This is a genomic window from Companilactobacillus nuruki (assembly GCF_002872255.1).
GTDB classification, from domain to species: domain Bacteria; phylum Bacillota; class Bacilli; order Lactobacillales; family Lactobacillaceae; genus Companilactobacillus; species Companilactobacillus nuruki.
The window spans coordinates 56,465-171,807 of the sequence record NZ_NIPR01000052.1 but is presented as its reverse complement, the minus strand read 5'-3'; the positions used below and the strand labels follow the sequence as shown (position 1 = coordinate 171,807).

The window sequence follows — 115,343 nt, the reverse complement described above, 5'->3', positions numbered from 1 at the left end:
TTTTAATACATGGGTTTCAACACCTTCGTTCTTTGAAATGTGTTTGTTATTCGGAGGGTTCGATGAAGAGCACATGCCACAATTGAATAAATTTATTTTCTGTGGTGAGGAATTGACACATGCCACGGCTCAAAAATTGCTTAAGAAGTTCCCACATGCTGAGCTTTATAACACTTATGGTCCAACGGAAAATACTGTTGCTATCACATCAATTTTAATTGATCAAGCAGTCTTGGATAAGTTTGATCGTTTACCAATAGGATATTTAAAATCAAATATGGATCATAAGATCATTGGTTCAGTGGATGAGAAAACAGGCCGTTTGACTGGTGAATTACTTGTCAGTGGACCGGATGTTTCTAAAGGTTATCTAAATAATCCAACACAAACTGCAAAGGCTTTTGAGGAAATTGATGGGAAAATCTTTTATCACACTGGCGATATGATCAGTGAGAATGAAGATGGATTGTTGTTTTATCATGGTAGAACTGACTTCCAAATTAAAATGCATGGTTACAGAATTGAGTTGGAAGAAGTTGATTCAATGTTAGGTAATTTGGATCAAGTTAAACAATCATGTACTGTTCCGCTTTATAATAATAAGAAACAAGTATCAAAAATGATTGCTTGTATCGTGCTTGAAGACGAGTTTAACGAAGATGATGAAAAGAAACTTGCTAGTGATATTAAAGGTTCATTAAGAGAGACGACAATGGAATATATGATTCCGAATGTATTGAAGTTTGTAGAGCAATTGCCAATTAGTAAAAATGGCAAAATTGATAGAAAGACTTTAATAGGCGAGATAAATGCATAACATCACACCTTATAGTAGTCCACACTACTTTATATATTTATTACTACTCTTATTGCCAATTATTATTGGCCTATGGTTTGGTAAAAGATTTAAAGTCTATGACTTCTTTGCAACCGTCGTTATCTTAATCACAGCTTTCTTTGGTGGCAATATGTCACAAGGTATCTCGTTAATTGCCTATGTGATTTTTGAAATGATTACAGTTTTCGGGTACTTGTCTTATCGTAAAAAGCACAATAGTTTTTGGATTTTTTCACTCTTTGTTTTCTTGGCAATCATACCGTTAATTTTTGTTAAGTTAGATCCGTTAATTAAAAATCCTACAATTTCATTATTTGCTTTTATGGGAATTAGTTATTTAACCTTTAAATCGGTCGAAATAATTATGGAAATGCGTGATGGGGTTATTAAGGAAATTAAACCATTTGAATTTATGAGATTTCTTCTATTTTTCCCAACCATTACATCAGGACCAATTGATAGATTTAGACGTTTTCAAAAGGATGTTCTAAATGTTCCTAGTCGAGAAGAATATGTAGAACTTTTACACAGTGGTGTTAATAAGCTGATGCAAGGTTTACTTTACAAATTCATTATTGGATATTTCTTTGGAACATTGTTGTTACCTAAGGTAACAATTCTAGCCATGTCATATCGAAATCAGGCTCCATTAGGATTATCATGGTATGTTTTGGCATATATGTATGTTTATAGTATGTATTTGTTCTTCGATTTTGCGGGATATTCTCTTTTTGCGGTAGCAATTAGTAATTTCATGGGTGTAAAGACGCCAATGAACTTTAATGCACCATTTAAATCAAAGAACATTAAAGATTTTTGGAACAGATGGCACATGACATTGTCATTCTGGTTCCGTGATTTTATCTATATGCGTTTGACCTTCACCATCATCAAACACAAATGGATTAAAAATCGTGTTGCAATCGCCAATGTCAGTTATTTCGCATTATTTCTAATTATGGGAATCTGGCATGGTGAGACATGGTATTACATTGTTTATGGTATTTTCCATGCTCTGGCAATGATTACCAATGATGCTTGGTTAAGATTCAAGAGAAAACATCGCAAACAGATTCCAAGCAATAAATTTACACAAGCTTTTGCAATCTTTTTAACATTTAATATTGTATGTTTCAGTTTCTTAATCTTTTCAGGCTTTTTAGATAAATTATGGTTTAGTTAGGAGAAATTATTATGGATGAAATTAAAGAAAAGTTAGTTGATATTTTGAAAGATGTTACTGGTTTAGATAATGTAGGGGCAGATCCTGACGAAGATTTATTCAAGGATGGCATTCTTGACTCAATGGCAACTGTTGAGGTTCTAGTTACTTTACAAGATACTTTTGGTATTACAGTTCCCGTATCTGAATTTGACCGTTCACAGTGGTCAACAGTAAATAAAATTGCTCAACGTGTACAAGAATTGGAATAAATTATGAAAAAAAAGTTATGGATGATTTTTGGACCTGTTATAGTTGCTATTGCCGCTTTATTGATCCTTCTATGGGCTCCAATTAACTTTAAAACAGTTACACCATCAAAGGTTCAACAAGCTGCTACATCTTTGGATGTTCGAGTTTTAAAGGGCGAAAGTGTCAAAAATGCTGCTGAGAAGGAAAACTATATTCCTATCATTGGTTCATCAGAACTTTCTAGAATGGATCCGTTCCATCCATCTTCCATGGCACAAAAATATGATTGGAAGAATAAGCCATTTTTGCTAGGTAATCCTGGTACCGCTTCATTGACTCAAGCAATGAATGTCAATGGAATGTCTGGATTGAAGGGAAATAAGGCTGTCGTTATTATTTCTCCTCAGTGGTTTACTAAAAACGGTGTACCATCTGCAGCTTTTAAATATTTCTTATCTCCTCTTCAATTGACAGGTTTTATTTTGAATTCGGATCATGGTGATAAAGCAATGAATAAGTACGTTGCCACTAGAATCCTTGATCTAGGTGTCAGCAAAGGACCTATGGAAGACGGAGCTTTGGAGCGTATCTCTGAAGGTAAGCAGATTACTAAATTTCAACGTTTCTATATTAAAGACTTTGCTCGCTCTAGTTTGAAGAGTCAGGATAATTTATTTGGCTCCGTTTCAATGAATAATCATCAAGATATGATTAATAAGGCTTCAAGTAAATTACCAGATGAATATAATTATAAGAAATTAAATAATCTTGCTATCAAGATGGCTAAAACTAAGTCACAAGATAATGAACTTCAGATTGGTGATTCTTTCTATAGACGTCAGTTGAAGGACAGAATTACAATTTATAGGAATGCACATAAACATGTTACCTATACGCATTCTCCAGAGTATAACGATTTTGAGGCGTTGCTTTATATGTTTGCCCAAAATCATGTTGAGGTAATGTTTGTTATTCAACCAATTAATCCACATTGGGTTAAATATACTGGTCTACCAATGAGTTCAATTGCTAATTTCGATACAAAGATTAAATATCAATTGAAATCACAAGGCTTTAACAATATAGTTGATCTTTCTCAAGTTAAGAATCCTAACTATATCGCTGAAGATACAATTCATATGGGATGGCGTGGTTGGTTAATGATGGATCGTCGTCTAAAAGATTATTATAAGGATAAGAAAGCAAATCCTAAGAATACTCAATATAAGATGAATGATTATTTCTTAACTAATACTTGGGCTCAGAATACAGATTTTTCTAATAATAAATAAAACAAACAGAGCTAGTAATCAAAATATGATTACTAGCTCTGTTTGTTTGGAGTAACTTTAATTACGAATATCACTAGGATAGTCAGCTCTTTTTGCCAATGAGCCATAATTCTTTTGTAAATAGTCATATCTATCGTGGCTTTCCATATCCAATAATTTTTCTATTTCAAACGGATTAGAGATTGGGATATTACTATTTTGTAATAATCGCAAGTACTCAGGGTAATGGATCAATTCTTTATCAATAAGAACAATCATTTTACTATTCTGATATTGAATCATCATGGACAAATAATAAAAATTAGTTGGAATCGTCATGACTCCGCCAATGAGTTTAATAACTCCAAATTGAATTTGATTGATATTTTGAAAAGCGACCTGCCAAATTTGTTTATTATTGTCAATTATTGAAAGAGCACCATTAGCTATTATTAAATCTAGTTTCTTTTGTCCACTTGCTATATTTAAATATTTGGATACGTTATTTCGTAATGAGGGGTGTGTTTTTTTGAACCCTTTTAAAGAGACATTAACTAATTTGTTATCCAATGGGCCAACTGAATTATAGAAATTATTAGCAGTTAGGAATTGTTTACCATTTTTGAGCATAGCGACACTTCCAATCTAAGTCTTGTTACCGCTTTCATTGTACTACTATTAAATGCCTTGCTTCCATTATTTCTGAACTTCATCAGTAAAATATATGTTAATATCAAATTACTAATTGAAGTTAATTTTAGGATATAGGGATTAAAGAGGAATGCAAATGCAAGAAATGATAATCACGTATTCAATTGGAGAGGTTGCAACTAAGTGCAGTCTAACCGTTTCAACGATTCGTTATTATGATAAAGAAGGTCTAATTCCTAATTTACAGAAGAATGAAGTGGGAGTGAGACGTTTTACTGATGAGAATGTTTCATCATTGCAAATGATTGAGTGCTTAAAGAATGCTGGAATGCCAATTAAAGATATTAAACAATTTATGCAATGGACCATTGAAGGCGATTCAACGTTAGATGAAAGGTTCGAAATGTTCAAAAATCTACGAGAGTCAGTTCATCAACAGATGAATCAATTACAAGAAACACTGAATACAATAGAATTTAAATGCCACTATTATGGTCAAGCCACGGCAGATGGAACAAAAAAGTATGTAAAATCTAGTTTACATAAAGAACAGCTTTGATAAAAAAGTTCAGTTATTTTTTAAAAATTTATATTTGAATTTACAAGAACTCGCTAAGTTATATTGTTAGTGAATGTAGGCCTTAATTTTAATTTAAAAATTAGGCCTTTTTTGGTAGCTAAAATGCTTACAATAAAACTGATAATTTGCATAAGTAAAAAATATTTGTTAGGGTAAACTAGTCGCTGTTATTTAAATTTTTAAATAATAGTTTTTTTATTTCCAAGTAATGAACAAATAATTGTTCGTTTTCAATTCCAAGAATGGGGGATTTAATGAGTACTCAAAAAAGTACAAAAGTAGAAGTCAAAAACTTAACCAAAATATTTGGCAAGCATATTAATAAAGCCAAAGAGTTAAGTCGTCAAGGAAAAGATAAAGCAGAAATTCTTAAAGAAACTGGTGCTACGGTCGGGGTTGATCGAGCCGATTTCAAAATATATGATGGTGAAATTTTCGTAATCATGGGTTTGTCCGGAAGCGGAAAATCTACATTAGTTCGGATGATTAACCGATTGATTGAACCCACTGAGGGTGAGGTCTTGATCGATGGTGAGAATCTGATGAAAATAGACAAAAAAGAACTCCGTGATGTGCGTCGTAAGAAAATGAGTATGGTTTTTCAAAACTTTGGACTATTTCCAAATCGAACGGTATTAGAGAATACTGAGTATGGTTTGGAAATTCAAGGAGCTGATAAAACAACTCGCGAAAAAAAGGCTAAAGAAGCCTTAGAAACAGTTGGGATAACTGGATATAATGATGAGTATCCCGATCAATTGTCCGGTGGTATGCAACAACGTGTTGGGTTAGCTCGAGCATTGGCTAATGATCCCGAAATACTTTTGATGGATGAAGCCTTTTCAGCGCTTGATCCATTAAATAGAACTGATATGCAAGATCAATTATTGGATATTCAAGAAAAATTGCACAAGACAATTATCTTTATTAGTCATGATTTGAATGAAGCATTAAAGATTGGTGATCGAATTATGATTATGAAGGATGCTAAGGTAATTCAAACCGGAACTCCGGAAGATATCTTGACACATCCAGCTGATGAATATGTTGAAGAATTTATTGAAAATGTTGATCGTAGTAAGGTTCTTACTGCTGGAAATGTTATGATTCGTCCAACAATTGTCAACATTGAAAAGGCTGGACCTCGTTTGGCTTTGAAGATGATGAAGGATAACGAGGTTTCGACTGCTTATGTGGTTGATAGTAGGCGTAACTTGTTAGGTATTGTTGATGCTAACGATGTTATTAAATTGGTTCGTGAAAACAATGGTGATTTAACACCTATCGTTCAAACTAAAGTTCCAACAACATCTGAAGATACTCCAATTTCAGATTTAATGGATGACATCTCTCAAACAGGAATTCCTTTTGCTGTTATTAATGATAAGAAACAATTAATGGGAATTATTGTACGTGGTGCTGTTCTGGGAGCATTAGCAGGAAATGAGGTGAGCGATTTTGAATAATATTCCACAATTACCTTTAGCTCATTGGATAGATAATTTTGTAGATTGGTTAGTTCAATTTACTGGATTCTTCAATGCTATTACTAATTTTATCGGATCGATCAACAATGCCTTTCAATGGATTTTTGATATTATTCCTATTTGGTTATTTATTATCTTGGTTCTAGCTTTAACGTACTACGTTAATCGAGATCAACAAAACTGGGGATTATTAATCTTTGAGTTTCTTGGTCTGTTGATGATTTGGAATTTGAACTTCTGGCGTGATATGACACAGACGCTAACTTTAGTATTAACATCTAGTTTGATTGCTTTAGTTATTGGTATACCATTAGGTATTTTGATGGCTAAGAGCCATACAGCAGAGATTATTTTGAAACCAGTACTTGATTTCATGCAAACAATGCCAGCCTTCGTTTACTTGATTCCAGCTGTTGCTTTGTTTGGTATTGGAATGGTTCCAGGTATCGTTGCCTCAGTTATTTTTGCTATGCCGCCAACGGTTAGAATGACCAATATGGGTATTCGAGAGGTACCTAATGAGTTGATTGAGGCAGCTGATTCGTTTGGGTCAACTGAATGGCAAAAATTATTTAAAGTTGAGCTACCCATTGCTAAGAGTAGTTTAATGGCTGGTGTTAACCAAAGTATGATGCTTTCATTATCAATGGTTGTTATTGCATCAATGATTGGTGCCATGGGTCTTGGAACTAAAGTATATTTTGCCGTAGGTAGAAATGATGCAGGTAACGGTTTTGCTGCTGGATTAGCAATTGTTATCTTGGCAATTATTTTGGACCGTTTAACACAATCATTAACACGATCACGCAGAAAACATTAGGAGGGATTATTTGAAGAAACAAAAGTTTATTAAACTTTTCTTACTAGCATTATTAATTATCCCGATTGTTTCCGCATGTAGTTCCCAAACGGCTCCATATAATAGTAAGGAAAAATTGGGTTCACAGATTAACTATACAATTACCGGAATTGATGCTGGTGCTGGAATTATGTCATCAACACAAAAGGCCTTAAAGGCCTACGGTTTGGAAGATAGTAATTGGCAATTACAAACAAGTTCCACGTCAGCAATGACTAGTACTTTGGACAAAGCTATAAAAGATAAGCGTCCAATTGTAATTACTGGATGGCAACCACATTGGATGTTTACTAAGTATCCAATTAAGTTTTTGAAAGATCCTAAAAATGTCTATGGTAAGGCTGAACATATTGATACAGTTGTTCGTAAGGGTCTAAAAAAAGATAAACCTCAAGCTTATACGATTTTAGATCGTTTCCATTGGACACCGACTCAAATGTCTGAGGTCATGCTAAAGGTTAATAATGGTATGGACCCTCAGAAAGCCGCTAAGGAATGGATTAAGGCCAATCCCAAACAGGTACAGAAATGGACCAAAGGTGTTAAAAAAGTTCATGGTCAATCGTTGAAGATGACTTATGTTGCTTGGGATTCAGAGATTGCTTCAACTAACGTTATTGCTCAGGTTTTACGCAATCAAGGTTATAAAGTAACGATTCAAGCAATGGAGATCCAACCAGTTTGGGCCTCAATTGCTACTGGAGCTGCCGACGCACAAGTTAGTGCCTGGTTGCCTAAGACATCTGGTCTTTTCTATAAGGACTATAAAGGTCGCTTTGAAGACTTAGGACCTAATCTTGAAGGTGCTAAAGTTGGTTTAGCAGTGCCTAAGTATATGAAGAGTATTAATTCTATTGAAGATTTAAAAAATAAATAGAAAAACAAAAAATTGGAAGAAATTCCAATTTTTTTGTTTCTAAAAATGAATTATATTTAATTATGGAATAATTCTACGGATATATTATTTTATATATTACATAAAATTAGATTTTATTAAATTTGAAAAAGTAAGCATTTTCAATTGAATAATGACATGGTATAGAACTGGGTATATAATTATATTTAATTAAAATATGAAATAATTATATAGGGGCGATGGCGTGGATATACAGACTTTTATTGATAAAAGAAAAGAATTAGGTCTCTCCCAAAAAGAATTGAGTAATGGTATTTGTACCCAAGCTACTTTAAGTAAGTTTGAAAATAATGGTAAGATTCCATCATTAAAAATATTGATTCAATTGTGTAATCGTTTGGATTTGTCTTTAGATAGTATTATTGGCGTTAGTGATACGAAGAATCAAAGAGTCATCAAAAATATGAATCAGGCTGAATTTAATTTAATTATTCAAGAATATGAGGACTCTTGGGAGATAATTAAATCAATCAATACAGAAGATTTAGAGAAAGATAAAGATGCGTTGATGCAGTATTACTATTTGAAGGGATACTTAAATGTCTTGGATGATGGCGATTTATTCGATGCAATTTTTGATTTCAATCGAATTTTGTCAGAATTGGATGATAAAGGGGAAACAATATTTACTTTCTTATCATTTGTTGGCATGGGCATGGTTTATGCTAAACAAGGTGATGATAAAAAGAGCGAATATTACTTTAGTAAAGTTTTCAATGATATATATACAATGTCAATTGATGATGTTAATAAAATTTGGCGATATATCAATATTATTTTTTACTGTGCAATCTATTATTCAGAGAGAAATGATTTGGAAACAGCTAATACATTGTTGAATTATGGCGTTAAAATTTGTTCTGAGAACCATGTGACTTACTATATTGCTAGAATTTATGCTCAATTAGCGATGAACGAGAGTCGAATTAATGGCAATAATAAAAAGGTTCATAACTATATGAATAAAGCTTTAGTTTTTTCGGAATTTAATCAGAATAAAAAAGAAATCGATCTTATTAAACGTTGGGTGGCATCTAATAAGTAATTAGGAACTATAGAATTCTTTTGATTGGTTAGGGTGTATAAGGAAGTGCTCTGCACTCCACTATGAAAGGAATGATTTGGAACGGGGCACGACTTGAAACCAAGAAAATTACTTGTCTCCAAGCTCGACATTATTCTAAGCCAGCAAAAAACGCTGACTAAGAGTAATTTCTTGGCTGAAATCGTCCTTTCTCCGCTGCGTGCTAGATAATTGTTGTTGTTTTGGAATTTAGTGTTGCAACAGGTGTAAATGGTTCTATTTTTAATTTTTAAATATATATAAATAGTCTATATTGATATCAATTTTATTTTTTCAAATATTATTAATAATCAATATAGACTATTTATTTTGACTAGCTAGAACTATTTTAATTAAAAGACACCCTAAACCAATCAAAAATAATATCTTATTCGTTGAGTTTTGTTTGGTTCTATTATTTTTGTTATGATATATAGACTAAACAACTAATGGGAGTTAATTATGGGAATAAAACGTGTTGATCTTGTGAAATATGGAATCATTGTAACTCTCGTGTTATTTTTATTGGTTTATCCGGGTCAAATCTATCAATTATTTTTAAATCTATTGGGTATCTGCATGCCGTTAATTTTAGGTGGGGTGTTGGCTTATGCATTAAATATTCTTTGTGTTCGTTTAGAAAAATATATTTTTCCAAAAACAAAAATAAAATGGCTACAAAACAGTCGACGAGGTATTGTTATTTTGCTGGCTTTGGTTATCGTCGGTTTAGTAATGGCAGTTGTTTTTAGACTAGTTTTACCGCAATTTGTCAAAGCTTTAACAGACTTTTTTAAATCAATACCAGCTATCTTAACCGATATATCTGATTTTGCTAAGAGAATAAATAATCATTCTGTAGTCCCAGATCAATTAAAGGAGATAAGTATCAATTGGACTACTGTTCAAAACAAGGTGATGAAATTTCTTTCTACAGGTTTGAGTGGAATATTTGGTTCAACGTTTAAAATTGTGACTGGATTTGCTAAAGGGATTTTTAACTTTATACTGGCTTTTACTTTTGCAATTTATATTTTGGCTTCTAAAGAAAAATTGGCTTCACAAGTTAAACGAGCAAGTAGAGCCTTTATTAAACCTGAACACCTAGAAAAGATTAGGTATGTCTTGAAGGTTACTAATGATATGTTCAGTAGTTTTATTGTTGGACAGGTAACGGAAGCCATCATTTTGGGAACTTTATGTACCTTGGGCATGCTTTTGTTCCATTTTCCATATGCTTTGTCTGTGGGGGCCTTTGTAGCAATCACCTCGTTAGTACCAATTTTAGGGGCTTGGGTTGGTGGAGCAGTGGGTTTTCTATTAATATCAGTAGATTCACCTTTAGATGCAGTCTTGTTTGTTATTTTCATTTTGGTACTACAACAGTTGGAAAGTAATTTGATTTATCCACGGGTTGTTGGAACATCCTTAGGACTACCTGGAATATGGGTTTTGGCAGCTATTACCATCGGTGGCGGCTTAGGCGGAATTGTTGGTATGTTATTGGGAGTGCCTATTGCCGCAACAATTTATCAATTGTTTAAGAATGAAACAAATCGACGGTTAAACAAAGTGAAAGAGTAATTACCAATGTTATAATTGATGAAATTATGCAAGGGAGATTTGTTTTGTGGAATAGCTATTTTGGTTTTGTAATAACTCTGGTGGCCATTTTTACATTGGTACCATATCTGACAGCATTGGTAAGTTCATGGTTAGGACACGCCTCAAAAGTTATTTTGGTTGATAATCTTGGAAACAATAGCCAACTGCTTGTGGGTGGTTTGGGTGTAGTTATTCATGAGTTGGGCCATGCAATATTTGCTTATTTATTTGGTCATCAAGTAACTAAAGTTCAGTTATTAAATTTAGATTATCGTCAATCGGGCTCTTTGGGATCAGTAAATCATCGATGGAATGATCGAAATGTTTATCAAATGTTGGGAAACTTCTTTATTGGTTTGGCTCCATATTATATGTGTTCGATTGCATTATACTTTTTACAGAAATTTCTTTTAAGAGCCCAGTTTAGCCTGACGGCACTAACTCAATTGGATTTGAATACAACTGTTTCATTGACGAATATTTTTGATTCAGTTTTAGATAATTTAAAATCTAGTTTTACCAATGCTTCATTTGGTATGATTGTTATATATATTATTTTAACGATTATGATTGCTAGCACAGGCTATGATTTGAGTCGAGAAGATTTTATGACGGTTAATAAAGGAATTCTACCGTGGGTAGTTACTTTAATTATCCTTGGCTCAGTTTTGTATATTTTACAAATCAGAGTCTTAGTAATGACTTTTTCTATTTATTTTGTGACATTCTCGATTTTGTTCATGTTTCATGCAATTATTAGTATCGTGTTATCGATGATAGTAATTAAAATTTTGGGGATGTTTAATTTTCTTTAAATAGCTGCATGAGTCATTTTGAGGTGTGGGGTTTGATTAAACAAAAAGGGCTTGCCATGACTTTCAAAATTAAATTTTTGATAAAACCCCTCAACTTGAACTTGGGCTTCAATTTCAACCTCTTGTTTGGGGAAACTTTCTCTAATGGTTTGAAGAATATGTTCCATTAATTCATTTCCCAGTCCATGACCACGGTATTTGGGATCAGTCAGTACTCGTCCAAAAGTCACATTATCGTTTTGAGCAAATACTCTTGCGTATGCGACAATTTTTCCATCGATGACATCAAAGATGTGAATCGATTCTAGGTCATGAGAATCTACTTCTTGGTAAACGCGTTCTTGCTCAACAACAAAAACTTTAGTTCTTAGATAAAGAATATCGTAAAGTTCCTTTGTTGATAATTCAGTAAATGTTTTAATTTTCCACATAGTAATACCTACTTTCTATTGAAGAGTAAATTGTCTAAAACGGTCATTGCTTGATAAAATTCTTGCTGCTCGGAGCTAGATAAATTGCTTAGTAGATCGTCAATTTGCTGATCGGATCTCTTATTCAGTTCCTTGACTAGTGATTCCCCATCGGAGGTCAAGCTTAATTCGATGGATCTGGAATCAGTTGAAGATGGCGATTTATTTATTAGATTATTTTTTTCAAACCGTTTAATGATCCTACTGGTATAGCTTTTATCCAATCCTAAGTTGCTTGCAACTGCAATAGGTGTTTTATCGTTATTGAATGAAATCTCTAAAAGTACTCTACCCTCAGTCCAACTCAACGGGGTATCGAGTACTTTTTTGTTCATAATTCCGAGTAATTTGGTATAGTCGCGGTTGAAATTACGAATCGATGATATTTCCTCTTGGCTTAACATTTTCTCATCTCCAGTACTTAATAAAAATGATTATAGCATTTTAGTGGACTTTGTCCACTAAAATTTGAAGATGATCAAAAAAAACTATCTAATAGCCCTTGAAGGTTATTAGATAGTTTTTTGATATTGTTTTAAATGTTTTTATAATTCGAAGCTTTTAAATTAGAAACCGTTAGCATAACTAACAAACTGATAATGTACAATGTTGAGATAAAGACCATAACAGTCATAATATTGTAATGATCAAGAATAAAGCCAATTGCTAAACTTGAGAAACCACCGATACACCGACCAACATTCATAATAACGTTATTGGCCGTTGCCCGTATCTCGGTCGGATATAGTCGACTTACGATTGCCCCGAATCCTGCAAACATTCCATTTGAAAAATATCCAACGACCGCACCAACAATAATTAACGACCAGACATTATTTGGCAAAGTTAGAATATAAACACCAATGGCTGAAGCCGTTAAAAAGATTCCAAAGGCTAATCGAGGTCCTAAGTTGTCTAGAATCCATCCAAAGGTTAACATTCCAGCACACATACCTAAAATTGTTGCAATCATCCAAGTGGAGGCACCTACGGTTAGATTAAGCTGTTTTTGCATGATAGTAGGCAGCCAGTTCATTAGACCAAAGTAACCAGCGATTTGAACAATTGCCATAATCATTAAAGCAATTGTTTGATAAGAAATTTTTGGTGTAGCAAATAGTTGTTTGATATTACCATGTGTTTCTTTGGAGGAATTTGTAAAAATAGCACTTTCTCTTAAATGTCTGCGGGTAAAGAAAGTAATAATAACTGGAATGATACCAAATAAGAATAAGGCATGCCAGCCTAATGTTGGTAGTATCAAGGCGGCTAATAAGGCTGCAAGAATAGCCCCAATTTGACCGGCCATACCTACCCAGGATGATACTCTACCTAATTTTTCCTTTGAAAAACTTTCAGCTAAGACAGTCATACCAATGCCATATTCTCCACCGGCTCCAATGCCGGCAATAAAGCGACAGATATAAATAGCTGTAAGATTATGTGCAAAAAACATTGCCGCGGTTGCAAGGGCGAAGATAAAGATTGTATGACTAAATGTTTTGACACGGCCAATTTTGTCAGCTAAAATTCCAAAAAAAATACCACCCAATAGCATACCAATATTTGTTATGGTCGAGATAAGACCCGCTTGCGTTCCACTTAAATGCAATTCAGCGATAATGGATGAAAGGGCGAATGATAAAAACATTACGTCCATGTTTTCTAATCCAAATCCTGAAGCTGTGGAAGCAACCACTTTAGCTTGGTAGCTATCTAGCTGGTTCGATTTTGATACTATTTTCATATTATTCCCTCCAAAATTGACGCTCACTGTCGTCATTTATTTTGCTTGAACGTATAATAGCACAAGAAAAAAATTCAAACAAGTAGCTTAAGGTATTAAACAAATGAAAAGTATTGGAATAGGTTTTGAAAGCTTTATTAATTTCTAGGATGGTTTCACTTGTTTATCGAAATAAATAAACCTAGTAATCATAATTGATTACTAGGTTTTTAGTATTTATAAATAGAGTTTTTTATATTTTAGTCAGTAAATGATTGGTTCAATTTATTTAATTGACCATCATTGAATTTAATATCATCCAAATTAGCCGATTTTAGTTTATCAGAAATTTTTTCAATAACATTATTAACAGTGTCTTGAGAAGTATCATCGGGGAACATACCAACGATTAGATAATCAATAGGTGTTTTATCATTTCCCCAAGCAATTGGATCTTTAAAAGTCATCATCATTGTATGCACACGGCTCTTTTTGTCACTGGTTGCAAACATAAAGACGGCACGGTTCTCAATAATTGTATTTCCTTGAGCTGCACTAGCGAAAATGCTACTTTGAATATTTTGTTCGTCAACACCAAATTCCTCAGCAGTTTTCTTTGCAGCTAATTTTAAAGCGCTCAATTGATTGTTATCTTCTAATTCAATATTTGCGGTTGTGTGATTTTTTCTAAAAATTTTAAACATAATTATGATCTCCCTTGCATTATTATTAATTCAACGAAGCGGTTCGACATGTCTTAACTTCTCTACAAGAATGATGATATTCTATAGAACCCGTTTCATAGCAAGGAAAATGTTTAATTTTTTTTAGAAGAATATAAATTATTACTAAGGCGATTCAATTCAGGATATTTTTTGTTCAGTGATTGATAGGCCGTTATAACGTTTTGAGGGATGTCAACATGGGCAATAAAATTTTTTCCATTAGGTCCATAGCCAGTTGAATTATCAGTCAGTCTGGGTATTTCTCCCATTAATAATTTTTGATAACGCTCTGGTTTCCACATACCTAGAAAATCTTGGTCGAAATATAAATTCTTATTTGATAATTTTAGTTGTACTTCATAAGTGGCGTAATTGATAATTTGCACATTTGATCCAACATATTTTCGAAGGCAAGCACTCATGCGTCTTTGCATTGTTGCATCTTGAGTGAGAATTATAGAACTATAATTGATTTTTTTATTCTTTAATAATTCAAGTAAGTAAGTGATATTATTACCACAGTTTGTTGATTTGGTTTCTAAAAAATCAACTTGTAATCCAAATCGCTTTTTTAGTAAGATTGCAAATAATTCTGCTTCTTGCATTTTTGTAGCTTTAATATCTGGATATTTTTCTATAACTGATTTTTGTAGTGTGGCAGTAGTATGACCAAAACCACCAACAATGATATAACTTTTAGCAATTTTATTTTTAATTGCATCTGCTAAAACATCGACTCCATAAAGGATACTGCCACCAAATAAAACAAAGACATCTGTTTGTTTTAGATTATAGCTATTTTGAAGACTGGTTGGGGTTAGGTCAGGAAGATCACGCTGGCCACAGAACGTTCCTAGTAAATTGAAATTATCAATATCTTTTTGAACAAATTTCATAATAAACCTCTAGTTAAATTGTTTTATACCGTTAGGGATTTCATTGACGCTATCAACAATAAACTCGGCTCCTGATTCAGACAATTCATCGTGATCGCCAAAGCCATATGTAATTCCCAAAGTATGAACGTTATTGGCGATTCCTCCTTGCATATCAGTCATTCGATCGCCGATCATCAGGGAGTCTTGAGGTTTTGCGTTGCTCAACTCAAGACCATATTTCAGAATGGCTTGTTTAGAATTTCTTGTTATCTCATCATCCGAAGCACCATATAAACTGGAGAAATAATCACTTAATTCTAAATGAGGGATTAATATTTTTATTAAAGATTCAGGCTTGACGGAAGATACATAAAGATTATATCCAGAGTCTTTTAATTTAGATAAAATTTTTTTCATATTCGGATATAATTCTAATTGGTAAATACCCTTATCGTTGTAATAGTTTTGATAAGTTTTGATAGCTTTTGGGTAGTCATTCTTGGAAAAATCAGGATAGTATTTTTCCAAGCTGTCTGGCAAGGCAGGACCAATAAACTTTTTATAGGTATCTTCGCCTAAATCTTTCATACTTAATTCATTAGCCATGTACTTTAACGCATTGATGACTCCCTCTTGAGTATTAGCGATAGTTCCATCAAAATCAAAGAATAGATTTTTCATATATATTTTCTCCTATGTATGTGTATGTAACGATTTATTTGCGCGATTAGTTAATTATAAATTGGAATGTTTAATAAAACAAAAAAATACCATATCTGCTATTTTCAGATATGATATTTAGTTTATTCAACAATAGGTTTATGACGAGAAATGAAGGTTCCAGATAATGTCAATAATATTGACATGAAGGCTAGTAATATAATAACAATATTCCAAGAACTAGTAATATTTTCCAAGAATCCAAACATTACTGGACCAATTGCGGCCAGTAAGTACCCAGCTGATTGGGCCATACCAGAAACTTCAGCGGTTTGATAAGGGTTAGTAGTTTTTTCAGTAAAGAAGACAACAGCCATGTTGAAAGCTAATCCAGAACCAAAGCCGGTTAATACAGTAATAGTTGTTAGAAAGACTATATTATTAGTTGAAAGTAAATATCCCAATGGGGCAATGGCGTAACCTAAAAATAACATTGATAACAATGCTTTCATGCCGCTTTTTTTAGTTGATAAATAAGGTACGACGAATGAACAAGGTAATCCGCTTAATTGTAAAACGGTTAATAAATTACTAGCAGAGATTGTGCTTATGCCGTGGGTTTCTAAAACTGATGGCAACCAAGTGATTAGCGAATAATAAACTAGAGATTGGAAACCAAAGAAAGCAGTTATTAGCCAACCCAGAGATTGATTCCAAACACTATGGTATTTCGGAGTTTTAGATGATTTGTAACTTTCGCGTTGATTGTATTTTAAATTGGGAATCCAAAATATTAAAGCAATAACTGCTATGGCAGAAAGAAGCGCAAGTGTAGATTGAAGATTAATTTTAGTTATCAATATTCCTGATAAGGCAGTACCAATAGCTCCAACTAATAGCATCGACATTGTGTAAAGACTGGTTCCAAGAGGGATTTGATTGGGAAGGTGGTCTTTGATCAGAGCGGGAACCAAAACATTACCACTGTCGATACCAATTCCGGCTAAGAAAGTTCCAAACATCAAAGTCCAAACTGAAGGGATGATTCGCAAATAACTACCAATAATGAGGATAATGAAAAAAACAAAGATAGTTAATTCATTACCAAATTTTTTCGCAACTTTGACAATAAATGGTGAAAGAATAGCAAAAGTTATTAATGGAATGGATGTAATCAAACCAGCTAAGGATTTTGGTATACCAAGATTTTTTTCAATGGTGCTTAATAATGGTGGAATAATTGTAATGGGTAAACGTAAGTTGGCGGCTATCAGCATCATACTTAATAGAAACCAGTTTTTATTTATTTTAGATGAGTTCATCTCTGTTTTCTCCTTTGTAATGGAATTAACACGTACAAGTGTAAACTAAAAAAAGAATCATGCCAATTCGACATAATTCTCTCCATATTATTTTGACCACTTAGCAAAGAAATTTTCGGTAAATTCAATAAATTTATCTCTGGAAACATTAAAATCGTTATCTTCTAAATATTCAACTAACCCGATTAATCCACCAACTATAAAACTAATCATCAATTCAGGCGCGTCTGATTCCGTGATCATTTTGATCAGAGGATCATTTTGACTGTTGGGATCTTTGCTTTTAGTTTGGACGATGTCATGCAGAATACTTCTAAACTCTGGATAGAGATTTGCTTTAGTTTGATATTGTGGGGAAATATGATGGATAAAGCTACTATTCTTCTCCATAAAATCAGCTATTTGGTAAACGATTGTTTTAGCATTAGATGTATTGTTCAATAAATCATCTAATAAAAATGAAAATACAGCATGCAACAGAGCATATTTGTCATTGAAATAACGATAAAAGGTACTGTGATTGATTAAGGCTTCATCACAAATATCACCAACGGTGATTTTTTCAAATGGTTTTTTTTGGAGTAGTGAAACCATTGCGGTAATGATAGATTTTTCAGTACGTTGTGTTACTTGTGACATTATGCTCCTCCTAGAGTACCTTTACGTTTTCATAACGTGTCATTAATGAATTGAAATCATAGTTCTTTAATTCTTTAATACTATCAGTTCCGTTGAAGAATGCGGTTAAGCTACCAGCTAACATTAGATTTAACGGTTCATCAGTGACGTTTCTAACGGCAATAACAGGGACGTTATTGGCAATGGCATATCCGCATTCCCACATTGTTCCAGAGTCGGGCTCCATCTCATGTTCTTCTATTTTATAGTCTAACATTGCTACTACTACATCCGAAACGTTAATGTTATTAATATCGTGTTTGTAGACCGCAGTTTGCCATTCAAAAGATCCAAATTCTGCATTAGTGTATTCGTCCTTGCCAGGTCTAAAGATATCACCGATTGTGGGATTCTCTTCTAGTAATTTCTGAATTTCATCAAGCCGTTTGATTTGTTGTTCACTGAAGAAAGGTCCGGCTAAATAAACACGATTTTTTTTATTCATGAGTAAAATAATGCTCCTTTATATGTATATTTTAATTATACTTAATTGTTTTGAAAATGCTTAAAAAAATACTGCGAAGAAGAAGAAATTCTTCCTTAATAGTTAGCAAAACCCCAAGGAATAATATAAAAAAATTAATTGTTAAGTTTTCTGAAAAAGCCTTTTCATTAAGATATTTAGATGATATAACTTTCTTAGGCATGGAGGCATAATGCTTATGAATAAAAATTTGCGGAAGAATTTTGATGATAAAAGAAGAGTTAGTTGGTTAGCTATGTTTGGTATTTTTTTAGCTTTCATTCTTCTGATTTTTTAGGATTAAACATGCTTATAGATGGGAAAAAATGTAGTATTCTTTAATAGAAGACTACAAAAACTGAGACTGAATATAATTTAGTCTCAGTTTTTTTAAATTGGAGGTGAAAAATAATTCTGAAATATCAAATAGAAAACATTTTATATGCGGGTATAGTTGGGGATGCGTTAGGTGTACCGGTAGAATTTGAGAAACGAGACTCCTATAGTATTGATTCGATGACTGAATTTGGTACATGGAAGCAACCACTAGGGGCTTGGTCAGATGATACCTCATTTTCATTACCTTTGATGAAGAATCTGACCGATCAAGGTAGCTATGAGGATTTAATGAAAAAATTTGAGAGTTATGTGTTTCATAATGAATATACTCCCGACAAAATGACTTTTGGAATAGGAAATACTTGTTCAAAAGCAATTAGGAATTGGTCTGTAAGGCATTATCCGGCTTTAGAGTGTGGGGATACGAGTATTTATTCTAATGGTAATGGAGCTCTGATGCGTTTAGCTCCGTTAGCAATTCATCTAGTTAATGAATCGGATATTAAAGTACGCTTGAAATTAACTAGGGAATATACATCTTTGACTCATCGTCATCCAAGAGCCATTGTAGCGAGTTATATATATTTGGAAATATTGCACGAATTATTAAATGGCAAAGCCCTAATATCAACATTACATTCTTTACCAGCAAAACTTACAGAAGTTTTGAAAAATCGTCCAGCTGAATTGGATGAATTACCTCAATTTGAAGCCATGTTTAAAGATGATTTTGGTAGTTTATTAAGGAAAAATATTAAATCAACGGGGTATGTAGTGGATACTCTATTGGCTTGTGTCTGGTGTGTATTAAATTCCACCAGCATTGATAACGCAATTATTTTAGCAGTGAATTTGGGTGATGATACAGATACCATTGCCAGTATTACAGGAACATTGAGCAGTTGTGAATGTTTAGAAGATCATGTGAATGATACTCGGAGAGGTCAACTACGAAATAAAAAATTACTTGAAAGTATTATAGGACCCTTTGCGATTAAAGAGTCACGGTAGCTATCTTATGAATTCTTATTTAAGTTTAGTTAGGGTGTAAGTGAGACGGATTTATAGATTGGATGCCGCACTCCGCTGCGAAAGGAACGATTTGGAACGCCAAGGGCACGACTTAAAGCCAAGAAGATCACTTGTCTCTAAGCCCGGCCTTATTCTAAGCGGGAAAACCCGCTAAGAATAATTTCTTGGCTGAAATCATCCTTTCTCCGTTACGTGCTAAATAACCATTGCTATTTTGTCGCTTAACGTTGCAATAAATACAAATATTAAAAGTATTAAAAAAATCTGCATTGATATCTATGTGTTCTATTACAAACACGATTAGATAATCAATACAGATTTTTTATTTTGAACAACTAAAGTTATTTTGATAGCAAAACATACAACAGTTGTATAGTCTGGAACAAAAGTTAAAATCGGCTCAGCTATGAAATTTTACTTAGCGAGTGGTTTTCTCGCTTAGTAAAAGACCGAGCTTGGAAATCGCGCGTAGCGTGAGTTTCAAGTCGCGTCCATAGCGTTCCAGCCGAATTTTAATTTTTGTGGAAGACGACAAGTACTTACACCCTAACTAATCTTAAATAAAGATTAGTTTTTAGGTTGAATTAAAGAATTATCGGAATTACCAAACCATTTTTTATTAATTTTTTGTAGTTCGCCGGTATTGGCTAAATTTTGTAGTCCTTGGTCGATTTTTCTCTTTAAAGTTTTATCACCTTTACGCATACCAACAGCGAAATCCTCACCATCGAAGCCGCCACGTGTCACACGATATGATGCGGGGTCTTTTTCTTTACTAATGTAGTATCCGGCATAAACACTATCGATTAGTAAACCTTGAATACGATTATCATCCAGATCCATTAAAGCATTATTGAAAGAATCATAGAGCACTGGAGTTTTACCTTTGATGTAATCTTTTAACATCTTGGGCTTTTCGTCTAACAAACTTGCACCTGAAGAACTAGTTTGTGCACCAAGGGTTTTACCCTGCATACCCTGAAAGGATGTAATATTTTCGGCGGTCTTGGTTACCAGAACTTGACGATTGGCCATGTAAGGGCGAGAAAATAATAGTTGATTCTTGCGGGCAGGTGTAATCGTATATCCATTCCAGATTAAGTCGATAGTTCTATTACGCAGTTCAGTTTCTTTCATATTCCAGTCAATGGGTTGAAAGTCAGCCTTAATACCATATTGTTTAAAGACTGCTTTAGCTAGATCAATATCATATCCGACTAATTTTCCGTTCTTTTCACGAAAACCCATTGGAACAAAGGTATCATCTAGGCCGATGATAACCCGACCTCTTTTTTTAATTGATGACCAAGTATCAGTTGTATTAGCTTCTTGTGCGACTGATTTTTTATCATTGCTGCAACCAGTTAATAAACTAAAGAAGGCTAATAAGGTCAGGAATATTAAAAATTTTTTCTTCATATTATTAATCCCCCTATGATTAATTATTAAGTGGTTTAACTTCAAGCAATTGATCTGCAATTTTTTTAGCAAAATCAGGATCATGGGTAATAACTATTTGAGTAATACCTGTTTTCTTCAAGTCGAGTATTACTTGTGCAACGGTATCACGAAGGCTGGGATCTAGAGCACTTGTTGGTTCATCGTAACAAAGAATTTGTGGTTGCATGGCTAAGGCTCTGGCAATGGCAACACGTTGTTTTTGACCACCAGATAATTCAAATGGATATTGATCTTTGAGACTTGTTAAACCTAATTGATTCAAAATTTCGTCTACGTTTTTTTGAACAGTATTTTTATCTTGTTTTAAAACTAATCCCGGAGCCAAAGAGATATTCTCCATAACGGATAAGTGGGGAAAGAGATTAAAATCTTGGAAAACGACTCCAACGACACGTTCTTTAACTGACTCGTCAAATGGATCAAAAGGTTGGTTATTTAATGTAAAAGTTCCAGAATCAACTTTTTCAAGTCCAGCAATACAACGAAGTAGAGTAGTTTTACCGGCACCACTAGGTCCAACAATACTGAGAATTGAGTTATCTTCAACTTCAAGATTTAGATTATCAAGAATGGTTTTACCATCAAAACTTTTAGTAATATTTTCTAATTTCAACATATTTTCTCTCTCCTAACGGTAATAACTGAAACGTTTTTCTAGAACTTTTAACACCCACGTACAAATTAATGTTAATAATAAATAAATAATACCAACTAAAACCAAAGGCAGTAAGGTAACATCACGAGAACTAGCAATATTTCCGGCTCGCAGCAGATCGCCTAAGCCAATAACGTAAACTAATGATGAATCTTTAACCAAGTTGATGACCTCATTACCAATAGAAGGTAAAACAATTTTTACAACCTGAGGAATAACAATTTTACGAATAGTTTGCCAATAGTTAAGTCCTAAAACTTTTGCTCCCTCAAATTGTCCTTTATTAATGGCTCCAAAGCCACCACGGAAAATTTCTGCAAAATATGCTGTGTAGTTAAGAATAAAGGCAAATAATGCGGCATCATATCTTTCAAAAACAATATGTGCAAATGGCATATTTGGTAGACCATAGAATACAAAAATGAGTTGCAATAGTAATGGAGTTCCTCGCATCACCCAAATATAAAATGAAATTATCCAACTAAGTGGTTTAAATTTAGAGCTACGACCTAATGAAACCAAAACTCCTAACGGTAAAGAACAAATAATTGTCCAAAAGAAAACTTTTAAGGTCATTACAGTACCACTTAAAAGTGATGGTAGAATTTCAAAAATATAATTCATCATAATATCTCTCCCCTTTATCAAATATAAAAAAACGTCCACTAGCAAATATGCTAGAGGACGTCGCAACGTGGTTCCACCTCGAGTTTGTTAGTATCTCACAACACCAACCTCAAGAAGTTATTGTAACTTGTAGTATAAAAAAAGCCCCCTTAGTCAAATGACTAAGAGGGCGAATTTCGCGGTACCACCTCTGGTTTCTAATATCTCACGATATCAGACTCATGAAGTTACAATAACTTCAGCTGTAACGGTGCTACCGAAATGACCTACTATGATTTCAATCATTTAACTTACAGATGTGTTTCATCAAGGACTAGATCAACTCGCACCACCGTTGACTCTCTGGACTAATTTGCTCGATTACTCTTCTGTCGTCGTTCTTTATATTTGTTTTGAAATGTTGAAGTTATCGTACGACCTAAAAACAATCTTGTCAAGCTTTTTCATAAAAAATTGACAGATGATGCTATTTATAATATATTGTTAGTGAAATGATATTATACGACGTATAGTATTAAAGAAATGAGGAGATAATATGGCAATTCAAGTATCGACTGAGATTCTTGAAGGATCGGTTTTGGCCTTATTGACTACTGAAGATTATTATGGTTATGCAATAACTCGTGAAGTTAAAAAGTTTTTTCCGATTTCTGAATCAACAATGTATCCAATTTTGCGTCGTTTAAAAAAAGAAGACTGGTTAAGTACATATGATGAAGCTTATGAAGGACGTAATCGGCGTTACTATAAGATTACTGAGTCAGGTAAAGATCGTCTGAACGAAATAAAGCAAAATTGGCAAGAATTAAAAACAGCTACAGATAATATTCTGGAGGGGAACAATGAAGAATAAGGCTATTGATTCATATATTGATGAATTTCAAATATATCTGCATCAATTAAGTGATAAGGAACAACAAGACGTTTTAGAGTTTTATCGTGAATATATTATTGATGCCAACTTACAAACATCTGACGCTATTATTAACGAATTGGGAACACCAAAACATTTAGCGAGAAAAGTTTTGGCTGATTATTCAATTAAGATGTCAGAAGAAAATTATCGAAATGTAGATAATGGACAAATGACAAGTAACGAACGTTTTTCCAAAAATCTTAAGATGATCGGGTTAGTAATTTTAGCTTTGATGGCATCACCTCTTGCCATAATAATAGCAATTGTCCTGATTCCTTTAATTTTACTGTTCATAGGATTATTTGTATTTTTTGTTTTATTATTTTTATTCTTAGTGGCAATGTCTGTGGTTCTTGGTATTGGAACGATTTTTGTAGGAATTTCTGTTATATTCCAATCGTTTTCAACGACCATCTTTTTCGTGGGCTTGGGCTTAGTTATCTTGGGAATAGATTTCTTCTTGATTCCAATTATTGTTGCTTTATTCAAGTGGTTCTTTAGTGTTGTAGTCATTTTCTTCCGTTGGTTAGGTAAGAAATTGTTACATGGTAGAAAGACCCCAATGAAGGGAGAGAAGAAGAATGCGTAAATATTTTGTAACGGGATTTTATTTATTGATAATTGGTGGAATATTATTACTTGGTGGAATTGTGATGGGGGCTAATCGTTCCGTAGTATGGGATCATGGTTTCAAAGTAGCCCAAGTAAAAGATGAAACCTATCCATTATCCGATTTTAAAAATATTTATGTGGAAAGCCGCGATACAAACGTAAATATTAAGTTTGGTGATCGTTATAAAATTCATGTATCAGGAGATAAATCGCAAACACCAACTTATAAAGTAAAAAATAATACATTGACCGTTAACGGAGGCGCCAAAAAGGGACGAATAGGTGTAGATGTATTAGGACATGAAGATGTAACCATTACAATACCGATGAATAAGAAATTAGATAACGTTAATATTAGAGCAGCCAATGGAAATGTCCGTATCAGTGATGTAACGATTGAGAATCTTATTAAAACAGCCAAAGATATGGATTATGATTCTAACATGTATATCACAGATGCAACGGTAAATAATGTTCCTAAGTTAAATTTATATAACGCCGTTTTAAATTTGAAGAATACTAAAATTAATAATATATCTCTAGTTTCAACTGAAAAATCTAATATTAATGTTTCAAATGCGACTGTTTCGAATGCCAGTTTTAATCTTGATGATTCAGAATTGAATATTAAACAATCGAATCTTGATAGTGTTAAGTCAATGTCTAATCATAGTAAAGTCTATTTAAGTAAATCTACTCTGATGAACTATAATAAATTTCATTTATATAGCAAAGGAAGTTTTCATGGTAAAGAGTTAACTGTTGATGGGGTTAATTTGAAGAGTACAGATAAGGGACTTGTTCAATATTTTGATAAAAATTATGGCGATAATTATCAAAATAAAGCTGATTCTTCCAACTCATTAGAAGTTAAGAGTACAAATGGCTCTATTACCATTAAGTAAATTAGGTTGTTGTAATTATTTTTGTTATAATGGCGTTATTGCAATTGTGAGGGGTATTGATGAATAACGCTAATAATCGTATATCTGCCTTAGAAATTAGACGAGAATCTCATCGAGCTTTTAGAAAAGATATTAAAGGAAATATTTCCCTTAACGTAATTCCAATTCTATTGAGATTTTTGGCAGTATATTTTGGAATGAAAATTTATACAAAGTGGATGGCTAATTTGAATGTTAACTTGGCTAATCCTGAACAGGCTAGTCGACGTTTATCCGAAATTTCGACAAGTATGGCTAATGATCCTAGTTCGGCTAATAATTTTATGTTAACTTTGACACCAGAAACAAGTGTGGCCGTTTATGCCTTTATGTTTTTCTTTATTATGGTTTGTGTAGGTATATCTTATACACTAGTTGATAGATTGCGTAATCCTGATTATCAAATCAATTCTTTAAAAGATAGTCTACAGGCTTTCACAGGAAGGTACTTCTTTCCAATGTTATTTATAACCGCATTATTTGGATTATTTCTGGAAGCTGGCTTTATGCTTTATATTATTCCAGGAATTTGGTTCTTAATGATATTCTCACAGGTTTTTCTGGTTTTTAAAGATGATGTCGAGGATGCCGGTAATTGGAATTTGAGAATGGTAGTTTCTACATTTAATCGAAGCTCCGTGTTAATGCGTGGTTATAAGTGGACGTACTTTTCTCTTTGTTTAGAATTTTTCTTTTGGGAAATTCTAAACGCTTTAACGCATGAATTACTTTCAATTTGGCTACAACCATATGAACAGTTAACAATGGCTATTTTTTATCAAAAGGTTTTGCAAAATAACCAAAAAAATAATAAATAACTCTAGAAAAACATAATTTGATTTATTTAAAAATAAAGGGTCCCTAGTAATCAAAGTACGATTACTAGGGACCCTTATTTTCTGTTATCTGTTTTCTACGAAAATATAATCGATGGCTTTGGCGCCAATAGTAATATTAGTGCCATCTTCTTTTTTAACAACTAATGAATTATCAAATTTCTCATGCTTGATGACGGTTATAATGTCATCAATTTCTAGATTCAAGCTTCCAAAATATTGAAGAAAATCATAATTGTCGGAAACACGAACAATTTGAACACGGTCTCCATCAGAAATCATGCTAAGTAATTTGTCATCGGCATCTGTTTCACCTTGCCCATTGCCGGGAATAATACCACCATGTGGGCAACGCTGAGGATGATCCAAAAAGTCGTTTAGATGATTTATTAACTCATCATCTGAGGCATGTTCGAGGGCATCGGCATTATGATGAACGTTATCAACAGGATATTTGAGACATTCATGTAAAAATACTTCCCAGAGTCGGTGGGTGCGTACCAATTTTTCGGATACTTTATTACCCTTTGGTGTTAAAACAATTTTATTATAGGGGGAATGTGTTAAGTAGCCTTCACTGGCTAGAGCATTCAACATTTCCGTTACAGATGGAGCGGAAACATTCATGATTTCTGAAATTCTTTTGTTAGTTATTTTGGTGAAATCATAATTTAATTCATAAATGGTTTTTAGATAATTTTCTTTGTTAGGGGACAATTTTGCTACCTTTCGTTTAGCCTAATAATATTATTAGCCATTCTATTATAACGCATATTATTCAACTTTGATAAGACATAATGTTAAAATAATTAAGAAGAAAAGGGATTCCAAAGCTATAAATTGGATTATCCCTTGAAAGAGGGGAGGGAGTTTATATGAGTGAACCAAAACGTCGTTTTGATTGGTTTGGATTTATTATTGGTTTGATATCTTTGTATGCAGGTTACTTAGTTTTATGGTACCCGCTAAGGAGTCTATCAACCGTTGCAATAATCTTTGGTATTTTTGTGATTTTACGTGGTGTTTATCAATTGTGGTTTGGATCACAAATGACCAAATTTTTGGGTGTTCGTAGTGGATGGACTATCTTTACTGCTATCGTTAATATTATTATTGGTATCATTTTTGTATCACATGTTAACGTTGGTATTGTGGTAATCATCTATATGTTTGCTATTTGGTTCTTGCTAGATGCAGTCTTTCAAATTCTTACATCTCGTTTTTATCATTTCTTTGGTAAGAAGTATTATATCTTGATTGTTGTATTGGCATGTTTGAACCTACTATTTGCCTTTATTCTGCTATTCAATCCTGTTCTAGCTGGTGGATTTATTGTCTTTATGTTGGCATTTTTCTTCTTTGCTACAGGAATTTCCGAAATTATTGAAGCATTTTAATGAAAAACATTTTCTACATATATTAAATTTGTTAAAATGTATGTAGAAAGTGTATTGCCGTCTTAGCTCAGATAGGTAGAGCATCACCATGGTAAGGTGGGGGTCGTCGGTTCAAATCCGATAGACGGCTTTTAGATAGTTTCAAAATAATTTTGATAAGGTCTCTAAGTGTCAGTATTACAGCATTTAGGGATTTTTTAATTTGTGAGTTTACTTCTAAATTTTATATAAATATAAATGCTTTGCATAAGGAATTAAAGTTTGGCTTTAAAGATCATCTAGTTTTTAAAACTAGATATCATAGTTTACATTATTAAAATAAATGTTATTATTATCGGAGATTGAATTAGTTCAGGAGGTGGCAGAATGTATCAAATATTGACCGATTCAGAATGTGATTTGCCAATAGAGACATTGCAAGCAGGTAATGTTGATGCGATTAGCTTCCATATAAAAATAGACGATCAGGAACTCGTTAATGACTTTGGAAAAAGTTATGATATTAATGAGTTTTATAAAAGGATAAAAGCGGGAGCTTTGCCTCAAACTACTCAAGTAAATGTTGGAGAATATGTTGAGTTTTTTGAACCATATGTTGAAAAGAAGATACCCATCGTTTATTTAGGCTTTTCTAGTGGGTTGAGCGGTTCTTTATCCAGTGCTAAGCAAGCTAGAGAGATTCTATTGGAATCATATCCAGAAGCAGATATTAGAATAGTTGATACGTTGGCTGCTAGTGGTGGCGAAGGATTATTAGTTTTGAATGCTATAAAATTACAGAATTCTGGATTTAGTTTGGACGAATTAACCGCTTGGTTTGATAATAATAAACAACGTCTCCAATCATGGTTTACGGTTGATGATTTGAACCATCTTTATCATGGTGGTCGAATTTCTAGAACTTCAGCTGCTTTAGGGACATTGTTACAAGTGAAACCAATTTTAGATGTTGATCCTGATGGAAAATTAAGAATGGTTTCCAAGACAAGAACACGTAAGAAATCATTGTTTGAATTGGCTAATAAAATTGTTGATGCTATGCAAGATGATAAGGATCAACCAGTCATTATTACTACTAGTGGAGATTATGAGGCCGCGGAAGTAGTTAAGAAACAAATAATCTCAAAAATTAGTAAGGCCGACATTAAGATCCATTCAATCGGAATGACCATTTCTAGTCATACAGGATTTGGGTGTGTTGCTGCTTTTGCTATTGGTAAAGAAAATCGTAATTGAGAGTAATCAAAAAACGTCTAACAATATATTGTTAGGCGTTTTTTGATTATAACAATTTATTATATTTTGTGATCGAAATATAATTGACAATGAATTTTAGTAGGTCAATAATTGGATATAAGTAAAATTATTACCTGCATTAATATTAGATAATAATTATTCTAAATTTGTGAGGGAGATTTAGTTAATTATGTTAACAAAAAAGGGAAAAGAATGGGCTTTATCTTGTGTGGCAGTGAGCGCTGCAATTTTAATGGGAACGTCTACAACTGTTCGTGCAGATACGAATACGAATACTAATACCGCATCGGTTTCAAGTACGTCAGACTCAGCAGGTTCTGATGCAATGAACAGTTCAGATTCTAATGAAACAAATAATTCGGATACTGTTGTAATTCAAAGTGCTCAAGTAACAAGTGCAACGCCAGAGTCAGTGAATGATGCTGTATCAGATGGCGGTCATGTTAGTGATGACTTTACAAATGAAAGCCAAAATCAATTGGGCTATGCTTCTAATTTTCATATTTTTGCTAATGAAGCAACATTAAATACTCATACAAATGGTAATGTGGCTGTGGGTGATTTTTATGGCAATGTTAATTTTGGAACTAATGTTACGGCCAATGGTGGAGTAGATAAGGAAATTTCATATATCCAACGTCCACATAATATTTCTAGCAGTTCGTTTGTTACTAGTGGAGAGAATAGGGACAATAAGGTTGTTTTTGGAGCTGATAATGATATTGATATTTCCAATCCTAATCGTCCAGCTATTAATAATACTAATCTAGATCATATTAATGCTGGAGAAATTTATCAAGATAAAGATGGTGTTTATATTGACGTTGCCAATTATTTGGATAATTTCTTAAGTAATAAATCAGCTAATTTGACCACTCTAACGCCTCAAGTTTCTGTAAAAAATAGTGATTTTCCTGATCAAAATCAAAGAGTTATTAATTTAGAGGATTATGAAACAACAAGTGATAATAAGATTGTAATTGATTTGGATCCTAGTGTTTTACAATCGGGAACACCATTGACTATTGCTGGATTGTCAAAGGATTCTGGTGGAACAAATATTATTATTAACGTTGATACTAAAGGACAAGATCCTTACGATATCAATTCTCAAATTAAGTTGATTTATAATGATGGCTCAGCAAATTATACAGAACGACCAAACCAAGAGACTGAGTATTTTGATGATAATCACTTACTTTGGAATTTCTATGACAGTACAGCAACTGATAATTTGTATGCAGGACAAATTAACGTAGATCGTCCCTTCCAAGGAAGTGTTTTGGCACCTAAGGCAACTGTCGTTGTTAATCAAAACCTTGATGGAAATATTGTCGCCGACAAGGTAAAAGTAAACGCGGAAACTCATAGATGGGATTTTCAAAATGATTCGGATATTGAAACTGAATATGATAAACCAGTAACTATTCCTGGAGAATTACCTGAACTTCCTGGTGAGGAAGATAATGATGGCAGCAATATTAAACATCCCGATGAGGAAGAGGATGAAGATATTGATCCTGATACCGGCGAGTTAGTTGATGAAGATAACGGCGGTGGGGATGATAATATCATTGATGTTGATAATGGTAGTAATGAAGATGACGTTGCTACAGATAGCAAAGACTCAGAAGGCGTTACCGATGAAAGTATCGTTCATGGTGGTTCTGAAGGAACAAGTTCAAATAGTAGTGATAATGAGACGTCTTCTGAAGATAATTTAAGCGATGGTCTATTATCAGATGTTATTGGCAATAATAAAGATGAATCACAGACACCAAAAGTTAATAACAATTCAGGTCTTTTACCACAAACAAGTGAAACGAATGGAATTTTAATAACAATCGTTGGTTTAATAGCGTTAGCCTTTGGCTTGATCTTAAAGGCAACACATATTAAAAAGGAAAATTAATTATAAAAATTAAGAAAAAATATTCAGTTTCTGAGTAGTGAAGTAAAAAGCCTAGTAATCAATTCCGATTACTAGGCTTCTTTATTATATATGTTTTACTTTTGTTTATTTTTCTTTAAACTGTTTCCAGTTAGTAAATAATTAATACCAGGAATTAAGTTTAGAATCCAAATTATCAAAGTTGATAAAACAATTATTGTCAGGTATCTAAGAAAAGTAGCAGTTAAACCATGAAAGGATACATGTTCCATAAACCAAGGTTCTACGTACAGAATTAATAAATTATGAATTAAATAAATACCAAATACTAGAGGCGATAGGAATTCAAAGGTTTTGACGATAAGGGTATTTTTGATAGAACTTCCAAGCTTTTGCAAAAGAATAAAAGCTGCGATTGACATTATGGGAATGAAAATAGATGTAACATAGTATCCGTTGTTAGGATCAAATACCTTTGGAACAATTTCTGAAATAAAATTTCCGAATAACCCAGAGATTAAGAAAATTAAAAATAAAATCCAATTATTAATTTTTTCTACTTTTAAACGTGTTAGTAGATATCCGAGGATAAAGTAACCAGTAAATCCACCTACTAAAAAGAAATTAGCAATTGGGGATAATTCTAAAATGTGATTCCAACTTTTAGGCAACATTACGGCAATAGAGGGCAATAATGAGCAAGTAATTAACCAGATTCCAGTAACATAAATTAACATCTCGGTCGTCGCATTTTGAACGAAGGTTTTAATAGCAGGGGATAAAATATAAATTCCAATTAAAGGATACATAAACCACAATGTAGGAGATGTTGGTTGATAGAGAATAGTTTTAACAACATTTAATACATTTTTTGTAGACAATGAATGAGCATATATTCCGACCACAATGGGTGAAATAATTGACCATAAGACAAACGGTATAACGACCCTGGGTATCCGTTGTTTCCATGTGTACTTCAAAGATGTTGTTTTTTTACTACTTAATAAAAGCGACCCAGAGATCATAAAGAAGATTGGAACACTTATATGTGCTAAATAGTTTGAAATTTTAATTACTTGCCATTGACCGGTGCCAACGTTTTTCATTGTGTCAATGGCCGAGACGTGAATAAATATAACCAATAAAATAGCAATAACACGGATAAAATCAAGATAAAATATACGTTGTTTTTTATTCATTAATAATTCCTCCATAAATACTCTATTAATAATAGTTGAAAACGGATTGAAAATGAAGCATTGTCGTATGATATAATGACAAAGTAAAATTATTGATTGGAAGAAGTTTAATATGCGCGTAGGAGAATCCCCAGGGACAGACTTTGCTAGATATGTAATTTGGATTGTATTTTCTATTGTTACTTTGATGTTGAAGAATAATTCGGCTTCACAAAAAGGATTAGATTTACCAATTGTTATTGCCTTTTTTGTTGTTGGTATAGTTACGTTATTCTTAATGATTAGAAAGTATATTCGCGAAGAAAAATCATTTTCTGACACTGCAGAAGGTTTTGTGTATTCATTGGTATCCAATATTGGTTTGGTAAGTTTAATGATTATTATGGTTTGCCTATTAAGGATCATGATCAGTTATTTACAAGTTACTGGAAAATTACCAAGTTTTCAAAATGATGATGTTACTAGTTCGGATCAAAATGTTTTTCTTTTTAATATGGTCGCTAATGTTTTTGTTATAGCAATCCAGCAACAACTGGTTCAAACAGGATTCTTCTTTAATTATTTCTTTAGAAAAAGTTCTGCTTATAGTGCTATTATGGGAATTTTATTGAGTGGTGTGGTCGCTGGTTTAATTAGTTTACCCGGTTCAATCATCCAATTTCTAATGATGACGGCATTAGGTTGGTGTTATGCACTTACTTATCTATATACTAAAGATGAAAAAATGGCGGTTTTTGTGGCTATGATCAGTGCAGCAGTAGGAACGATTATAATTTAGAAAAATACAAAATAAAGAGTGCCAGTAATCGTTTTGATTACTGGCACTCTTTATTAATATTAAACAACTTAGTTTATTGTTCGAGAATCAAATCCTTTTCGCTCTTCAGCAATGGAGAGATATTCTTATCAACACAGAGTGTTAGACTATGCATTGCTCGTGTACAAATAGTGTAAAGTACATCAACGCTACGCTTGTCAGGATAATTATTTGCTGAGATATCATGTCCGATTACGGCATCGAATTCTAATCCTTTAGCCAAATAGATTGGTAGGATTAGGATTCCCTTTGGAATTGATCTAAAATCGGCATCGACCAAAGTAACGATTGATTCATCACTGAAATGAGTATATATTTGTTCAGCTTGAGCCTGATTTCGTGTCAAAATAGCCACAGTATCATAGCGCTTATTTAATTCTTTAGCCGTCTCTTTGAGCCCTTGATAGTAGTTATTATTATCGAAAACTTTGATAACTGGATTCTCACCTTGACGAGAAAATGCTTTGATCTCATTTCCTTTTGGTAATAATTTGGTAGCAAAATTAGTTATCTCAGCAGTTGAACGATAACTTTGATTCAAGGTAATTGTGGTAAGTTTCTTTTTACTGAAAAGTTCGGTAACCTCAGTTACAAGATCATTCTTTCGATAGGAACTAGTCAAAACGTCCTGTGCACGATCACCTAAGAGGGTCATTTTAGCATTTGGAAACGAATGAGCAATATATTTCAATTGGGCCATAGTATAATCTTGTACTTCATCAATAAATATATGTTGAATAGCATGATTTATACCACCATCTGTAATCAAATCACGTAAATATAAGATTGCCACAGAATCGCTAAGATTTAGTTTGTGAGTTTCGATTTGGTCGTCAATTGATTCAATCATGGTTTGCCAAATGTTATCAGACACTAAGTTTTGTTTCATATCATTTAGCAAAAAAAGATATTCTTTATAGGGGTTAAAGAAATAATTATTAACCAAAGCATTATAAATTGGAGCATATCGTTCGCGAAGAAATTCTTCAGCAATGATATCACGTTGATTAGTTGATTCTTGAATATTGTGGTCAGTAATTATTTGTTGAAAGTCTTCATCTGACAGGTTATCAATTTCTGATTGTACCCAATCCTGTTGGCGGTCATCATGAATTCGTTTTTGCAATCGTTTGATTAGAATATTTTTAGTTTTTAAGAAACGGTCAGGAATATGATAGGCATGATTGACTGTATCATATATTTTAGATATTTCTTCTTTAGTGAAAAATGGTTTACCCTCAAAAATAACATCTTCAAAATGAAGGATATGCTCGGGATGATTAGTTTCAAGTTGTTCAAGTTTATCTAGGAAGTCACTACTTTCCTTATAGAGTCGAATTTTGACGGTTGTCTCGGGTAAGTTATGTTCATCTTTTTCATAGCGTTCAAATAGAGTTTCCACTTGGACACCGCTTAAACGTAAAGAGATGAATTCATTTAAAGTGACTTGACGCATATTTCGTTCACCCAAACTAGGCAGCACCTCTGAAATATAGTTACTGAATAGTTTATTGGGGGAGAACAAAACAATATTATCAGCATTCATAGTTGAACGACTATGATATAACAAGTAAGCTACACGTTGTAAAATAGCAGACGTTTTACCAGAGCCTGCCACACCTTGAACTAATAGAATGTCTGAGTGAGTATCACGAATAATAGTATTTTGTTCATGTTGAATTGTAGCAACGATATTTTTTAAATACTCATCACTGTATTCGCTAAGAACTGATTGCAAGATTTCATCGCCAACAGTCTCATTGGTATCAAACATGGTTCTGATTTTGTTATGAACGATTTGAAATTGACGCTTTTTCTTAAGATCAACCTCGGCAGTTCCATTGGGTGTTTGGTAATGGACTTTTCCTAAGATACCGTTGTAATAGATTCCCGAAATGGGGGCCCGCCAATCGTAAATTAGAAATTCTCCGTTGTCATCTTGTAAGGTAGAGGTTCCAATATAAAGCGTGTCCTCCTCACCATCTTCAACAATATCTATCCGTCCGAAGTAAGGTGATCCCTGCAAGTTCTCGAGTTTTAATTTGTCGGAATTTAAAATATTTTCGTTTTCAACGGCTAAGGCAACTAATTGTTTCTGTTGTTGGACAGACGCATTGGTTTCCATTTGATCATCGATTTCAGTAGTATTAACTTTTGTGTTTTCACCATAATTTCTTTCAATACGGTTAGTTTCTTGGTGTGCTTGAGCAATACTTTGATCAACACGCTCAATTTTTTTATCAATTTTTTTTGCAACGTCATTAACTCGTTGTTGTTCTTCATCTTTAGATTGATTAATCGTCATTCAAACTACCTCTCGTTGACAATTTGTTGTTTTTTCATTATGCTATTAGCAATTAGAGTATATTAAAGCATAGACATTTTTGAGTACTAATTCAAGTAAGTTGGTTCAGAGAATAACTTCATGGCTGAAAAAGTTATCGACCTTGTTTTAGGAAATGGTTACGGGTAGTTACCTTATAACTTGTAAGTGGTAGATTAATTCTACAAGACAGGTGGTACCACGTATTAGCGTCCTATTATTTATATGAATAATAGGACGCTTTTTTTAACACAAGACTGTTACTTTAACAGCCTTTTACTCAAAATTCAAATCTATTTAGCTTTAATGATAATCCAGGAGGAAAAATATGAAAACAAATACAATTTTAACCGGTGATCGTCCCACAGGAAAATTACATATTGGACATTATTTAGGGTCATTGAAGAATCGTGTTAAACTTCAAAATGAAGGTAAGTATAAGATGCTTATCATGATTGCTGATATGCAAGCTTTTACTGATAATGCCAGGAATCCAGAAAAAGTTCGTAATAGTTTGATCCAAGTAGCATTGGATTATTTGTCTGTAGGAATTGACCCTAATAAAACAAATATTTTAGTACAATCTCAAATTCCAGCTTTAAGTGAATTAACAATGTATTATTTGGATCTTGTTTCAGTTTCTCGTTTGGAAAGAAATCCAACTGTTAAGTCGGAAATTAAACAAAAGAGTTTTGGCCAAAGTATACCTGCTGGATTTTTAACATACCCTGTTAGTCAAACCGCTGATATCACTGCATTTAAGGCCGATACAGTTCCAGTTGGTGATGATCAAGAGCCAATGATGGAACAAGCTCGTGAAATTGTTCGTACTTTTAATAACACTTATAATGTTGATACCTTAGTTGAGCCAGAAGGTTATTTCCCACCTAAGGGACAAGGTAGACTACCTGGTATTGATGGTAACGCTAAGATGAGTAAGTCTTTGGGAAATTGTATTTATTTGTCAGATCCAGCAGATGTGGTAACTAAGAAAGTTATGTCAATGTATACTGATCCTGATCATATTCATGTGGAAGATCCTGGTAAGATTGAAGGAAATACAGTTTTTACATATCTTGATGCTTTTGCTACTGACAAAGAGAAGGTAGCTGAATTAAAGGAACAATATCAAGCTGGTGGTTTGGGCGATGTTAAAGTTAAACGTTATTTAAATGATGTTCTTCAAGAAATCCTAGAACCAATCCGTAATCGTCGTGCGGAATATGAAAAAGATTTGCCCGGTGTTTACGATATTTTGAAAAAGGGTAGTGATGCAGCTAATGTTGTTGCAAACCAAACCCTAAAAGAAGTTCGTCAAGCCATTGGTGTCAATTATTTCGACTGATTTTGAAAATATAAATCACTTTTCTGAAAATATGTTGCATTTGACTCTTGATTTTATCAAGAGTCAGGTGTAGCATATTTTTTGTTCTAAAAAAAGAAAGTTTTTTTTAAAAAAATGAGGTGATATTCATGGACGATTATAATTTGAATGGTTTTGTAATGAAATATACACAAATTAAAAAAAGAATTGCTGCTAAGTATTTAAAAGAAGAAAACTTAAATGCTTTTGAAAGTATTCTACTATCAATTGTCTATAAACATACAGAATGTACTCAAGATAGACTCGGTGAAATCACTATGTTTGATGGTGCGAGTGTTGCTCGTGCTCTGAAAAAACTTGAAGATCGCGGTTTTATATTCCGACAGGCCGACCCAAATAATGGCCGTAAAAAGATTGTCCACATTACTGATGAGGGGACAAAGCTTTATGACAAGGTTCGTAATGCTTTTCATGAAAGTAATGAGACGATTTTCAAGGGCATAACTTCTGAGGAACAAAAACAATTGGAAACTATTTTAGAAAAGGTTTATGAAAATCTGGACGAAGTCAAAGATATTTTTCAAATAAAATAGAGAAGAGGAATTTATTATTATGGCAAATGATAATAAAGCAATTTTGGATGCCCATGGGAAAACTTTTAACCGTAATCTTTTGGTTTTAGTTTTACTTGTGGGTACCTTCTGTACAGTTTTAAACGGTACAATTTTAACTACCGCATTTCCAACATTAATGAAAGAATTTAGTGTAACGACCTCTGATGTACAGTGGTTAACAACTGGATTCTTAATGGTAAACGGTATTATGATTCCTGTTACTGCTTGGTTAAGTAATAATTTTAGTACTAAGATCTTATATATTATCGCAATGTCGACTTTCTTAGTCGGTACAATTATGTGTTTTGTAGCACCTAATTTTGGTACCATCCTGGCTGGACGTTTGGTTCAAGCTGTTGGTGTTGGTATTACAATGCCATTGATGCAGATGGTTATGCTATCAGTCTTTCCGGCTGAAAAGCGTGGTGCTGCCATGGGTCTAGGTGGTTTGGTTATTGGACTTGCTCCTGCTATTGGACCTACACTATCAGGATTTATTATTGATAACTTTAGTTGGAGAGATTTGTTCGGAATGATTATTCCTATCGTAGTAATCGTTTTGATCTTAGCATTTTTCTTTATGCGTCCTGTTATCCAAACTCATCGAAGCAAATTGGATATTCTATCATTAATTGAATCAACTGTTGGTTTTGGTGCCGTACTTTATGGTTTTTCATCAGTTGGTAATGACGGTTGGGGTTCTATGGAAGTTATCGGATCAATCGTTGTTGGTGTAATTTTTGTTCTTTTGTTCGGTTATCGTCAATTACATATGAAGACTCCTTTCTTGGAATTAAGAGTTTTCAAAGAAAAGAAATTCGCTATCGCTGCTGCATTGTCATCTGTTACTAATATGGCTATGATCGGTGTTGAAATGGTTTTGCCATTGTATCTACAGATTGTTAAGGGAATGTCAGCCTTCCATTCAGGCCTAACATTACTACCTGGTGCCTTGATGATGGGTGTTATGAGTCCAATTACTGGTAATGCTTTTGATAAATTTGGACCTAAAGATTTGGCTCGTATGGGTATGTTCTTGTTAACTGCCGGTACAATTCCATTCTTATTCCTAACAAAATCAACACCAGTTTTAGATATCGTTATTCTTTACATGATTCGTATGTTTGGTATTTCAATGGTTATGATGCCAGTTACTACTGATGGTATGAACGCGTTGCCATTTGACCTAATGAGTCATGGTACAGCTGTTAATAACACGGTTCGTCAGGTATTTAGTTCAATGGGTACAGCTATTTTAGTATCTGTTCTAACTAACGTTACAAATAATCTAAAGCCAGGCAAGTCATTACTTACTCAAGCTCCATTGGCATACAAAGACAAGTTCTTTGATGCCACTTTAAACGGCTATCATGCAGCCTTTGCTGTAGCTATCTTATTCTGTGTAATTGGATATATTATCAGTTTGATGGTAACTAATAGTTCTAAATCAAAGAGTATTGATACTGATTTGAAAAATACAAGAATGGCAGGTGAAGCATAATGATTATTGTTTCAATTATTATTTGTGCCGTTTTAGGATATTACTTTGCTGTTTTTGTACCAAATAAAAAAGTTGGTTATCCAGTTTCATTTACTTTTATTGCTTTGTTCATTTTAAGTTTGGTTCTTTTGATCTCTAACGAATATGGTCATTTTGGAATGAAACAGACAGTCAATGAAAAAACTTATCAGATCCAATCAGTTCAAAAAGGTTCAAACCTTTTGCTTAAAAAAGAACTTGGTACTAATGGTAAAGAAGATGTTTATATTTATCGGACCCCAGAGACGGCTAATGCTAAAAAGCCAGAGACAACTAAAGTCGATTCACATGTAAAGAATACTGTGAAGACTGGCGATTATTCGGCCGCTACTTTGACTAAAAAGACAACTCGTTGGGAGTATAAGAACGGTTTCTATTCATTCCTCTTCGGTATTTCTGACAATAATAAAGAATTTGTTAAACAGACTAATACCTTTAAGGTTGGTAATGATTGGTTAGTTTTGACAACCACTCAAGCAAGCCAACTACAAAAGAAAATGAAGAGTAAAACTTTCCAAGCTCAAATGAAGCAGGAAGGTGAAGCTTATGTTAAGGCTGCGGTTGTCAAAGCCATGCAAGCTAACCCTTCAATGTCTGCCACAGAGCAAAAACAAGTTATGCAACAAGCTCAAAAGGCTTTTAAGGCACAGGCTCAAGCTAAATTGATTCAAGAGATTAAGAGTCAAAAATAGTAAAATATGCTTAGTTTATAGACAATATAAAAATAAGATCAAGTGACTATGGAAAATAGTTATTTGATCTTATTTTTTTGCAATAATCGGAAAGGGTACGTTATGTCAAAAAAGATTGACATTCTGTATAAAGAACAGCAAATCAAGAGTTCAAAGAAGCATTTTTAATATTCCTCCAATACAATAATAATGAAAAAATAAATATGTTTAAACATTATTGCTGTATAGAAAAGGGGAGTTTATTATGCATAAAGGTTTGAAAATCACTTTATTCTCAGGATTAATATTATCTTTTATGACTTTATGCCATCCTATATCCGTTAAGGCCACAGATAGTTCGACCGCTATTCAGGGAATTGTCGAAACTAACAAGATAACTAGTCTATATACTAAAGAGGGTTCTCTGATCAGTAATCGCGGCCTGTCTAGTAATAGCGATTGGTATACGGATCGAAAATTGAATCATAATGGGGAAACATATTATCGAGTGGCAACAAATGAATTTACTAAAGCAAGTGATGTTAAATTAACTTTTGGTCAATCTAAGATTGGAATCGTTAGAGTTAAAGCAGCAGGAGCGGTTAGTTATTCTCGTGGAGATGAGAATTTTTATCGTAATGGTCAAACTAATTTTTCCGCTGGAACGATTTGGAAATACGACCGAGTTGGTCAGAGTAATGGTATAACTTACTATCAGATTGCTACTAATATCTGGATCAATAGTGATGATGCTACAACAGCTATCGGATATCAAAATCCCAATGGTTGGTTACAAATCCATAGTAGTCAAATTCGGCCTGTTGGAACTGTAGGATATGAATTGTATAACGGTGTTGAAGGTATTAAAGTCTGGTTAGTTAGAAGATACTTTGGGTTATCTAATTCACATACCGTATATGACAGTTCGGTTATTAATAATGTAAGAAACTTGCAGAGAAAAATTGGTCTACCAGTAACAGGTATTGTTGACCTCGCAACTTGGAAGGCTATGGGATTTAGCGAGAGTTCATGGTATAACATTGACTCATATGTTGCACCGCTTAAGACTAATGAATTTAGTACACGTAATAACCATATTGAAGCAATGATCAGTGAAGCATATAGGTATTTAGGACAGCCTTGGATCTCTGGTGCCGCCAGTTCCCCCAGTTATGGAGTTGACTGCTCTGGTCTAGTAACACAAGCCCTCTATGCCTCTGGAATTGATCCAGCACCCGTGTCAGCAATTCAACATGCTCAACCCGGAAATGAATGGAATAGTAGAATGATGTGGTCTGATAGTAGGATACCAAGAATCAATTATAATAATCGTCAAAGAGGAGATTTGATTTTCTATACTGATCCATCAACTGGAGCCATTTGGCACGTTGGTATTTTGTTGGACAAGGATACAATGATTGAGTCCTGGCCATATATGGTACAAGTACATTCTATTTATTCTGGTCGAGGTAATATTGCGGGTGTAAAAAGAGTTTTTAATTAAAGATAGATATAAAAATCAGAGTGGGAATGGAAAAAAACTTGTTCTTAAATCAAGGAGACCTAGTAATCAAAATCGATTATTAGGTCTCCTTGTCTTAATGATCATAAACTTTTTAGAAGAGTTATATGAATTTTATTATATTGATATTATTGTTAATATATATAAATACTGAAAAATTTACCTTGGGAGGAAAAATAGTGGGAAAACATATTGTATCAGGAATTGTGGCACATGTTGATGCGGGCAAAACAACACTTTCAGAAGCCATGCTATATCAATCTGGAAAATTGCATAAATTTGGTCGTGTAGATAATGGAGATGCATTCTTAGACCCTGATGTATTAGAGAAAAAAAGAGGCATTACTATTTTTTCCCATCAAGCTAGTCTTAAATATCAAGATTTGGATTTAACTATGTTGGATACCCCAGGTCATATTGATTTTGCTAGTCAAACTGAACAAGTATTGAGTGTACTTGATTATGCTATTTTGGTTATTTCGGCAATTGATGGTGTTCAAGGTTATACAAGGACACTTTGGAATTTATTAAAACAATACCAAATACCTACATTTATTTTTGTAAATAAAATGGATAATGAAGGTACTGATAAAGAGCGGATTTTGCACGAATTAAAAACAACACTGATAGATAGTTGTATTGATTTTAATGAATTATCTGAAGAGAGTGTTGAAGAAATAGCTATGCAAAATGACGATGTTTTAGAAGACTTTTTAAATACGGGTCGTTTGGATGATGAAATAATTAGAAGAATGATTTCAGAACGAAAAATTTTTCCATGTTATTTTGGTTCAGCCTTAAAAATGTCTGGCGTTAAAGAATTATTGTCAGGATTAGAAAAATGGACACAAGAAATGATTCCTCAAGATGAGTTTGGAATTAAGGCTTTTAAGGTTTCACATGATGAACATGGAGAACGATTGACTTGGGTACGTGTTACTGGTGGTATTTTGAAGAATAAAACAGTTTTACTGAAAGATCAAAAGGCTAATCAGTTGCGAATTTATAATGGTTCTAAGTTTGAATTGAGTAAAGAAATTCAAACTGGTGGAGTTTGTGCCATAACAGGATTGAATGATACTTATCCAGGAATGGGTCTGGGGAGTGAAAAAAATAGTAGTAAACCATTGATTCAACCAGTTTTAAACTATGCGGTTGATGTAAGAGATAATGACGTTCATAGTGTGCTGATAGCCCTGCGTCAATTGGAAGATGAAGATCCTCAACTACATGTCACGTGGTCTAAGCAGTTGCAACAACTTCGAGTTCAAATTATGGGAGCTGTGCAGTTAGAGATTTTACAGCAACTATTAGAACAACGTTTTGATTTAAAAGTGGCCTTCATCGAAGGGAAAATTCTTTATAAGGAAACCATTGTTAAAAAAGTTGAGGGTGTAGGACATTTTGAACCACTGCGTCATTACGCTGAAGTCCATTTGCTTTTAGAACCTGGTCCTAGGGGAAGTGGGTTAACCTTTGACTCCAGTTGTAGTTTAGATGTCTTAAGCAATAATTGGCAGCATCAAGTTATTACTAATCTGGGTTCAAAAGAGCATTTGGGAGTTTTAATTGGCGCACCAATCACAGATATGAAAATAACATTAGTTGGTGGAAAAGCTAGTAATGTACATTCTGTTGGTGGTGATTTTAAAGAAGCTACTTGGCGTGCAGTCAGACAAGGATTAATGATGCTAAAAAAAGATGGGTGTCAATTATTAGAACCATGGTATCGATTTAGATTAACAGTCGAGCAAAATCAAGTAGGAAGAGCAATGAATGATATTCAAAAGATGAGCGGAAATTTTGAAACACCTGAGAATATTTCGGGACAAGCGGTCTTAAATGGAACTGCACCAGTTTCTGAGATGCAAGATTATGCTCAAAAACTTCGTGGCTATACACATGGTCAAGGCCAATTAGAATGTTTTATAGATGGATATCGTCCTTGCCACGATGCTGAAGAGATTATTCAAAAAGAAGACTATGCCCCAGTGTCAGACTTAGAAAATACTCCTGATTCAGTATTTTGCGCTCATGGGGCAGGTTATCCAGTAGCGTGGGATGAAGTTCCGAAGAAGGCGCATGTTCCTTATAAAATTTAAAAATAAAGTATAAATTATTTGGCTTTATTCTTACTTGATAGTAATCTATTGTTAGGAATGATTATCGAATATAATGAGGTTCATCAACACATTAAGGAATGGTGTATTGTGGAGAAAATAATTGAAATTAAGAATTTATCCTATCAAGTAAAAGACACTAAAATTTTGCATAATATTAATTTGAATATTGAAGAAGGGGAAGATGTAACTTTTGTCGGTCCTTCAGGGAGTGGTAAAAGTACTTTAATGCGGATTATTGCTTCAATGATTAGTGCTAGTTCTGGAGAGGTACTTTTTAAAGGACAAAAGATTGAAAACATTGATCCAATTGAATATCGTCAAAAGATTTCATATGCCTTTCAACAACCAACACTTTTTGGGAAAACTATTAAAGACAATTTGGCTTTTCCATTTGAAGTTCGAAAGCAAGAGTTCGATCGTCAAAAGGTGACTGGATATCTGGAAATGGTCAATTTAAATGAAACATATATTGATAAGAGTGTGAACGATGTATCAGGTGGAGAAAAACAACGAATCGCCTTATTACGTAATTTGATTTTTCCACCCGAAGTATTGATAACTGATGAGGTAACCACAGGCTTGGATACTGAAAATAAGGCAATCGTTCATCGAATGTTAAAGGATTTCAATGAGCAAGGATTAACCATTTTAAAGGTTACTCACGACGAGACTGAAATTAATGATGCAGCAATTAAAATAACTATTAGGGATGGAGAGATTGCAAATGTCTAATTTAACGGTTTCTAATTCTACTTTGATGCTAGGCTTTGTTTTGGTTATTGTGGCTTTAGTAATTGGTTATATTGAGAAGTTACATATTGATAAAGATATAATTATTGGTGTTATTCGGGCAGTTATTCAATTGTCTGTCGTTGGGTATGTTTTGAAATTTATAATTAAAGCCAATGATAATTGGTTAACATTGGCCTTTTTCTTAATTATTGTTATGAATGCATCTTGGAATGCTGGAAAACGCGGTAATGGAATTCCTAAGGCTTTCCAATCATCGTTATTAGCAATCTTTGTTGGAACAACAGTTACATTAACTACCTTAGTTTTAACAGGATCAATTAAATTTGTTCCTGAGCAGATCGTACCAGTCACGGGGATGATTGCTAGTAATATAATGGTTGCAATAGGTTTGAGTTATCGTAATATGAAACAAACTTTTACCGATCGTCATCAACAAGTTTTAGAAAAATTGGCTTTAGGAGCAGATATAAAACTAGCTTCTTTAGATATTTTAAGAGACAGTATCAAAAGTGGGATGCAACCAACAATTGATTCCATCAAAACATTAGGACTAGTCAGTTTACCAGGAATGATGTCTGGTTTGATATTTGCTGGAGTAGATCCAGTTAAGGCGATTAAATATCAAATAATGGTTACTTTTATGTTACTGGCTTCCACTAGTATTGGTTCGATTATTTCGTGTTATTTAGCTTATAAACAGTTCTTTAATGAGAGAAAACAATTAAATAATGATCTGATTTCTTAGCTTTCTTCAAATAGGCCTACTATGTGGGTCTATTTTTTTATATAATTGGTACAATGGGATGTGATGTAGATTTGAAGTTAGCAGTTATAGAAATTGGATCTAACTCCATTAGAACATCAGTTTATAGATCTTCAAAAAAGAATCGTTTTAAAACTTTGGACCGTTGGCGAGAGCCTGTTAGACTGGGAAAATCAATTACTCAGAGTCGACTGTTGACTAACGATCAGATTGAAGAAACAATTGATGTTTTAAAGAAATTTCAAATAAGAATTGAAAGATATCAAGTTGATCGAATAAGTTTAATTGCCACAGCTGCAGTGAGAATGGCCAAGAATCAGGAACAATTGATTTTTGCTGTTCTCAAAGAGACTGGATTGCAATTAGAGATCATCAACGAAAAAGAAGAAGCATATTATGATTACGTTGCGGTTAGAAGTACAATGCGGATCAAAGATGCTTTAATCGTTGATGTCGGCGGTGGAAGTTCAGAGATCAGTTTGGCTAAAAAGGGCCGGTTAAAACATGGTTTAAGTATTCCAATCGGTGCGATTTCAATTTCTGATTTGTATTTAGCGAGTGATCCAATCAAAGAAAACCAATTACAAGCAGCAAGAAAAGATATTAGTCAACGCTTAGAAAGTCTAAATTGGATGCAGGCACCTGCAACATTTGTTGGATTAGGTGGTACGTTAAGAGCAGTAACTAGTATTTTGAACCGAGAAGGTAAAAATAAAAAAACACTTCATAATTCTGTCATTTCGTGCAACCAAATTGATGAGTTATTTGATAAATTAATCCATTCATCATTGGAAGAACGTAGTCAAATCAAAGAATTGAGTGACGGAAGATATGAGGTTATATTGGGAGGCATCTTAATAATCTCAGAAATAATTAAAAAAACCCCCTCTAAGGAAATTCGTTTTTCAAATTTCGGTGTTAGAGAAGGGTATGTATTTAATTATTTCCATAAGATGAACCTTCAGGATAAGAATTAGGCACGGCTTGGAATGGTCATCTTAGCTTCGGCCAAAATATGCCCATCCATCTTGTGCAATAATTCATTCATCCAAAAACCATTTTCCAAATTAAGATTATCATCTAGAGCAAATACCTTGAGAACATAATCATGTGTTTGGTCAGGTGGATAAGGTCCATTGTAACCAGTAGCAACATCAAGGGGGCCATCTATTAAAGGACTTGCAGAACTATTTTTACCTTGAACTATGTCAGTTGCCGTTTGGCTAAAGTTTTCAGGAATAGATGTCTGAGAACTAGGAATATTAGCAGCTGTCCAATGAATCCATTCAAAACCACAAACAGGAATTGAATCGGGATCAGTGAAGGTTAATGCAATAGTTTTAGCATTTTCTGGAATATTTGATAACTCGATGGGGAAACTGATAATAGGTTTCCCGTTTTTTATGTCCTTGTCAGAGGCATGTTTGCCATATTTATCTGGTAAAAGCTTATTTGGCAGTGATACGTTTATTTCCATAAAAAAATCTCCTTTATTGAGGTACTAATAATGATGAAACAATTAAATAATAATGAATTGCCTGAACATATTGTAAAACAGGTTGAAAAAATTGAACAACAATATAATAAAAATATCGAATTATACTCTGATTATTCGGATCAACAATTTTTGACATTGGATCAAGCTAGTCATGAATCAAATGATGATGTAATTAAAGTTGTAATTACTAATGAGAAATTTAGTGAGTTTGTTTTGTCACATGAATTGCATCATATTGAATTGGAATTATCTGATGAACCAGAAATAGATAGTGCTGTAACATCGGGTAAAAGCGATTTTGATGGCAGAGTCTTATCAATCGCTAATTCTGTTTTTGAAACCTTGGAACATGTATTAGTAGTGAAGCTTCAAAAAGAAGATGGAACATTTTCAGATGAAATTAAGAAGGAATATTTAAAGGGCGTAGAGGCGGCACTTCATCCTAAAGTTGAATTGGATCGTGCAAATATGCGCTTTTATAGAACGCTAATTATGTTTGATGGCATAATTTTTGGTGAACATGAATTCGATGACGATTGGAAACATGAATTTCCAAAGTCTTTCAAGTATGCCAGCCATTTAGCAGAGATTGCTGAAAAAGATGATTTAACTGTTCCATTTAAATTTAGGAGAGCATTGGTCAATGCCCTAGATGCTTACAATGAAGTGATTATTTCTAATGGATATGAAGGACTACATTTCCATACGTTTTTGAATATTACACCAATTATTTCTAAGCGTCAGTTAAGATTGTCTTTGAACCAAGTTTATCAGATCAAGCATTCTGAATATAAAAACCGTGCTACAGGTAAAGATGGATTTGTCCTAATTGCCATCAATGATGGGCAAGGTATAGCTACTTTAAACCTTGATCCGGTAAAGGTAACCCCCGAATTTTACAAGGCCTTTTATCAATATACGGTTGAAGATGTTTTTGATAAAGAGGGCATAAAATATCTGATTAGATAGAGGCAGAGTTTATGACCGATAGAATCGAAGAATTTAAAACTTTATTAAAACAGGCTAAATTTGTGACTTTTCTAACTGGGGCCGGTGTGTCAGTGCCCTCAGGCATTCCTGATTATCGTTCTAAAAATGGTCTATATAAAAGGAAAAATTACAACTTTCCACCTGAGTATATGTTGAGTCATGATAACTTAGTTGAACACCCAGATATATTCCATGATTTTGTAGTTCATAATATGTATTTCCCAAATGCAAAGCCTAATATTATTCATCAAAAGATGGCTGAAATCAGTAATGAAAAGGGAGCCATCGTTACTCAAAATGTTGATAAACTTCATACCAAAGCCGGAGCAAAAAATGTCGTAGAATTTCACGGAAACTTATATGATAATATTCATTGTTTAACTTGTGGTAAGAAATTTGGTTATAAAGACTATTTACAGGATTTTAGACACCATGAAGATAATGGTATTATTCGTCCTGGTACAACAGTTTTATATGGAGAGAATATTGATCCTAACAACTTTCAAAATGCGGCATTAATGGTTCAAAATGCTGATTTGTTAGTCGTCGTTGGAACTAGTTTTAAAGTTTATCCTTTTGCAGGATTGTTAGAATATAGTGCACCGAAGGCTAAATTGGTTGTCATTAATAAAGAAGATTTAAATCTTGATTCGTCAATTCTGGCTATCAGCGATGATGCTACGAACGTTTTTTCACAAATATAAAAATGCTATACTTAATATCAATTTAGAAGCGGTGGAGGTTAATATATTGACTGAAGAGAAAAAGACTTTTTACATTACAACACCTATTTATTATCCATCAGGAAAATTAACGATTGGGAACTCCTATACAACAATTGCAGCAGATACTTTAGCTCGTTACAAACGTAATGAAGGCTATGATGTGTTTTTCCTAACAGGGACAGATGAACATGGTCTAAAAATTGAACAAAAAGCCGAAGAGAAACATATGGAACCTAAAGAATATGTTGATATGATGGCTAAAGGCATCAAAGAACTCTGGAAGAGTTTGGATATTTCTAATGACAAATTCATTCGTACAACCGATGATTATCATGTTAAGGCTGTTCAAAATATTATTGAACGTCTAATTAAACAAGGGGATATTTATTTAGGCGAGTACGCCGGCTGGTATTCAGTTGATGATGAAGAGTATTTTACAGAATCTCAAATGGCTGAGGTCTATCATGATGAAGATGGCAAAGTTATTGGTGGTAAAGCACCTTCAGGTCATGAGGTCCAATTAGTTAAGGAACCTTGTTATTTCTTTAAAATGAGCAAGTATGCGGATCGTCTTTTGAAGTATTATGAAGATAATCCAACATTTATTGAACCAGAGATTCGTAAGAATGAAATGATCAATAATTTCATTAAACCGGGTCTTGAAGATTTGGCAATTTCTCGAACTACCTTTAATTGGGGAGTTCAAATTCCAAGCAATCCAGAACACGTGGTTTACGTTTGGATTGATGCATTGTTGAACTATATCACGGCACTTGGTTATGAAAGTGATGATGATTCACTATTTAAGAAATACTGGCCAGCTAATGTTCAATTTGTTGGTAAGGAAATTGTTAGATTCCATACTATTTACTGGCCAATTATTTTGATGGCTTTAGGAATTGATTTACCTAAACAAGTTTTCGGTCACGGCTGGTTATTGATGAAAGACGGTAAGATGTCCAAGTCAAAGGGAAATGTTGTTTATCCAGAAATGCTTGTTTCTAGATATGGTCTTGATTCGTTGCGCTACTACTTGATGCGTGCAATGCCATTTGGTAGTGACGGTGTCTTCACTCCCGAAGATTATATCGATAAAATCAACTATGATTTAGCTAATGATTTAGGAAATCTTTTGAATAGAACTATTTCTATGATTAATAAGTATGAAAATGGCAAAGTGGTTTCTACAATGGCTGTTACAGATCTTGATAAAGACCTTGAAAAGACATACACAGAAACATTAACTGATTATAGAAATCATATGGATAAATTTGAATTTCCAGATGCACTAGCTAGTGTTTGGTCATTCATTAGTCGTGCTAATAAGTATATTGACGAAACTCAGCCATGGGTACTTGCTAAAGATGATGCTAAGAAAGCTGAATTACAGTCAGTGCTTGGTCATTTGGCTGAATCATTGCGTTTAATTGCTTTGTTGATTAGTCCAGTTATGACACAAGCACCAGTTAAAATGTTTGCTCAGTTAGGATTAGATTATGAGAATGACAAATCATTAGATTTTGGTGATACAGTTGTCGGTAAGACTGTCACAGCACATCCAGAACCAATCTTCCCACGTCTTGATGCAAAAGAAGAAGTTGAATATATTAAGGGCAAGATGGCTGAAGAACAAGCTAAACATGGTGCAGGTAAATTGAGCAAGTCGGCTCAGGCTAAAGCAAAGGCACAGGAAGAAGCAGATGATGGTTTCCCTAAGGAGATCGAATTTGATGACTTTGCTAAAGTTAAGATGGTTGTAACAGAAATCTTGGATGTTAAACCAGTTCCTAAGTCGGACAAGTTATTACAATTTAAATTAGATGATGGTTCTGGAGTAGATCGTCAAATTCTTTCAGGAATGCACAAATTCTATCCAAATTATGAAGAATTAGTGGGCAAGAAAGTCTTAGCAGTTATTAATTTGAAACCACGTAAAATGGTTGGCGAATGGAGTAACGGAATGCTACTTTCAACTGAAAAGGGCGACGAAGTTAAACTAGCTATTGTTGATAATTCACATAAAAATGGAGCTATCTTAGGATAATGAAAATTTTTGATACGCACACACATTTAAATGATGAAGCTTTTGCCGGTAAAACTCAGCAATTCATTGATAATGCTAAAGAATTAGATGTTGTAGAGATGGCTATAATTGGCTCTAATGAAGAATTCAATATTGAGGCAATTCGTTTGGCTCAAAATTACCAATCATTGCATGCATTAGTTGGTTGGCATCCAGAATTTGCTAAAGAATATAATGAAGAACAACTGGTTAATCAGATTAAATTGCCTGAGGTAGTTGGAATTGGTGAGATTGGTCTTGATTATCATTGGGAAGAAGATCCAGCTCCGGAGATTCAAAAAGGGGTTTTGATTCAGCAAATGGATATCGCTAAGCAATACAATATGCCAGTTTCAATTCATTGTCGGGATGCTTTTGATGACATGTATCAAATTTTAAAAGATCATGATTTGTCAAAATCTGGTATTATCATGCACAGTTTCAATGGAGATCTCAATTGGTTGAATAAGTTTTTAGATTTAGGATTATGGATTTCATATAGTGGCGTGGTTTCCTTTAAAAATGCTCCTGAGGTTCATGAATCAGCTAAAAATACACCACTAGATCGTTTATTAGTAGAAACTGATGCTCCTTATTTGACCCCAGAACCATATCGCGGGCATGCTAATCAACCAGCCTATACTAGATATGTTGTTGATGCGATTGCTAAGTATAAGGATATTTCACCTGAAGATATTGCAGAACATACCTTTAACAATGCTCACCAAGTGTATAATCTATAATTATGACAAAAATAAAAGAAATTATTGTAGTAGAAGGCAAGTCAGATACTAACCGCTTGAAGGATTGCTTTGGAGAAGATGGAATAGATACTTTAGAAACTGGGGGTTCAGCCCTTAGTGAAGAAACCATCAAACAAATCAAAATTGCTCAAGAAAAACGTGGAGTAATTATTTTCACTGATCCAGATTTCAACGGCAATCGTCTGCGGACTATTATTCAAAAAGCCATCCCAGATGCACTGCAGGCTTTTTTGCCAAGAAGCAAAGCTGTTCCTAAACATAGTGATGGCAGTTTGGGAATTGAACATGCCAAAGATGAAGATATTAAAGTGGCTCTGAGTGCTGTTTATACTAAAACAAATGAAAGATTTCAAGCGTATGATCGTACTGATATGGTTAATTTAGGTTTAATTGGTAAAAGCGATTCGCAACAGCGTCGTTTAGCAGTTGGATCAGAATTAAAAATTGGTTATACAAACGCTAAACAATTTCTAAATCGACTAAATATGTTTCAGGTTGCACCAAGTGATTTGGCAGCAGCGGTTAAAAATTTTGATAAAGGAAGTACTCATGACACAAAATAGATTAAGTATTGCTGATCCTATTCGTACCAATGATATTATGCGAAAGTACAAACTACGCGCAAAGAAAAGTTTAGGACAAAATTTCTTAACCAATGAAAAAGTTTTGGACGATATTGTTGATGCTAGTGGCTTAAAGTCTGATGAAATAGCAATTGAAATCGGACCCGGTATCGGTGCATTGACGGAGAAATTAGCTCAAGTAGCTGAGAAAGTTTTTGCTTTTGAAATTGATGATAATTTAATCCCTGTTTTAGCAGATACTTTGCAATATTACGATAATATTGAAGTTATCAATCAAGATATATTAAAAGTTGATTTAGATAAGTTTGTTGAAGAAAAAGGTTTGCAAGGAAAAACCATTAAAGTGGTTGCTAATCTTCCTTATTACATTACAACACCAATTATGTTGAACCTTATTAATAGTGACTATCCATTTCAATCATTAGTTTTGATGATGCAAAAGGAAGTTGCTGAAAGAATCACTGCCAATCCGGGGCATAGAGAATATGGTTCATTGTCAATTGCAGTTCAAACACAAATGAATGCAAGAATTGATCGAATTGTTGGTAGTAAATCGTTTATTCCAAGACCAAAAGTAGATTCAGCTGTGGCGGTATTGGATCGGTTGCCAAAAGATCAGATTGATATTGAAGATCCAGTTTTCTTCAATAAATTAATTAGATCTTCTTTCATGCAAAAACGTAAAAGTTTAATGAACAATTTATTAAATTGGTTAGGTCGGACAGATGAAAATCGTGAAAAAATAAAAAATGTTTTTGAAAAATGCGATATTGCGGAAAATGCCCGTGGGGAGCAGGTTTCTATCGAACAATTTAAAAAAATGGCGATTGAATTTAGCAAAAAATAGATTACAAATATATTATTTTATTGTAATTTTCAATAAAACGTGGTAAAATTTCACTCCTAAGGAGTGATTATTATTATGCCAACATCATTGAAGACAATTAAGAGTCGTTTGGATTCACACTTAGGTGAGAATTTGACTATTGTTGCACAAGCAGGTCGTAAAAAGGTTGTCCGTCGCCGAGGAACTCTATCAGAAACGTTCCATTCAGTTTTTGTCGTTGATCTTGATCAAAACGAAAATTCATTTGAAAGAGTTTCATATAGTTATGCTGATTTATTAACAAAATCAATCGATATCAAGTTTGATAGCGAAGAGGTTGCTGATTCTGATACTGAAGATTCAGAATTAGAGGCTGAATAATAAGATTTCATTAGCAAGAGGTTTGAATGTAAAAGTTCAAACCTCTTTTTTGTATTTTATATTTAAGTTTAGTTAGTGATGTAGATACTTGTCGCCTTCCACAAGAATTGAAATTCGGCTGGAACGCTATGGACGTGACTTGAAACTAATATCCAAGCTATACGATCCAAAAGAATCTGTCTAAAACTCACACTATAACTAAACTAACAATATTGAAGTTTGGATAATGATACGAATTCCTTTCAAAAAAACATGAATTGTTCATTGTTTTGCTTTATAATTTTGTAGGAAGATATGTTTTAGGAGAAAAAAAGATGAAAACACGAAGAAGCGAACGTTTAATCGATATGACGCGCTATTTATTGGAACGCCCACATACACTGATTTCTTTAGCATTTTTTGCGGATCGTTATGAATCAGCAAAGTCATCAATATCTGAAGATTTGGGTATTTTGAGAAGAACTTTTATGATCAGGGGTATCGGGGTTCTTGAAACATTGCCTGGAGCAGGTGGTGGAGTTATTTTTACACCGGGAATTTCTAAGAAAGAAGCAACCGAATTTGTTGAGGATACGTCAAAACGTTTAGTTGAACCTAATCGAATTTTACCAGGCGGTTATTTGTATTTGACCGATTTATTGGCTGATCCAGAATTATTAAGAACAGTTGGTAGAATGATTGCTACTCAATATTCGCAGAGTTCAATCGACGTCGTTATGACGGTGGCAACTAAGGGTATACCAATTGCACAGAGCGTTGCAAACTTTCTGAATATACCGTTTGTGATCGTTAGACGTGATTCAAAAATTACAGAAGGTTCCACTATTAGTGTTAATTACGCTTCGGGCTCAAGTGATAGAGTCGAAAAAATGGAGCTTTCAAAACGTAGTCTGGATGAAGGCTCACGTGTACTTGTTGTTGATGATTTTATGAAAGGCGGCGGTACCATCAATGGATTACGTAGTTTGATCTCAGAATTTAATGCGATTTTCGTTGGTGCTACGGTATTCGCTGAAAACATTAATATAAATAGTCAATTCAGCGATGATGAGATCACATCTATATTTAAGGTAACTAAAATAGATACAAAAAATAGAATTTTGAATGTGGAATCAGGTAATTATTTGACTAATACCGATTTCAGTTATTTTGAGTAAATTCTTAATTGAGCAGTCATACATAATAATGCTATTATATATAAGGATATTTGAATGACTGAAGGGAGTTTCTGATGTCGAATCGTTATGTAATAATTCTTGCAGCTGGAAAAGGTACAAGAATGAAGTCAAGGTTGTATAAGGTATTGCATCCTGTTGCAGGTAAGGCTATGGTCGATCATGTTCTAACTCAAGTTGAAAAAATTAAACCTGATATGATCGAAACTATTATTGGCAATGGTGCCGATAAAGTTAAGGACTTGCTGGGAGATAGAACAAAGTATGCTTTACAATCCGAGCAATTGGGTACAGGTCATGCTGTATTGCAATCTGAGAAAGATCTAGGTAGTAAAGAGGGTATTACTTTGGTTGTTACTGGAGATACGCCTCTATTTACAGCTGATACTTTTGAAAAACTTTTGGATTTTCATGAGAAGGAAGCAGCTGCTGTAACAATTTTAACTGCCCATGCGGATGATCCGTTTGGTTATGGTCGAATTGTTCGTGATGCAAATGGCAATGTAGAGAAGATCGTTGAACAAAAAGATGCCTCAAGAAGTGAACAGGAAATTCATGAAATTAATACAGGCGTTTTGGCATTCGATAATCAATTATTATTCGAAAACTTGCATAAGGTTAAGAATAACAATGCTCAAGGTGAATATTATTTGCCAGATGTAATTTCTTTGCTTAAAGAACAAGGCAAGAAAGTTTCAGCATATCAAATGGCTGATTTGAGTGAATCAATGGGTGTTAATGATCGTGTAGCGCTATCTAAAGCAGAAAAGATCATGCAAAGAAGAATCAATGAGGCCCATATGCGTGATGGCGTTACAATCGTTGATCCGGATAATACCTATATTGATATAGATGTTGAAATTGGCAATGATACGATTATTGAACCAAATGTTAAAATCTTTGGTAAAACTACGATTGGATCTGAATGTGTTATCAGTTCGGGATCAAGGATTTCAAATTCTGAAATTCAAGATAATGTTGAGGTTATCAGTTCAACAATTGAAGATGCCATTATGCATAAAGGCAGTAATGTTGGTCCTAACTCACATTTAAGACCCAAGGCTGAAATTGGTCGCGATGTCCATATTGGCAATTTCTGTGAAATAAAAAATGCTAAAATCGGTGACAGAACTAAGGTAGGACATTTGTCATATGTTGGTGATGCAACGCTTGGAACTGATATTAACGTTGGATGTGGTGTTGTTTTTGTCAACTATGATGGTGTTAAGAAGTGGCATAGTAATATTGGTGATCATTCATTCATTGGTAGCAATTCAAATATTGTTGCTCCTGTAGAAATGTCAGATCATTCATTTATTGCAGCTGGTTCAACTATTACTGATGACGTTCCCAAGCACGCAATGGCTATTGCACGTCAAAGACAAACTAATAAAGAAGATTTTTGGAATAGATTACCATTATCAAATAGTGAAGATTGGAAATAAGGGTGAAAAATTAAATGTCATTTCAAAATAACGAAGGACCAATGAAGATTTTTGCATTGAATTCTAACAAACCTTTGGCAGAAAAGATTGCCAAAGAGGTGGGTGTACCACTAGGAAAGTCATCAGTAACACGTTTTAGTGATGGTGAAATCCAAATTAATATTGAAGAAAGTATTCGTGGCGCTGAAGTATTCTTGATTCAATCAACCTCAGCTCCAGTTAACGACAATTTGATGGAACTTTTGATCATGGTTGATGCACTAAGACGTGCTTCAGCAAGTGTCATCAATGTTGTTATTCCATATTATGGTTACGCTAGACAAGACCGTAAATCGCGTTCACGTGAACCTATTACAGCCAAGTTGGTTGCTAATATGTTAGAACGTGCTGGTGTTGATCGTGTTCTTGCACTTGATCTTCATGCTGCACAAATTCAAGGATTCTTTGATATTCCTGTTGACCACTTGATGGGTGCTCCATTATTGGCTGACTATTTCTTATCAAATCATCTTGAAGAAGGTGCGGTTGTGGTTTCACCCGATCATGGTGGTGTTACACGTGCTAGAAAATTAGCTGAATTTTTGAAGACACCAATTGCTATTATTGATAAACGTAGACCTCGTGCTAATGTTGCTGAGGTTATGAACATTATTGGTAATGTTGAGGGAAAACGTGCAATTATTATTGATGATATGATCGATACTGCTGGTACAATTTCTCTAGCTTCCCAAGCATTGATTGATGCCGGAGCTACTGAAGTTTATGCATGTTGTACACATCCAATTCTTTCTGGTCCAGCTATTGAAAGAATTGAAGCATCACCAATTAAGACCTTAGTCGTAACTGACTCAATTAATCTTCCTAAAGAAAAGATTATTGATAAGATGGTTCAGGTTTCTGTTGGACCACTTATTGGTGAAGCCATTAAACGTGTTCATGATAACGATCCAGTTAGTCCATTGTTTAATACTCGTTTTGAAAGAAATACTAAAAAGTAAAAATATAAAAGGAGACTGTTACAAAACAATCTCTTCATTGAAAAGGTTCGATGTGAATTTGAAAAAATTCAACATCGAACCTTTTTTTGTTCTTTAGACATAGTGCCAATTATGGATTTCTTTCATAAAATAATGAATTATTTATCTTACTTTATGGTACCCTTCTTAAATGTAAATATTAATTAAGGATGTATAAAAATGAATAAACGATTAACTAAATGGATCTTAACTATTGCTGGCCTATTTATGGTATCAGTTGTTGCTGGTTGTTCTGGTAACAAGACCATTGCTACTCTTAAAGGTGGCAGAATTACCCAAGAAGAATATTACAAAGAAATGAAAGATTCTTCATCAGGTAAGCAAACATTTCAAACAATGATCATTACTAAGGCTCTTGAAGGCCAATATGGTAAGGATGTATCTGCAAAAGAAGTAAACAATAAATACAATAAATTAAAGAGTCAATATGGTTCATCATTCAGCTCTTTTCTTCAACAAAGTGGTATGACAACTGCTCAACTTAAGAAGAGGATTCGTTTTAATCTTCTTACAAAAGCTGCTTTGAAGAAGAACAAGACAATTACAACTGCTCAACTTAAAAAGGAATGGAAGAGCTACCAACCTAAGATTCAAGTTGCACAAATTCTTGTAAGTAAAGAAGACACTGCTAAAGAAGTTATTACAAAACTTCAAAACGGTGAAGATTTTGCTAAATTAGCTAAAGAATATTCAACTGATTCAGCTACAAAGGACAAGGGTGGTAAGATGGCTGCCTTTGATAACGATAGTACAAGTATCGATACCGACTTTAAGACAGCTGCATATAAACTAGATAAGGTTGGAGATTATACATCAACACCTGTTAAGACTAGTTATGGTTACAGTGTTATTCAACTTGTTAAGAAACCTTCTAAGGGTAAGATGAGCGATCACACTGCTGAACTTAAATCTAAGATTTACGCTTCATGGATGCAAGATTCTACAGTTATGCAAAAAGTGATTTCTAAAGTATTGAAGAGGGCTGATGTTTCTATCAAGGATAATAATTTGAAGGATGTTCTCTCAGGTTTCATTTCGTCATCATCTTCATCAAAGAAATAATTTAAACATTTAATTAATAAGATTGTTTTGTCATGGTTTATTTTTTCTGTAATTAAAGTGCCACTTTATATTACTGTGGAATTTTCCTATGTATTTAAAGACAAAATTTAAAAACTGATTCATTTCTTAACAAGATGTTTAATCACCTTTTGATATTGTGATACGATGAGCAATAGATAAGACCATTTAGGTCGAATTGGGGTGATATGATGAAACAGTATAAAGTTATCGTTTGGGGCCTTGGTAATGTTGGTCGGGCAGCTATAAGGATGATTCAGGAAAAGAAGTCATTACAATTAGTTGCAGCGGTTGATGTTGACCCTAAAAAAATTGGTCAAGATGCCGGTGAAATATTTGGATTTGATAAAACCGGTATAACAGTGACAGATGATATTGATAAAGCATTGCAACTAGAAGCCGACGTAGTTTTAGATTACACGCCGCTAGTTCGTGATGAAAAGGGCGGTTTTACACCTAGTGCTTTGGGAATTTGTAAATTACTAAAGGCTAAGAAGAATGTAATAACTACTTTGCCTATTTATTATTCACAAGTAACTACGCCTGATCTTTACAAGATGATAAATGATACGGCTAATGAGAATGGTGTTTCATATTTACCAACTGGATTATTGCCAGGAGCCTATGCCTCATATATTCCAACGGTTTTAGCAGGATTGATGGGGCATGTTGATAATATCACTGTCCAATCTGGAGAAGATGATCAACATAATTATTCAAGTTGGGTAAAAGTTTTTGGCTATGGAATGGACCCAGACAAATTCCCACAGGATAAATTAAAGATGGGAATTGCCTCATACTATGTTTCAGGTGTTTATGAGATGGGTGCTAGATTAGGATTCAAATTTGATGAAGTGAAAATAGAACATGAATGTTTTACAGCTCCTGAGGATTTACATCCTACTTTTGGAACTGTTAAAAAAGGAACTATTTCTGGACATCGTTTTACAATGAGCGGCTTGATTAATGGCGAGAGCAAAGTTAGTTTGATCTATGTTCATAAGATCTGTGATGATGTAGTCAAAACTCCAGAAATTGATAACAAGATCCATATTGAAGGAATTCCAAAAGCATTGGATATTAAAATTGATGGTATGATGCCTTTAGATGAAAGTTACGTAACTAGTGCAGCACCAAGTGTCAATGTTATTCCAATGGTTGTTGATGGAACCAGTGGTTTCTTACAAGCATTGGATTTAAAAGTAGTCACACCATTGCTGTGATAGTTTATAGAAAAATTATTTAAAATTTTTGTTCCAATCTAAATATAAAAAAACACAACTTATTTTAAACAAAACAAGTTGTGTTTTTTTTATATTCAAAACCTAATATCTTCTGTCGTTATTATTTCTTTGTTGGTATCTTAATAAGTCACGAATTTGTTGCAAATATTCAGTTTGTGGATCGGGAATCTCCTCACCGTTTTGATCAAATTTACTACGTGAACCATCGCGGCGCATTTTATTCATCATCTTAACAATTAAAAAGACAACAAACATAATGATTAAGAAATTGATTAAAGCATTAACGAAATCACCGATTAAAAAGTTTGCACCTAATACTTGGAATTTCATATCTGATAGATCAATTTGCCCAATAAAGAGTCCGATTAGCGGATTTAAGAGATAAGTGGTAATCGCTGATACTAAATTATTAAAAGCAGCACCAACGATAACACCGACAGCTAAGTCAACAACAGTACCACGGGAAATAAATTCTTGAAATTCCTTAAACATTCTCGCCAAATCTCCTTCATTGATAAATTACCTTTTTCAAAGTACAAAGATAACTTTACTATAATTCAGAAAATTTTAAAGTCAGTATCAGATATTTATTTGATATTTAATAAGCTAGCAACAAATCTTTAATTTCAAAACGGTTATTTATTAAGCGTGTGATATTTCTTTTTTATAGAGCTTATGTCAGTTAAAGCAAGTTTTTGGTTAACTTCATCAGTCATTTCCTGTTTTGTCTCATCAGACCAATCATAATATTTAGCCATGCAGTCAATTACGGGTGTTTTGATAGATTTCATATGATTAATATCAAATAGCATTTGGCTACTGCGACGAAGTAAATAATCAATAGGATGTTCAACCATTTCAGCTTGTAGTCCATACATCAACATAGCCCAGTCTATTCTTGGTAAACGGGCTTTGGTTTTTGTATCAGGCAATAATTCAAAAATATCGTCCACATTTGAACCGTATCTTTGAACCAACTTTTCGGCATCGCTACGTTCGAGATCATAATTGATTATTCCCTCATGAACTTTAGAATCGAAGAATTCCATCCAACCATCATCGCCACCAGAAAGGGAAAGATTTTTTGTGATAGTAGGTTTGTATTCGTAATTGGAGTCAATTGTTAATTGTTGGGCCACGCGGTCGACAATTTTTTCAGCCATTTTCCGATACCCTGTCAACTTACCACCAGCAATTGATAATAGTCCGGAGTTTGATTGAAAAATTTCATCTTTACGAGAAATCTCGGATGGAGATTTACCCTCTTCTTGAATCAAAGGACGTACCCCAGACCAACCACTCTCAACATCATCAGGTGTTAAATATTGTGGTAAATCAAACATTTGATTTGCAGCTGCAAGAATGTATGTAACGTCTGTTGCAGTTATATTTGGCTCTTTAGGGTCTTCGGTCCAGGTAGTATCGGTTGTTCCTATATAAGTTTTACCTTCGCGAGGAATGGCAAACATCATTCGACCATCATGGAAGGGGGTATCAAAATAAACCGAATTTGAAATAGGAAACTTTTCATGATCAATGACTAAATGCACGCCCTTGGTTAAGTGTAGATGCTTGCCATGATTAGAGTTGTCCATTTCTCTAATTTCATCAACCCACGGTCCACAGGCATTGATAACTTTTTTAGCGTGAATTTCACCAGTAGTACCATCAATTAAGTTTTTGAAGATAACACCGCAGATTTGGTTATCCTTATCATATAAAAGACCAGTTGCTTTGACATAGTTAGCAATCAAAGCTCCCAGTTCATTGGCCTTTTTTAGAACCTCTAATGTTAATCTAGCATCGTCAGTGCGATACTCAACATAAACTCCTGATCCTTTAAGATTTTCACCCTTTAGATACGGTTCACGTTCGAGAGTGTCATGAGAGTTTAACATATACTTTCTTTCAGAATGTTTTACCTCGGCTAAGCGATCATAAACATCTAGTCCGATAGCAGTTGAGAAGGGACCAAAAGTTCCATCTGCATAAAATGGAAGCATCATTTTCAATGGAGTAGTGATTTGAGGAGCATTATTGTAAACAATAGCACGTTCACTTCCAACTTCGTGGACTTCCTTGATAGCAGCTTGTTTTAGATAACGTAAACCACCATGAACTAGTTTTGTAGAACGACTAGAGGTACCAGAAGCAAAATCACGCATTTCAATTAAGCCAGTTTGAATATCTCTGGTTTGTGCATCAAGTGCAATACCGCTACCTGTGATGCCACCACCGATAACTAATAGGTCAAGCACTTGGTCTTGCATTACCTGTAAATTATTGGATCTAGTTTTGTCTGAAAATTCTTTCATGATATCCTCCACTCTTTATTCATTTAGTAGAATAAGCATAATCTGATTATCTGGGAATTGCATTAATTATGTATCAATTCCATTTTAATAAAATACCAGAGTGGTTGTAAACGTTTTATTGAACGATTTTGTCATTGTGAATATGTTTTTGAAATTCAGTATATTTTTCATTGAAGATGTCATCTGCCGGTTGGGTTAACATTGATTTAGGGAAATAAAAACGTTCATCGCCAAGTATTTTACCGGTCAAGGCGTTTACCAATCGACTGATGGTCGACAATTCGATCAAGGAACCATCATCTTGCATGATTTCGATTTGAGTACGACTTTTATTGGAATTAGGGTTATAGACGTCATATGGTAGATCGTAACTAGTATTGGTAGCAGTGTAATAGTTTTTGTCAAAGCCAACACTTTCAACAATTTCTGATAAGTCTGGTAGCAAATGTTTGGTAGTGTGATCGTACTCAGCTGATTTGAAAGGTTTACGAGATAAGAAACGATAAGCTAAATCTTTTAAAATTTCATCAGGGTAACTTTGCCAGAGAGTAAAATAAGTATTAAGAATTCCATCGTCTAATAATAAATAATCATCAATGGTAACTTTGTTTTCAAAAAATGAAACTAATAGACTAGGCATCTCAAACCCGTTCATATGATTATGTTCATAGAGATCTTTAGCACGTTGTAATAGTTTAGTAAGTACGACCTCCATACCACGTGACACAGGATGAAAATAGACTTGTTGATACATTTGAAAACGGCTGAGAATGTAATCCTCAACAGCATGCATACCATCGTTATCAAAAGCAATACCACCAGCATATGGCCTCATTACTCGAAGAATCCTAGTTAGATCGAACATTCCATATTTGGTACCAGTAAAGTAAGCGTCACGTAAAAGATAATCCATTCGATCGGCGTCAACTTGACTTGAAATCATTTGTACGACTTGAGGATTGGGATATGTATGAGCAATTACACTGGCGACTCTTTCTGGAAAGTCAGAGGCTACTTGACGTAAGACAGCGTTAATCTCGGTTTTAGGTGAAGTGATTATTTTTTGAGTCCACATTTCATGATCGGTTTTGAAAATATGCTCAAATGTGTGTGAGTAAGCTCCGTGACCGACATCATGCAGTAAGGCTGCACATAATGCAACTAAGCGTTCGTTATCATTCCAAAGGCCATCATCTGATTCTTTTGAAGGATAGTTACGTTGAAAATTATCACAAATTTGACGGGTGATTTCATAGACTCCCATGCAATGGGTAAAACGTGAATGTTCAGCTCCTTGGAAGGTAAACGATGATGTCCCCAGTTGTTTAACTCTTCTTAAGCGTTGGAATTCTTTAGTATTAATCAAGTCCAAAATAACTTTATGTTGAATGTGGATGTAATTATGGATCGGATCACGAAAAACTTTTTCTCTCGGTAACATTTCAATATTGTCTGCCATTTTAATTTTCCTCCAGTAAGAATTGATTACGTTTAATAAGGCCCTTTAAGGTACTGTTGAAAGCCTCTCGATAAGGCAAAGAGTTTTTAATAATAAAAAAATCACTTTGATCAATAGTATAATTATTTCTTAAAACATGGATGATTTTCTGCTTAGCTTCAGTAATAGTCAATTCAGTGTTTAATAAAACATCGAGGTTTTCCATGGAATGAACATTAATATTAGGGTAGGAAAAGTCGTTATGTTTAGGAAAATTACTGATTTCATAAAAATCCTTCATTAGTTGACTGCGTTTCTTTTGGTTACCATTGATACTAATATAAGCCATTATGGCTACCGCATTACCAGTGCGTCGCTGTGATATTCCAGCAAATTTTTTTCCATCAATACTTAGGTCAAATGATCCAGGACAATATGAATCTTTTATTTCCCCGGTTTTGATTTGTTCAGAAAATGCATCTCTTAGTAAAGAATACATTTTTTCATAGGCATCGTCGATTTGGAGGTTATCTTTGTCAGGTAAAAAAATGGAACAATTGAGAATTCCATTATCGGTTACCACACCAAGCCCACCAGAATTACGTAAATAAAAAAGATAGTTTTTCTCTGAGAGCATTTCTAGTCCGGCTTGAAGGTTATGCAGTCGTTTATCTTGCATCCCCAAAATAACTGTTGGTGGTGTCACCCAAAAATGAATAACGGGTTGACTATTTTCGGAAACAAATTTTAAAATAGCTCCAGTATCAGAAAATGGAACTAATAGATCTTTGTTAGAGCTTATTTTTTGGTCGTATAATATAATGGTGTTGTTCACTTAATCACTTCTTTTAATTAATTAATATAATTTTATCATGTAGAGGCAGTAAGTATTGGAAAATAATAGCTTTGATGTAAATGTAGAGTTAAATATTGAGACATTCCAGTCCGGGGAATTGACGCGTACAAAAATTTCTGAACCAGGTAAATTTACTCAAATGGGCAAATCAATTTACTTAAGATTTAATGAAAGTTTAGAAAATGGTGACAAAGCATCGATTTTAGTAAAGGTTACAGAAGATGGAGAAATTCATGTTAAAAGGGTTGCTAAGTCGACTAACTTGTCCTCATTACTGTATTTTACTCATCAAGAACACAACAGTGGTCATTTGGAAACGGAATATGGAGTCATGCCGTTGGGTACATTCACCAAAGATTCTAAAGTAGAATTTAAAAGTAATCCGCTTTCTGGAAAAATAAACATTGATTATGACTTGATTTACGACAATAATGTAATAGGTAATTATAAGTTTAGATTGATTTTTAGTGCCTAGGCCTATATCATTATAAGTAAGACGCTGCGAAAGGACGTGTACACGTTTGAAGTTTGACAAATTCAAGGATCAAAACAAAGACGAACTCTCATTGATTGAGGTTGCATATGAGATTCTTAACGAAAATAAAAAAGAAGTAATGAATTTCTCTGACATCATTAATGAAATCCAAGATTATTTGGGTAAATCTGACGAAGAGATCAAGAGAGCACTTCCTCAATTCTATACAGATTTGAATAATGATGGAAGTTTTCTTTCACTCGGCGAAAATGTTTGGGGTCTACGTAAGTGGTATCCATATGATTCAGTCGATGAAGAGGTAAATCATCCTGAGGATAATGGTACAGAAAATACTCACAAGGCAGCTCAAAAGGTTAATGCTTTCTTGAGTGAAGATGATGACGATGATGTTGTTGATTATGATGACGACAGTGAGTTGGGTGTAACTGATATGGATGATGACGACGACGAAAGTGACGGCTCATCAGATAATGGTCCTGATTTATCTAAGTTCACTAATTCTGATTTGACATCAGTTGATGATGACGATGATGATGAACAAGATGATAGTCTTGAAGACGGTATTGAAGGTCAATTATCAGAGTTTGATGCAGATGATGACGATGAAGATATCGATCTTTCAGATGACGATGACGACGATGATGACGACGACATTGATGATGACGATGATGACACCAAAAAATAAGTTTAACTTTTTGAATTAAAAGTTTGACGACTCGAACATATCACGGTATTATATAGTTCGGGCTCTATTAGATAGACAACTTTAAGTTCCCTGTTCATTTGAATAGGGGACTTTTTTATTTTGTGAGTAAGAGTAAAAAATCCCTAGAAACAATATGTGGAGGAAAATATGACTAAATACATTTTTATTACAGGTGGAGTGGTTTCATCATTAGGTAAGGGAATTGTTGCTGCATCCCTTGGTAGACTTTTAAAGAATCGTGGCCTTAAAGTAACAATGCAAAAGTTCGATCCTTATATTAATGTTGACCCAGGAACAATGAGTCCTTACCAACACGGTGAAGTTTATGTGACCAACGATGGTACAGAAACTGATCTTGATTTAGGACATTACGAAAGATTTATCGATAACGATTTGAATAAATATTCAAACGTTACAACGGGTAAGATTTATTCCGAAGTAATTCGTCGCGAACGTCATGGTGATTATAACGGTGCAACTGTTCAAGTTATTCCACATATTACAGATATGATCAAACAAAAAATTATGCGTGCTGCAACTACAACCGATTCAGATGTGATTATCACAGAAATTGGTGGAACTGTTGGTGATATTGAGTCACAACCATTCCTAGAAGCCTTGCGTCAAATGAAAGCAGAAGTTGGTTCAGAAAATGTTGTATATATTCATACATCATTGGTTCCTTACTTGAAAGCTGCGGGCGAGATGAAAACAAAACCAACACAACACAGTGTTAAGGAATTACGTGGAATTGGTATTCAGCCAAATATTTTGGTTGTTCGTACAGAAATGCCAATGCCACAAAATATGAAAGATAAGATAGCATCATTTTGTGATGTTGATTCAGAAGCAGTTATTGAATCACGCGATGCTAGTTCATTGTATGACATTCCTTTGAATCTACAAGCTCAAAACTTTGATGATATTGTTTGTCGTTACTTACATTTAGAAACTAAAGAAGCCGATATGACTGATTGGAATAAGTTAGTTGATCGTGTTCACAACTTAAAACATAAGACAAAGATTACTTTGGTTGGTAAATATACAAAATTACAAGATGCTTACATTTCTGTAACAGAGGCGCTTCGCTCAGCTGGATATGCTTATAATACAGAGATAGAGCTAGAAAAGGTTTCAGCTGATCTTATTACTGAAGATAATGTGGCTGATTATTTAAAAGATTCTGATGGTATTCTAGTGCCAGGTGGTTTTGGTGATCGCGGTCTTGAAGGCATGATTACAACTATCAAGTATGCACGTGAACACGATGTTCCATATCTTGGAATTTGTTTAGGTATGCAAATGGCAAGTATCGAATTTGCTAGAAATGTCGCTGGTATCAAGGATGCTACAACTGGTGAAGTTGATGAGAATGCGGCACACAAGATTATTGATATTATGGCAGATAAAAAAGATGTTGAAGATCTTGGAGGTACTTTACGTTTAGGTGCATATCCATGTAAACTAAAGGAAGGCTCAAAAGCTGCTTCAGTTTATGATAATCAATCAGTAATTCAAGAAAGACATCGTCACAGATTTGAATTTAACAATGAATATCGCAAACAATTTGAAGATTTAGGCTTGGTATTCTCAGGAGTTTCACCAGATAATCGTTTGGTTGAAGTTATTGAAAATCCTAAGAATAAATTCTTCGTTGCTGCTCAATATCATCCAGAATTCTTATCAAGACCAACTAAACCAGAAGGCTTGTTTAAAGGATTTATTGGTGCAGCTTCAGGCCTTGAGGAAGACGCTTTATAGTCTTTCTTTTTGAAGTAGTTAAATATAGTTAGGAAAAAGCTTATGCAAAAACTTGTAATCAACGGTGGAAAGAAATTATCGGGTGAAGTGACAATCGGTGGTGCTAAAAACAGTACCGTAGCCTTGATTCCTGCAGCCATTTTATCGGATACACCTGTAGTGCTAGATTCTGTTCCCCAAATTAGAGATGTAAAAAACTTACGTTCTATTTTGAAAGATATGAACGTTACTTCAGAAATGAATAATGATGTATTGCGAATTGATCCGACTGCGATCCAATTTGCTGAATTACCAAGTGGTAAAGTAAGCAGTTTGAGAGCCTCATATTATTTTATGGGTGCTATGCTAGGAAGATTTGGTAAAGCTGTAGTTGGTTTTCCTGGCGGAGACGATATTGGACCACGTCCTATTGATCAACATATCAAGGGATTTGAAGCATTAGGTGCACACGTTGAGAACAAACATGGGCAAATCATTATTACGACTCCTGAAGAAGGCCTTAAGGGAGCTAAAATCTTTTTGGATATGGTTTCAGTTGGTGCAACAATTAATGTTATTTTGGCAGCAGTAAAGGCTAAAGGAACAACAGTAATTGAAAATGCTGCTAAAGAACCAGAAATTATTGATCTAGCTACTTTTTTAAATAACATGGGAGCCGTTATACGTGGTGTAGGGACTGAAACAATTCGTATTGAAGGTGTTGATACCTTACGTTCAAATAACGCTCATACAATCATTCCTGATCGAATTGAAGCAGGAACATATTTAAGTTTGGCTGCTGCTAATGGTGGTGGGATTTTAATTAAAAATATTATCAGTGAACATTTGGATGCTTTTTTGGCTAAGTTGGATGAAATGGGCGTTAATTTAGAAGTTGGTGAAGATAGTATTTACGTTAAACCTTCTACTGAATTAAAAGCTGTTAATATAAAAACAATGCCATATCCGGGCTTTGCCACAGACTTACAGCAACCGATCACTCCGTTGTTAATGAAAGCTAATGGTGAAGCAATGGTTATTGATACCATCTATCCAAAACGAGTTAAACATATTGCTCAATTGACAAAGATGGGCGCAGATATCACTAGTGAAAATGATTTAATTTTTGTTCATGGTGGTGCTAAATTAAAGGGTGCAAATGTTTCCGCAGATGAAATCAGAGCTGGGGCATGTTTAATGATTGCTGGATTGTTGGCCGATGGACAAACTGTAATTGATCATGCTGAAAATATATTACGTGGCTATGATCAAGTCGTTTGGAAATTACATTGTCTGGGTGCAGACGTTAAATTGATTGGTGAAGATGATTTAATAGAATCTTGACATAGTTGAATTAACCTGATAGATTAATCATAGTTTAAAACAAGAAAGGAAGTGCGCCGTTGAGAAATTAAGTTCAAATTCAAAATTATGCAAATAATAATTATTGTGTGTAGTTTGACTTTGGCTTAGTGTGTCTCAACGGTGTTTCCTTAAAGATATTTAAGGACGCTGTTTAGCGTCCTTTTTTTGTACTTAAAAAGTCATTCTGCACCTGAAAAGCGGGTGTTATAAATGGGAACTATACAAATTGAAAATGTAAATTTTAAATACGATCAAATGATGAATAATTTATTTGATTCTTTGAATTTAAAGATTGATGAGTCATGGAAATTAGGGTTGATTGGACGAAATGGTCGTGGGAAAACGACTTTAATGAAATTATTATTGGGCCAACTAGATTATCAAGGTCAAATAATTTCCAATATGAATTTTTATTATTATCCACAGAAGGTTGTTAATAAAAATATTTCAACAATGGATGTTGTTAAGAACTTAACACATTTGGAAGATTACGATCTTTGGAAAATTGAAATAGAACTAGATAAGCTGCAAGTTGATATAGAAGTATTGAAACAACAATTCTCAACACTTAGTCCAGGTGAACAAACCAAAGTGTTATTGGCGATTTTATTTATTGATGAATCCGGTTTTCAATTAATTGATGAACCCACGAATCATTTGGATATAGAAGGTCGAAAAATAGTTTCGGATTATTTGAAGAGTAAGAAAGGTTTTATAGTTATTAGTCATGACAAAGCGTTTTTAAATCCAGTGATCGACCATGTGATTTCAATTAATCGCAATGATGTAGATGTATATAAGGGCAATTTTGATACATGGCAGGATAATAAAGATCGTCAGGATAATTATGAAAAAAATCAAAAAGAGCAATTAAAAAAGGATATTAATCGTTTGCATGAAACAGCTGTCAAACGTGAAAATTGGTCCAATTCTGCGGAAGCTCAAAAGAATAAAAATCGCTATAAAGAAAGCGTTAATTTGGATAAAGGATTCATTAGCCATAAATCGTCTAAGATGATGAAAAAAGCTAAAATGGCTGAAAAAAGGGTTGATTCTGCTATTTCTGAAAAACAAGATCTCTTGAAAAATATTGAAATCGAAGAACCAATAACTTTGAATTATGAATCTTTGAAACATCCCAATATATTAATTGATGTGAAGAATTTATCCTTACAGTATAAGGATGTTGTGACACCGATGGTTAACTTTGAAGTAAAAAGAGGTCAGGTAATAGCATTGATCGGACAAAATGGTATCGGTAAGACAACTATATTTAAACAACTATTAGGTTTTCAACAACCTTTTCAACAATTTGGGGAAATTGTTGAAGCAAATAATTTAAAAATTTCATATTTAACTCAGGATAATGATTTAGTAGGAGATATTCGCCAAATAGCTGTGGATAAAAAGATTGAACCAGAATTAGTATTTTCAAATTTACGAAAACTTGGATTTGAACGTTATTTATTTGAACAACCAGTTGAACAAATGAGTCAAGGACAGCGTAGAAAGGTCGCATTGGCTTTGAGTCTGTCGCAAGAGGCGAATATTTATTTTTGGGATGAACCATTGAATTACTTGGATGTAATTACCAGGCAACAGATTATTGATGCAATAAAGAAACAGCAACCATCTATGCTTTTGATTGATCACGATCAGGACTTGATCGATTCAGTGGCTACAAAGAAAGTTATTTTAAAACATTAAATTTTGTGAAGTGAAAGTGAATGTCGCTATTGAGCAAATAAGTTTGAGTTCTAAATTATACAAAAAAGTGCATAGTTTGACTTGAACTTATTTTTAATGCGACAAAATAAAATAGTCGAATTAAACCTCAAATGAGATATCCACAGAGAAAGTCACAATGCATTATTAGAATTATATTGAATATTTGCTAAAGTCATGATAATATTAAACACTGTTAGTAATTTAATCTATATTTCTGTAAAAGATTTATGGCAAAGGAGCGACATAGAATGAAACAAGGAATTCATCCAGACTATCACCAAGTTGTATTTATGGACTCATCAACAGGTAAGAAATTCTTAGCTGGTTCAACAATGGGCTCAAAAGAAACAACTGATTATGAAGGTACAGAATATCCATTAATTCGTGTTGAAATCTCATCAGATTCACATCCTTTCTATACTGGTAAACAAAAGTTTGCTCAAGCAGATGGACGTATCGATCGTTTCAACAAGAAATATGGCTTGCAAAACAAATAAAAAAAGTCATCCGGTTGGATGGCTTATTTTTTTGCTTTTGAATTTCTTGACTTCAGATGTGTAAAGACCCAAATAAAATTGATTAAAGCTAGACAACTGGTACTTAAAAAGACCGCCGAATAGCTTAAAACACCGGAAATTGATGAACCAAGTAAAGGTCCACAAACATTACCAACTGATTGGAAAGATTGATTATATCCAAAGATTCTACCTGTATATTTAGGATCGGTGTATTTAGCAAGTATTGTTTGTACTTGAGGTACCAAACAGGCATCAGAAATACCAACTAAAAATCTCAATGCAGCTAATTGCCATACATTAGTAACGAATGCTTGTGGTATATAAACTAGAACGGCAAAGATTAATCCTCCGATAAGGATTTTTCCAGTACCAATCTTATCTCCAAGGGCACCAAACCTCGGAGCAGCGATAATATTAGCAATACCAGGCATGGCTGCAACTACACCGGCAACTAAAGTAACTTGACTTGATCCGTGCATCAATTGTTTAACATATAAACTGATAATCGGATTAATTGAGTTATTAGATGTTTGGATAATCATAGTTGTTACAAACATAGCTAAGATTAGATTAGGATTTTTCAACTTGTGGAAAATCTCTTTAGTTGATTCTTCCTCTCCCTTAGGAATAGGCTTGAAATCTTCTTTAATGAAAATTGTAACCAGAATGAATGCTATGAAAAGCAATGAACCAGTTATCATAAATGGAATACGATAACCAAGATACTGGGCAATAACGCCACCAACTAAAGGTCCTAAAAGTGTTCCGGAAATAACACCAGTATTTAAAGTACCTAAGGCCTTACCACTTTCAGATCTTGGTGCAGTGGAAGCAATTAAGGTATTGGAGTTACTAACGAATCCTGAGAAAACACCTTGTAAGAGTCTTAACACGACTAATTGCCAAGGTGCCGTTACGAAGGCCTGAAGAAAAATAACGATAGCCATCCCTAAAGATGCTCTAATCAACATTAACTTTCGGCCTCTACGGTCAGCTATTTTCCCCCAGATGGGTGAGATAATTGCCATAACAAGAAATGTTGACGAGAAGGCAATACCATTCCAAATGACTAGTTGACTTTTTGTGAAATTACCTAACTGGTTAATGTATAATGGCATAAAGGGTGTTATCATACTGAAGCCAATACCTGATACAAAAGTACTGAACCAGAGAACAATTAAATTCCTTTTCCAGTAGTTATTTGGTTCAGATGTATTATCTGTATTAGATGTCATATACATCAAATCCTTTCTAAGTATCTTAGTATACTCTTTTTTTGTTTATATCTTATAAATTTAATTTTTTAAAATTGAGGAAGTCTATTCATGAAAATGAAGTTAAGGGAAGTCTATTCCGCGTTAAAAATTCAAAGGGATTCAATTGCTGATGTTGAAGTGACAGGGGTTTGCTTCGATAGTCGTAAGGCTAAAAAAGGCGATCTATTCTTCCCATTGCAAGGGGAACGCGATGGGCATGAGTTTATCGATAGCGCAATTGAAAATGGTGTGAGTGCGACCATATGGCAAAGCAATCATGATATTCCTAATGACAAGATACCTTATGTTGTCGTTAAGAATGTTTCGAATGCTTTCGAGACATTAGCTAAGTATTACTTGAGCAAAGTTAATCCACAGGTCGTGGCCGTTACAGGAAGTAATGGGAAAACTACTACCAAAGATATGATTGCTAAGGTTTTGAGTACTAATAATAATGTTGCCAAAACACCAAGTAACTTTAATAATGAAATTGGTGTTCCATTTACGATTTTGAATATGCCTATTAATACGGAAGTATTAGTTGTTGAAATGGGTATGGATCGTTTCGGACAGTTGGATCATTTGAGTAGTATTGCTAATCCTGATATTTCTGTTATTACGATGATTGGTGAAGCTCATATTGAATTCTTTGGTACGAGGGATAAAATTGCTGACTCTAAAATGGAAATAACTAATCATCTTCAAGAAGATGGAACTTTTATTTATAATGGGGACGAACCATTATTATTGGAGCGCGCTAAGAAGGTTGAACAGGATCAGTTGACTTTTGGTAGTCATAATACTAATAGCTTGTTCGCTACAAATATTGAAGCAGGCAAAACAACTACTAAATTTACAACTAATCTTTGGCCTAATTTAGAGTTTGAAATACCAATGATGGGGCAATACAACGTAAACAATGCTTTAGCAGCTTTGTTAGTTGGTCAGGTTTCACATATCAAGCCAGAAGCTATGCAAAAAGCTTTAAGCGAACTTTTTGTAACTGAGAATAGAACGGAATGGTTAAAGGCTGAAAATGGAGCGGATATTTTGAGCGATGTTTATAACTCAAATCCAACTGCTGCAATTGAAGTTTTGAACAGTTTAAAGGATATTAAGACTGATCGAAAAATAATTGTTTTAGGTGATATGCTTGAATTAGGAGAAGCATCAAGAGAATTACATGAGTCATTGGCTCCCTATATCAATGTGGAAGACTTTAGTAAAGTTTATCTTGTTGGTCATGATATGGAGTTTTTACGTAATAAGTTAGCTTCAAAGTATGACTCTAACAACTTGTTTTGGTATGGAAAAGATCAACTAGCTGATCTAACAAAAGATTTAAAAAAGGAATTAAAACCAAGTGACACTATCTTATTAAAAGCAAGTCATGGAATACACTTAGAAAACGTTTTACATGATTTAATGTAGAGTTTGTCATTTGAGTTTGTGTAAAAAACGTGGTAAAGTAGTCAAATTGTTATTTATCGTGTTTTAAAAAATGGAGGACATTTGTGAAATTTAAAGAATTAGATTTAGATCCCAGATTATTGAGTGCCGTAGACGAAGCCGGTTTTGAAGAAACTACACCTATTCAAGCTCAAACTATTCCGCTAGTTATGACTGGCGACGACGTCATCGGACAAGCTCAAACTGGTACAGGTAAGACGGCAGCCTTTGGTTTACCATTGCTAAATGCCGTTGATACTCAATCTAGTGACATTCAAGCATTGATTATCTCACCAACTAGAGAATTAGCTATCCAAACTCAAGAAGAATTATATCGTTTAGGTAGTAAGAAGAAAGTTAAAGTTCAAAGCGTTTATGGTGGATCAGATATTAGACGTCAAATCCGCGCTTTGAAGAATCACCCTCAAATTGTTGTCGGAACACCTGGTAGAATGTTAGATCATATCAACCGTCACACTTTGAAGTTGCAAAACGTCAAGACAGTAGTTCTTGATGAAGCGGACGAAATGTTGGATATGGGCTTTGTTGAAGATATTGAAAGTATCTTGACAAACGTACCACATGAGCATCAAACATTGCTTTTCTCAGCTACAATGCCTAAACCAATCATGAAGATTGCTGACAAATTCATGACAGATCCTAAAGTTGTTAAGATCAAGTCAAAAGAATTAACTGCTGATAAGATCGAACAATATTTTGTAAAAGCTAAGGAATTTGAAAAATTCGATTTGATGACACGTCTTTTTGATGTTCAAGCTCCAGAATTAGCTTTGATCTTCGGACGTACAAAGCGTCGTGTTGATGAATTGACACGTGGCTTGCAAGCTCGTGGTTATAATGCAGAAGGTATTCATGGTGATTTATCACAAGACAAGCGTACTAGTGTATTGCGCAAGTTCAAATCTGGTAAATTAGACTTCCTTGTAGCAACTGATGTTGCCGCACGTGGTTTGGATATTTCAGGTGTATCACATGTTTATAATTACGATATTCCTCAAGATCCTGATAGTTACGTTCACCGTATTGGACGTACAGGTCGTGCCGGACATTCAGGTGTATCTGTAACTTTTGTTACACCAAATGAAATGGGCTACTTACGTACAATTGAAAATCTAACTAAGAAGCGTATGGAACCATTATCTCAACCAACTGATAAGGAAGTTCTTAAAGGACAACTTGAATCTGTTAAAGAAGATATCAAGGATACTTTGGAACATGACAAACATTTAGATCGTTTTGATGATGCTGTTAAGGAGTTACTTGGTGAATATTCTCCAGAAGATATTGCACGTATTCTTTTGAGTGAATCAATCAAAGATGCCCAAACAGTTCCAGTTAAAATTGCACCTGAAAGACCACTACCTTCAAGAAAAGTTAGTCATAGTCGTTCAGGCCATGGACGTCGTAGCAAGTCTAATGATCGTCGTGGTGGAGATCACCGTAGTCGTCGTAATGACCGTCGTAGCGATAGTCGTAAGCATGATGACAAGGGTGGCAAACGTCGCGAACATGATAACAAGCGTAATGGTCGTAGCAAGAAGTCATTCAAGATCAGAACAAACTTGGAGAAGTAATAAAATATAAATATTTTGTTGGGACAAGGTAAATCATTTTACTTTGTCTTTTTTTATACAGTAAAATAAAAAAGAGCATTCAATAAATGGATATTTGGCATTTTGGAAAATTGAGGTCAGAACTTGTATTGTGAACTCAAAATGCTATTATTTAGGCTTAAAGTATCTCAATAAACAATTTGTTTGATTTTTAAGCTGTTAAATTTTGTAAGAGCGGAGAGAAACATATGATCAAAGGATTGGGTATAGATATTGCGGAAATTGATCGGGTACGTAAGATTTACGGTCGTCATCCGAGGTTTTTAAATAAAATTTTAAATGAAGATGAGATAGCGGTTTACAACTCTTTGAATACGGAAAAGGCCAAGATGACCTACTTAACTGGCCGCTTTTCAGTAAAAGAAGCTTTCACAAAAGCTATGGGAACTGGTTTGGTTGGTATTGGTTTTCATGATTTAAGTGTTTTAAACCATAAATCAGGTCAACCATATATTAAGACCGATATTTTTGAGGGTAATATTCACGTATCAATTTCCGATACAGATGAACTAGTAATAACGGAAGTTATTCTAGAGGAGGCAGATTAAAATGTTACCATCAATTCATCGTCCAGCCTACGTAGAAGTAGACTTAACGAAATTAAAAGAGAACTTACATAACGAACTGAATGCTGTACCAGCGGGTACACAAGTGTTTGCCGTTGTTAAGGCTAATGCTTATGGGCATGGGTTAGTCAAAGTTGCTCAGACTGAAATTGAATATGGTGCTAGCGGTTTGTGTGTTGCAACGTTAGATGAAGCTTTAGAGGTTCGTAATAGTGGCGTAGAGGCTCCTATTCTTGTTTTAGGTATAATTCCCGTCGAGTATGCTAAAATCGCTGCACGAGCCGATATTTCGCTTACAGTAGGTAGCTTGGATTGGTTGAAGATTGCTGTTCAACTAAGAACAACTAATTTAAAAGTCCATTTGGCAATCGATAGTGGGATGGGTCGAATTGGTTTTCAGAATAAAAATGACTTAGTCGCAGCTTGTGATTATTTAAATGAACACAAGGACTCATTTATTCCTGAAGGATTGTTTACGCATTTTGCGACTGCAGACGATCCGAATGAAAGCTATTTTGAGAAACAAGTTTCACGTTTCAAAGAAATGTCCACTGGTTTACCAACTAAATTCACTTATGTTCATTGTGCCAATTCCGCAACTGCTTTGTGGCACAAAGATTTGGCTATCAACATGGTAAGATATGGTATTGCTTTGTACGGATTGAATCCATCACAAACTGACATTACTGATCTACCATTTGAGTTAAAGCCGGCTTTGAGTTTGTATTCAGAATTGGTCTTTGTAAAAAGAGTTAAAGCTGGTGAGAGTATTGGTTATGGTGCTACTTATACAGCTGATAAAGATGAATGGATCGGTACGATTCCAATAGGATATTCAGATGGCTGGTTAAGAAGGATGCAGGGATCAGATGTCTTAATAAATGGTCAACGCTGTCAAAATGTTGGTCGAATCTGTATGGATCAATTTATGGTCAGATTGCCAGAAGAGATGCCAGTAGGTACTAAAGTAACTATCATTGGTAAAGATGGCAATGAGGAAATTACAGCAACTGATGCGGCACAATATTCTGGCACAATTAATTATGAAATTTTATGTTCTTTGAGTGAAAGATTACCACGTGTTTATAAATATTAAAATAAAGCAGATATGGCAGACCATTCTAAATGGGATTCTATATCTGCTTTATTTATTGCCCGAAAATTATTTGTATATTATTGCTTTTTTTTATCTATATTGTTCTATAATATTTAACTAATTCTAATTAAGGGGGAAATAATTATCACAAAAACGTTATTATTATTAGCTAATGGTTTTGAATCTTATGAAGCCAGTGTTTTTACCGATGTTCTAGGCTGGAATCTTTATGAAGGTGATAAAACGACAGAACTAGTTTCAGTTGGAATGCATCCCCAATTAAAATGTACATGGGGTTATTCAAATATTCCTAACAAACAACTTGATGAAATCGATTTGAACGACTATGATGCTTTGGCTATCCCGGGTGGATTTGAAGAAGCAGATTTTTATCAAGATGCTTTTAGTTCTGACTTTTCTCAAGTAATTCGTAATTTTGACGATCGTAATAAACCTATAGCATCTATTTGTGTAGCAGCCTTAGCATTGGGAAAGAGTGGTGTATTGAATAATCGCCAGGCGACGACATATTCATTCCCAAATAATCCGCGCCAAGATCAATTAGCAGCTATGGGAGTTAAAGTGATTAGAGATAAATCTTTGGTTGTTGATAAAAATATTGTTACCTCTTCTTCTCCAGCTACTGCTCTAGATGTGGCATTTTGGTTATTGGAGCAATTGACTGATTCTCAAAATGTAAAAAATGTTAAAGCAAGAATGGGGTTTAAATAGACTTGAATTAATATTTATTTCAGTAAAAAAGGACTATCAGCTAATTGCTGATAGTCCTTTTAAGGTTTTGTTTTAGAAACGGTTCAATCTTTGGTATAGTTCTGAAAACTTGGAAACTAATTTTTGTAAAGTAAACTACTAAATAACTCTAACCTACAAAAGCCTGCTGCGTAGACGATTGGTCGTTCAAAATGATTTAATAGAAAAACTTTGTTTAAAGAGTATTCTTGTCGAGAATTTTACCAGATTTAAGATCATCAATTTCAGAAACGATAAAATTCTTCTTTTCCAAACGTTTAATGATCTCTTTTAATGTATCAATATCTGTTCCTGATGGCAATGTGAAAAGTGTTCTACGGACAACTTCATTTGATTTAGCGTCCAAAGTCATACAAGCAGCTACAGAAACATACTTGGCAAAAATCTTAGACATTTTTTCAAGATCGCCACGATCACCAGAGGAACTGACAGTTAGTACGTAGCTACTAATGTCTAGATTCCAAGCATCTGACAACATACTCAATAGTCTTGAGTGAGTCAAGATACCGTAGAAAAGATTATTTTCATCGAGGACAGCAATGTAAGGAAGATCCTTGATATTGAAGAATACTTTAAAGAAAGGCGAATCAACACTAATAGTTTTGGTTGCATTTTTCATCAAAGTAGTTACAGGAAGGCTCATGTCGCCACCACGTGATTTATGGCGGTAAATGTGCATCTTGTAAATATTACCCCTGAATATTTGTCCACTTTCATCAAGAATTGGAACACAACGATAACCGGAATCCTCAAGAACTTTTAAAGCTTCCTCAAGTGTTACTGTTTCTTTAACGGTAATAAGCTTGTCCTTTTTTAGTACAAGTGATTTAACTAACATATATATTCACATCCAATCAAAGTATGATTGCATTAATAATACAGTAATTCTAAACAAAAAAAAAGCTGAAACAAATTATTCATTTGTTTCAGACTTTTTTAAGCATGATATTTTGGATTATTGACGACCCTTGATACCTGTAGCTTCGAAACCATCTTTAAGAATTTTTTCAAGTTCTGCAGCTGATTTCTTCATTTGTGCTGATTCTTCATCATTCAATGGAACTTCAATAATTTGTTTTAGACCTTTACGGTTAACGATAGCAGGTGAACCGATATAAATGTCTGAAACGCCATATTGACCAGTCATCATGTTTGATAATGGAAGAACAGTGTTTTCATCACTTAGCAATGCTTTACAGATTCTTGCAAGAGCAGTACCGATACCGTAGAATGTAGCACCCTTAGTATTGATAATGTCATAAGCTGCGTTAACAACCTTCTTGTAGATTCCATCAAGAGTTTCTTTTGTGATTTCTGGGTGTTGTTCCATCCATTCAGCCATTGTAACTCCACCAATTGAAAGGTGTGACCATGCAGCAAATTCTGAATCACCGTGTTCACCCATGATGTAGCCGTTAACTGAACGAGAATCAATACCTAATTCTTCACCAACGAATTTTTGTAATCTAGCAGTATCTAGTGAAGTACCTGAACCAATAACACGTTCCTTAGGGAAGCCTGAAAGTTTCCAAGTAGCGTATGTCAAGATATCAACTGGGTTAGCAGCAACTAAGAAGATACCATTGAATCCTGATTCAACAATTGGATCAACAATTGTCTTCAAGATGTTAAGGTTTTTGTTTACAAGATCAAGTCTTGTTTCACCAGGTTTTTGTGGTGCACCAGCTGTGATAACTACGATATCAGCATCTTTAGCATCTGAATATTCACCAGCGTGAATGTTCTTTGGGTATGAGAATGGAAGTGCATCAGCAAGATCCATTGCGTCACCCTTAATCTTGTCTTTAGCGATATCACAGATAACTAGTTCTTGTGCAATACCTTGAAGTGTCATAGCGTAAGCAAATGTTGAACCTACGGCACCGTCACCAACTAGAAGTACTTTTTGATGGTTCTTTTCGTTTGTTGGAGTTGTCATTATAAAATATCATCCCTTCGAAAATAATATGTTCCGTGGTTCATTATACAAATAATTAAGGGTAATTAACAAGTTGATTGTGAAAAAAGTGAAAAATTACTGAAATTCTCATGCTATAATGTAAGTTCGAAATGAGGTATTAAATATGAAACTAATTGTTGGCTTAGGAAATCCAGGTAAAAAGTACGATCGAACAAAGCATAATATGGGCTTTATGACCATTGATAGCTTGATGGATGAATATGGTCAAACACAAATGAAAAAAGACTTTGAGGCTGAATATTGTAAATTCAAAGTGGACGGTGAAACAGTTTTCTTAGTTAAACCTTTAACATTTATGAATGAATCAGGACGAGCTGTTAATTTTTTAATGGGATATTATCAAATTAAACCTGAAGAGCTGATGGTCATTCAAGATGATTTGGATATGCCGATTGGTAAAGTTCGTTTGAGAACCAAGGGTTCTGCTGGTGGTCACAATGGTATTAAGAGTATAATTTCAGCTGTGGGAACAAAAGATTTCAGTCGTATAAAAATTGGTATACAACACCCTGAAAGACAAACAGTTGTCAATTGGGTCTTGACACCATTTTCAAAGGACCAAGAACCTGTGGCATTAAGTGGAATCGATAAAGCAGTTTCAATTGTTAAAGATTGGGTCAGTGGTAATACAACTGATCAATTAATGAATAAATATAATTAAAAGCAAGGGGGCAAAAATTGGATTTAATAAATTTCATTACGAATAAGCTCGACCTTGGGGAATTTATTAATCAAGTTAAACCGGAAACTAAGAATCTTTTAACTGGTTTGACGGGATCAACGATTTCCCTTTTTGCATTGGAAACTTTAAAGCAAACTGGTAAAAAGGTCTTGATCGTGGAGAACACCAATTTTCACGCTAACAAGACTTATGATGATTTGAATCTATTAGATAGTGATGCTGTTCATATTTTTCCGGTTGAAGAATCTATTTCAACAGAATTAGCCACTAGTTCGCCCGATGAATTGAGCCAACGTCTTGATTCGTTGAGTTTCTTAGTTAGTGATGAACCAGGAATTATTGTTACATCAGTTGCTGGTTTAGAATATGAATTGTCAGCTAAAGAGCTTTTTAAAGAAGCTCAGTTGAATATTAAAGTTAATGAAGAATATGATTTGGAAAATCTGAATAGTGAATTTGTTCAGATGGGATATGTCAAAGATAAATTAGTTGCTAAACCCGGGGATTTTGCGATCCGTGGGGATATTGTCGATATTTATCCTTTAAATGTTGATAATCCAGTTCGAATTGACTTTTTTGGTAACCAAGTTGAAAAAATTAAATTTTTTGATACCGAAACGCAAAGAAGTATGAATGAACTTTCTGAAATTGAAGTTTTGCCAGCTCAAGACAGAATTATTACTGATGACCAAGTAGCAAATGGATTAAAGAAATTACAAAAGAGTTATCAAAAACAATTGGAATCAGCTGATAAGGATATCAAAGAAAACTTAGAGGTATCCTTTGGTCAAACGATTGAAGAATTATCTGAAGGAATACGTCCAGATAATATTGGTCGGATTGCGGATTATATATTTGAGCACCCAAGTAGTATTTTGGATTATTTGAATAAAGATGATGAGATTATTTTTAATGAATATAATCGCTTGATTGAACAATCTAATGATAATAATGCCGAGAATCAATCCTGGCTAGTAAGCCAATTGGAATTCGGCAAGGCTTTGCCAGAACAGAAAATTCGTCAGGAATTTGTTGAAAGTATAAAGGAAGATACACATGCTCAGATTTATTTATCAGCCTTTCAACAAGGGATGGGACATATCCGTTTAAATCAATTACAAAATGTCGCTGTTAGATCAATGCAACAGTTCTTCAGTCAGATGCCCCTGTTAAAATCTGAGGTAGAGCGTTGGCAAAAACAAAATTATACTGTGATTTTAGCAATTAATAATGAAAAAAGAATTAATGCCATCAATAACACATTAACTGATTTTGGAATTAAGGCGACTTTAACGACCGACGGAAAAGTAATTGATGGTCAAACCCAAATTATGAATGCCAGTTTGAGTTCAGGCTTTGAAATGCCAGAGCAAAGATTGTCTGTTATTACTGAAAAAGAATTATTTAATCGACAACCCAAAAAGCGCCGACACCAAACCTTAGCTAATGCGGAACGCTTAAAAAGTTATAACGAGTTAAAACCGGGTGACTATGTAGTTCATGTGAATCATGGTATTGGTAAATTTATTGGTATGCAGACAATGGAGGTCGATGGTAAACATCAGGATTACATCACAATTGAGTATCGTGATGATGGTCGTTTGTTTATTCCGGTTTCACAGTTGGATATGGTTCAAAAGTATGTATCTGCTGAAGGTAAATCTCCGAGAATAAATAAACTTGGTGGCAATGAATGGCAAAAGACTAAACGAAAAGTTCAATCGAACATTGAAGATATTGCTGATGATTTGATTGATCTTTATGCCAAACGTGAGGCAGAGAAAGGATTTGCTTTTCCCAAAGATGATTCAATGCAAACAGATTTTGATAATGCCTTTCCTTACCCAGAAACACCAGATCAGTTACGGTCAGTTGATGAAATCAAACGTGATATGGAAAAACCCCATCCAATGGATCGGTTATTAGTTGGGGATGTTGGTTTTGGTAAAACAGAAGTTGCTTTAAGAGCAGCCTTTAAGGCAGTTGAGGCTGGAAAACAAGTTATTTTTCTGGCACCAACTACTTTGCTAGTTCAACAACATTATGAAACTATGAAGGATCGTTTTGAAGGATTTCCGGTTAATATTGGTATTCTGTCACGCTTCCAAACCAGAAAGCAAAGTAAAGAAACAATTGAACAACTAGCCAATGGTTCATTAGATATCGTTGTGGGAACCCATCGACTTTTGTCAAAAGATGTTAAGTTTAATGATATTGGACTATTGATCATTGATGAAGAACAACGTTTTGGCGTTAAACATAAGGAAAAAATTAAACAATTAAAAGCTAATGTTGATGTCCTGACATTGACAGCTACACCAATTCCTAGAACTTTAAATATGTCGATGTTGGGTATACGTGATCTGTCTTTGATCGAAACAGCTCCCAGTAATCGATATCCAGTTCAAACCTATGTCATGGAACAAAACTACGAGGTAATTGCTGGTGCAATTAAACGGGAAATGGCTCGTGGCGGTCAGGTCTTTTACTTGCACAATCGAGTTGAGGATATGGATCAAGTTGCTGGTCAATTACAGGCACTTGTACCAGATGCCAGGATTGCTACAGCCCATGGCAGAATGAATGAGACACAAATGGAAGGTGTAATTGCTGATTATTTGGCTGGAGAATACGATGTTTTAGTGACGACAACAATCATTGAAACTGGTGTTGATATGCCAAATACTAATACATTGATTGTTGAAAATGCTGATCGTTATGGATTGTCTCAACTCTATCAAATTAGAGGTCGGGTTGGTCGTTCTAATCGTGTGGCCTATGCATATTTAATGTATCGACCTAACAAAGTTCTAACAGAGGTGGGCGAACAACGTTTGGAAGCTATTAAGAACTTCACTGAATTAGGTTCTGGCTTTAAAATTGCTATGCGAGATTTATCAATTCGTGGTGCTGGTAATTTATTAGGTAAACAGCAGCATGGATTTATCGATTCAGTTGGATTTGATCTTTATACGCAAATGCTAAATGAAGCAGTAGCTAAAAAACGTGGTCATACTAAGGCAGAAAAGACTAATTCTGAAATTAATCTAGCTTTAGAGGCATATTTACCGGCTGATTATATTACCGACCAACGTCAAAAGGTGGAACTGTATAAACGAATTCGTCAAATCGATTCCTTAGAAAACTATCAAGAAGTACGTTCTGAACTGTTAGACCGTTTTGGGAAATATCCAGTTGAGGTCAGCAATTTGCTAGATATTAGTTTGTTGAAGAATTCTTTTGATGAAGCATTGGTAAAGAGCGTAGTCATGCGCAATGGTATGATTGCAATTAAATTCTCTAAAAAAGCTAGTGACTATTTGACTGGCGATCTGGTCTTCAAATTTTTGAGTAAAACGACCATGAAAGCTAAAGTGAACGATAAAAATGGCGAATTCACAATAAGCTTGGATTCTGGAAGTGTTGATAAAAAAGAATGGTTTGATCAACTCAAAATTTTTGCTGAAAGTATGGCTAAAGATTTTGATAATTTAAAGAAAGAAAAAATTAAAAACTAATATGCAAAAAGAAGTGTCTAGGGCTATTAAGGGGACCTGGATTCTGACTATCGCCTCACTATTCTCAGAATTGTTGAGTGCTATTTATCGGATTCCATTGCAAAATATAGTTGGGGATCGTGGCTATTTTATCTATCAGCAAGTTTATCCGATCTATGGAATTTTTTCGGTTTTAGCATTATCTGGTTTACCAGTAGTTATCTCAAAGACCTTTGCTCAGCAAGATTCAGTTGCGGCTAAAAATAGCCTATTAAAGAGAACATTTGGAATTTTATTTCTGGGCTGTGGTGTGGCAACTATTTTATTGTGGATGTCTTCGAAGTATTTGGCTTTGATGATGGGAGATATCAATCTCTATCCAGAAGTTCGAGTAGTTGCACTAACTTTTTTATTAGTACCATTTGAAGCCAGTTTAAGAGGCTATTTTCAAAGTGATTTGATTATGGAACCGAGTGCCATATCACAAGTTTCCGAACAATTTTTGAGAATTGTGATAATTATTTTCAGTGCAGTTATGTTTGGAAAAGGCTTCTTAAATGTTTATCAAATGGGAACTCTAGCTAATTCTGGGGCTTTCATCGGTGGACTTTTGGCAGTCGCAATTTTAGTAATTAAGTATGTTAGAAATAGACCTGATGATTCAAAAAATGATAGTTCAAAAATTAAATTAGAACACGGTTTATTGTTAGAAATAATTTTGATAGTTGTCTTTACTGGAATCACTATTTTTTATCAATTTATCGATTCCTTTTCGATGTTACGTTTGCTATTACATGCTGGTCTTTCTTTGGATGTTGCCGAGGTTCAAAAGGGAGTCTTTGATCGTGGACAACCGTTATTACAATTGGGAATAGTTTTGTCATTGTCATTTGTTTCAACAATTATGCCACAGTTAAAAGAGACCAATCATTTGGAACGAAACAAGAATACTATTCAAAAAATGGTCCGAGTTTGTTTGTGGTTGTCAGTGGCTGAAACAGCTGGATTGATTGCCTTGATGCCTGAGATCAATACGATGTTATTTACCAATGTCAATGGATCTAGGACTTTGAGCATTTATATGTTATCAATTCTAATTGTTTCTTTTATTAATTTATTGGTAGCCATAACAAGTGGCGATGATGAGAAGAATGTTCATAAATTGATACTATTTGGAATGTCTTTGGTAACTAAGATAGCCTTAAATATTATTTTGATACCTAAGTTTGGAATCGCTGGCGGTGCCATGGCAACGATTTTAAGTGAATGTGTCATTTTATTTGGGATATTGGCTATATATAATTTTGATCGAAAATTCTTGGCGCTTGATAAAAAATTCATCTCGAATTTAATCAAGACAGGCGTAATTATGGCAATTATTGTAAAAATTGTTGTAAAATTTTTAGCAATGTACATGATAATGAATCGAGGAAATTGTATTTTAGTCAATTTAATAGCAATTCCAATTGGTGCAATTATTTATTTAAAACTCTCAAAGCGTTGGCATATGCTGACAAAACAAGAATGGGAGATTTTACCTATGGGTAAATACATTATTAAGTTTATGAAAATTGAGGATTAATTATGAGATTAGACAAATATTTAAAAGTAAGCAGAATTATTAAGAGAAGAACCGTCGCTAAAGAATTTGCAGATAATGGTCGTGCGTTAATAAATGATCGTGTAGCCAAATCGTCTAGTGAAGTTTCTGTTGGCGATGTATTAGAATTACATTTTGGTGAGAAGACAATGAAAATCAGAGTCCTCAATATTAAAGAAACAACTAAAAAGAATGAATCAACTGACATGTATGAAGAAGTCTAAATAAAAATTAGAAGTAGATTAAAATAAGTAATTTAATTATTCAAATAATTGCTTAAACTTGTTATACTCAAGATAATCATTTCTAGGGGAGTAGTGGTATGGAAGTACGCAAACTAAATTCTAATGTTTCTGTATTACAGCCGAAGAAAAAACAATCTCCCAATCATAACCATAATAATCATGCGAAGAAGGTACATCGTAGAAGAATTATGATGATTGGAATTATTTTTGTAGTTATCTTGGCTGTATTTGGTGTTCAAATTTTTAACTCACATCGAACATATGCAAATACAGTTCAACAAATAGAAATTAGCAAGCAGAAGTTAGCTAAGCAAAAATCAATGCAAAGTGATTTGAAACTTGAAGTTAGCCAACTTCATGACACGAATTATTTGGAGAAATATATTCGTGAAAAGTACATGTATAGTAAACCAGGTGAACAAGTCTATAATTTGCCCGATGATGCTAAAACCATTACGATTCAAAAATAGGGAAAGGAATTTTTTTAATTAAATGGCAGTTGAAGTAGGAGCTAAAACAGAAGGTAAGATTACTGGAATTACAAATTTTGGGGCATTCGTTGACCTAGGAGAAGGACAAAGCGGAATGGTGCACATCAGTGAAATTGCTGACGGTTATGTCAAAGATATTCATGATGTGCTAAGCGTTGGCGATACGGTTAAAGTTTTAGTTCTTAACGATAAGGATCATAAAATTGCACTTTCAATTAAACAAGCATCAGATAAGCCTAAGCCAAAATATCAAACACATCGTTCACATGAACGAAATGACAGAAGACCGCAACAACGCAAACCGGAAAGTTTTGATGATATGATGTCTGGATTCATGAAAGAAAGTGAAGAGAGACTAAGTACTATTAAGAAAAATACAGAAGGTAAACGTGGTGGCCGTGGCGGACGTCGCAGTTAGTAATAAATGTGGAATAAGTATTCTACATATAAAACAAATAAAAAACGTTGATTTTGTGAGTATTAAACCAGGTGAACTAGTAATCTTACTTTGATTACTAGTTCTTTTGATTTAAGAAGAATTAATCGTAGTGTGTGCTAGTTATTTCATTCTTTGATTTGTGGAGGGGTACATGGAATTAGATAATCGAATCATTGGAACGGTAAAAAAAGTTTTAAAAAAATATCGGTCCAAAAGGGTTCTTGTAGCGGTATCTGGAGGAATTGATTCGATGGTACTATTAAGTATCATTGCTCAAATATTACCGAAAGAAAATTTTGGCGTCGTTAATGTTGATCATGATTTGCGAGCTGAAAGTGCTGACGAGGTTAAGTTTGTTAAAGGCTATTGTCAAGATAACTCCTATCAATTTTTTACGACAAAATGGACAAATAAACCTCAAGATGATGTAGGCATGGAGGCTGCCGCACGTAAGTTTAGATATGAATTTTTTGAAGAAACAATGCATACCGAATCATTTGATACGTTGTTAACGGCACATCATAACAATGATTTGGCAGAGAATATTCTGATGAAATTAATTCGATCAGGCAATGCCTATGAAATTGTAAGTTTGAAAGAACAAAGGCCTTTTGCAAATGGTCAAATTGTTCGTCCGTTGTTGAATTTTTCTAAACAAGAATTATCGGAGTATGCCGATATCCATGATATAAATCATGTTCAAGATCAGACTAATTTTGATAATATTACTTTACGTAATCGACTGCGGAATAATATTTTTCCAGAGTTACAACAAGAAAATGGCCAACTATTAGCACATTTTCGTTTTTTTGATCAGCAACTAACAGCTTTGATTTCTTTAGCCAAGAAACAATTTTTGCAAATTGAACAATCTATGGACTTAAACGAGAATTCTGAGGAAATATCTGGATCAATTGCACCAACTCTAGCTTTGAATCAAGAACAGCAGACACTTTTTTGGGGTAATTTTTTAACTAAAAGAAATTTATCAATCTCAATTAGTAATAAACAGGTCGAACAGATCATTGAGATATTGTCTAATGATGATGCGAATGCTTCAATTGATTTGGAGGACTCTTGGAAATTTATTCGAGCTTACGACAGATTTGTAATCAGAAAAAACCGACTAAAAGATCCAGAACAATTTAATTTACAGTTGAATCAGGTAATTAAAATTGGCAAAAAAAGTATTTCAATTAGTAAAAATGATATAAACTTTGATTTTTCCTTTAATGGGGTACCTCAAAAAATAACCTTGCGAACGAGACGTGATGGTGATCGATTATTATTAACTGATGGAAAGCATCAGAAGTTGAGCAAAAGATTTATAAATGAAAAGATACCGGAATATGAACGTGATAATTATTTGGTTTTATTATTTGATAATCAGATAGTATGGGTTGAAAAAATCTATAATATAGGGGATTATTTAAAAAACGGTATTAATCATTATAAAATTAACTTTGATGAGGTAAGAGAATGAATTCAGATATTGAAAAAATTTTAGTTTCCAAGGAAGATATTGATAAGGCCAATACACGGCTTGGTAAAGAGATAACCGAAGAATATCGTGGAAGAAATCCTTTGTTTGTCTGTATTTTGCGTGGTGCTGCTATGTTTATGATGGATTTGGTTAAGCATATCGATATTGAAATGGAATATGATTTCATGGATGTTTCTAGTTATGGTGGAGAAAATACTGTTACAACTGGGGATGTTAGAATCATCAAAGATTTGGATACATCAATACGTGACCGTGATGTGATTATTGTGGAAGATATTATTGATACTGGATATACCTTGGATAGACTAAAGGAACTGTTCGATGCTCGTCATGCCAAGTCTATCAAGATTGTTTCTTTCCTAGATAAACCAGCTCGTCGTATTAAACATGTGAAGGTCGACTACGTTGGAGTTCAAATACCAGATGAATTCGTGGTAGGTTATGGAATGGATTATAATGAACATTATCGTAATTTACCTTATGTAGGAGTTTTAAAACCAGAGATATATAGTACAAAATAATTTAGATAGAGTTACAATTATTATTGTGTTACTGTCCACCAATGTTACAATATGTAACGTCTAAGTAATTAGGAGGAAATGTATGAAAAATAATCGAAATAGGTTAATTAATAATAGCCTGTTTTACATCTTGCTCTTTGTTGTTTTGGTTCTTGCAGCAAGTTGGTTTGCTGGTGGTCAATCCTCTGACCAATCAAAATCATTAAGCCAAGACCAATTCATCACACAATTGAAGCAAGGCAAAGTGAAGAGTTTTAAACTAGAGCCTGTTGGCGGAGCTTATCAAGTAACTGGTGAGTACAAGAAAGCTCAAAAGGCTGAAACAACACGTTCAGTGTCATTGTTTAGCCGTGGTCAATCTACGACATCTAGTGAAGTAACTTCATTTAGTTCAACTGTTTTGCCTAACAATGATACGTTAAAGATGATTAACAGTGCCGCGATGTCTAAGGGAGTTAAAACAACTGCAGCTCCTAAATCGCAATCGGGACAGTGGATTTCATTAATTTTAACGGTAGTTGTTCCATTTGCATTATTCTTCTTTATAATCTTTGCAATGATGGGTCGTGGAGGCCAAGGTGGTGGCGCTAATCGTGTCATGAACTTTGGTAAATCCAAGGTCAAACCAGAAGATCCAAAGAAAAATAAAGTTAGATTCTCTGACGTTGCCGGTGCAGAAGAAGAAAAACAAGAACTTGTTGAAGTTGTTGAATTTCTAAAAGATCCAAGAAAGTTTGTCTCTCTGGGTGCCAGAATACCAGCTGGTGTACTTCTTGAGGGTCCTCCCGGGACAGGTAAAACTTTACTAGCTAAGGCTGTTGCTGGTGAAGCTAAAGTTCCGTTTTATTCAATTTCTGGTTCAGATTTCGTTGAAATGTTCGTTGGTGTTGGTGCATCACGTGTACGTGATTTGTTTGAAAATGCCAAAAAAGATGCTCCATCAATCATCTTCATTGATGAAATTGATGCCGTTGGTCGTCAACGTGGTTCTGGTACCGGTGGTGGTAATGATGAACGTGAACAAACTCTTAACCAATTATTGATTGAAATGGATGGATTTACTGGTAATGAAGGAGTTATCGTTATGGCTGCTACTAACCGTTCCGATGTCCTTGATCCAGCCCTATTACGTCCAGGTCGTTTTGATAGAAAGATTCTTGTTGGTCAACCCGATGTTAAAGGCCGTGAAGCTATTCTTAAGGTTCATGCTAAGAATAAACCATTTACAGACGATGTTGATTTAAAAGCTATTGCTCAACAAACACCAGGTTTTGCTGGTGCTGATCTTGAAAACTTACTAAACGAAGCTGCACTTGTTGCTGCAAGACGTGGTAAGCAAAAGATTGATCCATCTGATCTTGATGAAGCTGAAGATCGTGTTATTGCCGGTCCTGCTAAGAGAAATCGTGTTGTTCCAGAACAAGAACGACATACTGTTGCATATCATGAAGCTGGACATGCTTTGATTGGTTTGGTATTAAGTGATTCTCGTGTTGTTAGAAAGGTTACAATCGTTCCTCGTGGACGTGCTGGCGGTTATGCTATCATGCTTCCAAAGGATGATCAAAACCTTGCAACTAAGAAGGAACTTAACGAACAAATTACTGGATTACTAGGTGGACGTACAGCCGAAGAACTTATTGTCGGTCAACCTTCATCAGGTGCTTCAAATGACTTTGAACAAGCCACTCAAATTGCTCGTACCATGGTTACTGAATATGGTATGACTGATAAGCTTGGTACTGTTCAATTAGAAAAGAATGGTCAACCATTCAGTGGTGGCAATTATCGTCAATTGCCTTCATACTCAGAAGATACTGCCAAAGCTATCGATCAAGAAGTTAAGCGTATTATTGATGAAGATCACGAACGTGCTCGAGAGATTCTTGAAACACATCGTGAACAACATAAACTTATTGCTGAGGCCTTATTGAAGTATGAAACTCTTGATGAAAAGGAAATCTTGAGCTTGTATAATACAGGTAAGATGCCTGCAAATGATGCTAATCAAGAATTCCCAAGTGAAAGTGCTGCTACTTTTGAACAAGCTAAGAAGGCTGCTGAGGCCAAAGATGCTGCTAAACAAAAATCTGAAGAACTAAGTAAGGATAATGAAATCACACCTGATTCATCAGATGTTGATCAAACAACGTATCCTTCAGAACATTCAGATGAAAAATCAGTTGATGATAATAATTCGGAAACTGACAATTCAGATAATGATAGTTCTAAGAGTGTTGACAGTAACGATAGTAATAAAGATAATAATGATTAATAATAAAAAGAAGCGACTCGTATGAGTCGCTTTTTTGAACGGAGGAAACAGATATGACTGATACTTTAACAAAAGCTGTTTCAAAAGATGGCAAGTTCAGAGCCTATGTAATGAATGCAACAAAGACAGTTCAAGAAGCACAGCAAAGACATGATACGTGGAGAAATTCTAGTGCCGCTTTGGGTAGAACATTGATTGGATCAATACTTGTAGCTACCTCGACCCTTAAAGAGGATGAGGTACTGACGACTAGAATTCAAGGTGATGGTCCGGTTGGTGCTATTGTCGTTGATGCCAATGCCAAAGGAGACGTCAAAGGATATATTTCTAACCCGCATGTTAGTTTGAAAGCACGCGAGGATGGACATATTGATGTTAAGGCTGCTGTGGGAACAAATGGTACTTTGAGTATTACAAAGGATTTACGTTTGAAGGAACCATTTACCGGTCAAGTGCCATTAGTTTCTGGAGAAATTGGAATGGATTTTGCTTATTATATGGCTAAATCAGAACAGATTCCTTCGGCCTTGGGTGTTTCAGTCTTTGTCGAACCCAACGAAGAAGTTGGGGCTGCTGGTGGATTTTTGGTTCAGACTTTACCAGGGGCAACTGATAAGGATATTGAAAAAATTGAAAATAACTTGAAGGTTATTCCTAATTTATCTACTTTATTAAATGAGAACTTAAGCAATAAAGATATCATGGAAAAAGTAATGAACGGAATTGACATGAAGTATCTTCAAGATATGCCAGTTCAATTCAAATGCGATTGTTCCAAAGAAAGATTTGCTAAATCGCTAGCTACACTTTCTAAAGATGAGTTGAACTCAATGATTAAAGAAAATCATGGAGCTGAAGCTGTATGTAAATTCTGTGGTAATAAATACCAATATAGTGAGGCTGAACTAGAAAAAATTATTGCTGAAAAAGATTAATGAGATTTGCCATATGAATGAAAAATTTGTTATTATTGCAAGTTGTAATTGAAAAATCAGAGGTAAAAAGTATGCAATGGAAGATTGGCAACGTCACTATTCCTAATCAGATCGTTGTTGCACCGATGGCGGGAGTAACAAACTCAGCATTTAGAGTTACTGCAAAAGAATTTGGAGCTGGTCTGGTTGTTTGCGAAATGATCAGTGATCAAGGTATAAAGTATCAGAATAAAAAAACTCTTGGTATGATGTTTGTTGATCCAAAGGAACATCCAGTTAGCATTCAAATTTTTGGCGGTAGCAAAGAATCTTTAGTTCAAGCTGCACGGTATGTGTCTCAAAATAGTAAGGCCGATATAATTGACATTAATATGGGATGTCCAGTCAAAAAGGTCACTAAAATAGGTGCAGGTTCAAGTTGGTTGAAAGATCCTGATAAATTGTATGAGGCTGTTAAAGCTGTTAGTGAGGCAATTGATAAACCCTTAACGGTCAAGATGAGAACCGGTTGGAATGATAATGGCTTGGCAGTTGAGAATGCTTTAGCGGCTCAAGAAGCTGGAGCTAGTGCTGTTGCTATGCACGGACGTACCAAGTCACAAATGTATACCGGTCACGCCGATTGGGATTTATTGCATGAGGTAGCTCAACACTTAACTGTGCCGTTTATTGGTAATGGTGATGTTAAAACACCACAAGATGCCAAAGCTATGTTGCAAGATGTGGGAGCAGATGCCGTTATGGTCGGCCGTGCAGTACTTGGAAATCTTTGGCGTTTGAATGAAATGAACCATTATTTAGAAACTGGAGAAGTCATTCCGGAACCAACCGTAGCAGAAAAAATTAATATAGCTAAACTTCAACTTCAACGTCTGGTAGACTTAAAAGGTGAGCATGTTGGTGTTCCAGAATTTCGTCAACAAGCAGCATATTATCTAAAGGGAATTCCCCATGCAGTTAGAACACGTGCTAAAGTAGTAAACGTGGAAACAATGCAAGAAGTGTTTGACGCTTTAGATGAATTTGTTGAAAGTTACGAAAAACGAGAAGCGAGATCTTCAAAAATTTCGTAGACAGGGGGAAAAATTTTGAGTAACGAAAATAAGAAAAAGCAACCAACAAAAGAAGAAATAAAAAAAGCAAGAGTAATGAATGACCAACTAAGGGTCAGACGTGATAAACTTCAAGAACTTTACGATGAGGGTGTTGATCCATTTGGTGCCAGATTCGAAAGAACTGCTTTAGCTCAAGAAATTCACGATAAATATGGTGATGAAGATAAGGAAACTCTTGAAGAACAAGACTTACCTGTCGTAATTGCTGGTCGTATGATGTCTAAACGTGGAAAAGGTAAAGTTGGTTTTGCTGATTTGCGTGACAGATCTGGTAGAATTCAAATTTATGTGCGTAAAGATGAAGTTGGTGAAGAAAACTATCATATCTTTAAGCGTGCTGATATCGGTGATCATTTAGGTATTCATGGTGAGATCATGAAAACAGATATGGGTGAATTGACTGTTAAAGCAACACACATCACAATGTTAGCTAAGTCACTTCGTCCATTACCAGACAAGTTCCACGGCTTAACAAACGTTGAACAGATTTATCGCCAAAGATACTTGGATTTAATTGCTAACCAAGATAGTTTTGATCGTTTCAAGAAACGTACTAAGATTATTCAAGCAATCCGTGAATATCTTGATGGTGAAGGCTTTATGTCAGTTGAGACACCCGTTTTGAATACTCAAGCTGGTGGTGCAAGTGCTCGTCCATTTATCACGCATCATAATGCTTTGGATGTTGAAATGTATCTTCGTATCGCTCTGGAACTACCATTGAAGAGATTAATTGTTGGTGGCTTTGAACGAGTATACGAAATTGGCCGCGCCTTCCGTAATGAAGGTATGGATACACAGCACAACCCTGAATATACTTCATTGGAAACATATGCCGCATATTGGAATATGTTTGACGTTATGAAGGAAGTTGAGGGGATGTTCAGACATGCTGCTGATAAGGCTAATGGTACACAAGTTGTTACCTATCAAGGCGAGACAATTGATTTGAGCAAACCCTTCAAACGCATTAAGATGGTTGATGCTATTAAGGAACAAACTGGCATTGATTTTAGTAAGGATATGACACTTGAAGAAGCCCGTAAGTTAGCTGACGATAAGGGCGTTCATTACGAAGATTTCTGGGGCGTTGGTCACATCATTGCAGAATTCTTCGAAGAATTTGTTGAAGATACTTTGAAAGAACCAACCTTTGTTTACGAGTATCCACTAGAAGTTTCACCATTGGCTAAAAAGTCACAAGATAATCCTAATTTTACAGATCGATTTGAAGTTTATATCTTAGGACATGAATTTGGTAATGCTTTTACTGAGTTGAATGATCCTATCGATCAAAAGGAACGTTTTGAAGCCCAAGCCGCTGAACGTGAAAATGGTAATGATGAAGCAGAACCAATTGATAATGATTATGTTGAAGCTTTGGAATATGGTATGCCACCAACAGGTGGACTAGGAATTGGTGTTGATCGTTTAGTTATGTTATTGACAGACGCTCCATCAATTCGTGATGTCATCTTATTCCCAACCATGAGACCAGAAGACAATACAAATAATCCAGAATAATATAATAGACAAGGACGACAACTCAAAATTAAGTTGTCGCCTTTTTTATTGCAATATCAAAAAATATAACTACAAATAAGCAATGATTTAAAAAACTTATTAGTTAAAGAAAATTCAGATCTTGAGACAATTTTTTTCTTCACAGTAAAGATTAATATCTAACAAAACTTAAGTAAGAAAAAATTTAAAATCTTATTGACTTAATTAATATCCAAAAGGTATACTAATATAGTTGTTTCAAACGAAACACGTATGGAGGATTAGCTCAGCTGGGAGAGCATCTGCCTTACAAGCAGGAGGTCACAGGTTCGATCCCTGTATCCTCCATTAAGCAACTTGCTTAATGGATTCATAAAAATGTTTTGCGGGTGTGGCGGAATTGGCAGACGCGCTAGATTTAGGTTCTAGTGTCCAGTGGACATGAAGGTTCAAGTCCTTTCACCCGTATAAGTTAATCTTGCAAAAAGATTAATTGTTGTGTATTATGTTAATTGTTGTTGACATAATGCCGACTTAGCTCAGTTGGCAGAGCACCTGTCTTGTAAACAGGGGGTCGGAGGTTCGAATCCTCTAGTCGGCATCGTCATAATGCGGAAGTAGTTCAGTGGTAGAACATCACCTTGCCATGGTGGGGGTCGCGGGTTCGAATCCCGTCTTCCGCTTTAGAGATTCAGAAAGTTGAAAAAGGTAATTAATTCTAATTGAGGATTGATTGCCTTTTTTCGTTCTCTAAAAGTTGTTCCAAATTGGCAATCTAAATAGCATATAATATTTTCTTGAATGTGTTAGGATTCTAGTTAAGGACAATTATAATTGTGGTGTTATTTTTTTATCGGTAAGTGATAAGTTAAATTAATTGCATTTTTTTAAAACACAATTATACTTTCTAAACAGACACTTAAAAAGTAGAGGTAACGTTAATGGACAAAGTATTTACCGAAAGCGCCAAGAATGCACTTGTGTTAGCTCAAGAACAAGCTAAGACATTTCATCATAATGCTGTTGGAACTGAGCATATTTTGCTTGGCCTAACAATGGAGAATGATGGTATCGCCGGTATTACTTTGAGAGATCTAGCTGTGAGTGATCGAGATGTTGAAGAGGAGATTGAACATCTGACTGGTTATGGGGATGTCTCATCTAATACTGCTAAGGGAATTTACCTACCTTATTCTCCTAAGGGACAACTAATTTTAAGTGATGCGGAAGAAACTTCTAATCTATATAAAGCAAACCGTATCGGAACTGAACATATCTTATTGGCAATGCTTGATGATTCTGATAATTTAGCTAATCGTATTTTAGTTAACTTAGGATTAAGCCTAGCTAAAACTAAGTCATTGTTACTGAGCAAGATGGGAATGTCCAATAAGGCAGCACGTCGAGGCTTTGCATCCAATTTGGCCAACAAACAGAAGAAACAACAAGGACAACCTGCTGGTACACCAACTCTTGATTCCTTAGCTCGTGATTTAACAAAGATGGCTCAAGAAAACCAAATCGATCCGGTTATTGGACGTAAAGAAGAGGTTGAGCGTACTATTCAAATTCTTAGCCGTAGAACTAAGAATAATCCAGTATTAGTGGGAGAACCTGGTGTTGGTAAAACCGCTATTGCTGAAGGTCTTGCTATTGCAATCGTTAAAAAAGAAGTGCCTGTCGATATGCAAAACAAACGTATCATGATGTTAGATATGGGATCACTTGTAGCTGGTACTAAATATCGTGGTGAATTTGAAGATCGTTTAAAGAAAATTATTGAAGAAATTTATCAAGACAAACATGTTATTTTATTTATTGATGAGTTGCATACATTAATTGGTGCTGGTGGTGCTGAAGGTGCTATTGATGCTTCTAATATTTTGAAACCTGCTTTGGCTCGTGGAGAATTACAATTAATTGGTGCCACAACATCAAATGAATATCAAAAATATATTGAAAAAGATACAGCTTTGGAACGTCGTTTTGCTAAGGTTCACGTTGAAGAACCAACCGCCGATGATTCAATTAAGATTTTGGAAGGTTTACGTCCAAGATATGAACAACATCATGGCTTAACTATTTCTGATGAAGCTGTAGAAGCAGCGGTTCGTTTTTCAACTCGTTATTTGACAAATAGGTTCTTGCCAGATAAGGCCATAGATTTGATGGATGAGGCAGCTGCTAAGGTTCGAATTCACAATGTTTCTAAGAATAATAAATTAGAAGAATTAACTGATCGTGGAATGGAATTATTGAATGATAAGAATAAGGCCATCTTGGATCAAGACTTTGAAAAGGCCGCTAAGATTCGTGAAGAGGAACAAAATATTCAAGAGGAACTTAGCCAACTCAAGAGTAAGAAATCAGCCAATAATAGAAAGCCTGTTGTTGGGGCGGATGATATAGCTGAGGTTATTGCTCAGTGGACTGGTGTTCCAGTTAAACAAATTACTCGTAAAGAGAGTGAAAAACTTCTTAATCTTGAAAAAGAATTGCACAGACGAGTTATTGGTCAGGATGATGCCATTAATGCAGTGGCTCGAGCTATTCGCCGTGCTAGAAGTGGTATGAAAGACCCTAATCGTCCAATTGGTTCATTTATGTTCTTAGGACCTACAGGTGTTGGTAAAACAGAATTAGCTAAATCAATTGCTGAGTCGATGTTCGGATCAGAGGATAATCTAATCAGAGTCGATATGTCCGAATATATGGAACAATACAGCACTTCCAAGCTGATCGGTTCAGCTCCAGGATATGTTGGCTTTGACGAAGGTGGACAATTAACTGAAAAAGTTAGAAATGAACCTTATTCGGTAGTTCTATTGGATGAGGTTGAAAAGGCTCATCCTGACGTCTTCAATATCCTTTTGCAAGTTCTTGATGACGGTATTTTAACTGATGCTAAAGGACGTAAAGTTGATTTTAGAAATACAATTATTATCATGACGTCCAATTTGGGCGCACGTTCCCTTGAAGAAGATAAGTCAGTTGGCTTTGGTGCAAAAGATGTTCATGATGATTACAAAGAGATGCAAGATCGAATCAATACTGAATTAAAGAAGTTCTTCCGTCCAGAATTCTTGAACCGTATTGATGAAACAATTGTCTTTAAAGCACTTGATAAAGAGCAACTTAAAGATATTGCTAAAATCATGAGTAGTAATTTAAGAAAACGTCTGGCTGAAAGAGAAATTAAGCTAGTTATTTCTCCAAGTGCTTATAGTGATTTAGTTAAAGATGGCTATAATCCTGAGTATGGTGCTCGTCCAATGAGAAGAACAATTCAAAGAGAAATTGAAGATCCTGTTAGTGAGCAGCTCTTAATGGGAAAGGTTAAAGCTGGAGATGTTATCAAAGTAGGTTCTAAAAAAGGCAAATTAACCGTAACAGTTGACAAGCCGGATAATAAGAGAACTTTGGCAAAGCAAAACTAGTAAGCTTGACTATTGACATGAAGAGTGCTTAAGAGTATTATCATTTTTGAGATTCAAAGTTCAAATCGCATATCACGATCTATTGTCCGTGGTTATGCTAAATAAAAAACACAAAAATAGATTTTCGATTCTATTTTTGGTTTTTTTTTGCCTTAAAACAGGTTGAAAAACCGTTTTCATGCAAATTGTAATCAAATTGTAATATTTGGACAAATGTGATTTGAACAAATTATATGTTGAGGTGAAAAATTTGACTTATCATAACGTTAATTATGGTGCACACCGTGTTCGTCGTAGTTATGCAAAGATCAAGGAAGTACTTCCACTGCCAAATTTGATTGACATCCAAACAAATTCTTACCAATGGTTCTTAGATGAAGGACTTAAGGATATGTTTGACGATATTATGCCAATTGATGATTTTGCTGGAAATCTTTCTTTGGAATATGTCGATTACAAGTTACTAGAACCAAAATATACTGTTGAAGAAGCTAGAGCTCATGATGCCAACTTCTCAGCACCATTACATGTAACTTTGAAATTGACTAATCATGAAACTGGTGAAATCAAGACTCAAGATGTTTTCTTTGGTGATTTCCCTATCATGACAGATGAAGGAACTTTCATCATCAACGGTGCTGAACGTGTTATTGTTTCACAATTGGTACGTTCACCTGGTATTTATTACAATCAAGATACTGATAAAAATGGCCGTGTAAATTATGGTACAACTGTTATTCCTAACCGTGGTGCTTGGTTAGAATATGAAACAGATGCTAAGGGTCTAGGCTATGTAAGAATTGATAGAACTAGAAAATTACCTATTTCTGAATTGGTCCGTGCTTTAGGTTTTGGTGAAGACTCAGAAATTCTTGATATTTTTGGTGAAAATGATACTTTAAACCTTACTCTTGAAAAAGATGTTCATAAGGATACTAGCGATTCACGTGTTGAAGAAGCTTTGAAGGATATCTATGAAAGATTACGTCCCGGTGAACCTAAAACTGCTGACAGTTCTCGTTCATTGCTATATGCTAGATTCTTTGACCCACGTCGTTATGATTTAGCCCCTGTTGGTCGTTATAAGATCAATAAGAAGCTTAACCTTAAGACAAGACTTTTGAACAAGACATTGGCTGAAACATTGGCTGATCCAGATACTGGTGAAGTTGTTCTAGCTAAAGATACTGTACTTGACCGTGATGCAATGAGTAAACTTACTCCATATCTTGAAAGAGACGACTTCAAGACAATTACATTACAACCTTCAGATGAAGGGGTTTTAACAGATCCAATCACTGTTCAATCAATCAAGATTTATTCAGAAGCTGACAATGAAAAAATTGTTAATATTATTGGTAATGGTCATATTCCAGAAACAAACCGTACCATTACTCCTGCTGATATTTTAGCTGGTATTAACTATTTCTTAAACTTGAAAGAAGACATCGGTACAACAGATGATATTGATCACTTGGGTAACCGTCGTATTCGTTCAGTTGGTGAATTGCTACAAAACCAATTCCGTATTGGTTTGTCACGTATGGAACGTGTTGTACGTGAAAGAATGTCAATTCAAGATTCAGCTACTGTTACACCTCAACAATTGATTAATATTAGACCGGTTGTTGCTTCAATTAAGGAATTCTTTGGTTCATCACAATTGTCACAATTCATGGATCAGACAAACCCACTTGGCGAACTTGAACACAAGCGTCGTTTATCTGCTCTTGGACCTGGTGGTTTAACCCGTGATCGTGCTGGATATGAAGTTCGTGATGTTCACTATACCCATTATGGTCGTATGTGTCCTATCGAAACTCCTGAAGGACCTAACATCGGACTTATCAATAATTTGGCTTCATATGCCATTATTAATAAATATGGTTTCATCGAAACACCATATCGTCGTGTTTCATGGGATACACATAAAGTAACTGATAAAATCGATTACTTAACTGCTGATGAAGAAGATAACTATGTTGTTGCTCAGGCTAATACATTATTAAATGATGATGGTTCATTCGTTGATGATGCGATTTTGGCTCGTCATAAGGATGACAATATTGAAACTACTCCAGAAAAAGTCGATTATATGGACGTTTCTCCTAAGCAAGTAGTTTCTGTAGCTACTGCATGTATTCCTTTCTTGGAAAATGATGATTCAAACCGTGCCTTGATGGGTGCCAACATGCAACGTCAAGCCGTTCCTTTGATCAATCCACATGCACCACTTGTTGGTACAGGTATGGAATATATTGCTGCTCATGATTCCGGTGCTGCTTTGTTAGCTGATCATGATGGTGTTGTTGAATATGTTGACGCTAGAAAAGTTACTATCAAACGTGACGAAGATGGCACAACTGATGATTATAAAGTTACTAAGTTCCGTCGTTCAAATAATGGTAAGTCATATAACCAAAGACCTATCGTTAGAAAAGACGAAAAGGTCAAGAAGGGTGATATCATTGCTGATGGTCCTGCCATGGAAAATGGTGAATTAGCTCTTGGTCAAAACCCATTGATCGCATTTATGACATGGAATATGTATAACTATGAAGATGCGATTGTACTTTCAGAAAAATTAGTGCGTGAAGATGCTTATACTTCAATTCATATTGAAGAATATGAATCTGAAGCACGTGATACAAAACTTGGACCTGAAGAGATTACTCGTGAAATTCCTAACGTTGGTGAAGATTCATTGAAGGATCTTGATGAATTCGGAATTATCCGTATTGGTGCTGAAGTTCGTGATGGCGATATTCTAGTTGGTAAAGTTACACCTAAGGGTGTTACAGAATTATCAGCCGAAGAAAGATTGCTACATGCTATCTTTGGTGAAAAAGCTCGTGAAGTCCGTGATACATCATTACGTGTACCACATGGTGGTGGCGGAATTATCCAAGATGTTAAAGTCTTCACTCGTGAAGCTGGTGACGAACTTGATCCTGGTGTTAACATGTTAGTTCGTGTTTACATTGCTCAAAAACGTAAGATTCAAGTTGGTGACAAGATGTCTGGACGTCATGGTAACAAAGGTACTGTTTCAATCGTTGTACCTCAAGAAGATATGCCATATATGCCAGATGGTACTCCAGTAGATATTCTTTTGAATCCAATGGGTGTTCCATCACGTATGAACATTGGACAAGTTCTTGATCTTCACTTAGGTATGGCTGCTAGAAAACTTGGTATCCATGTTTCAACACCTGTTTTTGATGGTGTAAGTGATGACGAATTGTGGGACATTGTTAAAGAAGCCGATATGGATTCAGATGGTAAGTCAATCCTTTATGATGGACGTACTGGTGAACCATTTAAGAACCGTGTTTCAGTTGGTGTTATGTACTACTTGAAACTAGCTCACATGGTTGATGATAAGTTGCATGCTAGATCAATCGGACCTTACTCACTAGTTACTCAACAACCACTTGGTGGTAAAGCACAATTTGGTGGCCAGAGATTTGGTGAAATGGAAGTTTGGGCTCTTGAAGCTTATGGTGCTGCATATACACTACAAGAAATTTTGACATACAAGTCAGATGATATTGTTGGACGTGTTAAGACTTATGAAGCAATCGTTAAGGGTGAAAGTATTCCTAAGCCTGGTGTTCCTGAATCATTCCGTGTTCTTGTCAAAGAACTACAAGCTCTAGGACTAGACATGAAGGTTCTAGACTCACATAAGAAAGAAATTGAACTTAGAGATATGGATGAAGATGAAGATACAGTTTCAATCGATGCCTTATCTAAGTTTGCTAAACAACAAGAACAAAAACGTGCTGAAGAGGAAGCTAAGAAGCTTGAAGCCTCAAAAGATTCAGCTGAATCAACTAGTACAAAATCAGAAAACTAGTCAAAACTTTAGGGAGGTTACCTTTTGATAGACGTTAATAAATTCGAAAGTATGCAAATTGGTTTAGCATCTCCGGACAAGATTCGTAGTTGGTCTTATGGAGAAGTTAAGAAACCTGAAACTATCAACTACCGTACTTTGAAACCAGAAAAAGATGGTCTATTCGACGAAAGAATTTTCGGACCAACTAAAGACTGGGAATGTGCCTGTGGTAAGTACAAACGTATCCGTTATAAGGGTATTGTTTGTGATCGCTGTGGTGTTGAAGTTACTCGTTCAAAGGTTCGTCGTGAACGTATGGCTCATATCGAATTAGCAGCTCCGGTATCACATATCTGGTACTTTAAGGGTATCCCATCACGTATGGGACTTGTTTTGGACATGAGTCCAAGAAACTTGGAAGAGGTTATCTACTTTGCATCATATGTAGTTATCGATCCTGGTGAAACAGATCTAGAAAAGAAACAATTATTAACTGAAACAGAATATCGTAAGAAACGTGAAGAATTTGGTAACAAGTTTGTAGCTGAGATGGGTGCTGAAGGTATCCGTGATTTACTTAGCCAAGTTGATATGGATTCTGAAGTTAAAGAATTACGTGAAACTCTAAAGAGTGCTCAAGGTCAAAAACGTACGCGTGCGATTAGACGTTTGGACATTTTAAGTGCTTTCCAAAAATCAGGTAACAAGCCTGAGTGGATGGTAATGGAAGCTATTCCCGTTATTCCACCTGATTTACGTCCTATGGTTCAACTTGAAGGTGGCCGTTTTGCTACTTCTGATTTGAACGATTTGTATCGTCGTGTTATTAACCGTAACAACCGTTTGAAGAGATTGTTGGATCTAAATGCTCCTAACATTATCGTTCAAAATGAAAAGAGAATGTTACAAGAGGCTGTTGATGCTTTGATTGATAATGGTCGTCGTGGCCGTCCCGTTACAGGACCTGGTAACCGTCCATTGAAATCACTATCGCATATGCTTAAAGGTAAGCAAGGACGTTTCCGTCAAAACTTACTTGGTAAACGTGTTGACTATTCAGGCCGTTCAGTTATCGATGTTGGACCTACGTTGAAGTTCTATCAATGTGGTCTTCCTCGTGAAATGGCCTTGGAATTATTCAAGCCATTTGTTATGCATGAACTTGTTAAACGTGAAATTGCTTCAAACGTTAAAAATGCTAGAAGAAAGATCGACAGACAAGACGATGATATTTGGGATGTACTAGAAGACGTTATTAAAGAACGTCCGGTACTACTTAACCGTGCCCCTACACTTCACAGACTTGGTATTCAAGCCTTTGAACCTGTATTGGTTGATGGTAAGTCAATGCGTTTGCATCCACTTGCTTGTGAGGCTTATAATGCCGATTTTGATGGGGATCAGATGGCTATCCACGTTCCTCTTTCAGATGAAGCCCAAGCTGAAGCACGTATGTTAATGCTTGCTGCTCATCATATTCTTGCTCCTAAAGATGGTAAGCCTATCGTTACTCCTTCACAGGATGTCGTTTTAGGTAATTATTATCTAACAATTGAAACAAGACATATGACTGGTGAAGGTAAGATCTTCAAGGATTCAAATGAAGTTCAAACCGCACTATTAAATGGTGACGTTCATTACCATACAAGAATTGGTATTGCCGTAGAATCAATGCCTAATAAACCATTCAAGGATGAACAACGTAATAAGATTATGATTACCTCAGTTGGTAAGGTAATCTTTAACGAAATTCTTCCTGAAGATTTCCCATACTTAAATGAACCAACTGATGATAATTTAATGCATGGTGTTCCTGATAAGTACTTCCTTGGAAAAGGCGAGGATATTAACCAACGTCTTGATGAAATGGATCTAATTGATCCATTAAAGAGTGGATATCTTTCAGATATTATCGCTCAAGTCTTCAAGGTTTATCGTGTTCAAAGAACATCATCACTACTTGATGATATGAAAGAATTAGGTTACACAATTTGTACACTTTCTGGTTTAACTGTTGGTGTTACAGATGTTCCTAACTTAACTCAAAAACCTGAAATTATTGAAAAGGCCCACAAGCAAGTTGCTTCAATTTCTAAGCAATTCCGTCGTGGTCTTATCACTGATACAGAACGACATGACCGTGTTATTAGTGTTTGGAATGATACAAAAGATGAAATTCAACAATTGTTAATTGATTCATTTGATCCTACAAACCCTATCTCAATGATGTCTGATTCTGGTGCTCGTGGTAATATATCAAACTTTACACAGTTAGCTGGTATGCGTGGATTAATGGCTGCCCCTAATGGTGGTATGATGGAAATTCCTGTTCTATCTAACTTCCGTGAAGGACTATCTGTTTTGGAAATGTTCATGTCAACCCATGGTGCTCGTAAAGGTATGACTGATACTGCTTTGAAGACAGCTAACTCAGGTTACTTGACTCGTCGACTAGTTGATGTTGCTCAAGATGTTATTGTACGTGAAGAAGATTGTGGTACTGACCGTGGACTTGTTGTAAGTTCAATCATGGAAGGTACAGATATGATCGAACCATTGTACGATAGACTTGTTGGTCGTTATACACAAAAGACAGTTAAGGATCCAAATACTGGTGATGTAATTGTTCCTCGTGGTGTCATGATGGATGAAGATCTTGCTCAAAAAGTTGTTGATGCTGGTGTTACACACGTTACAATTCGTTCTGCATTTACTTGTGATACAAAACATGGTGTATGTAAGAAATGTTACGGTCGTAACCTTGCTACTGGTGAAGAAGTTGAAATTGGTGAAGCAGTTGGTACTGTTGCTGCTCAATCAATCGGTGAACCAGGTACACAATTGACAATGAGAAACTTCCATACCGGTGGTGTTGCTGGTGGCGATGATATTACTCAAGGACTTCCTCGTGTTCAAGAAATCGTTGAAGCCAGAAATCCTAAAGGTCTTGCTGTTATTTCAGAAGTTGATGGTACCATTACATCAATTGATGAAAACCCAGCAGAACATACTAAGGAAATTACTGTCGAAGGTGATATTGATACTAGATCTTATAGTGTTCCTTATACATCAAGTGTTGCGGTTGCCGAAGGTGATCACGTTAAACGTGGTGGTAAGTTAACACAAGGTTCAATTGATCCTAAGGAATTAATTCAAGTTACAAATGTGCTACATACAGAAAACTACTTACTTGCTGAAATTCAAAAAGTTTATCGTATGCAAGGTGTTGATATTTCTGATAAGCATTTTGAGGTTATGATCAGACAAATGCACAGAAAGATCCGTATTCTTGATCCTGGTGATACTGATGTATTGCCTGGTGAATTGATGGATATTTCTCAATTTACTGACCATAACCGTGAAACATTGTTCAATGGTGGTATCCCTGCTACTGGACGTCCAGTTCTTCTTGGTATTACTAAGGCTTCTCTTGAAACAAACAGTTTCTTGTCAGCCGCTTCCTTCCAGGAAACAACAAGAGTTCTTACTGATGCTTCAATTCGTGGTAAGAATGATCCACTTCTTGGTCTTAAGGAAAATGTTATCATTGGTAAACTTATTCCTGCTGGTACTGGTATGGCTAAGTATAACCATATGGAACCTAAGAAAGTTGGACCTATGGCAGATAATTCATTGAATGGTGCTTATACAATTTCTGATATCGAAGCTCAAATGAAAGCTGAAGATGCAGCAAAAGAACAACATTAGTTAATGATAAAAAAGTCGATCTCTTTTGAGGTCGACTTTTTTTGATTTTATTTTGTATAATACAAAGTGAAAATACTTGTTTGGGGGTAAGACTTTGCAAAAAGAAGAGCTAGTTTATCAAGATAATCATTTTACTTTAGATACATATTGGTTAGATCCAATTTCTGATTATGCGACTCAAGTAGAGCGTCCTATAGTAATAATTTGTCCCGGTGGCGGATTCAAATTTCATTCAGATCGTGAGGCTCAACCAATTGCTTTAAAGTTCAACGCAGCTGGTATGCATGCGATAGTTTTACATTATCAATTGGTTGATGAGAATCATTCAGTATATCCTTTGGCCCTACAAGAAATGGCAACGACCTTGAACTGGTTAAAATCTCAAAAAGATGTACATCATATAGATTTACAAAAAGTGATTTTGAACGGTTATTCGGCCGGAGGACACCTTGTAGCGGATTTTAATTCGATTATGCTTGATTCAGATAGACGTATCAAAGTTTTTGAAGATGATTTGAAAGTTATTCCGGCAGTTAATATTCTTGGCTATCCAGTTATTGATATGACAGTTGGCTGGCCTATAGAAGAAGATTGGGCGATGAAAATAGCCCCTGATATTTACTATTGGCAAGCACAAGAGCATTTAACCAAAAACGGCAAGCCAACTTTTATATGGCAAACGGTCACAGATGGAACTGTTCCGGTAATGAATTCAATTCTTTATGCCCAAAAGATGGATATTTTGAATATTCCTTATGAATTGCATCTGTTTGGTTCAGGAGATCATGGCTTGTCTTTGGCCACTTATGTTACACAAAACCCGGGTAATGCGGTTAATTTAAATGAATACGATGCTAAATGGTGGGATTTATGTATCAATTGGCTTAAAATGCAAAAGATCCTGCCTAAGCTTTAAAAGAAAAGATCAGATAGACGATTCCTGTGGCAATTGCTAGATAGGGAATGAATCTAAATGATCTTTTTTTCTTTATTAAATAAGAAATGATACACATAAAACAGGCCATCAAGATAACTTTTAAAGTGATATTTAGATCAAAAATCAAGCTTAAGATAGCAATAACCTCGATGTCACCTAAACCTAATAGATATTTTTTGCTTAACAGCAATAAAGATAGATAAATTATTAGTGAGATAAAAGGATGAAGATTATGATAAAGTCCAAAGATTGTGGGCAAGCTTAGCAAGTAAAATATTGGATAAATATAGCCAAAAGCAAAGTCACTAAAAGACAAGAGTACCAGCATAAAAAATAACGGAAGATATACAGTGTCTTGTTGAAAAATGAGATATGCTGTTAAACCTCCTCCTAAAAGTTCTTGAATTGGATTCCAAAAGTCGATTTGATTTTTACAACTAAAGCACCTACCATGAACTATGAAATAACCTATTATAGGTATAATTTCGAACCATCTAAGGATCCTATCACAAGAATCGCAGTGAGAGCGTCTAGTTATGCTTATTTGTGGATAGTCAAGCGCAATAACTTTTAGAAAGGAGATAATGCAAGCTCCTAGTATGAAAAATATAAAGTATTTCAAATTAATCACCTCAAACGAAATTACGGGTAATTGTGGATAACTTTTTGAAAATGTTGCATTGACATGGCCTTTTTTAGATGGTATTCTAATAGACGTGCTTTTATTGGCAGCAATATTAGTTTGTTTATTAAATATAAAGCTCGAAACGTACGCCACCTCTAGTGGTTTATTATTTTACAAAATTATGAACCACCTGGATGTGTGTACTTAAATTTTTAGGAGGAACTTTGAATGCCTACAATTAATCAATTAGTTCGCAAAGGCCGTAAGTCAACAGTATCTAAATCAGATGCTCCTGCATTGAACTTTGGCTACAATAGTATGAAGAAAGTTGCTACAAAGAACCCAGCTCCACAAAAACGTGGTGTTGCAACTCGTGTCGGAACAATGACACCTAAGAAACCTAACTCTGCCCTACGTAAGTATGCCCGTGTTAGATTGTCAAACCTTATTGAAGTAACAGCATATATCCCTGGTATTGGTCATAACCTACAAGAGCATAGTGTTGTTCTTGTCCGTGGTGGTCGTGTAAAGGATCTACCTGGTGTTCGTTATCACGTTGTTCGTGGTGCCTTAGATACAGCCGGTGTTGATGGACGTATGCAAAGTCGTTCAAAATATGGTGCTAAGAAGCCTAAGAAATAACAATAAATAATCATTTTTAATGAAATAATGTAATAACGGAGGAATTTTTTATGCGTAAAGGTAGAGCTCCAAAACGTGATGTTTTGCCAGATCCAATGTACAACTCAAAGCTAGTAACTCGTTTGATTAACCACTTAATGTATGATGGTAAAAGAGGTACTGCTTCAACAATTCTATATCGTGCATTCGATATTATTAAAGATAAGACAGGTAACGAACCATTGGACGTGTTTGAAGAAGCAATGAACAATGTTATGCCTGTTCTTGAAGTTAAGGCTCGCCGTATCGGTGGTTCTAACTATCAAATTCCTATCGAAGTTCGTCCTGATCGTCGTACTACTTTAGGTCTTCGTTGGATTACAAGTTATGCTCGTCTACGTGGTGAACATACAATGGACCAACGTCTTGCAAACGAAATTATGGACGCAGCTAACAATACTGGTGCTGCTGTTAAGAAACGTGAAGATACACATAAGATGGCCGATGCTAACCGTGCATTCGCTCACTATCGCTGGTAGGATCTAGTTACTTAAACTAGTTAATTTGAGAGGAGAAACAATTTTCATGGCTAATAAACGTGAATTTCCACTAAAAGATACCCGTAATATTGGTATCATGGCCCATATCGATGCTGGTAAAACTACAACTACTGAACGTATCTTGTACTATACTGGTAAGATTCACAAAATTGGTGAAACACATGATGGTGCTTCACAAATGGACTGGATGGCCCAAGAACAAGAACGTGGTATTACTATCACATCAGCTGCTACAACAGCTGAATGGAAGAACAACCGTATCAATATTATTGATACCCCAGGACACGTTGACTTCACAATTGAAGTTGAACGTTCACTCCGTGTTCTAGATGGTGCTATTACGGTTCTTGATGCTCAATCTGGTGTTGAACCACAAACTGAAAATGTATGGCGTCAAGCTTCAACATATGGTGTTCCACGTATTGTCTTTGTTAACAAGATGGATAAGATCGGTGCTAACTTTGACTATTCTGTTGAAACATTGCATGAAAGACTAGATGCTAATGCTCATGCCATTCAAATGCCTATTGGTGCTGAAGATCATTTCGAAGGTGTTATTGACCTTATTGAAATGAAGGCTGATCTTTATGATGAAGATGAACTAGGTACAAAGTGGGATACAGTTGATGTTCCTGATGAATATCTTGAAGAAGCTAAAGCAAAGCGTGCTGAATTAATTGAATCTGTTGCTGATGTTGATGACGGCATTATGGAGAAGTATCTTGACGGAGAAGAAATCTCAAACGATGAAATCCGTAAAGCCATCCGTAAAGCTACTATTGATTTGAAGTTCTTCCCAGTTCTTGCTGGTTCAGCCTTTAAGAATAAGGGTGTTCAAATGTTGATGGATGCTACTGTTGATTATCTACCATCACCACTTGATGTACGTCCTTATAAAGCTACTGATCCTAAGGATGAATCTGAAGTTGAACTTATGGCTGATGATACGAAACCATTCGCTGGTTTAGCATTTAAGATTGCTACTGATCCATTCGTTGGACGTCTAACATACATCCGTGTATATAGAGGTTCTCTAGAATCAGGTTCTTATGTCTTGAACGCAACAAAGGACAAGCGTGAACGTGTTGGTCGTTTGTTACAAATGCATTCTAACCACCGTAAGGAAATCCCTGAAGTATTCTCTGGTGATATTGCTGCTGTTATCGGTTTGAAGAACACTACTACTGGTGATTCTCTAACAGATACTGACCACCCATTGATCCTTGAATCATTGGATATTCCAGATCCAGTTATCCAAGTTTCTATCGAACCTAACTCAAAGGAAGATAGAGATAAGATGGATATTGCTATCCAAAAACTTTCTGAAGAAGATCCTACTTTCCAAGCTGAAACAAATCCTGAAACTGGTGAAACTCTTATCGCCGGAATGGGTGAATTGCACTTGGATATCATGGTTGACCGTATGAAACGTGAATTTAACGTTGCATGTAAGGTTGGTGAACCTCAAGTTGCTTACCGTGAAACATTTACACAACAAACAAGTGCTCAAGGTAAGTTCGTTCGTCAATCTGGTGGTAAAGGTCAATATGGTGATGTTTGGGTTGAATTTACACCTAATGAAGAAGGTAAAGGCTTCGAATTCGAAGACGCTATCGTCGGTGGTGTTGTTCCTCGTGAATACATTCCTTCAGTTGAACAAGGTTTGAAAGAATCAATGGAAAACGGTGTTCTTGCTGGATATCCATTGATCGACGTTAAGGCTAAGTTATATGATGGTTCATATCACGAAGTCGATTCATCAGAAGCTGCCTTTAAGATTGCTGCTTCAATGGCACTACGTAACGCATCTAAGACTGCTGGTGCTGTTATTCTTGAACCAATTATGCATGTTGAGATTGTTACACCAGAATCATATCTTGGAGATGTTATGGGACAAGTTACTGCTCGTCGTGGACGTGTTGAAGGTATGGAAGCTCGTGGTAATGCACAACTTATCAATGCCTTTGTTCCACTTGCTGAAATGTTCGGTTACGCAACAACATTGCGTTCTGCAACACAAGGTCGTGGTACATTTACTATGACAATGGATCATTACGAGAAGGTACCTAAGTCAATTCAAGCTGAAATCATTAAGAAAAATGGTGGAAAAGCTGAAGAAGACTAATCTTTAGTTGAAATCAATCAAAAAGAGAAGATCATTTGATCTTCTCTTTTTTTGTGCGTCGATTAATTTTCAAATTATCAAATTCTGACATTTCTGCCTGAATTATAATTTCTATTTCTTCTTTTATAAATACTTATTAATAAAGTAATGGCGATAATGACAAATACCAAGGTTTCTAATATAGTAAAAATACCATCAGCGATAGTTACCTTACCAGACATTAATTCACCTGAAACGCTAAATACTAGAGTATCAAGTAAAGTGTGAAAGATAACTGGAAGATAGAATAGGTCACTGTAAAGATAAAGCGCACACATTAATAATCCCATACCAAAGGCAAAGATAACTTGAATGATAGTATTAGCTAAATTTTGACCAGCAGTAACATTTCCTAAATGTATTAGACCGAAACAAAGACTACTTATTACGGAAGCGTAGAGAATACGGTATTGATAATTATAAAAGGCAGACAACAGAATGGTCAAAAAGGCATATCTAAAGAGTAACTCTTCAGCAATTCCGGCTTCCAATCCCGTTAAAATGTGCTGTGGTTTGAATGATACACCTGAAAAGTTGAAATGGACAAACGAAAGTAATAGATTATCGCCACTGCTAAAAGCATTCCACATAACAAACCAAATTCCTACTACTATAAGAAGAATTAAAATTATTGAATTAGAGTCCTTTGACAATGTTATTTTAGGCCAAGAATAATCCCAACGGTTCATAATAAGAAGAATCAGAGTTAGAAAAGTAATTGCTCCAAGAAAGTTAGAGTTATTCAATAGTCCTATCAGAGGATGAAAATAGATAATTGTTCCATAGGTTACAATACTTAGTGCACTCATTGCAATAACATCAAAAGTGAAAAAGGCAATTAACAATTGAAGCAGTTTATTTTGAATCATTCCAAAGAAGACAATCATGTATGGAATATACATAACAATCATTGTGACCAAAAACAATCCAATTGAACTCGGCAAGAGCCAGTTATAGAATTTCGTTGTGAGAATAATTAAATAATGGAAAGATTCGGCAATTATGAATACTTGAAAGAATAGCTGAAATAAATAATTGATCCGGCTGATGAAATCCTTGTGATCATTTTTTAAGTACAACGCGCAAAGATTTAAAATTAACGGACCGAAGAGAAATAAATTTTGAGTTGTTGCACTGTAACTAAAGATAACTAAAGTATTAAAGATTACTTGGGCCTTAAACAAATAAAAATAAATTTTATCTTTATTATTTGCTGAAAACCTGTTATTATAACTAAATTCGAGATTATTATTCAAATTGCACCTCCATCATTTCTTAGAGTATAGTTGAAAAATGTTTTTTAAGAAAGCGTCTTTCATTTAAAAAAATACTTGAATTCACCTTGAAAATGTGGAACTTATCGTGTAATATTATAAGAGTGCTTATTTCATATAGAAGTATGTACCAAAGTGATATTGAAATAATATCGACGGTTTAGAAGTGAGAGGTTGCGACACACCCGGCCGCTTTGCCACGGCAGGGCTGGCGGATATTTTCACGGAGCCGGTCATCTTGAAAGAGACAAAAAGGAGGTAACCCCATGGCAAGTCAAAAAATTCGCATTCGTTTGAAGGCTTATGAACATCGTATTCTAGATCAATCAGCTGACAAAATTGTGGAAACAGCAAAGAGAACTGGAGCTCAAATTTCAGGTCCAATTCCGTTGCCAACAGAACGCTCACTATATACAGTGCTAGCATCACCACATAAGCATAAGGATTCTAGAGAACAATTCGAAATGCGTACACATAAAAGACTTATCGACGTTGTTAACCCAACAAAGAAGACGGTTGATTCACTTATGAAGTTGGATCTACCATCTGGTGTTGACATTGAAATCAAATTATAATTATTAAAAAATAAATTATTGGAGGTGCAAACATGGCCAGAAAAGGTATTCTTGGTAAAAAAGTCGGAATGACTCAAATTTTCACTGACAACGGTGAATTAGTTCCCGTAACAGTTGTTGAAGCAACACCAAACGTTGTTATGCAACTTAAAACTGTTGAAAATGATGGTTATGAGGCCGTTCAACTAGGTTTTGAAGACAGACGTGAAGTTCTATCTAACAAACCAGCCAAAGGTCATGCAGAAAAGGCAAATACAACTCCTAAACATTACATTCGCGAATTCCGCGATGTTGAAATGGGAGACTACGAATTAGGTGCCAACGTTACAGTTGATACATTTAATTCTGGTGATATTGTCGACGTTACAGGTATAACAAAGGGACACGGAATGCAAGGTAACATCAAGCGTTTTGGTCAAGCTAGAGGTCCAGAAACTCACGGTTCTAGATATCACCGTGTTGCTGGTTCAATGGGTGCCATCATTAACCGTGTATTCAAAGGTAAGATGCTTCCAGGTGTTATGGGTAACAACCGTGTTACTACACAAAACCTAGAAATCGTTAAAGTTGATACTGAACGTAATGCAATCATGATTAAGGGTAATGTACCCGGTGCAAACAAATCATTAGTTAAAATCCAAACAGCTGTCAAAGCTAATCAAAAATAAGGAAGGAGGAAATGAGTTATGACAAAAATCACAGCTTACAAAGATAACGGTGCTGAGAACGGTACTGTTGAAGTTCAAGACGCAGTCTTTGGTATCGAACCAAACAACGACGTTGTTACAGATGCAGTTATTATGCAACGTGCATCAATGAGACAAGGTACACATGATGTTAAGAACCGTTCTGAAGTACGTGGTGGTGGTAGAAAACCATGGCGTCAAAAGGGTACTGGACGTGCTCGTCAAGGTTCAATTAGATCACCTCAATGGGTAGGTGGTGGTGTCGTATTCGGCCCTACACCTAGATCATACGCATATCACCTTCCTAAGAAGGTTAGCCGTTTGGCATTGAAGTCTGTACTTTCACAAAAGGCTGCTGACAGTAACCTAGTCGTTATTGACTCAATTTCATACGACAAGCCAAGTACAAAGGCTTTTGCACAATTACTAAATACAGTAGGTGCTGATAACAAAGCCCTTGTAGTTGTTGAAGATGGTAACGTCAACGTTGCTTTATCAGCAAGAAACATCGATAAAGTTAAAGTTGTTGCACCAGAAGGTGTTAACGTTCTTGACGTTATCAATGCTAACAAGTTAGTTGTTACACAAGCAGCACTTTCTAAAATTGAGGAGGTGCTTGGATAATGAACGCAAGAGACGTAATTATTCGCCCTGTTGTTACTGAAAGTTCAATGGATGCTATGAGCGATAAGAAATATACTTTCGATGTTGCTTTAGATGCTAACAAGGTTCTTGTTAGACAAGCTGTTGAAGAAATTTTCGGTGTTAAAGTTAAACAAGTAAATATCATGAATGTTTCTGGTAAGAAGAAGCGCCAAGGCCGTTATGTTGGTTTTACAGCAAAACGTCGTAAGGCTATTATCACTCTTACAGCAGATTCAGATGAAATTAAGATTTTTGACGAAGAATAAATAAGGAGGTCAAATAATGGCGATTATCAAGTATAAACCAACCACAAACGGTCGTCGTAATATGACAGGTTCAGACTTTTCAGAGATTACTAAAACAACTCCTGAAAAGACACTTCTAGAATCACAAAGCCATACTGCTGGTCGTAATTCATATGGTCATATTACAGTGCGTCACCGTGGTGGTGGACACAAACAAAAATACCGTGTTATTGATTTCAAACGTATCAAAGACGGTGTTAAAGCTACAGTTAAGTCAATCGAATATGATCCTAACCGTACTGCTAATATTGCACTTATTCACTATTCAGATGGTGTTAAATCATACATCTTAGCTCCTAAGGGTCTTGAAGTAGGACAAGTTATCGAATCTGGTAAAGATGCAGATATCAAACCAGGTAACACACTTGCACTTGCTGATATTCCTGTTGGTACAACAATTCATAACGTTGAATTGAAACCTGGCAAGGGTGGTCAAATCGGCCGTTCAGCTGGTACATCAATCCAATTGCTTGGTAGAGATGGTAAGTACTCAATCTTACGTTTACCTTCTGGTGAAGTTCGTTTGGTTCTTTCAACTTGCCGTGCAAGTATCGGTGCTATTGGTAATGAACAACATGAACTTATTAAGATTGGTAAAGCTGGTCGTAAGCGCTGGTTAGGTATGAGACCTACAGTTCGTGGATCAGTTATGAACCCTAACGATCACCCACACGGTGGTGGTGAAGGTAAAGCTCCTATCGGTCATCCATCTCCAATGTCACCATGGGGTAAGAAGACTCTTGGTAAGAAAACTCGTTCAACTCATGCCAAATCTGAAAAGCTTATCGTTCGTCATAGAAAAGGTAAGTAAACTATTCATTAGAATAATATAAGGAGGACATAAGATGAGTCGTAGTTTAAAAAAAGGACCATTCGCTGATGCACACCTTCTAAAGAAGATCGATGCACAAGCTGATTCTGACAAAAAGTCAGTTATCAAAACATGGTCAAGACGTTCAACAATTTTTCCTAGTTTTGTAGGATACACAATCGCAGTTCATGATGGTCGTAAGCATGTTCCAGTTTATATCCAAGAAGATATGGTTGGACACAAATTAGGCGAATTCGTACCTACACGTACTTTCCATGGTCATGCTACTGATGACAAGAAGACAGTTAAGAAATAAGAAGGGAGACTTAAATGATGGCAGAACAAGAAATTACATCTGCAACAGCTAGAGTTACTAATGTGCGTATTGCACCTCGTAAGGCTCGCCTTGTTATTGACTTGATCAGAGGCAAGCAAGCTGCTGAGGCACTTGCAATTTTGCAATTCACACCAAGAGCAGGCTCTCCAATTATTGCTAAAGCTCTTAAGTCAGCAATTGCAAACGCAGAACATAACTTTGATTTAGATGCACAAAACTTATACGTCAGTGAAGCTTTCGTTGACGAAGGACCAACTCTAAAACGTTTCCGTCCTAGAGCTAAAGGTTCAGCATCACCAATTAACAAGAGAACTAGTCACATTACTGTTGTAGTAAGTGAAAAAGAATAGGAGGTAACTTTAGTGGGTCAAAAGATTAATCCAGTCGGATTCCGTGTCGGTGTTATCCGTGACTGGGATGCCAAATGGTATGCAAACAATAAAGACTTTTCAACATTTTTACATGAAGACCTTAAGATTCGTAAGTATATTGAAGACAAACTTTCAAATGCTTCTGTATCAAGAATCGAAATCGAACGTACTGCTAAGAACGTTACTGTTTCAATTCATACTGCTAAACCAGGTATGGTTATCGGTAAAGGTGGTTCTGAAGTTGAAAAATTACGTAATGAACTAAATAGTTTAACTAACAGAAACATTCACATCAACATCATCGAAATCAAGAAACCTGATTTAGATGCAAAACTTGTTGGTGAAAGTATCGCCCGTCAACTTGAAGCTCGTATTGCTTTCAGACGTGCACAACGTCAAGCAGTTCAACGTACAAGACGTGCAGGTGCTAAAGGTATCAAGGTACAAATTTCAGGTCGTTTAAACGGTGCCGACATGGCTCGTCGTGAATGGCATACAGAAGGAACTGTTCCTTTGCACACATTACGTGCTGATATCGATTATGCTTGGGTTGAAGCAAAGACAACTTATGGTAATTTAGGTGTTAAAACTTGGATTTATCGTGGTGAAGTTCTTCCTGCAAAGCCACAACATAATGACCAAAATTCTGAAGAGAAGGGAGAATAATCTATGCTAGTACCAAAACGTGTAAAACACCGTCGTGAATTCCGTGGTAAGATGCGCGGAGAAGCTAAAGGTGGCAAAGAAGTTACATTTGGTGAATATGGTTTGAGAGCACTTGACTCAAGCTGGATCACAAACAGACAAATTGAAGCAGCCCGTGTTGCTATGACTCGTTACATGAAGCGTGGTGGTAAGGTTTGGATTAAAATCTTCCCTCATAAATCATACACTGCTAAGGGTGTTGGTGTTCGTATGGGTAATGGTAAAGGTGCTCCAGCTGGTTGGGTAGCTCCAGTTAAACGCGAAAAGATTTTGTTTGAAATCGGTGGCGTTTCTGAAGAGACTGCTCGTGAAGCTTTGAGACTTGCATCACACAAACTACCCGTTAGAACTAAGTTTGTAAAACGTGAGGAAGTAGGTGGCGCTGATGAAGGCTAGTGAAATCAAAGAGCTAACTGCTGCTCAATTGCAAGATAAAGTTAAAGAATATAAAGAAGAACTATTCAACTTGCGTTTCCAACAAGCCACAGGCCAATTGGAAAATACAGCTCGTTTAAAGGCTGTAAGAAAAAACATTGCAAGATTAAGAACAGCTCAAAATCAAAAGAATAACGAAAAATAATAAACAGGAAGGGGACATCAAGTTGAGCGAAACACAAGAGACTCGTAACCGTCGTAAAGTATATCAAGGACGCGTTGTTTCAGATAAGATGGATCAAACAATCGTTGTTGTTGTTGAAACTACAAAACAACATCCAGTTTATGGAAAACGTGTTAGATATTCTAAGAAGTATTACGTTCAAGACGATAACAACGAAGCAAAAGTTAACGATATTGTACGTATCATGGAAACTCGACCTTTGTCAAAGACAAAGCGCTTCCGTTTATTAGAAATCGTCGAAAAAGCAGTCACAATCTAGACTATAACTGATGAGAGGAGGGCCAAAACGTGATTCAACAAGAAAGTCGTCTAAAAGTTGCAGATAATTCTGGAGCTCGTGAAATTCTAACTATTAAAGTTCTTGGTGGTTCAAACCGTAAAACAGCTAATATCGGTGATATTATCGTTGCTACTGTTAAACAAGCAACACCAGGTGGCGTTGTTAAAAAGGGTGACGTTGTTAAAGCTGTTATTGTAAGAACTGTATCAGGTGCTCACCGTACAGATGGTTCTTACATCAGATTTGATGAAAACGCCGCAGTTATTATTAAT

Annotated in this window: 109 protein-coding genes, 5 tRNA genes and 1 other annotated feature (2 of these 115 running past the window's edge); of the genes, 88 read left to right on the top strand and 26 right to left on the bottom strand. The window is 35.0% G+C overall.

Annotated elements, in window-relative coordinates; translation table 11 throughout:
- The 4 genes in view from dltA to dltD are tightly spaced (at most 11 nt apart) and all read left to right on the top strand, a layout consistent with a single transcriptional unit that may run on beyond the window.
- A protein-coding gene (gene dltA / locus CBP76_RS11300) for a D-alanine--poly(phosphoribitol) ligase subunit DltA (RefSeq protein WP_102196962.1) crosses the window boundary here: on the top strand, window positions 1-817 show its 3' portion. The gene continues 704 nt to the left of window position 1, outside the view; the window shows 817 of its 1,521 coding nt (coding positions 705-1,521); its start codon lies beyond the left edge, outside the window; it ends in the stop codon at window positions 815-817.
- Entirely contained in the window at window positions 810-2,021 is a 1,212-nt protein-coding gene (dltB, locus tag CBP76_RS11295; RefSeq protein WP_102196961.1) for a D-alanyl-lipoteichoic acid biosynthesis protein DltB, read from the top strand. The genes dltA and dltB overlap by 8 nt, the downstream gene beginning before the upstream one ends.
- A gap of 11 nt (window positions 2,022-2,032) precedes the next feature.
- A complete protein-coding gene (dltC, locus tag CBP76_RS11290) occupies window positions 2,033-2,272 on the top strand; it encodes a D-alanine--poly(phosphoribitol) ligase subunit DltC (RefSeq protein WP_425430307.1) in 240 nt (79 codons plus the stop codon).
- 3 nt (window positions 2,273-2,275) lie between these two features.
- Window positions 2,276-3,544, top strand: coding sequence for a D-alanyl-lipoteichoic acid biosynthesis protein DltD (gene dltD, locus CBP76_RS11285; protein ID WP_102196960.1), 1,269 nt, complete (start codon window positions 2,276-2,278; stop codon window positions 3,542-3,544).
- A gap of 57 nt (window positions 3,545-3,601) precedes the next feature.
- Here the strand turns inward: dltD and CBP76_RS11280 are convergent, their stop codons facing one another.
- A complete protein-coding gene (locus tag CBP76_RS11280) occupies window positions 3,602-4,153 on the bottom strand; it encodes a hypothetical protein (RefSeq protein ID WP_102196959.1) in 552 nt (183 codons plus the stop codon).
- Window positions 4,154-4,319: 166 nt separating this feature from the next.
- On the opposite strand from CBP76_RS11280, the gene CBP76_RS11275 reads away from it, so the two are divergent.
- From CBP76_RS11275 to CBP76_RS11245, 7 genes are all read left to right on the top strand, one after another.
- Entirely contained in the window at window positions 4,320-4,733 is a 414-nt protein-coding gene (locus CBP76_RS11275; protein WP_102197001.1) for a MerR family transcriptional regulator, read from the top strand.
- Window positions 4,734-5,008: 275 nt separating this feature from the next.
- A complete protein-coding gene (locus tag CBP76_RS11270) occupies window positions 5,009-6,220 on the top strand; it encodes a quaternary amine ABC transporter ATP-binding protein (RefSeq protein ID WP_102196958.1) in 1,212 nt (403 codons plus the stop codon).
- Window positions 6,213-7,061, top strand: a complete 849-nt coding sequence (locus tag CBP76_RS11265) for an ABC transporter permease (RefSeq protein ID WP_102196957.1) — start codon at window positions 6,213-6,215, stop codon at window positions 7,059-7,061. The genes CBP76_RS11270 and CBP76_RS11265 overlap by 8 nt, the downstream gene beginning before the upstream one ends.
- Before the next feature lie 10 nt (window positions 7,062-7,071).
- A complete protein-coding gene (locus CBP76_RS11260) occupies window positions 7,072-7,977 on the top strand; it encodes a glycine betaine ABC transporter substrate-binding protein (protein WP_102196956.1) in 906 nt (301 codons plus the stop codon).
- Between the two features lie 223 nt (window positions 7,978-8,200).
- Window positions 8,201-9,061, top strand: a complete 861-nt coding sequence (locus tag CBP76_RS11255) for a helix-turn-helix domain-containing protein (protein ID WP_102196955.1) — start codon at window positions 8,201-8,203, stop codon at window positions 9,059-9,061.
- A 480-nt stretch (window positions 9,062-9,541) separates the two neighbouring features.
- A complete protein-coding gene (locus tag CBP76_RS11250; protein ID WP_102196954.1) occupies window positions 9,542-10,663 on the top strand; it encodes an AI-2E family transporter in 1,122 nt (373 codons plus the stop codon).
- 44 nt (window positions 10,664-10,707) lie between these two features.
- Entirely contained in the window at window positions 10,708-11,499 is a 792-nt protein-coding gene (locus CBP76_RS11245; protein ID WP_102196953.1) for a hypothetical protein, read from the top strand.
- On the opposite strand, the gene CBP76_RS11240 is transcribed toward CBP76_RS11245, so the two are convergent.
- The 9 genes from CBP76_RS11240 to CBP76_RS11200 form a co-directional block, all read right to left on the bottom strand.
- Window positions 11,496-11,930, bottom strand: a complete 435-nt coding sequence (locus CBP76_RS11240; protein ID WP_102196952.1) for a GNAT family N-acetyltransferase — start codon at window positions 11,928-11,930, stop codon at window positions 11,496-11,498. The genes CBP76_RS11245 and CBP76_RS11240 overlap by 4 nt on opposite strands.
- A gap of 8 nt (window positions 11,931-11,938) precedes the next feature.
- Window positions 11,939-12,373: a MarR family winged helix-turn-helix transcriptional regulator gene (locus tag CBP76_RS11235; protein ID WP_102196951.1), complete on the bottom strand. Its 435-nt coding sequence runs from the start codon at window positions 12,371-12,373 to the stop codon at window positions 11,939-11,941.
- Window positions 12,374-12,504: 131 nt separating this feature from the next.
- Window positions 12,505-13,716: an MFS transporter gene (locus CBP76_RS11230; protein WP_102196950.1), complete on the bottom strand. Its 1,212-nt coding sequence runs from the start codon at window positions 13,714-13,716 to the stop codon at window positions 12,505-12,507.
- Between the two features lie 239 nt (window positions 13,717-13,955).
- Window positions 13,956-14,399 carry a PTS sugar transporter subunit IIA gene (locus tag CBP76_RS11225; protein WP_102196949.1) on the bottom strand — a complete coding sequence of 148 codons (444 nt, stop codon included), beginning with the start codon at window positions 14,397-14,399 and terminating at the stop codon, window positions 13,956-13,958.
- Between the two features lie 113 nt (window positions 14,400-14,512).
- Entirely contained in the window at window positions 14,513-15,316 is an 804-nt protein-coding gene (locus CBP76_RS11220) for an ElyC/SanA/YdcF family protein (RefSeq protein WP_102196948.1), read from the bottom strand.
- Between the two features lie 9 nt (window positions 15,317-15,325).
- Complete coding sequence (locus CBP76_RS11215; RefSeq protein ID WP_102196947.1) at window positions 15,326-15,979, bottom strand: HAD hydrolase-like protein; 654 nt, start codon at window positions 15,977-15,979, stop codon at window positions 15,326-15,328.
- Between the two features lie 122 nt (window positions 15,980-16,101).
- Window positions 16,102-17,280, bottom strand: a complete 1,179-nt coding sequence (locus CBP76_RS11210; protein ID WP_102196946.1) for a CynX/NimT family MFS transporter — start codon at window positions 17,278-17,280, stop codon at window positions 16,102-16,104.
- 87 nt (window positions 17,281-17,367) lie between these two features.
- On the bottom strand, window positions 17,368-17,919 hold the full coding sequence (locus CBP76_RS11205; RefSeq protein WP_102196945.1) for a TetR/AcrR family transcriptional regulator: 552 nt from the start codon (window positions 17,917-17,919) through the stop codon (window positions 17,368-17,370).
- Between the two features lie 10 nt (window positions 17,920-17,929).
- Window positions 17,930-18,403: a nucleoside 2-deoxyribosyltransferase gene (locus CBP76_RS11200; RefSeq protein WP_102196944.1), complete on the bottom strand. Its 474-nt coding sequence runs from the start codon at window positions 18,401-18,403 to the stop codon at window positions 17,930-17,932.
- Window positions 18,404-18,829: 426 nt separating this feature from the next.
- Between CBP76_RS11200 and CBP76_RS11195 the strand changes: the two genes are divergently transcribed.
- The gene (locus tag CBP76_RS11195; RefSeq protein WP_102196943.1) at window positions 18,830-19,771 is read left to right on the top strand and encodes an ADP-ribosylglycohydrolase family protein; all 942 of its coding nucleotides are present in this window, start codon (window positions 18,830-18,832) and stop codon (window positions 19,769-19,771) included.
- 588 nt (window positions 19,772-20,359) lie between these two features.
- On the opposite strand, the gene CBP76_RS11190 is transcribed toward CBP76_RS11195, so the two are convergent.
- The 3 genes from CBP76_RS11190 to CBP76_RS11180 are packed head-to-tail and all read right to left on the bottom strand — an operon-like array spanning window position 20,360 to window position 22,535.
- On the bottom strand, window positions 20,360-21,211 hold the full coding sequence (locus CBP76_RS11190; protein WP_102196942.1) for an amino acid ABC transporter substrate-binding protein: 852 nt from the start codon (window positions 21,209-21,211) through the stop codon (window positions 20,360-20,362).
- 19 nt (window positions 21,212-21,230) lie between these two features.
- Window positions 21,231-21,869: an amino acid ABC transporter ATP-binding protein gene (locus CBP76_RS11185; protein ID WP_102196941.1), complete on the bottom strand. Its 639-nt coding sequence runs from the start codon at window positions 21,867-21,869 to the stop codon at window positions 21,231-21,233.
- Window positions 21,870-21,881: 12 nt separating this feature from the next.
- Entirely contained in the window at window positions 21,882-22,535 is a 654-nt protein-coding gene (locus CBP76_RS11180; protein WP_102196940.1) for an amino acid ABC transporter permease, read from the bottom strand.
- 162 nt (window positions 22,536-22,697) lie between these two features.
- Window positions 22,698-22,919 (bottom strand) — a binding site (T-box leader).
- A 151-nt stretch (window positions 22,920-23,070) separates the two neighbouring features.
- Here CBP76_RS11180 and CBP76_RS11175 point away from each other — a divergent pair.
- The 4 genes from CBP76_RS11175 to CBP76_RS11160 are packed head-to-tail and all read left to right on the top strand — an operon-like array spanning window position 23,071 to window position 25,825.
- Window positions 23,071-23,388 (top strand): PadR family transcriptional regulator, encoded by a 318-nt coding sequence (locus CBP76_RS11175; RefSeq protein WP_102196939.1) that lies wholly within the window; start codon window positions 23,071-23,073, stop codon window positions 23,386-23,388.
- Complete coding sequence (locus tag CBP76_RS11170) at window positions 23,378-24,040, top strand: DUF1700 domain-containing protein (RefSeq protein ID WP_102196938.1); 663 nt, start codon at window positions 23,378-23,380, stop codon at window positions 24,038-24,040. The genes CBP76_RS11175 and CBP76_RS11170 overlap by 11 nt, the downstream gene beginning before the upstream one ends.
- A complete protein-coding gene (locus CBP76_RS11165) occupies window positions 24,033-24,968 on the top strand; it encodes a DUF4097 family beta strand repeat-containing protein (protein ID WP_102196937.1) in 936 nt (311 codons plus the stop codon). Before CBP76_RS11170 ends, CBP76_RS11165 begins: the two co-directional genes overlap by 8 nt.
- Before the next feature lie 59 nt (window positions 24,969-25,027).
- A complete protein-coding gene (locus CBP76_RS11160; RefSeq protein WP_102196936.1) occupies window positions 25,028-25,825 on the top strand; it encodes a DUF975 family protein in 798 nt (265 codons plus the stop codon).
- An 84-nt stretch (window positions 25,826-25,909) separates the two neighbouring features.
- Here the strand turns inward: CBP76_RS11160 and CBP76_RS11155 are convergent, their stop codons facing one another.
- Window positions 25,910-26,560, bottom strand: a complete 651-nt coding sequence (locus CBP76_RS11155) for a metal-dependent transcriptional regulator (protein ID WP_102196935.1) — start codon at window positions 26,558-26,560, stop codon at window positions 25,910-25,912.
- Between the two features lie 158 nt (window positions 26,561-26,718).
- Between CBP76_RS11155 and CBP76_RS11150 the strand changes: the two genes are divergently transcribed.
- The 4 genes from CBP76_RS11150 (at window position 26,719) to CBP76_RS11135 (ending at window position 30,409) form a co-directional block, all read left to right on the top strand.
- Window positions 26,719-27,240 carry an HdeD family acid-resistance protein gene (locus CBP76_RS11150; protein ID WP_102196934.1) on the top strand — a complete coding sequence of 174 codons (522 nt, stop codon included), beginning with the start codon at window positions 26,719-26,721 and terminating at the stop codon, window positions 27,238-27,240.
- 56 nt (window positions 27,241-27,296) lie between these two features.
- A tRNA-Thr gene (locus CBP76_RS11145) sits at window positions 27,297-27,370 on the top strand.
- Window positions 27,371-27,606: 236 nt separating this feature from the next.
- On the top strand, window positions 27,607-28,476 hold the full coding sequence (locus CBP76_RS11140; protein WP_102196933.1) for a DegV family protein: 870 nt from the start codon (window positions 27,607-27,609) through the stop codon (window positions 28,474-28,476).
- Between the two features lie 190 nt (window positions 28,477-28,666).
- Complete coding sequence (locus CBP76_RS11135) at window positions 28,667-30,409, top strand: LPXTG cell wall anchor domain-containing protein (protein WP_102196932.1); 1,743 nt, start codon at window positions 28,667-28,669, stop codon at window positions 30,407-30,409.
- Window positions 30,410-30,504: 95 nt separating this feature from the next.
- Here the strand turns inward: CBP76_RS11135 and CBP76_RS11130 are convergent, their stop codons facing one another.
- Complete coding sequence (locus CBP76_RS11130) at window positions 30,505-31,587, bottom strand: acyltransferase (RefSeq protein WP_102196931.1); 1,083 nt, start codon at window positions 31,585-31,587, stop codon at window positions 30,505-30,507.
- 112 nt (window positions 31,588-31,699) lie between these two features.
- Between CBP76_RS11130 and CBP76_RS13245 the strand changes: the two genes are divergently transcribed.
- Window positions 31,700-32,365 carry a CPBP family glutamic-type intramembrane protease gene (locus tag CBP76_RS13245; RefSeq protein ID WP_102196930.1) on the top strand — a complete coding sequence of 222 codons (666 nt, stop codon included), beginning with the start codon at window positions 31,700-31,702 and terminating at the stop codon, window positions 32,363-32,365.
- 73 nt (window positions 32,366-32,438) lie between these two features.
- On the opposite strand, the gene helD is transcribed toward CBP76_RS13245, so the two are convergent.
- Window positions 32,439-34,709: an RNA polymerase recycling motor HelD gene (gene helD / locus CBP76_RS11120; RefSeq protein WP_102196929.1), complete on the bottom strand. Its 2,271-nt coding sequence runs from the start codon at window positions 34,707-34,709 to the stop codon at window positions 32,439-32,441.
- Window positions 34,710-35,055: 346 nt separating this feature from the next.
- Here helD and trpS point away from each other — a divergent pair, with 346 nt between their 5' ends.
- The 9 genes from trpS to CBP76_RS11075 all read left to right on the top strand — a co-directional run bounded on the left by trpS (window position 35,056) and on the right by CBP76_RS11075 (window position 45,014).
- Window positions 35,056-36,072 carry a tryptophan--tRNA ligase gene (gene trpS, locus CBP76_RS11115; protein ID WP_102196928.1) on the top strand — a complete coding sequence of 339 codons (1,017 nt, stop codon included), beginning with the start codon at window positions 35,056-35,058 and terminating at the stop codon, window positions 36,070-36,072.
- 128 nt (window positions 36,073-36,200) lie between these two features.
- The gene (locus CBP76_RS11110) at window positions 36,201-36,644 is read left to right on the top strand and encodes a MarR family winged helix-turn-helix transcriptional regulator (protein ID WP_102196927.1); all 444 of its coding nucleotides are present in this window, start codon (window positions 36,201-36,203) and stop codon (window positions 36,642-36,644) included.
- A gap of 19 nt (window positions 36,645-36,663) precedes the next feature.
- Window positions 36,664-38,166 carry an MDR family MFS transporter gene (locus CBP76_RS11105; protein ID WP_102196926.1) on the top strand — a complete coding sequence of 501 codons (1,503 nt, stop codon included), beginning with the start codon at window positions 36,664-36,666 and terminating at the stop codon, window positions 38,164-38,166.
- Window positions 38,166-38,897: a DUF4811 domain-containing protein gene (locus CBP76_RS11100; RefSeq protein ID WP_102196925.1), complete on the top strand. Its 732-nt coding sequence runs from the start codon at window positions 38,166-38,168 to the stop codon at window positions 38,895-38,897. Before CBP76_RS11105 ends, CBP76_RS11100 begins: the two co-directional genes overlap by 1 nt.
- A 244-nt stretch (window positions 38,898-39,141) precedes the next feature.
- The gene (locus CBP76_RS11095; protein WP_102196924.1) at window positions 39,142-40,380 is read left to right on the top strand and encodes an NlpC/P60 family protein; all 1,239 of its coding nucleotides are present in this window, start codon (window positions 39,142-39,144) and stop codon (window positions 40,378-40,380) included.
- A 197-nt stretch (window positions 40,381-40,577) separates the two neighbouring features.
- A complete protein-coding gene (locus tag CBP76_RS11090) occupies window positions 40,578-42,500 on the top strand; it encodes a GTP-binding protein (protein WP_245865761.1) in 1,923 nt (640 codons plus the stop codon).
- A 108-nt stretch (window positions 42,501-42,608) separates the two neighbouring features.
- The gene (locus tag CBP76_RS11085) at window positions 42,609-43,253 is read left to right on the top strand and encodes an ABC transporter ATP-binding protein (RefSeq protein ID WP_245865758.1); all 645 of its coding nucleotides are present in this window, start codon (window positions 42,609-42,611) and stop codon (window positions 43,251-43,253) included.
- Window positions 43,246-44,019, top strand: coding sequence for an ABC transporter permease (locus CBP76_RS11080; RefSeq protein ID WP_102196922.1), 774 nt, complete (start codon window positions 43,246-43,248; stop codon window positions 44,017-44,019). Before CBP76_RS11085 ends, CBP76_RS11080 begins: the two co-directional genes overlap by 8 nt.
- A 71-nt stretch (window positions 44,020-44,090) precedes the next feature.
- Window positions 44,091-45,014, top strand: coding sequence for a Ppx/GppA phosphatase family protein (locus CBP76_RS11075; protein WP_102196999.1), 924 nt, complete (start codon window positions 44,091-44,093; stop codon window positions 45,012-45,014).
- Here CBP76_RS11075 and CBP76_RS11070 read toward each other — a convergent pair.
- A complete protein-coding gene (locus CBP76_RS11070; RefSeq protein ID WP_102196921.1) occupies window positions 45,011-45,514 on the bottom strand; it encodes a YbhB/YbcL family Raf kinase inhibitor-like protein in 504 nt (167 codons plus the stop codon). The two genes, CBP76_RS11075 and CBP76_RS11070, sit on opposite strands and share 4 nt — an antisense overlap.
- A 30-nt stretch (window positions 45,515-45,544) precedes the next feature.
- On the opposite strand from CBP76_RS11070, the gene CBP76_RS11065 reads away from it, so the two are divergent.
- The 12 genes from CBP76_RS11065 (at window position 45,545) to CBP76_RS11010 (ending at window position 57,827) form a co-directional block, all read left to right on the top strand.
- Window positions 45,545-46,504, top strand: coding sequence for a hypothetical protein (locus CBP76_RS11065; RefSeq protein WP_245865755.1), 960 nt, complete (start codon window positions 45,545-45,547; stop codon window positions 46,502-46,504).
- Between the two features lie 23 nt (window positions 46,505-46,527).
- Window positions 46,528-47,229: an NAD-dependent protein deacylase gene (locus tag CBP76_RS11060; RefSeq protein ID WP_166667262.1), complete on the top strand. Its 702-nt coding sequence runs from the start codon at window positions 46,528-46,530 to the stop codon at window positions 47,227-47,229.
- Between the two features lie 46 nt (window positions 47,230-47,275).
- Window positions 47,276-49,294: a methionine--tRNA ligase gene (gene metG / locus CBP76_RS11055; RefSeq protein ID WP_102196919.1), complete on the top strand. Its 2,019-nt coding sequence runs from the start codon at window positions 47,276-47,278 to the stop codon at window positions 49,292-49,294.
- Window positions 49,294-50,055: a TatD family hydrolase gene (locus tag CBP76_RS11050; protein ID WP_102196918.1), complete on the top strand. Its 762-nt coding sequence runs from the start codon at window positions 49,294-49,296 to the stop codon at window positions 50,053-50,055. The genes metG and CBP76_RS11050 overlap by 1 nt, the downstream gene beginning before the upstream one ends.
- Window positions 50,056-50,057: 2 nt before the next feature.
- Window positions 50,058-50,639, top strand: coding sequence for a ribonuclease M5 (rnmV, locus tag CBP76_RS11045; protein WP_102196917.1), 582 nt, complete (start codon window positions 50,058-50,060; stop codon window positions 50,637-50,639).
- Complete coding sequence (gene rsmA / locus CBP76_RS11040) at window positions 50,626-51,507, top strand: 16S rRNA (adenine(1518)-N(6)/adenine(1519)-N(6))-dimethyltransferase RsmA (protein WP_102196916.1); 882 nt, start codon at window positions 50,626-50,628, stop codon at window positions 51,505-51,507. The genes rnmV and rsmA overlap by 14 nt, the downstream gene beginning before the upstream one ends.
- 75 nt (window positions 51,508-51,582) lie before the next feature.
- Complete coding sequence (locus CBP76_RS11035) at window positions 51,583-51,867, top strand: Veg family protein (RefSeq protein WP_102196915.1); 285 nt, start codon at window positions 51,583-51,585, stop codon at window positions 51,865-51,867.
- Window positions 51,868-52,181: 314 nt separating this feature from the next.
- The gene (gene purR / locus CBP76_RS11030) at window positions 52,182-53,024 is read left to right on the top strand and encodes a pur operon repressor (RefSeq protein ID WP_102196914.1); all 843 of its coding nucleotides are present in this window, start codon (window positions 52,182-52,184) and stop codon (window positions 53,022-53,024) included.
- Window positions 53,025-53,098: 74 nt separating this feature from the next.
- The gene (glmU, locus tag CBP76_RS11025) at window positions 53,099-54,487 is read left to right on the top strand and encodes a bifunctional UDP-N-acetylglucosamine diphosphorylase/glucosamine-1-phosphate N-acetyltransferase GlmU (RefSeq protein ID WP_102196913.1); all 1,389 of its coding nucleotides are present in this window, start codon (window positions 53,099-53,101) and stop codon (window positions 54,485-54,487) included.
- A gap of 14 nt (window positions 54,488-54,501) precedes the next feature.
- A complete protein-coding gene (locus CBP76_RS11020; protein WP_102196912.1) occupies window positions 54,502-55,485 on the top strand; it encodes a ribose-phosphate diphosphokinase in 984 nt (327 codons plus the stop codon).
- A 198-nt stretch (window positions 55,486-55,683) separates the two neighbouring features.
- Window positions 55,684-56,586 carry a peptidylprolyl isomerase gene (locus tag CBP76_RS11015; protein WP_102196911.1) on the top strand — a complete coding sequence of 301 codons (903 nt, stop codon included), beginning with the start codon at window positions 55,684-55,686 and terminating at the stop codon, window positions 56,584-56,586.
- A 209-nt stretch (window positions 56,587-56,795) separates the two neighbouring features.
- Window positions 56,796-57,827 carry a hypothetical protein gene (locus tag CBP76_RS11010; RefSeq protein ID WP_166667259.1) on the top strand — a complete coding sequence of 344 codons (1,032 nt, stop codon included), beginning with the start codon at window positions 56,796-56,798 and terminating at the stop codon, window positions 57,825-57,827.
- Between the two features lie 102 nt (window positions 57,828-57,929).
- Here the strand turns inward: CBP76_RS11010 and mscL are convergent, their stop codons facing one another.
- The 4 genes from mscL to CBP76_RS10990 form a co-directional block, all read right to left on the bottom strand.
- A complete protein-coding gene (gene mscL, locus CBP76_RS11005; RefSeq protein ID WP_102196909.1) occupies window positions 57,930-58,340 on the bottom strand; it encodes a large conductance mechanosensitive channel protein MscL in 411 nt (136 codons plus the stop codon).
- A gap of 143 nt (window positions 58,341-58,483) precedes the next feature.
- On the bottom strand, window positions 58,484-60,163 hold the full coding sequence (locus tag CBP76_RS11000) for a glycerol-3-phosphate dehydrogenase/oxidase (RefSeq protein ID WP_102196908.1): 1,680 nt from the start codon (window positions 60,161-60,163) through the stop codon (window positions 58,484-58,486).
- Between the two features lie 115 nt (window positions 60,164-60,278).
- Window positions 60,279-61,622 carry an HD domain-containing protein gene (locus CBP76_RS10995; protein ID WP_102196907.1) on the bottom strand — a complete coding sequence of 448 codons (1,344 nt, stop codon included), beginning with the start codon at window positions 61,620-61,622 and terminating at the stop codon, window positions 60,279-60,281.
- 1 nt (window position 61,623) lies between these two features.
- A complete protein-coding gene (locus CBP76_RS10990; protein ID WP_102196906.1) occupies window positions 61,624-62,436 on the bottom strand; it encodes a lipoate--protein ligase family protein in 813 nt (270 codons plus the stop codon).
- Window positions 62,437-62,491: 55 nt separating this feature from the next.
- On the opposite strand from CBP76_RS10990, the gene CBP76_RS10985 reads away from it, so the two are divergent.
- From CBP76_RS10985 to CBP76_RS10960, 6 genes are all read left to right on the top strand, one after another.
- Window positions 62,492-62,932 (top strand): YwiB family protein, encoded by a 441-nt coding sequence (locus CBP76_RS10985; protein WP_102196905.1) that lies wholly within the window; start codon window positions 62,492-62,494, stop codon window positions 62,930-62,932.
- Between the two features lie 46 nt (window positions 62,933-62,978).
- The gene (gene rpoE / locus CBP76_RS10980) at window positions 62,979-63,638 is read left to right on the top strand and encodes a DNA-directed RNA polymerase subunit delta (RefSeq protein ID WP_102196904.1); all 660 of its coding nucleotides are present in this window, start codon (window positions 62,979-62,981) and stop codon (window positions 63,636-63,638) included.
- 168 nt (window positions 63,639-63,806) lie between these two features.
- Entirely contained in the window at window positions 63,807-65,420 is a 1,614-nt protein-coding gene (locus CBP76_RS10975) for a CTP synthase (protein ID WP_102196903.1), read from the top strand.
- Window positions 65,421-65,462: 42 nt separating this feature from the next.
- Window positions 65,463-66,743, top strand: a complete 1,281-nt coding sequence (locus CBP76_RS10970; protein ID WP_102196902.1) for a UDP-N-acetylglucosamine 1-carboxyvinyltransferase — start codon at window positions 65,463-65,465, stop codon at window positions 66,741-66,743.
- Between the two features lie 231 nt (window positions 66,744-66,974).
- A complete protein-coding gene (abc-f, locus tag CBP76_RS10965; RefSeq protein WP_102196901.1) occupies window positions 66,975-68,471 on the top strand; it encodes a ribosomal protection-like ABC-F family protein in 1,497 nt (498 codons plus the stop codon).
- 269 nt (window positions 68,472-68,740) lie between these two features.
- On the top strand, window positions 68,741-68,989 hold the full coding sequence (locus CBP76_RS10960; RefSeq protein ID WP_057866637.1) for a type B 50S ribosomal protein L31: 249 nt from the start codon (window positions 68,741-68,743) through the stop codon (window positions 68,987-68,989).
- Window positions 68,990-69,012: 23 nt separating this feature from the next.
- On the opposite strand, the gene CBP76_RS10955 is transcribed toward CBP76_RS10960, so the two are convergent.
- On the bottom strand, window positions 69,013-70,245 hold the full coding sequence (locus tag CBP76_RS10955) for a multidrug efflux MFS transporter (RefSeq protein ID WP_102196997.1): 1,233 nt from the start codon (window positions 70,243-70,245) through the stop codon (window positions 69,013-69,015).
- Window positions 70,246-70,335: 90 nt separating this feature from the next.
- Here CBP76_RS10955 and CBP76_RS10950 point away from each other — a divergent pair, with 90 nt between their 5' ends.
- From CBP76_RS10950 to CBP76_RS10930, 5 genes are all read left to right on the top strand, one after another.
- Window positions 70,336-71,697 (top strand): UDP-N-acetylmuramoyl-tripeptide--D-alanyl-D-alanine ligase, encoded by a 1,362-nt coding sequence (locus CBP76_RS10950; protein ID WP_102196900.1) that lies wholly within the window; start codon window positions 70,336-70,338, stop codon window positions 71,695-71,697.
- Between the two features lie 83 nt (window positions 71,698-71,780).
- Window positions 71,781-73,310, top strand: a complete 1,530-nt coding sequence (cshA, locus tag CBP76_RS10945; RefSeq protein WP_102196899.1) for a degradosome RNA helicase CshA — start codon at window positions 71,781-71,783, stop codon at window positions 73,308-73,310.
- A 227-nt stretch (window positions 73,311-73,537) separates the two neighbouring features.
- Window positions 73,538-73,897: a holo-ACP synthase gene (gene acpS / locus CBP76_RS10940; protein ID WP_102196898.1), complete on the top strand. Its 360-nt coding sequence runs from the start codon at window positions 73,538-73,540 to the stop codon at window positions 73,895-73,897.
- A 1-nt stretch (window position 73,898) separates the two neighbouring features.
- Window positions 73,899-75,011 carry an alanine racemase gene (alr, locus tag CBP76_RS10935; protein ID WP_102196897.1) on the top strand — a complete coding sequence of 371 codons (1,113 nt, stop codon included), beginning with the start codon at window positions 73,899-73,901 and terminating at the stop codon, window positions 75,009-75,011.
- 120 nt (window positions 75,012-75,131) lie between these two features.
- Window positions 75,132-75,743, top strand: coding sequence for a DJ-1/PfpI family protein (locus CBP76_RS10930; protein WP_342746081.1), 612 nt, complete (start codon window positions 75,132-75,134; stop codon window positions 75,741-75,743).
- 214 nt (window positions 75,744-75,957) lie between these two features.
- On the opposite strand, the gene cbpA is transcribed toward CBP76_RS10930, so the two are convergent.
- The gene (cbpA, locus tag CBP76_RS10925; protein WP_102196895.1) at window positions 75,958-76,620 is read right to left on the bottom strand and encodes a cyclic di-AMP binding protein CbpA; all 663 of its coding nucleotides are present in this window, start codon (window positions 76,618-76,620) and stop codon (window positions 75,958-75,960) included.
- Between the two features lie 117 nt (window positions 76,621-76,737).
- Window positions 76,738-77,721 (bottom strand): L-lactate dehydrogenase, encoded by a 984-nt coding sequence (locus tag CBP76_RS10920; RefSeq protein WP_102196894.1) that lies wholly within the window; start codon window positions 77,719-77,721, stop codon window positions 76,738-76,740.
- A gap of 145 nt (window positions 77,722-77,866) precedes the next feature.
- On the opposite strand from CBP76_RS10920, the gene pth reads away from it, so the two are divergent.
- The 20 genes from pth (at window position 77,867) to CBP76_RS10820 (ending at window position 104,472) form a co-directional block, all read left to right on the top strand.
- Window positions 77,867-78,424, top strand: coding sequence for an aminoacyl-tRNA hydrolase (gene pth, locus CBP76_RS10915; RefSeq protein ID WP_102196893.1), 558 nt, complete (start codon window positions 77,867-77,869; stop codon window positions 78,422-78,424).
- 17 nt (window positions 78,425-78,441) lie between these two features.
- Window positions 78,442-81,963, top strand: coding sequence for a transcription-repair coupling factor (mfd, locus tag CBP76_RS10910; protein WP_102196892.1), 3,522 nt, complete (start codon window positions 78,442-78,444; stop codon window positions 81,961-81,963).
- Between the two features lies 1 nt (window position 81,964).
- Window positions 81,965-83,524 carry a putative polysaccharide biosynthesis protein gene (locus CBP76_RS10905; protein WP_102196891.1) on the top strand — a complete coding sequence of 520 codons (1,560 nt, stop codon included), beginning with the start codon at window positions 81,965-81,967 and terminating at the stop codon, window positions 83,522-83,524.
- A 2-nt stretch (window positions 83,525-83,526) separates the two neighbouring features.
- Window positions 83,527-83,766, top strand: coding sequence for an RNA-binding S4 domain-containing protein (locus CBP76_RS10900; RefSeq protein ID WP_102196890.1), 240 nt, complete (start codon window positions 83,527-83,529; stop codon window positions 83,764-83,766).
- A gap of 98 nt (window positions 83,767-83,864) precedes the next feature.
- Window positions 83,865-84,257, top strand: coding sequence for an FtsB family cell division protein (locus CBP76_RS10895; RefSeq protein WP_102196889.1), 393 nt, complete (start codon window positions 83,865-83,867; stop codon window positions 84,255-84,257).
- Between the two features lie 22 nt (window positions 84,258-84,279).
- A complete protein-coding gene (locus CBP76_RS10890; protein ID WP_102196888.1) occupies window positions 84,280-84,696 on the top strand; it encodes a S1 domain-containing RNA-binding protein in 417 nt (138 codons plus the stop codon).
- A 172-nt stretch (window positions 84,697-84,868) separates the two neighbouring features.
- Window positions 84,869-86,200, top strand: a complete 1,332-nt coding sequence (tilS, locus tag CBP76_RS10885) for a tRNA lysidine(34) synthetase TilS (protein WP_102196887.1) — start codon at window positions 84,869-84,871, stop codon at window positions 86,198-86,200.
- Window positions 86,197-86,742 (top strand): hypoxanthine phosphoribosyltransferase, encoded by a 546-nt coding sequence (hpt, locus tag CBP76_RS10880; protein WP_102196886.1) that lies wholly within the window; start codon window positions 86,197-86,199, stop codon window positions 86,740-86,742. Before tilS ends, hpt begins: the two co-directional genes overlap by 4 nt.
- Window positions 86,743-86,824: 82 nt before the next feature.
- Window positions 86,825-89,017 (top strand): ATP-dependent zinc metalloprotease FtsH, encoded by a 2,193-nt coding sequence (ftsH, locus tag CBP76_RS10875; RefSeq protein WP_102196885.1) that lies wholly within the window; start codon window positions 86,825-86,827, stop codon window positions 89,015-89,017.
- 53 nt (window positions 89,018-89,070) lie between these two features.
- Window positions 89,071-89,952, top strand: a complete 882-nt coding sequence (hslO, locus tag CBP76_RS10870; RefSeq protein ID WP_102196884.1) for an Hsp33 family molecular chaperone HslO — start codon at window positions 89,071-89,073, stop codon at window positions 89,950-89,952.
- Between the two features lie 71 nt (window positions 89,953-90,023).
- Window positions 90,024-91,025: a tRNA dihydrouridine synthase DusB gene (gene dusB / locus CBP76_RS10865; protein WP_102196996.1), complete on the top strand. Its 1,002-nt coding sequence runs from the start codon at window positions 90,024-90,026 to the stop codon at window positions 91,023-91,025.
- Between the two features lie 75 nt (window positions 91,026-91,100).
- The gene (lysS, locus tag CBP76_RS10860) at window positions 91,101-92,591 is read left to right on the top strand and encodes a lysine--tRNA ligase (protein WP_174683326.1); all 1,491 of its coding nucleotides are present in this window, start codon (window positions 91,101-91,103) and stop codon (window positions 92,589-92,591) included.
- A gap of 254 nt (window positions 92,592-92,845) precedes the next feature.
- Window positions 92,846-92,918, top strand: a tRNA-Val gene (locus CBP76_RS10855).
- A gap of 37 nt (window positions 92,919-92,955) precedes the next feature.
- Window positions 92,956-93,038, top strand: a tRNA-Leu gene (locus CBP76_RS10850).
- Between the two features lie 60 nt (window positions 93,039-93,098).
- Window positions 93,099-93,171, top strand: a tRNA-Thr gene (locus CBP76_RS10845).
- Window positions 93,172-93,181: 10 nt separating this feature from the next.
- Window positions 93,182-93,253: transfer RNA gene (locus CBP76_RS10840), tRNA-Gly, on the top strand.
- Between the two features lie 258 nt (window positions 93,254-93,511).
- Entirely contained in the window at window positions 93,512-96,007 is a 2,496-nt protein-coding gene (locus CBP76_RS10835) for an ATP-dependent Clp protease ATP-binding subunit (RefSeq protein ID WP_102196883.1), read from the top strand.
- A 250-nt stretch (window positions 96,008-96,257) separates the two neighbouring features.
- Window positions 96,258-99,866: a DNA-directed RNA polymerase subunit beta gene (gene rpoB / locus CBP76_RS10830; protein ID WP_102196882.1), complete on the top strand. Its 3,609-nt coding sequence runs from the start codon at window positions 96,258-96,260 to the stop codon at window positions 99,864-99,866.
- 24 nt (window positions 99,867-99,890) lie between these two features.
- The gene (gene rpoC, locus CBP76_RS10825; RefSeq protein WP_102196881.1) at window positions 99,891-103,556 is read left to right on the top strand and encodes a DNA-directed RNA polymerase subunit beta'; all 3,666 of its coding nucleotides are present in this window, start codon (window positions 99,891-99,893) and stop codon (window positions 103,554-103,556) included.
- A 94-nt stretch (window positions 103,557-103,650) separates the two neighbouring features.
- Window positions 103,651-104,472, top strand: a complete 822-nt coding sequence (locus CBP76_RS10820) for an alpha/beta hydrolase (protein ID WP_102196880.1) — start codon at window positions 103,651-103,653, stop codon at window positions 104,470-104,472.
- Here CBP76_RS10820 and CBP76_RS13665 read toward each other — a convergent pair.
- Entirely contained in the window at window positions 104,462-105,124 is a 663-nt protein-coding gene (locus tag CBP76_RS13665; RefSeq protein ID WP_425430308.1) for a prepilin peptidase, read from the bottom strand. The two genes, CBP76_RS10820 and CBP76_RS13665, sit on opposite strands and share 11 nt — an antisense overlap.
- A 222-nt stretch (window positions 105,125-105,346) precedes the next feature.
- On the opposite strand from CBP76_RS13665, the gene rpsL reads away from it, so the two are divergent.
- The 3 genes from rpsL to fusA are packed head-to-tail and all read left to right on the top strand — an operon-like array spanning window position 105,347 to window position 108,424.
- Window positions 105,347-105,760: a 30S ribosomal protein S12 gene (gene rpsL, locus CBP76_RS10810; protein WP_025084405.1), complete on the top strand. Its 414-nt coding sequence runs from the start codon at window positions 105,347-105,349 to the stop codon at window positions 105,758-105,760.
- Window positions 105,761-105,810: 50 nt separating this feature from the next.
- Window positions 105,811-106,278, top strand: coding sequence for a 30S ribosomal protein S7 (gene rpsG / locus CBP76_RS10805; RefSeq protein ID WP_102196878.1), 468 nt, complete (start codon window positions 105,811-105,813; stop codon window positions 106,276-106,278).
- 46 nt (window positions 106,279-106,324) lie between these two features.
- Entirely contained in the window at window positions 106,325-108,424 is a 2,100-nt protein-coding gene (gene fusA, locus CBP76_RS10800; RefSeq protein ID WP_102196877.1) for an elongation factor G, read from the top strand.
- A 77-nt stretch (window positions 108,425-108,501) separates the two neighbouring features.
- Here fusA and CBP76_RS10795 read toward each other — a convergent pair whose 3' ends face one another.
- Entirely contained in the window at window positions 108,502-109,719 is a 1,218-nt protein-coding gene (locus tag CBP76_RS10795; protein WP_102196876.1) for a CPBP family intramembrane glutamic endopeptidase, read from the bottom strand.
- Between the two features lie 284 nt (window positions 109,720-110,003).
- On the opposite strand from CBP76_RS10795, the gene rpsJ reads away from it, so the two are divergent.
- The 12 genes in view from rpsJ to rplN are tightly spaced (at most 34 nt apart) and all read left to right on the top strand, a layout consistent with a single transcriptional unit that may run on beyond the window.
- Entirely contained in the window at window positions 110,004-110,312 is a 309-nt protein-coding gene (gene rpsJ, locus CBP76_RS10790; protein ID WP_010018513.1) for a 30S ribosomal protein S10, read from the top strand.
- 32 nt (window positions 110,313-110,344) lie between these two features.
- Complete coding sequence (gene rplC, locus CBP76_RS10785) at window positions 110,345-110,980, top strand: 50S ribosomal protein L3 (protein WP_102196875.1); 636 nt, start codon at window positions 110,345-110,347, stop codon at window positions 110,978-110,980.
- Between the two features lie 18 nt (window positions 110,981-110,998).
- A complete protein-coding gene (rplD, locus tag CBP76_RS10780; protein ID WP_102196874.1) occupies window positions 110,999-111,622 on the top strand; it encodes a 50S ribosomal protein L4 in 624 nt (207 codons plus the stop codon).
- A complete protein-coding gene (rplW, locus tag CBP76_RS10775) occupies window positions 111,622-111,909 on the top strand; it encodes a 50S ribosomal protein L23 (protein WP_102196873.1) in 288 nt (95 codons plus the stop codon). Before rplD ends, rplW begins: the two co-directional genes overlap by 1 nt.
- 16 nt (window positions 111,910-111,925) lie before the next feature.
- Window positions 111,926-112,759, top strand: a complete 834-nt coding sequence (gene rplB, locus CBP76_RS10770) for a 50S ribosomal protein L2 (protein ID WP_102196872.1) — start codon at window positions 111,926-111,928, stop codon at window positions 112,757-112,759.
- Window positions 112,760-112,793: 34 nt separating this feature from the next.
- The gene (rpsS, locus tag CBP76_RS10765; protein WP_041501334.1) at window positions 112,794-113,075 is read left to right on the top strand and encodes a 30S ribosomal protein S19; all 282 of its coding nucleotides are present in this window, start codon (window positions 112,794-112,796) and stop codon (window positions 113,073-113,075) included.
- 17 nt (window positions 113,076-113,092) lie between these two features.
- The gene (gene rplV, locus CBP76_RS10760; RefSeq protein WP_102196871.1) at window positions 113,093-113,446 is read left to right on the top strand and encodes a 50S ribosomal protein L22; all 354 of its coding nucleotides are present in this window, start codon (window positions 113,093-113,095) and stop codon (window positions 113,444-113,446) included.
- A 12-nt stretch (window positions 113,447-113,458) separates the two neighbouring features.
- Window positions 113,459-114,133 carry a 30S ribosomal protein S3 gene (gene rpsC / locus CBP76_RS10755; protein WP_102196870.1) on the top strand — a complete coding sequence of 225 codons (675 nt, stop codon included), beginning with the start codon at window positions 113,459-113,461 and terminating at the stop codon, window positions 114,131-114,133.
- A gap of 3 nt (window positions 114,134-114,136) precedes the next feature.
- Window positions 114,137-114,568 (top strand): 50S ribosomal protein L16, encoded by a 432-nt coding sequence (gene rplP / locus CBP76_RS10750; protein ID WP_102196869.1) that lies wholly within the window; start codon window positions 114,137-114,139, stop codon window positions 114,566-114,568.
- Entirely contained in the window at window positions 114,558-114,752 is a 195-nt protein-coding gene (gene rpmC / locus CBP76_RS10745; RefSeq protein WP_010018524.1) for a 50S ribosomal protein L29, read from the top strand. Before rplP ends, rpmC begins: the two co-directional genes overlap by 11 nt.
- 22 nt (window positions 114,753-114,774) lie before the next feature.
- The gene (rpsQ, locus tag CBP76_RS10740) at window positions 114,775-115,050 is read left to right on the top strand and encodes a 30S ribosomal protein S17 (protein ID WP_102196868.1); all 276 of its coding nucleotides are present in this window, start codon (window positions 114,775-114,777) and stop codon (window positions 115,048-115,050) included.
- A gap of 29 nt (window positions 115,051-115,079) precedes the next feature.
- On the top strand, window positions 115,080-115,343 hold the 5' portion of the coding sequence (gene rplN / locus CBP76_RS10735) for a 50S ribosomal protein L14 (RefSeq protein WP_025084417.1). 105 nt of this gene lie beyond the right edge of the window; the window shows 264 of its 369 coding nt (coding positions 1-264); the start codon lies at window positions 115,080-115,082; the stop codon falls past the right edge of the window.

Excerpts from the sequence above, each read along its gene's own strand:
- dltB (WP_102196961.1), top strand. The coding sequence starts at position 810 with ATGCATAACATCACACCTTATAGTAGTCCACACTACTTTATATATTTA.
- dltC (WP_425430307.1), top strand. The coding sequence starts at position 2,033 with ATGGATGAAATTAAAGAAAAGTTAGTTGATATTTTGAAAGATGTTACT.
- dltD (WP_102196960.1), top strand. The coding sequence starts at position 2,276 with ATGAAAAAAAAGTTATGGATGATTTTTGGACCTGTTATAGTTGCTATT.
- CBP76_RS11280 (WP_102196959.1), bottom strand. The coding sequence starts at position 4,153 with ATGCTCAAAAATGGTAAACAATTCCTAACTGCTAATAATTTCTATAAT.
- CBP76_RS11275 (WP_102197001.1), top strand. The coding sequence starts at position 4,320 with ATGATAATCACGTATTCAATTGGAGAGGTTGCAACTAAGTGCAGTCTA.
- CBP76_RS11270 (WP_102196958.1), top strand. The coding sequence starts at position 5,009 with ATGAGTACTCAAAAAAGTACAAAAGTAGAAGTCAAAAACTTAACCAAA.
- CBP76_RS11250 (WP_102196954.1), top strand. The coding sequence starts at position 9,542 with ATGGGAATAAAACGTGTTGATCTTGTGAAATATGGAATCATTGTAACT.
- CBP76_RS11240 (WP_102196952.1), bottom strand. The coding sequence starts at position 11,930 with ATGTGGAAAATTAAAACATTTACTGAATTATCAACAAAGGAACTTTAC.
- CBP76_RS11235 (WP_102196951.1), bottom strand. The coding sequence starts at position 12,373 with ATGTTAAGCCAAGAGGAAATATCATCGATTCGTAATTTCAACCGCGAC.
- CBP76_RS11230 (WP_102196950.1), bottom strand. The coding sequence starts at position 13,716 with ATGAAAATAGTATCAAAATCGAACCAGCTAGATAGCTACCAAGCTAAA.
- CBP76_RS11225 (WP_102196949.1), bottom strand. The coding sequence starts at position 14,399 with ATGTTTAAAATTTTTAGAAAAAATCACACAACCGCAAATATTGAATTA.
- CBP76_RS11220 (WP_102196948.1), bottom strand. The coding sequence starts at position 15,316 with ATGAAATTTGTTCAAAAAGATATTGATAATTTCAATTTACTAGGAACG.
- CBP76_RS11215 (WP_102196947.1), bottom strand. The coding sequence starts at position 15,979 with ATGAAAAATCTATTCTTTGATTTTGATGGAACTATCGCTAATACTCAA.
- CBP76_RS11210 (WP_102196946.1), bottom strand. The coding sequence starts at position 17,280 with ATGAACTCATCTAAAATAAATAAAAACTGGTTTCTATTAAGTATGATG.
- CBP76_RS11205 (WP_102196945.1), bottom strand. The coding sequence starts at position 17,919 with ATGTCACAAGTAACACAACGTACTGAAAAATCTATCATTACCGCAATG.
- CBP76_RS11200 (WP_102196944.1), bottom strand. The coding sequence starts at position 18,403 with ATGAATAAAAAAAATCGTGTTTATTTAGCCGGACCTTTCTTCAGTGAA.
- CBP76_RS11190 (WP_102196942.1), bottom strand. The coding sequence starts at position 21,211 with ATGAAGAAAAAATTTTTAATATTCCTGACCTTATTAGCCTTCTTTAGT.
- CBP76_RS11185 (WP_102196941.1), bottom strand. The coding sequence starts at position 21,869 with ATGTTGAAATTAGAAAATATTACTAAAAGTTTTGATGGTAAAACCATT.
- CBP76_RS11180 (WP_102196940.1), bottom strand. The coding sequence starts at position 22,535 with ATGATGAATTATATTTTTGAAATTCTACCATCACTTTTAAGTGGTACT.
- CBP76_RS11175 (WP_102196939.1), top strand. The coding sequence starts at position 23,071 with ATGGCAATTCAAGTATCGACTGAGATTCTTGAAGGATCGGTTTTGGCC.
- CBP76_RS11170 (WP_102196938.1), top strand. The coding sequence starts at position 23,378 with ATGAAGAATAAGGCTATTGATTCATATATTGATGAATTTCAAATATAT.
- CBP76_RS11165 (WP_102196937.1), top strand. The coding sequence starts at position 24,033 with ATGCGTAAATATTTTGTAACGGGATTTTATTTATTGATAATTGGTGGA.
- CBP76_RS11160 (WP_102196936.1), top strand. The coding sequence starts at position 25,028 with ATGAATAACGCTAATAATCGTATATCTGCCTTAGAAATTAGACGAGAA.
- CBP76_RS11150 (WP_102196934.1), top strand. The coding sequence starts at position 26,719 with ATGAGTGAACCAAAACGTCGTTTTGATTGGTTTGGATTTATTATTGGT.
- CBP76_RS11140 (WP_102196933.1), top strand. The coding sequence starts at position 27,607 with ATGTATCAAATATTGACCGATTCAGAATGTGATTTGCCAATAGAGACA.
- CBP76_RS11135 (WP_102196932.1), top strand. The coding sequence starts at position 28,667 with ATGTTAACAAAAAAGGGAAAAGAATGGGCTTTATCTTGTGTGGCAGTG.
- CBP76_RS11130 (WP_102196931.1), bottom strand. The coding sequence starts at position 31,587 with ATGAATAAAAAACAACGTATATTTTATCTTGATTTTATCCGTGTTATT.
- CBP76_RS13245 (WP_102196930.1), top strand. The coding sequence starts at position 31,700 with ATGCGCGTAGGAGAATCCCCAGGGACAGACTTTGCTAGATATGTAATT.
- helD (WP_102196929.1), bottom strand. The coding sequence starts at position 34,709 with ATGACGATTAATCAATCTAAAGATGAAGAACAACAACGAGTTAATGAC.
- trpS (WP_102196928.1), top strand. The coding sequence starts at position 35,056 with ATGAAAACAAATACAATTTTAACCGGTGATCGTCCCACAGGAAAATTA.
- CBP76_RS11110 (WP_102196927.1), top strand. The coding sequence starts at position 36,201 with ATGGACGATTATAATTTGAATGGTTTTGTAATGAAATATACACAAATT.
- CBP76_RS11105 (WP_102196926.1), top strand. The coding sequence starts at position 36,664 with ATGGCAAATGATAATAAAGCAATTTTGGATGCCCATGGGAAAACTTTT.
- CBP76_RS11100 (WP_102196925.1), top strand. The coding sequence starts at position 38,166 with ATGATTATTGTTTCAATTATTATTTGTGCCGTTTTAGGATATTACTTT.
- CBP76_RS11095 (WP_102196924.1), top strand. The coding sequence starts at position 39,142 with ATGCATAAAGGTTTGAAAATCACTTTATTCTCAGGATTAATATTATCT.
- CBP76_RS11080 (WP_102196922.1), top strand. The coding sequence starts at position 43,246 with ATGTCTAATTTAACGGTTTCTAATTCTACTTTGATGCTAGGCTTTGTT.
- CBP76_RS11070 (WP_102196921.1), bottom strand. The coding sequence starts at position 45,514 with ATGGAAATAAACGTATCACTGCCAAATAAGCTTTTACCAGATAAATAT.
- CBP76_RS11065 (WP_245865755.1), top strand. The coding sequence starts at position 45,545 with ATGATGAAACAATTAAATAATAATGAATTGCCTGAACATATTGTAAAA.
- CBP76_RS11050 (WP_102196918.1), top strand. The coding sequence starts at position 49,294 with ATGAAAATTTTTGATACGCACACACATTTAAATGATGAAGCTTTTGCC.
- rnmV (WP_102196917.1), top strand. The coding sequence starts at position 50,058 with ATGACAAAAATAAAAGAAATTATTGTAGTAGAAGGCAAGTCAGATACT.
- rsmA (WP_102196916.1), top strand. The coding sequence starts at position 50,626 with ATGACACAAAATAGATTAAGTATTGCTGATCCTATTCGTACCAATGAT.
- CBP76_RS11035 (WP_102196915.1), top strand. The coding sequence starts at position 51,583 with ATGCCAACATCATTGAAGACAATTAAGAGTCGTTTGGATTCACACTTA.
- purR (WP_102196914.1), top strand. The coding sequence starts at position 52,182 with ATGAAAACACGAAGAAGCGAACGTTTAATCGATATGACGCGCTATTTA.
- glmU (WP_102196913.1), top strand. The coding sequence starts at position 53,099 with ATGTCGAATCGTTATGTAATAATTCTTGCAGCTGGAAAAGGTACAAGA.
- CBP76_RS11020 (WP_102196912.1), top strand. The coding sequence starts at position 54,502 with ATGTCATTTCAAAATAACGAAGGACCAATGAAGATTTTTGCATTGAAT.
- CBP76_RS11015 (WP_102196911.1), top strand. The coding sequence starts at position 55,684 with ATGAATAAACGATTAACTAAATGGATCTTAACTATTGCTGGCCTATTT.
- CBP76_RS11010 (WP_166667259.1), top strand. The coding sequence starts at position 56,796 with ATGAAACAGTATAAAGTTATCGTTTGGGGCCTTGGTAATGTTGGTCGG.
- mscL (WP_102196909.1), bottom strand. The coding sequence starts at position 58,340 with ATGTTTAAGGAATTTCAAGAATTTATTTCCCGTGGTACTGTTGTTGAC.
- CBP76_RS11000 (WP_102196908.1), bottom strand. The coding sequence starts at position 60,163 with ATGAAAGAATTTTCAGACAAAACTAGATCCAATAATTTACAGGTAATG.
- CBP76_RS10995 (WP_102196907.1), bottom strand. The coding sequence starts at position 61,622 with ATGGCAGACAATATTGAAATGTTACCGAGAGAAAAAGTTTTTCGTGAT.
- CBP76_RS10975 (WP_102196903.1), top strand. The coding sequence starts at position 63,807 with ATGACTAAATACATTTTTATTACAGGTGGAGTGGTTTCATCATTAGGT.
- CBP76_RS10970 (WP_102196902.1), top strand. The coding sequence starts at position 65,463 with ATGCAAAAACTTGTAATCAACGGTGGAAAGAAATTATCGGGTGAAGTG.
- abc-f (WP_102196901.1), top strand. The coding sequence starts at position 66,975 with ATGGGAACTATACAAATTGAAAATGTAAATTTTAAATACGATCAAATG.
- CBP76_RS10960 (WP_057866637.1), top strand. The coding sequence starts at position 68,741 with ATGAAACAAGGAATTCATCCAGACTATCACCAAGTTGTATTTATGGAC.
- CBP76_RS10955 (WP_102196997.1), bottom strand. The coding sequence starts at position 70,245 with ATGACATCTAATACAGATAATACATCTGAACCAAATAACTACTGGAAA.
- CBP76_RS10950 (WP_102196900.1), top strand. The coding sequence starts at position 70,336 with ATGAAAATGAAGTTAAGGGAAGTCTATTCCGCGTTAAAAATTCAAAGG.
- acpS (WP_102196898.1), top strand. The coding sequence starts at position 73,538 with ATGATCAAAGGATTGGGTATAGATATTGCGGAAATTGATCGGGTACGT.
- alr (WP_102196897.1), top strand. The coding sequence starts at position 73,899 with ATGTTACCATCAATTCATCGTCCAGCCTACGTAGAAGTAGACTTAACG.
- cbpA (WP_102196895.1), bottom strand. The coding sequence starts at position 76,620 with ATGTTAGTTAAATCACTTGTACTAAAAAAGGACAAGCTTATTACCGTT.
- CBP76_RS10920 (WP_102196894.1), bottom strand. The coding sequence starts at position 77,721 with ATGACAACTCCAACAAACGAAAAGAACCATCAAAAAGTACTTCTAGTT.
- pth (WP_102196893.1), top strand. The coding sequence starts at position 77,867 with ATGAAACTAATTGTTGGCTTAGGAAATCCAGGTAAAAAGTACGATCGA.
- CBP76_RS10905 (WP_102196891.1), top strand. The coding sequence starts at position 81,965 with ATGCAAAAAGAAGTGTCTAGGGCTATTAAGGGGACCTGGATTCTGACT.
- CBP76_RS10900 (WP_102196890.1), top strand. The coding sequence starts at position 83,527 with ATGAGATTAGACAAATATTTAAAAGTAAGCAGAATTATTAAGAGAAGA.
- CBP76_RS10895 (WP_102196889.1), top strand. The coding sequence starts at position 83,865 with ATGGAAGTACGCAAACTAAATTCTAATGTTTCTGTATTACAGCCGAAG.
- CBP76_RS10890 (WP_102196888.1), top strand. The coding sequence starts at position 84,280 with ATGGCAGTTGAAGTAGGAGCTAAAACAGAAGGTAAGATTACTGGAATT.
- tilS (WP_102196887.1), top strand. The coding sequence starts at position 84,869 with ATGGAATTAGATAATCGAATCATTGGAACGGTAAAAAAAGTTTTAAAA.
- hpt (WP_102196886.1), top strand. The coding sequence starts at position 86,197 with ATGAATTCAGATATTGAAAAAATTTTAGTTTCCAAGGAAGATATTGAT.
- ftsH (WP_102196885.1), top strand. The coding sequence starts at position 86,825 with ATGAAAAATAATCGAAATAGGTTAATTAATAATAGCCTGTTTTACATC.
- hslO (WP_102196884.1), top strand. The coding sequence starts at position 89,071 with ATGACTGATACTTTAACAAAAGCTGTTTCAAAAGATGGCAAGTTCAGA.
- dusB (WP_102196996.1), top strand. The coding sequence starts at position 90,024 with ATGCAATGGAAGATTGGCAACGTCACTATTCCTAATCAGATCGTTGTT.
- lysS (WP_174683326.1), top strand. The coding sequence starts at position 91,101 with ATGAATGACCAACTAAGGGTCAGACGTGATAAACTTCAAGAACTTTAC.
- CBP76_RS10835 (WP_102196883.1), top strand. The coding sequence starts at position 93,512 with ATGGACAAAGTATTTACCGAAAGCGCCAAGAATGCACTTGTGTTAGCT.
- rpsL (WP_025084405.1), top strand. The coding sequence starts at position 105,347 with ATGCCTACAATTAATCAATTAGTTCGCAAAGGCCGTAAGTCAACAGTA.
- rpsG (WP_102196878.1), top strand. The coding sequence starts at position 105,811 with ATGCGTAAAGGTAGAGCTCCAAAACGTGATGTTTTGCCAGATCCAATG.
- fusA (WP_102196877.1), top strand. The coding sequence starts at position 106,325 with ATGGCTAATAAACGTGAATTTCCACTAAAAGATACCCGTAATATTGGT.
- rpsJ (WP_010018513.1), top strand. The coding sequence starts at position 110,004 with ATGGCAAGTCAAAAAATTCGCATTCGTTTGAAGGCTTATGAACATCGT.
- rplC (WP_102196875.1), top strand. The coding sequence starts at position 110,345 with ATGGCCAGAAAAGGTATTCTTGGTAAAAAAGTCGGAATGACTCAAATT.
- rplD (WP_102196874.1), top strand. The coding sequence starts at position 110,999 with ATGACAAAAATCACAGCTTACAAAGATAACGGTGCTGAGAACGGTACT.
- rplW (WP_102196873.1), top strand. The coding sequence starts at position 111,622 with ATGAACGCAAGAGACGTAATTATTCGCCCTGTTGTTACTGAAAGTTCA.
- rplB (WP_102196872.1), top strand. The coding sequence starts at position 111,926 with ATGGCGATTATCAAGTATAAACCAACCACAAACGGTCGTCGTAATATG.
- rpsS (WP_041501334.1), top strand. The coding sequence starts at position 112,794 with ATGAGTCGTAGTTTAAAAAAAGGACCATTCGCTGATGCACACCTTCTA.
- rplV (WP_102196871.1), top strand. The coding sequence starts at position 113,093 with ATGGCAGAACAAGAAATTACATCTGCAACAGCTAGAGTTACTAATGTG.
- rplP (WP_102196869.1), top strand. The coding sequence starts at position 114,137 with ATGCTAGTACCAAAACGTGTAAAACACCGTCGTGAATTCCGTGGTAAG.
- rpmC (WP_010018524.1), top strand. The coding sequence starts at position 114,558 with ATGAAGGCTAGTGAAATCAAAGAGCTAACTGCTGCTCAATTGCAAGAT.